At 36.3% G+C, this 115,343-nt stretch carries 117 protein-coding genes and 1 tRNA gene (2 of these 118 cut by a window edge); 33 read left to right on the top strand and 85 right to left on the bottom strand.

Features of this window, described 5'->3' with window-relative positions:
* Positions 1 to 851, top strand: partial view of a hypothetical protein gene (locus BD809_RS09235; protein WP_148782683.1) — the 3' end only. 1,207 nt of this gene lie to the left of the window's left edge; 851 of the gene's 2,058 nt are visible here — the last part of the coding sequence; its start codon lies beyond the left edge, outside the window; its stop codon occupies positions 849 to 851.
* 74 nt (positions 852 to 925) lie between these two features.
* On the opposite strand, the gene BD809_RS09230 is transcribed toward BD809_RS09235, so the two are convergent.
* From BD809_RS09230 to BD809_RS09180, 11 genes are all read right to left on the bottom strand, one after another.
* A complete protein-coding gene (locus BD809_RS09230) occupies positions 926 to 2,107 on the bottom strand; it encodes an AIR synthase related protein (RefSeq protein ID WP_148782682.1) in 1,182 nt (393 codons plus the stop codon).
* Positions 2,108 to 2,173: 66 nt separating this feature from the next.
* The gene (locus BD809_RS09225) at positions 2,174 to 3,664 is read right to left on the bottom strand and encodes a carboxypeptidase-like regulatory domain-containing protein (protein WP_148782681.1); all 1,491 of its coding nucleotides are present in this window, start codon (positions 3,662 to 3,664) and stop codon (positions 2,174 to 2,176) included.
* Between the two features lie 80 nt (positions 3,665 to 3,744).
* Positions 3,745 to 5,130: a CsgG/HfaB family protein gene (locus BD809_RS09220; protein WP_148782680.1), complete on the bottom strand. Its 1,386-nt coding sequence runs from the start codon at positions 5,128 to 5,130 to the stop codon at positions 3,745 to 3,747.
* 6 nt (positions 5,131 to 5,136) lie between these two features.
* Positions 5,137 to 5,541, bottom strand: coding sequence for a curli production assembly/transport component CsgF (locus BD809_RS09215; protein WP_148782679.1), 405 nt, complete (start codon positions 5,539 to 5,541; stop codon positions 5,137 to 5,139).
* An 88-nt stretch (positions 5,542 to 5,629) separates the two neighbouring features.
* Positions 5,630 to 7,210: a hypothetical protein gene (locus tag BD809_RS09210; protein WP_148782678.1), complete on the bottom strand. Its 1,581-nt coding sequence runs from the start codon at positions 7,208 to 7,210 to the stop codon at positions 5,630 to 5,632.
* Between the two features lie 109 nt (positions 7,211 to 7,319).
* Positions 7,320 to 8,822 (bottom strand): hypothetical protein, encoded by a 1,503-nt coding sequence (locus BD809_RS09205; protein WP_148782677.1) that lies wholly within the window; start codon positions 8,820 to 8,822, stop codon positions 7,320 to 7,322.
* 35 nt (positions 8,823 to 8,857) lie between these two features.
* On the bottom strand, positions 8,858 to 9,592 hold the full coding sequence (gene csgH, locus BD809_RS09200) for a curli-like amyloid fiber formation chaperone CsgH (protein WP_148782676.1): 735 nt from the start codon (positions 9,590 to 9,592) through the stop codon (positions 8,858 to 8,860).
* Positions 9,593 to 9,621: 29 nt separating this feature from the next.
* On the bottom strand, positions 9,622 to 10,125 hold the full coding sequence (locus BD809_RS09195) for a hypothetical protein (RefSeq protein WP_148782675.1): 504 nt from the start codon (positions 10,123 to 10,125) through the stop codon (positions 9,622 to 9,624).
* Between the two features lie 66 nt (positions 10,126 to 10,191).
* Positions 10,192 to 11,376 (bottom strand): hypothetical protein, encoded by a 1,185-nt coding sequence (locus BD809_RS09190; RefSeq protein WP_148782674.1) that lies wholly within the window; start codon positions 11,374 to 11,376, stop codon positions 10,192 to 10,194.
* A gap of 293 nt (positions 11,377 to 11,669) precedes the next feature.
* A complete protein-coding gene (locus BD809_RS09185) occupies positions 11,670 to 13,856 on the bottom strand; it encodes a glutamine synthetase III family protein (RefSeq protein WP_148782673.1) in 2,187 nt (728 codons plus the stop codon).
* Between the two features lie 321 nt (positions 13,857 to 14,177).
* Positions 14,178 to 15,131, bottom strand: coding sequence for a calcium/sodium antiporter (locus BD809_RS09180; protein ID WP_148782672.1), 954 nt, complete (start codon positions 15,129 to 15,131; stop codon positions 14,178 to 14,180).
* 120 nt (positions 15,132 to 15,251) lie between these two features.
* Between BD809_RS09180 and BD809_RS15840 the strand changes: the two genes are divergently transcribed.
* Both BD809_RS15840 and BD809_RS09170 read left to right on the top strand, forming a co-directional pair.
* Entirely contained in the window at positions 15,252 to 15,401 is a 150-nt protein-coding gene (locus BD809_RS15840) for an SsrA-binding protein (protein WP_148782671.1), read from the top strand.
* Positions 15,402 to 15,492: 91 nt separating this feature from the next.
* Entirely contained in the window at positions 15,493 to 16,311 is an 819-nt protein-coding gene (locus BD809_RS09170; protein ID WP_148782670.1) for a hypothetical protein, read from the top strand.
* Between the two features lie 64 nt (positions 16,312 to 16,375).
* Here the strand turns inward: BD809_RS09170 and BD809_RS09165 are convergent, their stop codons facing one another.
* The gene (locus tag BD809_RS09165; RefSeq protein WP_148782669.1) at positions 16,376 to 16,888 is read right to left on the bottom strand and encodes an adenine phosphoribosyltransferase; all 513 of its coding nucleotides are present in this window, start codon (positions 16,886 to 16,888) and stop codon (positions 16,376 to 16,378) included.
* A gap of 352 nt (positions 16,889 to 17,240) precedes the next feature.
* Here BD809_RS09165 and BD809_RS09160 point away from each other — a divergent pair, with 352 nt between their 5' ends.
* The 4 genes from BD809_RS09160 to BD809_RS09145 all read left to right on the top strand — a co-directional run bounded on the left by BD809_RS09160 (position 17,241) and on the right by BD809_RS09145 (position 21,182).
* The gene (locus BD809_RS09160) at positions 17,241 to 18,584 is read left to right on the top strand and encodes an SPFH domain-containing protein (protein WP_148782668.1); all 1,344 of its coding nucleotides are present in this window, start codon (positions 17,241 to 17,243) and stop codon (positions 18,582 to 18,584) included.
* Between the two features lie 157 nt (positions 18,585 to 18,741).
* Positions 18,742 to 18,815 (top strand) — tRNA-Arg (locus BD809_RS09155).
* A gap of 958 nt (positions 18,816 to 19,773) precedes the next feature.
* Positions 19,774 to 20,265 carry an asparaginase domain-containing protein gene (locus BD809_RS09150; protein ID WP_148782667.1) on the top strand — a complete coding sequence of 164 codons (492 nt, stop codon included), beginning with the start codon at positions 19,774 to 19,776 and terminating at the stop codon, positions 20,263 to 20,265.
* A gap of 317 nt (positions 20,266 to 20,582) precedes the next feature.
* Entirely contained in the window at positions 20,583 to 21,182 is a 600-nt protein-coding gene (locus tag BD809_RS09145; protein ID WP_246131488.1) for a helix-turn-helix transcriptional regulator, read from the top strand.
* Positions 21,183 to 21,938: 756 nt separating this feature from the next.
* On the opposite strand, the gene BD809_RS09140 is transcribed toward BD809_RS09145, so the two are convergent.
* Positions 21,939 to 22,367: an ester cyclase gene (locus BD809_RS09140; protein ID WP_246131486.1), complete on the bottom strand. Its 429-nt coding sequence runs from the start codon at positions 22,365 to 22,367 to the stop codon at positions 21,939 to 21,941.
* A gap of 145 nt (positions 22,368 to 22,512) precedes the next feature.
* The gene (locus tag BD809_RS09135; protein ID WP_148782664.1) at positions 22,513 to 22,740 is read right to left on the bottom strand and encodes a hypothetical protein; all 228 of its coding nucleotides are present in this window, start codon (positions 22,738 to 22,740) and stop codon (positions 22,513 to 22,515) included.
* A 171-nt stretch (positions 22,741 to 22,911) separates the two neighbouring features.
* Here BD809_RS09135 and BD809_RS09130 point away from each other — a divergent pair, with 171 nt between their 5' ends.
* Positions 22,912 to 23,175 (top strand): acylphosphatase, encoded by a 264-nt coding sequence (locus BD809_RS09130; RefSeq protein ID WP_211356706.1) that lies wholly within the window; start codon positions 22,912 to 22,914, stop codon positions 23,173 to 23,175.
* A gap of 4 nt (positions 23,176 to 23,179) precedes the next feature.
* On the opposite strand, the gene BD809_RS09125 is transcribed toward BD809_RS09130, so the two are convergent.
* Entirely contained in the window at positions 23,180 to 24,292 is a 1,113-nt protein-coding gene (locus BD809_RS09125) for a VIT1/CCC1 transporter family protein (RefSeq protein WP_170251838.1), read from the bottom strand.
* Positions 24,293 to 24,473: 181 nt separating this feature from the next.
* On the opposite strand from BD809_RS09125, the gene BD809_RS09120 reads away from it, so the two are divergent.
* On the top strand, positions 24,474 to 25,118 hold the full coding sequence (locus BD809_RS09120) for a WG repeat-containing protein (RefSeq protein ID WP_148782662.1): 645 nt from the start codon (positions 24,474 to 24,476) through the stop codon (positions 25,116 to 25,118).
* 4 nt (positions 25,119 to 25,122) lie between these two features.
* On the opposite strand, the gene BD809_RS09115 is transcribed toward BD809_RS09120, so the two are convergent.
* Both BD809_RS09115 and BD809_RS09110 read right to left on the bottom strand, forming a co-directional pair.
* Positions 25,123 to 25,614, bottom strand: coding sequence for a MepB family protein (locus BD809_RS09115; protein ID WP_148782661.1), 492 nt, complete (start codon positions 25,612 to 25,614; stop codon positions 25,123 to 25,125).
* Positions 25,615 to 25,738: 124 nt separating this feature from the next.
* Positions 25,739 to 26,251: a VOC family protein gene (locus BD809_RS09110; RefSeq protein WP_148782660.1), complete on the bottom strand. Its 513-nt coding sequence runs from the start codon at positions 26,249 to 26,251 to the stop codon at positions 25,739 to 25,741.
* Between the two features lie 121 nt (positions 26,252 to 26,372).
* Here BD809_RS09110 and BD809_RS09105 point away from each other — a divergent pair, with 121 nt between their 5' ends.
* Positions 26,373 to 26,684: a winged helix-turn-helix transcriptional regulator gene (locus tag BD809_RS09105; RefSeq protein WP_148782659.1), complete on the top strand. Its 312-nt coding sequence runs from the start codon at positions 26,373 to 26,375 to the stop codon at positions 26,682 to 26,684.
* A 38-nt stretch (positions 26,685 to 26,722) separates the two neighbouring features.
* Here the strand turns inward: BD809_RS09105 and BD809_RS09100 are convergent, their stop codons facing one another.
* Entirely contained in the window at positions 26,723 to 27,238 is a 516-nt protein-coding gene (locus tag BD809_RS09100) for a hypothetical protein (protein ID WP_148782658.1), read from the bottom strand.
* A 62-nt stretch (positions 27,239 to 27,300) separates the two neighbouring features.
* On the bottom strand, positions 27,301 to 27,477 hold the full coding sequence (locus tag BD809_RS15610; protein WP_211356705.1) for a hypothetical protein: 177 nt from the start codon (positions 27,475 to 27,477) through the stop codon (positions 27,301 to 27,303).
* 803 nt (positions 27,478 to 28,280) lie between these two features.
* On the opposite strand from BD809_RS15610, the gene BD809_RS09095 reads away from it, so the two are divergent.
* Positions 28,281 to 28,859, top strand: coding sequence for an outer membrane beta-barrel protein (locus tag BD809_RS09095; protein ID WP_148782657.1), 579 nt, complete (start codon positions 28,281 to 28,283; stop codon positions 28,857 to 28,859).
* A gap of 201 nt (positions 28,860 to 29,060) precedes the next feature.
* On the opposite strand, the gene BD809_RS09090 is transcribed toward BD809_RS09095, so the two are convergent.
* Entirely contained in the window at positions 29,061 to 30,812 is a 1,752-nt protein-coding gene (locus BD809_RS09090; protein ID WP_148782656.1) for a serine hydrolase, read from the bottom strand.
* A 441-nt stretch (positions 30,813 to 31,253) separates the two neighbouring features.
* Here BD809_RS09090 and BD809_RS09085 point away from each other — a divergent pair, with 441 nt between their 5' ends.
* The gene (locus tag BD809_RS09085) at positions 31,254 to 31,466 is read left to right on the top strand and encodes a hypothetical protein (RefSeq protein WP_148782655.1); all 213 of its coding nucleotides are present in this window, start codon (positions 31,254 to 31,256) and stop codon (positions 31,464 to 31,466) included.
* Between the two features lie 280 nt (positions 31,467 to 31,746).
* Here BD809_RS09085 and BD809_RS09080 read toward each other — a convergent pair whose 3' ends face one another.
* From BD809_RS09080 to BD809_RS09060, 5 genes are read right to left on the bottom strand one after another with little or no spacing between them, the layout of a single operon-like run.
* Positions 31,747 to 33,030: a phenylacetate--CoA ligase family protein gene (locus BD809_RS09080; RefSeq protein ID WP_394348848.1), complete on the bottom strand. Its 1,284-nt coding sequence runs from the start codon at positions 33,028 to 33,030 to the stop codon at positions 31,747 to 31,749.
* Between the two features lie 8 nt (positions 33,031 to 33,038).
* Entirely contained in the window at positions 33,039 to 34,706 is a 1,668-nt protein-coding gene (locus tag BD809_RS09075; RefSeq protein ID WP_317130862.1) for a C45 family peptidase, read from the bottom strand.
* Positions 34,703 to 36,265, bottom strand: a complete 1,563-nt coding sequence (locus BD809_RS09070) for a phytoene desaturase family protein (protein ID WP_246131484.1) — start codon at positions 36,263 to 36,265, stop codon at positions 34,703 to 34,705. Before BD809_RS09070 ends, BD809_RS09075 begins: the two co-directional genes overlap by 4 nt.
* On the bottom strand, positions 36,244 to 39,924 hold the full coding sequence (locus BD809_RS09065) for an MMPL family transporter (protein ID WP_148782653.1): 3,681 nt from the start codon (positions 39,922 to 39,924) through the stop codon (positions 36,244 to 36,246). Before BD809_RS09065 ends, BD809_RS09070 begins: the two co-directional genes overlap by 22 nt.
* Complete coding sequence (locus BD809_RS09060) at positions 39,917 to 41,089, bottom strand: DUF2062 domain-containing protein (RefSeq protein ID WP_148782779.1); 1,173 nt, start codon at positions 41,087 to 41,089, stop codon at positions 39,917 to 39,919. The genes BD809_RS09065 and BD809_RS09060 overlap by 8 nt, the downstream gene beginning before the upstream one ends.
* 301 nt (positions 41,090 to 41,390) lie before the next feature.
* Between BD809_RS09060 and BD809_RS09055 the strand changes: the two genes are divergently transcribed.
* Entirely contained in the window at positions 41,391 to 42,854 is a 1,464-nt protein-coding gene (locus tag BD809_RS09055; protein ID WP_148782652.1) for a potassium/proton antiporter, read from the top strand.
* A 208-nt stretch (positions 42,855 to 43,062) separates the two neighbouring features.
* Here BD809_RS09055 and BD809_RS09050 read toward each other — a convergent pair whose 3' ends face one another.
* The 7 genes from BD809_RS09050 to BD809_RS09020 all read right to left on the bottom strand — a co-directional run bounded on the left by BD809_RS09050 (position 43,063) and on the right by BD809_RS09020 (position 49,231).
* Positions 43,063 to 43,896 (bottom strand): M57 family metalloprotease, encoded by an 834-nt coding sequence (locus tag BD809_RS09050; protein ID WP_148782651.1) that lies wholly within the window; start codon positions 43,894 to 43,896, stop codon positions 43,063 to 43,065.
* Positions 43,897 to 44,375: 479 nt separating this feature from the next.
* The gene (locus BD809_RS09045) at positions 44,376 to 44,651 is read right to left on the bottom strand and encodes an ATP-dependent Clp protease adaptor ClpS (RefSeq protein WP_148782650.1); all 276 of its coding nucleotides are present in this window, start codon (positions 44,649 to 44,651) and stop codon (positions 44,376 to 44,378) included.
* 59 nt (positions 44,652 to 44,710) lie between these two features.
* Entirely contained in the window at positions 44,711 to 45,550 is an 840-nt protein-coding gene (gene prmA / locus BD809_RS09040; protein ID WP_148782649.1) for a 50S ribosomal protein L11 methyltransferase, read from the bottom strand.
* A gap of 99 nt (positions 45,551 to 45,649) precedes the next feature.
* Entirely contained in the window at positions 45,650 to 46,402 is a 753-nt protein-coding gene (gene tpiA, locus BD809_RS09035) for a triose-phosphate isomerase (protein WP_148782648.1), read from the bottom strand.
* A 37-nt stretch (positions 46,403 to 46,439) separates the two neighbouring features.
* On the bottom strand, positions 46,440 to 47,510 hold the full coding sequence (locus tag BD809_RS09030) for an ABC transporter permease (RefSeq protein WP_148782647.1): 1,071 nt from the start codon (positions 47,508 to 47,510) through the stop codon (positions 46,440 to 46,442).
* 6 nt (positions 47,511 to 47,516) lie between these two features.
* Positions 47,517 to 48,629 carry a BT_3928 family protein gene (locus BD809_RS09025; protein ID WP_148782646.1) on the bottom strand — a complete coding sequence of 371 codons (1,113 nt, stop codon included), beginning with the start codon at positions 48,627 to 48,629 and terminating at the stop codon, positions 47,517 to 47,519.
* A gap of 56 nt (positions 48,630 to 48,685) precedes the next feature.
* Complete coding sequence (locus BD809_RS09020; protein WP_148782645.1) at positions 48,686 to 49,231, bottom strand: DUF1599 domain-containing protein; 546 nt, start codon at positions 49,229 to 49,231, stop codon at positions 48,686 to 48,688.
* A gap of 175 nt (positions 49,232 to 49,406) precedes the next feature.
* Here BD809_RS09020 and folP point away from each other — a divergent pair, with 175 nt between their 5' ends.
* Both folP and cdaA read left to right on the top strand, forming a co-directional pair.
* On the top strand, positions 49,407 to 50,255 hold the full coding sequence (folP, locus tag BD809_RS09015; protein ID WP_148782644.1) for a dihydropteroate synthase: 849 nt from the start codon (positions 49,407 to 49,409) through the stop codon (positions 50,253 to 50,255).
* 30 nt (positions 50,256 to 50,285) lie between these two features.
* A complete protein-coding gene (gene cdaA, locus BD809_RS09010) occupies positions 50,286 to 51,062 on the top strand; it encodes a diadenylate cyclase CdaA (protein ID WP_148782643.1) in 777 nt (258 codons plus the stop codon).
* A 4-nt stretch (positions 51,063 to 51,066) separates the two neighbouring features.
* Here the strand turns inward: cdaA and BD809_RS09005 are convergent, their stop codons facing one another.
* Positions 51,067 to 52,830, bottom strand: coding sequence for an ABC transporter ATP-binding protein (locus BD809_RS09005; RefSeq protein WP_148782642.1), 1,764 nt, complete (start codon positions 52,828 to 52,830; stop codon positions 51,067 to 51,069).
* Positions 52,831 to 53,577, bottom strand: coding sequence for a tRNA pseudouridine(38-40) synthase TruA (gene truA / locus BD809_RS09000; protein WP_148782641.1), 747 nt, complete (start codon positions 53,575 to 53,577; stop codon positions 52,831 to 52,833).
* A gap of 115 nt (positions 53,578 to 53,692) precedes the next feature.
* Between truA and BD809_RS08995 the strand changes: the two genes are divergently transcribed.
* Positions 53,693 to 54,187 carry a metallophosphoesterase family protein gene (locus BD809_RS08995; protein ID WP_148782640.1) on the top strand — a complete coding sequence of 165 codons (495 nt, stop codon included), beginning with the start codon at positions 53,693 to 53,695 and terminating at the stop codon, positions 54,185 to 54,187.
* Between the two features lie 57 nt (positions 54,188 to 54,244).
* Here BD809_RS08995 and BD809_RS08990 read toward each other — a convergent pair whose 3' ends face one another.
* Positions 54,245 to 54,655 carry a DUF4293 domain-containing protein gene (locus tag BD809_RS08990; protein WP_148782639.1) on the bottom strand — a complete coding sequence of 137 codons (411 nt, stop codon included), beginning with the start codon at positions 54,653 to 54,655 and terminating at the stop codon, positions 54,245 to 54,247.
* Positions 54,656 to 54,855: 200 nt separating this feature from the next.
* On the opposite strand from BD809_RS08990, the gene rho reads away from it, so the two are divergent.
* From rho to BD809_RS15755, 3 genes are all read left to right on the top strand, one after another.
* Positions 54,856 to 56,511 (top strand): transcription termination factor Rho, encoded by a 1,656-nt coding sequence (rho, locus tag BD809_RS08985; RefSeq protein WP_148782638.1) that lies wholly within the window; start codon positions 54,856 to 54,858, stop codon positions 56,509 to 56,511.
* Positions 56,512 to 56,653: 142 nt separating this feature from the next.
* Positions 56,654 to 57,322: a peptide-methionine (S)-S-oxide reductase MsrA gene (msrA, locus tag BD809_RS08980; protein ID WP_148782637.1), complete on the top strand. Its 669-nt coding sequence runs from the start codon at positions 56,654 to 56,656 to the stop codon at positions 57,320 to 57,322.
* A 575-nt stretch (positions 57,323 to 57,897) separates the two neighbouring features.
* Positions 57,898 to 59,046 (top strand): SH3 domain-containing protein, encoded by a 1,149-nt coding sequence (locus BD809_RS15755; protein WP_246131483.1) that lies wholly within the window; start codon positions 57,898 to 57,900, stop codon positions 59,044 to 59,046.
* Positions 59,047 to 59,506: 460 nt separating this feature from the next.
* Here the strand turns inward: BD809_RS15755 and BD809_RS08970 are convergent, their stop codons facing one another.
* The 4 genes from BD809_RS08970 to argS all read right to left on the bottom strand — a co-directional run bounded on the left by BD809_RS08970 (position 59,507) and on the right by argS (position 64,516).
* On the bottom strand, positions 59,507 to 60,394 hold the full coding sequence (locus BD809_RS08970; RefSeq protein ID WP_148782636.1) for a bifunctional 5,10-methylenetetrahydrofolate dehydrogenase/5,10-methenyltetrahydrofolate cyclohydrolase: 888 nt from the start codon (positions 60,392 to 60,394) through the stop codon (positions 59,507 to 59,509).
* A 37-nt stretch (positions 60,395 to 60,431) separates the two neighbouring features.
* On the bottom strand, positions 60,432 to 61,760 hold the full coding sequence (ffh, locus tag BD809_RS08965) for a signal recognition particle protein (RefSeq protein WP_148782635.1): 1,329 nt from the start codon (positions 61,758 to 61,760) through the stop codon (positions 60,432 to 60,434).
* Between the two features lie 243 nt (positions 61,761 to 62,003).
* Positions 62,004 to 62,546, bottom strand: coding sequence for a lipid-binding SYLF domain-containing protein (locus tag BD809_RS08960; protein WP_148782634.1), 543 nt, complete (start codon positions 62,544 to 62,546; stop codon positions 62,004 to 62,006).
* Positions 62,547 to 62,737: 191 nt separating this feature from the next.
* A complete protein-coding gene (argS, locus tag BD809_RS08955) occupies positions 62,738 to 64,516 on the bottom strand; it encodes an arginine--tRNA ligase (RefSeq protein WP_148782633.1) in 1,779 nt (592 codons plus the stop codon).
* A gap of 136 nt (positions 64,517 to 64,652) precedes the next feature.
* On the opposite strand from argS, the gene BD809_RS08950 reads away from it, so the two are divergent.
* From BD809_RS08950 to BD809_RS08940, 3 genes are all read left to right on the top strand, one after another.
* A complete protein-coding gene (locus tag BD809_RS08950) occupies positions 64,653 to 65,084 on the top strand; it encodes a hypothetical protein (protein WP_148782632.1) in 432 nt (143 codons plus the stop codon).
* 22 nt (positions 65,085 to 65,106) lie between these two features.
* Positions 65,107 to 66,534 (top strand): SDR family oxidoreductase, encoded by a 1,428-nt coding sequence (locus BD809_RS08945; protein WP_148782631.1) that lies wholly within the window; start codon positions 65,107 to 65,109, stop codon positions 66,532 to 66,534.
* Between the two features lie 73 nt (positions 66,535 to 66,607).
* Positions 66,608 to 67,234: a chromophore lyase CpcT/CpeT gene (locus BD809_RS08940; RefSeq protein WP_148782630.1), complete on the top strand. Its 627-nt coding sequence runs from the start codon at positions 66,608 to 66,610 to the stop codon at positions 67,232 to 67,234.
* Here the strand turns inward: BD809_RS08940 and BD809_RS08935 are convergent.
* The 38 genes from BD809_RS08935 to rpsL all read right to left on the bottom strand — a co-directional run bounded on the left by BD809_RS08935 (position 67,231) and on the right by rpsL (position 91,078).
* A complete protein-coding gene (locus BD809_RS08935) occupies positions 67,231 to 67,641 on the bottom strand; it encodes an RrF2 family transcriptional regulator (RefSeq protein ID WP_148782629.1) in 411 nt (136 codons plus the stop codon). The two genes, BD809_RS08940 and BD809_RS08935, sit on opposite strands and share 4 nt — an antisense overlap.
* Before the next feature lie 12 nt (positions 67,642 to 67,653).
* Positions 67,654 to 68,586, bottom strand: a complete 933-nt coding sequence (ctlX, locus tag BD809_RS08930) for a citrulline utilization hydrolase CtlX (protein ID WP_148782628.1) — start codon at positions 68,584 to 68,586, stop codon at positions 67,654 to 67,656.
* 13 nt (positions 68,587 to 68,599) lie between these two features.
* Positions 68,600 to 69,514, bottom strand: a complete 915-nt coding sequence (locus tag BD809_RS08925) for a dimethylarginine dimethylaminohydrolase family protein (RefSeq protein WP_148782627.1) — start codon at positions 69,512 to 69,514, stop codon at positions 68,600 to 68,602.
* 173 nt (positions 69,515 to 69,687) lie between these two features.
* Positions 69,688 to 70,974, bottom strand: coding sequence for a citrate synthase (locus tag BD809_RS08920; protein ID WP_148782626.1), 1,287 nt, complete (start codon positions 70,972 to 70,974; stop codon positions 69,688 to 69,690).
* A gap of 178 nt (positions 70,975 to 71,152) precedes the next feature.
* On the bottom strand, positions 71,153 to 72,439 hold the full coding sequence (gene eno, locus BD809_RS08915; protein ID WP_148782625.1) for a phosphopyruvate hydratase: 1,287 nt from the start codon (positions 72,437 to 72,439) through the stop codon (positions 71,153 to 71,155).
* A 166-nt stretch (positions 72,440 to 72,605) separates the two neighbouring features.
* The gene (carA, locus tag BD809_RS08910) at positions 72,606 to 73,724 is read right to left on the bottom strand and encodes a glutamine-hydrolyzing carbamoyl-phosphate synthase small subunit (RefSeq protein ID WP_148782624.1); all 1,119 of its coding nucleotides are present in this window, start codon (positions 73,722 to 73,724) and stop codon (positions 72,606 to 72,608) included.
* Positions 73,725 to 73,850: 126 nt separating this feature from the next.
* Positions 73,851 to 74,327, bottom strand: coding sequence for a 50S ribosomal protein L17 (rplQ, locus tag BD809_RS08905; RefSeq protein WP_148782623.1), 477 nt, complete (start codon positions 74,325 to 74,327; stop codon positions 73,851 to 73,853).
* Between the two features lie 60 nt (positions 74,328 to 74,387).
* A complete protein-coding gene (locus BD809_RS08900) occupies positions 74,388 to 75,380 on the bottom strand; it encodes a DNA-directed RNA polymerase subunit alpha (protein ID WP_148782622.1) in 993 nt (330 codons plus the stop codon).
* A gap of 23 nt (positions 75,381 to 75,403) precedes the next feature.
* On the bottom strand, positions 75,404 to 76,009 hold the full coding sequence (gene rpsD / locus BD809_RS08895) for a 30S ribosomal protein S4 (protein ID WP_148782621.1): 606 nt from the start codon (positions 76,007 to 76,009) through the stop codon (positions 75,404 to 75,406).
* A 166-nt stretch (positions 76,010 to 76,175) separates the two neighbouring features.
* Positions 76,176 to 76,559 carry a 30S ribosomal protein S11 gene (gene rpsK, locus BD809_RS08890; protein WP_148782620.1) on the bottom strand — a complete coding sequence of 128 codons (384 nt, stop codon included), beginning with the start codon at positions 76,557 to 76,559 and terminating at the stop codon, positions 76,176 to 76,178.
* 8 nt (positions 76,560 to 76,567) lie between these two features.
* Complete coding sequence (gene rpsM / locus BD809_RS08885; protein ID WP_148782619.1) at positions 76,568 to 76,942, bottom strand: 30S ribosomal protein S13; 375 nt, start codon at positions 76,940 to 76,942, stop codon at positions 76,568 to 76,570.
* A 2-nt stretch (positions 76,943 to 76,944) separates the two neighbouring features.
* Positions 76,945 to 77,061 (bottom strand): type B 50S ribosomal protein L36, encoded by a 117-nt coding sequence (gene ykgO / locus BD809_RS08880; RefSeq protein ID WP_013621733.1) that lies wholly within the window; start codon positions 77,059 to 77,061, stop codon positions 76,945 to 76,947.
* Positions 77,062 to 77,174: 113 nt separating this feature from the next.
* A complete protein-coding gene (infA, locus tag BD809_RS08875; protein ID WP_010181908.1) occupies positions 77,175 to 77,390 on the bottom strand; it encodes a translation initiation factor IF-1 in 216 nt (71 codons plus the stop codon).
* Positions 77,390 to 78,727 carry a preprotein translocase subunit SecY gene (gene secY / locus BD809_RS08870; protein ID WP_148782618.1) on the bottom strand — a complete coding sequence of 446 codons (1,338 nt, stop codon included), beginning with the start codon at positions 78,725 to 78,727 and terminating at the stop codon, positions 77,390 to 77,392. Before secY ends, infA begins: the two co-directional genes overlap by 1 nt.
* A 10-nt stretch (positions 78,728 to 78,737) precedes the next feature.
* The gene (gene rplO / locus BD809_RS08865; protein WP_148782617.1) at positions 78,738 to 79,190 is read right to left on the bottom strand and encodes a 50S ribosomal protein L15; all 453 of its coding nucleotides are present in this window, start codon (positions 79,188 to 79,190) and stop codon (positions 78,738 to 78,740) included.
* A 9-nt stretch (positions 79,191 to 79,199) separates the two neighbouring features.
* The gene (gene rpmD / locus BD809_RS08860; protein WP_148782616.1) at positions 79,200 to 79,379 is read right to left on the bottom strand and encodes a 50S ribosomal protein L30; all 180 of its coding nucleotides are present in this window, start codon (positions 79,377 to 79,379) and stop codon (positions 79,200 to 79,202) included.
* An 11-nt stretch (positions 79,380 to 79,390) separates the two neighbouring features.
* A complete protein-coding gene (gene rpsE, locus BD809_RS08855; RefSeq protein ID WP_148782615.1) occupies positions 79,391 to 79,915 on the bottom strand; it encodes a 30S ribosomal protein S5 in 525 nt (174 codons plus the stop codon).
* 6 nt (positions 79,916 to 79,921) lie between these two features.
* Positions 79,922 to 80,278 (bottom strand): 50S ribosomal protein L18, encoded by a 357-nt coding sequence (gene rplR / locus BD809_RS08850; protein WP_148782614.1) that lies wholly within the window; start codon positions 80,276 to 80,278, stop codon positions 79,922 to 79,924.
* Between the two features lie 10 nt (positions 80,279 to 80,288).
* Positions 80,289 to 80,831 (bottom strand): 50S ribosomal protein L6, encoded by a 543-nt coding sequence (rplF, locus tag BD809_RS08845; protein ID WP_148782613.1) that lies wholly within the window; start codon positions 80,829 to 80,831, stop codon positions 80,289 to 80,291.
* A 20-nt stretch (positions 80,832 to 80,851) separates the two neighbouring features.
* The gene (gene rpsH, locus BD809_RS08840; protein WP_148782612.1) at positions 80,852 to 81,250 is read right to left on the bottom strand and encodes a 30S ribosomal protein S8; all 399 of its coding nucleotides are present in this window, start codon (positions 81,248 to 81,250) and stop codon (positions 80,852 to 80,854) included.
* Between the two features lie 70 nt (positions 81,251 to 81,320).
* The gene (gene rpsN, locus BD809_RS08835) at positions 81,321 to 81,590 is read right to left on the bottom strand and encodes a 30S ribosomal protein S14 (protein WP_148782611.1); all 270 of its coding nucleotides are present in this window, start codon (positions 81,588 to 81,590) and stop codon (positions 81,321 to 81,323) included.
* A 2-nt stretch (positions 81,591 to 81,592) separates the two neighbouring features.
* Entirely contained in the window at positions 81,593 to 82,144 is a 552-nt protein-coding gene (gene rplE, locus BD809_RS08830; protein WP_148782610.1) for a 50S ribosomal protein L5, read from the bottom strand.
* Positions 82,145 to 82,146: 2 nt separating this feature from the next.
* A complete protein-coding gene (rplX, locus tag BD809_RS08825) occupies positions 82,147 to 82,455 on the bottom strand; it encodes a 50S ribosomal protein L24 (protein ID WP_148782609.1) in 309 nt (102 codons plus the stop codon).
* Positions 82,456 to 82,468: 13 nt separating this feature from the next.
* The gene (gene rplN, locus BD809_RS08820) at positions 82,469 to 82,837 is read right to left on the bottom strand and encodes a 50S ribosomal protein L14 (RefSeq protein WP_148782608.1); all 369 of its coding nucleotides are present in this window, start codon (positions 82,835 to 82,837) and stop codon (positions 82,469 to 82,471) included.
* A 2-nt stretch (positions 82,838 to 82,839) separates the two neighbouring features.
* Positions 82,840 to 83,097: a 30S ribosomal protein S17 gene (gene rpsQ, locus BD809_RS08815; protein WP_148782607.1), complete on the bottom strand. Its 258-nt coding sequence runs from the start codon at positions 83,095 to 83,097 to the stop codon at positions 82,840 to 82,842.
* Positions 83,098 to 83,109: 12 nt separating this feature from the next.
* The gene (rpmC, locus tag BD809_RS08810) at positions 83,110 to 83,304 is read right to left on the bottom strand and encodes a 50S ribosomal protein L29 (protein ID WP_148782606.1); all 195 of its coding nucleotides are present in this window, start codon (positions 83,302 to 83,304) and stop codon (positions 83,110 to 83,112) included.
* An 11-nt stretch (positions 83,305 to 83,315) separates the two neighbouring features.
* Positions 83,316 to 83,735, bottom strand: coding sequence for a 50S ribosomal protein L16 (gene rplP, locus BD809_RS08805; RefSeq protein WP_148782605.1), 420 nt, complete (start codon positions 83,733 to 83,735; stop codon positions 83,316 to 83,318).
* A 20-nt stretch (positions 83,736 to 83,755) separates the two neighbouring features.
* Complete coding sequence (rpsC, locus tag BD809_RS08800) at positions 83,756 to 84,478, bottom strand: 30S ribosomal protein S3 (RefSeq protein ID WP_148782604.1); 723 nt, start codon at positions 84,476 to 84,478, stop codon at positions 83,756 to 83,758.
* An 8-nt stretch (positions 84,479 to 84,486) separates the two neighbouring features.
* Complete coding sequence (rplV, locus tag BD809_RS08795; protein ID WP_148782603.1) at positions 84,487 to 84,894, bottom strand: 50S ribosomal protein L22; 408 nt, start codon at positions 84,892 to 84,894, stop codon at positions 84,487 to 84,489.
* A gap of 8 nt (positions 84,895 to 84,902) precedes the next feature.
* Complete coding sequence (gene rpsS, locus BD809_RS08790) at positions 84,903 to 85,181, bottom strand: 30S ribosomal protein S19 (RefSeq protein ID WP_019386271.1); 279 nt, start codon at positions 85,179 to 85,181, stop codon at positions 84,903 to 84,905.
* Positions 85,182 to 85,187: 6 nt separating this feature from the next.
* Complete coding sequence (gene rplB / locus BD809_RS08785; protein WP_148782602.1) at positions 85,188 to 86,012, bottom strand: 50S ribosomal protein L2; 825 nt, start codon at positions 86,010 to 86,012, stop codon at positions 85,188 to 85,190.
* Between the two features lie 9 nt (positions 86,013 to 86,021).
* Complete coding sequence (rplW, locus tag BD809_RS08780) at positions 86,022 to 86,312, bottom strand: 50S ribosomal protein L23 (protein ID WP_148782601.1); 291 nt, start codon at positions 86,310 to 86,312, stop codon at positions 86,022 to 86,024.
* A gap of 5 nt (positions 86,313 to 86,317) precedes the next feature.
* Entirely contained in the window at positions 86,318 to 86,947 is a 630-nt protein-coding gene (gene rplD / locus BD809_RS08775) for a 50S ribosomal protein L4 (protein WP_148782600.1), read from the bottom strand.
* The gene (rplC, locus tag BD809_RS08770) at positions 86,947 to 87,564 is read right to left on the bottom strand and encodes a 50S ribosomal protein L3 (protein ID WP_148782599.1); all 618 of its coding nucleotides are present in this window, start codon (positions 87,562 to 87,564) and stop codon (positions 86,947 to 86,949) included. The genes rplD and rplC overlap by 1 nt, the downstream gene beginning before the upstream one ends.
* 182 nt (positions 87,565 to 87,746) lie before the next feature.
* The gene (gene rpsJ / locus BD809_RS08765) at positions 87,747 to 88,052 is read right to left on the bottom strand and encodes a 30S ribosomal protein S10 (RefSeq protein ID WP_010181931.1); all 306 of its coding nucleotides are present in this window, start codon (positions 88,050 to 88,052) and stop codon (positions 87,747 to 87,749) included.
* 11 nt (positions 88,053 to 88,063) lie between these two features.
* On the bottom strand, positions 88,064 to 90,190 hold the full coding sequence (gene fusA / locus BD809_RS08760) for an elongation factor G (protein ID WP_148782598.1): 2,127 nt from the start codon (positions 90,188 to 90,190) through the stop codon (positions 88,064 to 88,066).
* A gap of 12 nt (positions 90,191 to 90,202) precedes the next feature.
* Positions 90,203 to 90,679, bottom strand: coding sequence for a 30S ribosomal protein S7 (gene rpsG / locus BD809_RS08755; RefSeq protein ID WP_148782597.1), 477 nt, complete (start codon positions 90,677 to 90,679; stop codon positions 90,203 to 90,205).
* A gap of 24 nt (positions 90,680 to 90,703) precedes the next feature.
* The gene (gene rpsL / locus BD809_RS08750; protein ID WP_024770883.1) at positions 90,704 to 91,078 is read right to left on the bottom strand and encodes a 30S ribosomal protein S12; all 375 of its coding nucleotides are present in this window, start codon (positions 91,076 to 91,078) and stop codon (positions 90,704 to 90,706) included.
* Positions 91,079 to 91,541: 463 nt separating this feature from the next.
* On the opposite strand from rpsL, the gene BD809_RS08745 reads away from it, so the two are divergent.
* From BD809_RS08745 to rlmB, 7 genes are all read left to right on the top strand, one after another.
* The gene (locus BD809_RS08745) at positions 91,542 to 94,736 is read left to right on the top strand and encodes a SusC/RagA family TonB-linked outer membrane protein (RefSeq protein ID WP_148782596.1); all 3,195 of its coding nucleotides are present in this window, start codon (positions 91,542 to 91,544) and stop codon (positions 94,734 to 94,736) included.
* Between the two features lie 13 nt (positions 94,737 to 94,749).
* Positions 94,750 to 96,141, top strand: a complete 1,392-nt coding sequence (locus BD809_RS08740) for a SusD/RagB family nutrient-binding outer membrane lipoprotein (RefSeq protein ID WP_148782595.1) — start codon at positions 94,750 to 94,752, stop codon at positions 96,139 to 96,141.
* Positions 96,142 to 96,171: 30 nt separating this feature from the next.
* A complete protein-coding gene (locus tag BD809_RS08735) occupies positions 96,172 to 97,314 on the top strand; it encodes a hypothetical protein (RefSeq protein WP_148782594.1) in 1,143 nt (380 codons plus the stop codon).
* Positions 97,315 to 98,853: 1,539 nt separating this feature from the next.
* A complete protein-coding gene (locus BD809_RS08730; protein WP_148782593.1) occupies positions 98,854 to 101,919 on the top strand; it encodes a SusC/RagA family TonB-linked outer membrane protein in 3,066 nt (1,021 codons plus the stop codon).
* 17 nt (positions 101,920 to 101,936) lie between these two features.
* Positions 101,937 to 103,394, top strand: a complete 1,458-nt coding sequence (locus BD809_RS08725; protein ID WP_148782592.1) for a RagB/SusD family nutrient uptake outer membrane protein — start codon at positions 101,937 to 101,939, stop codon at positions 103,392 to 103,394.
* 125 nt (positions 103,395 to 103,519) lie between these two features.
* Positions 103,520 to 104,203 carry a hypothetical protein gene (locus tag BD809_RS08720; protein ID WP_148782591.1) on the top strand — a complete coding sequence of 228 codons (684 nt, stop codon included), beginning with the start codon at positions 103,520 to 103,522 and terminating at the stop codon, positions 104,201 to 104,203.
* A 588-nt stretch (positions 104,204 to 104,791) separates the two neighbouring features.
* Entirely contained in the window at positions 104,792 to 105,526 is a 735-nt protein-coding gene (rlmB, locus tag BD809_RS08715) for a 23S rRNA (guanosine(2251)-2'-O)-methyltransferase RlmB (RefSeq protein WP_148782590.1), read from the top strand.
* Between the two features lie 11 nt (positions 105,527 to 105,537).
* On the opposite strand, the gene BD809_RS08710 is transcribed toward rlmB, so the two are convergent.
* The gene (locus tag BD809_RS08710; RefSeq protein WP_148782589.1) at positions 105,538 to 106,263 is read right to left on the bottom strand and encodes a rhomboid family intramembrane serine protease; all 726 of its coding nucleotides are present in this window, start codon (positions 106,261 to 106,263) and stop codon (positions 105,538 to 105,540) included.
* A 151-nt stretch (positions 106,264 to 106,414) separates the two neighbouring features.
* On the opposite strand from BD809_RS08710, the gene BD809_RS08705 reads away from it, so the two are divergent.
* Positions 106,415 to 107,698, top strand: a complete 1,284-nt coding sequence (locus tag BD809_RS08705; protein ID WP_148782588.1) for a replication-associated recombination protein A — start codon at positions 106,415 to 106,417, stop codon at positions 107,696 to 107,698.
* On the opposite strand, the gene BD809_RS08700 is transcribed toward BD809_RS08705, so the two are convergent.
* From BD809_RS08700 to radC, 6 genes are all read right to left on the bottom strand, one after another.
* On the bottom strand, positions 107,695 to 108,504 hold the full coding sequence (locus tag BD809_RS08700) for a hypothetical protein (protein WP_148782587.1): 810 nt from the start codon (positions 108,502 to 108,504) through the stop codon (positions 107,695 to 107,697). The two genes, BD809_RS08705 and BD809_RS08700, sit on opposite strands and share 4 nt — an antisense overlap.
* Before the next feature lie 3 nt (positions 108,505 to 108,507).
* Entirely contained in the window at positions 108,508 to 109,812 is a 1,305-nt protein-coding gene (locus BD809_RS08695) for a DUF5723 family protein (RefSeq protein WP_148782586.1), read from the bottom strand.
* Between the two features lie 95 nt (positions 109,813 to 109,907).
* Positions 109,908 to 110,480, bottom strand: a complete 573-nt coding sequence (locus BD809_RS08690; protein ID WP_148782585.1) for a hypothetical protein — start codon at positions 110,478 to 110,480, stop codon at positions 109,908 to 109,910.
* 45 nt (positions 110,481 to 110,525) lie between these two features.
* Complete coding sequence (locus BD809_RS08685) at positions 110,526 to 111,215, bottom strand: YjjG family noncanonical pyrimidine nucleotidase (RefSeq protein ID WP_148782584.1); 690 nt, start codon at positions 111,213 to 111,215, stop codon at positions 110,526 to 110,528.
* Entirely contained in the window at positions 111,208 to 112,509 is a 1,302-nt protein-coding gene (locus BD809_RS08680; protein ID WP_148782583.1) for a polysaccharide deacetylase family protein, read from the bottom strand. Before BD809_RS08680 ends, BD809_RS08685 begins: the two co-directional genes overlap by 8 nt.
* A gap of 80 nt (positions 112,510 to 112,589) precedes the next feature.
* Positions 112,590 to 113,288 (bottom strand): RadC family protein, encoded by a 699-nt coding sequence (radC, locus tag BD809_RS08675; RefSeq protein WP_148782582.1) that lies wholly within the window; start codon positions 113,286 to 113,288, stop codon positions 112,590 to 112,592.
* 216 nt (positions 113,289 to 113,504) lie between these two features.
* On the opposite strand from radC, the gene BD809_RS08670 reads away from it, so the two are divergent.
* The 3 genes from BD809_RS08670 to BD809_RS08660 all read left to right on the top strand — a co-directional run bounded on the left by BD809_RS08670 (position 113,505) and on the right by BD809_RS08660 (position 115,135).
* Positions 113,505 to 113,951, top strand: coding sequence for a hypothetical protein (locus BD809_RS08670; protein ID WP_148782581.1), 447 nt, complete (start codon positions 113,505 to 113,507; stop codon positions 113,949 to 113,951).
* Between the two features lie 133 nt (positions 113,952 to 114,084).
* Complete coding sequence (locus tag BD809_RS08665; protein ID WP_148782580.1) at positions 114,085 to 114,528, top strand: DUF1569 domain-containing protein; 444 nt, start codon at positions 114,085 to 114,087, stop codon at positions 114,526 to 114,528.
* 1 nt (position 114,529) lies between these two features.
* A complete protein-coding gene (locus BD809_RS08660) occupies positions 114,530 to 115,135 on the top strand; it encodes an FMN-binding negative transcriptional regulator (RefSeq protein ID WP_148782579.1) in 606 nt (201 codons plus the stop codon).
* A 12-nt stretch (positions 115,136 to 115,147) separates the two neighbouring features.
* Here BD809_RS08660 and BD809_RS08655 read toward each other — a convergent pair whose 3' ends face one another.
* Positions 115,148 to 115,343, bottom strand: partial view of a UDP-N-acetylmuramate--L-alanine ligase gene (locus BD809_RS08655; protein ID WP_148782578.1) — the final stretch only. Its footprint extends 1,163 nt past the window's final position; only the last 196 of its 1,359 coding nucleotides appear in the window; its start codon lies beyond the right edge, outside the window; it ends in the stop codon at positions 115,148 to 115,150.

Here is a 115,343-nt window from a genome sequence, read left to right as displayed (position 1 = left end):
TTGAAGTTAAGTCTTTACCTAAAGGGATCATTCCCGGTAATTTAAGTCTAAACATAGAAACATTGGGAAGTATGCATATTGATGATATCGATCAAACCGATGGTTTAGCAAATGGATCAGATGCTTTAGGTCTAAGTATGAATGCCGAGGAAAGTCCATTTGATGGTAAAATTAATTTTACAGGAAGTCTCATCAACGGTGGATCTACAGCCCTAGAATATCGCCTAGTTATCACACCTCCAAGTAGTGGTTCCTATAATTTGTTGAATCATGTTACTGCAGATAAGATAGGATTTTCTGGAGAAGAGACGCTTATCCCGGATGCAGATGGATGGATGCCGTATACTAAATTTGTGGGCAACTATTTAGGATATTTCATTCCAACGCAAAGTGGAATGCATACTATAAAAATTGAGGTAAGAAATGCAGGAAGTGCTACGCTGTTACTTACTGGTAACTCAACTAACTTTATGGCGCACAAGGAAGCTCCGGTGGCTGATGTTGAAATTACTTCTGGTGCGGGAAATTGCGGAAGCTTTAAACCCGGAGATGTCATCTCTGGTGAATATAAAGCCTTATCTGAGTATCCAAGAGTGATGAGTTTTGTAGCAACACCGAGTCCGGAGTCAAATTCGGGAGTCATCTCTATCGATGGAGTCCCAGGAAATTCTATTAGTTATAATGACATTGTTGCTCCAGGTAAAACCGGTACTTGGGAGTTGGCAACCAACAACATGCCACAATGTGGATATAACATTCGTTTATCAGTATACGACAGAACAATTATGCATAGTAAAAATATTACTCGGCATGCTACTGACATCGAAGGATTTTGCTTAATACCAAAATAGCTTTCGATCTAAATTAAATAAGAAAAAGAGGCCTTTTGGGCCTCTTTTTATATTTGTAGACATGAAATTATTTTTTATTTGTATTCAAATGTTCCATACTCTGATGTAATCGTCAGCTTTTTAGTATCTGAAGCTTCTACCCTCCCGACAATTTGTGCATCTACATCAAAACTTTTTGATATAGCGATAATATCTTCTGCTACTTCTGGCGAGACGTATAGTTCCATACGGTGTCCCATATTAAACACCTGATACATTTCTTTCCAGTCAGTTCCTGAGTTTTCCTGAATCAATTTAAATAAAGGTGGCACATCAAAAAGCGAATCTTTGATAACATGTACCCCATCTACAAAATGTAATACTTTAGTTTGCGCACCACCGCTACAATGCACCATTCCATGAATGAGATCGCTTGTATACTGTTCCAAAATTTTCTTAATTATGGGCGCATACGTGCGTGTAGGCGACAATATCAGTTTCCCGGCATCAAGGGGGGAATCAGCAACCTCATCAGTCAAGTTAGTTTTTCCTGAATATACCAACTCCGTTGGTACAGAAGGGTCAAAACTTTCAGGATATTTGGAAGCAAGACTTTTATCAAACACATCGTGACGTGCAGAGGTTAGTCCGTTACTACCCATACCGCCGTTATATTCTTTTTCATACGATGCTTTACCAAAAGAGGATAAACCAACGATCACATCACCTGGTCTGATATTGGCATTATCTATGACATCGCTTCGTTTCATACGCGCCGTTACAGTAGAGTCCACTATAATGGTTCGAACTAAATCTCCGACATCAGCAGTCTCTCCTCCTGTAGAATGAATCGTAACGCCGAATTCTTTTAAATCAGCCAACAATTCTTCAGTCCCATTGATAATTGCAGACAGCACCTCTCCCGGAATTAAATTTTTATTTCTTCCGATCGTAGATGAAAGCATAATATTATCGGTTGCACCAACACATAACAGATCATCAATATTCATGATAAGTGCGTCCTGGGCAATTCCTTTCCAAACAGAAATATCGCCAGTTTCTTTCCAATACATATAGGCTAAGGAAGATTTTGTTCCTGCACCATCAGCATGCATAATTAAACAATATGCTTCGTCTCCGGTTAAATGATCCTCAACAATTTTACAAAATGCTTTAGGAAAAAGACCCTTATCAATATTTTTGATCGCATTGTGTACATCTTCTTTGGCGGCAGAAACACCACGTTGGGCATACCGTTTGCTTACTTCTTGACTCATGAATGTTGTGTTAAGCCACAAAGATAACCGAATTTAAGAATTCTGAAATCCGAATTATAAATTATCTTATTCCCAATCAGGCATGGATGCATTTTCAATTATTGATGTTCGGGCTGATCCGCCTTGTATTGCAAGTGTCTGTATGTTTTTCATAGATAATCCATCATTTGAGGTATTTGTAAGAATCACACTTACCTCATTGGGCGAAAAGCGCGCATCCAAATCATTAGTTCCTGCAGGTTTGTCCGAAGAAATATCAGTTGTGGTGCTATCTGCAAAATTGTAGACGAATAATCTGGTATCCAACTGTCGATAAGAGCTACTTTCAAACGCTGAAACATCGCGACTAAATAATAACAAATTACCACCTACAGAAAGATTAATTCCTCCGGCTGCACCGGCAACACCAGAAACTACCGTAGTGAGAACCGTTCCGGATGCATCAATAGTAAATATCTCGACGTTATACCCTTCCAGGTTATTAGTTTTAAGCGCCGTTATATCACCTGCCTCATAAACATCAATTTCTGTAATTACATTCCCGTTGGTTGTTTGAAACCGCTCAGCTAATCCACTACCATCATTATTAATTTCGTACAACTTGTCCTGATTAGGATATAAAAGTTTGGCCCCATTTTGATCCCAGGAAAAATCAACTTCTTCCAAATTGAAACCTACTACCGGTACCTGTGAGGTAATTTGCTTTTGATTAGATCCATCCAGACTCATGGTAAATAAATGTACTTGAGATCCGACAGATTGTAAATACGCTATTTTACCATTTTGTACATTTCTTCTTGGTCGAAAGCTATTTTTTGAAAGTGAGGTTAAGCGTATCGGATTCTCCCCTGCTTCATCGACAGAATATATCACACTATTGCCTTCAACGAGACGACTAAACACTATTCTGTTATTGGATGCTGTTGCGATTGTGAATGCAAATGTTTCACTATTGACAGGATCATTAATAGCATCTGTAGTCGTCACCTGCCAAAAATATTTGGCTCCATATATCAACCCCGTAACAGTGTAGGTAGTATCTTTGATTTCTTCAAAATACGCTACGGTATCATTTTGATCGTTTCGTAAACTAAGTGTATATTCTAAGACATCTTCTTTGTCCGGATCACTCCCAGACCAAATCAATTGTACCTCGACCGGTTGATCTGTAGCATTATCCGGAGGTGTTACCAATTTTGCCGCATTGGGTGGACGATTCGCGGCAGTCTCGACATCCATTTCAAATACTACTTCGAGGGTTTTGTCAGTTAATACCGAAATAGCCTCAAATTCTGCCAACAAACCTTCTCGTTGTGCAGAGATTGAATAATCCCCTGTCGGTATGTTTTCTATGACATAATTCCCGTCTTTATCAGAAAAGACTGTACTAGTAGATGGGTTGGTTGAAATCTTTACATTTTCTAGAGGTTCATTCGTATTTACCGCAACTACTTTTCCTTTTACTGCACCTAAACCTTCAAGTTCAATTGTATCTTCACTACAGGACATAATGCTATATAGTGTGATGCATACTAGTATTGAATAGAATATTTTCATATATCTTATTTATTGAATATTTACTGGAACGTAAATTTTTATTTTAATCTTTATTTATTTGCTTTGAGAGTTGATCCTTGTTAATTCTGCATAACTATTCTTTTGGTTTTACCAAAATACCAATTAAGTCCTACCACAAAATTAAAATACTGATCATCCCGTTTTCCCTGAACGACATCATCTAATTTATCGCTCATGACAACATTATGTGTTCCGCTGAGACTAATGCCAAAGGTGTCCTTCATTAAATATTCAACACCTCCCCCATATTGTAATTGAAATAAGGTTTTATCAAAACTGTCTGCGTTCACAACGCCGGCACCACCAAACAGAAGGGGCGTAAACTTTTCTTGTGGCAGCAGAATAAACTCACTATTGAGCTGAAAAGCATTAAACCCATTTACAAAAGAAGGATCATTTTTGAGTTCAAACTTACTTATAGATGCTGCAAGGTTCACGTATGGATTAAAAAACCATTTCATTCCGAGTCCGCCGTTATATGAAAGCTCTGAATTACCATAGTCTCCGCTAATAAGGGAGGTTCCCCCTTGAATAAAAAAAGCATGTTTGTTACGTCGATCTCTCATATATCGATCATACAGATTGGTGTTTTGTGCCTTAAATTTTTCGGTTTTGTAGTTAAACAGCAATTGTTCAACTTCTTCCGGCTCGGCAGTTGGCGCCCATAAGTTATCTTCAATACCTTCAACAATTAAAGAAGCGACCGCTTTTTCAATGGCTTCGGTGACTGCAAGTTGTGCAGGCTCGTTCTTTGTGATACCAGTTTCGGCTTCTAAGAGTCTTTTAAATTTCACATACCTAAAAAAACTGGCATCCAGGGCCTGAGATAATATCGTTTTAGATACATAGACCGTTTTAAGAATTTTTCCGCTTGACGTTGATACAGCACGCAAATATATTGTAATTCGGTCTTGACGGTATTGTGTAGAGCCACCAATACCAAAGTATCGCGCTCCTAACCCACCGGTAATGATGTTTGAATCATAAGAAACGATACCGCCTTCAAGAATAATGCCTGCATAAAGTAACGGTGGTAACTGTGGTTGATCCGTATTTTGAGTTTTTTGATATTCTTTTCTGGTGGAACGAATAATATTACGCTCGTTCAGAAGGTTGCTTAAATTCTCTCTTTCGATCGGCACGAACCATTTTGAATCTTCAAGAGCTTTAATTAAAATTGTGGTTGCACCTTGTGTAACTGCAGTACTAAAGGTACTTCCATTTTCTGTAGGTTTATATTGACCTGTTTGATCGCGAAATTTATATACGCCAACCACTACGGGCTCTTGGGGTAAAGGAAAATTACGCAACTCTTCCGATAATTCCGTATCTTCTCCAATGCGAGCTTCTTCTATTGTAAGTGGCTGATTAAAATAGGTTCCGCAACTGGATAACGAGATAGAAAGTGAAATTATAAACGTTACTGTGTAAAATTTTGAATTCATTAATGATTAGTTAGGTATTACTACTTGAGATTGGTCTCCTGTACTCGTATCGAGTATGTTGATGACCAGTCCCTCTCCTGAAGGAAAAATTTCAATAAACAAAGTTCCGAAGGTATAGGTCCCTTCTTGCAACCCTTCATTTCCAAATTGCTCTGTAAATAAAGTTCTTGAAATTTGACTCAACAATTGATTATTAAGGCTTTCGGTAAATCGCTCTAAATCGGATCGTTGATCTCTCCCGGAACTGGTTTCTTCGGTAAATTTATTCTGCGATTCGGCCGAGCTCAACAGCCATTGGTAGTTGAATGTATCCCCTCCAAATGCCGGATTTTTAGGTTTGTACACAAGTTCCTGTGCTTGTAACACAGAAAACGCGGGTATACATAAAATACATAATAAAATTCTCTTCACGATTTTTAATTTTTAGAAGTAAGTCTGGCGATATTAATCACCAGACTTAGTCTAGTTGAATATAATTAGGCTCTGTAATTACACCTCATTAATTGGTTTGAGTTATATTGATACTCCCCATATCACCACTCTGCGTAATTGTAGCCTCAAGCCCTGAACCTTGTTGTGTATATTTTAAAGAGTTATACATTCCGGTTTGAGTAGTTTCCATCGTATTCATATCTCCAAATTGACGTGCTACTGTAATATTTCCTTCTCCAGACTGTGTAGAAAGCAAAACATTCGAATCTCCTTGCTGAATTTGAGTCAGGCTATTCTCATAACCCATTTGTAATGCCGTAGCTTGATTGAGGATTCCTATTTGCGATTGACTTAAACTACTATATTCGGCATTGTCCTGAGTTGCAGTGACTACATTTTGATTTTCTTCTTGATTTTGAACTATAGAGCTATTGTACCACTTAAATTGATCATTACCGGTTTGTACTGCTGTTGCCTCATTACCAGAACAACTATGCAAACTATTTTGAGTTATTGTTATAGATCCAGCAGTAAATCCGTTCTGCGAACTAGTTGCAATATTTTTATTTCCTTCTTGTGAGATCGTAGCATTGGAACCACGCGTTTGAATAGACGAAATTTGATTATTATCACCAATTTGAATTTGTCGAACCTTACCTGGGTACAAATCATTTACTGGCATAATTTGCTTGGATGAGACTTGATTATAATTACCTGTTTGTTGCTGAAAGGTGGTGCTAACGTGGGATTCTTGAATATCGGTACCTTGAGAAGTGATTGCTATGTTGCTATTACCTATTTGAATTTGTTCTATTACGCTACTTTCACCAAATTGATAGCCTGTGGCTTCATTGTCTAACCCTGTTTGCTTTTGTTTAACTAAAAGTTCGGGTTCTCCCGGATCTGCAGTACTATTCATACGAACTCTTCTTTGCGTAGAAGTTGCTATATTTCTATCTCCGATTTGTCGTTGTTCTACTCTATTAAAACGAGATGATTGTGTGGCTACAGCCGTGTTGCCATCCCCTTCAATACTTTCTTGATATTGATAGGAATAATTGCCGAAACTTGAAGCATCCATTGATATCGAAGTTATATTTCTATCTCCCACCTGTATTTGTACCGAGTAATTAGTGCTCAAATAGTCAAAACCATCGAGTAAAATTTCTGCTGTATTCAGGTTACCAGTTTGAGTAATCTTAGCAATGTCATCAAAAATCCCATTCTGAAAGATGGTTGCATCATTGTTATCTCCTATTTGAATTATCTCTGCCGTAACGCTTTCACCTCTCGAAAAAATATCTGCTGTGTTTAACTCTCCTTCTTGGGTAATGCGAGCGAAACTCTCATAAATATTATAGGTATTATTTTTTTGATCGATTTTTGCATAATTATCCTCTCCGAGCTGGATAATAGATGCGGTTCCCCACCCTCCTGTTTGATCAATAATTGCTGTATTATTCTCTCCTTCCTCTTCGGGGGTTTCGCCTACTTGCGTAACATTTGCATATAAATCCTCACCAACCTGTGTCACGGTTATAACACTGTTTTCTGAGTTTTGATCTATTACAATTTCATTGCTCGTGGTTTGTGCAATTGTAAATTGAAGACTTGAAAGCCCCATGACTAGTAAAATGTTGTTTTTCATAAGTGTGTGATTTAAGTTACTATATATTTAAGTTGGTAGGTGAGTCTATTAGTTTACAAGTCTATATCAAATACGTTCTATAAAAAATGTTATTACACTCTTCAAAAGTTTAGTTTGATTGTTGAATGGTAATGGTGCTAAAGAATCCTGCTTGGACTACTTCTGTATGAAGACCATTTCCCCTCTGCAAAGCTTGCACGACATTCCATTGCCCGCCCTGTTCTGCATTTATACGATTATTTCCACCTACTTGATTCATTAGTAAATTATTGTCTTCCCCAAATTGTAATGAACTTATTTGATTGTCATTACCGAACTGTATTTGCTCTACAAAGTTATAATTACCACCTTGGGTAACTGTTATTAAATGACCACCACCTTCCTGCTTAGATCTCAACATATTCGAATAATCCTCCTGTTCAGTTTCTATAGTATTCTTCACGCCTACTTGATATATCTTTGAAGTATGAGAATCGCCAGATTGCAATGAATTTATTCGGTTATTATCTCCTAACTGCTTTTGCTCAAATGCACTATAATACCCATCTTGCTTAGCATAACTTATATTGCTATCACCGATCTGTTCCTGATTCAAGTTTAGGGATTCAGAATAACGAGTTGTCCCCTGATCGGCAATTGCACTATTCAAGTTTCCTTGTTGGTTTTGCGACACTTTAGACCCAAACAAATTTGTTTGAATTACGTTCATCCCGTTACCAACACCAATTTGAGATTGTACTATCTTACTGGCTCCCTGTTCAATATCTTGATACGCTTGAATTTTATTGGAATTTCCTTCTTGAGTTTGAATTGTTTTAATATCTTCTCCAAATTGAAAAGCTATTGCCGAGTTATCATTACCTGTTTGAACTTGACTTGCATAAGCCGAAAAAACAATTCCTCCCCAACCATGTTGGTTGCTTTCAACATAATTACCATCACCTTTTTGAAACTGTTCCAACTTGACACGTCTACCCTGCATCACTCCTATAGCCACATTACCCAAATCAGTATAACTCTCTTGGTGCTGTAATGAATATCCCGTTATTATGTCGTTTTGAAATAACGATATTGAATTATTATTTCCGATTTGAATTTGATGAGCATCAGAGAACCCCCATATTTCAGAACTTACGTTAATTGAAGCCAAATTGTTGTATCCCTGTTGTTGAATAGAAGCAATCATTTCATTTTCCCCATACGTAATAATATTACTAGTATTAAAATTACCTATTTGTGAGATCGTAGAATTAATAAGATAATTTCCTCTACTCGAACTTTTCGCTAAATTATTAAATCCCTCTTGTAAAATAGTAGTATGGCTGCTATAAGCATTTATGCTTATTTCGCTTTCATTATTATTTCCTCTCTGTAAAATTTCTGTGGTGTTTACCGAACCCAATTGCTGGATTATCGCTGTATTATTATCCCCTAACTCACCATCAATCAACCCACCTTGGGTTACGCCAGCGTACAAATTTTCTCCAGTCTGTGTGACTGTTATTGCACTGTTTGTGGATTGTTGATCAATTACAATCTCGTTTGTCGTTTGAGTAAATCCAAACTTCACTCCCAGTAGAGTTAAGACTCCTGTTAAAATAAATGCTTTCATGACACAAGAATTTTGTTTATTATAGATAGTTTTTCTCAATATTGAAAAATATTTTCTTTCTGCTCTTTTAAGTCTTGAAAATAACGATACACCTTACGCACAGCGGTGTTTGACATTTGTTCCAGATACTCTAAATCCGGTTTTCCTAGAAATTCAAAGATGGTATTATCTTCTATAGTGACCTTAATAATAGTACTACGGCCAAAACTTAAATTCTCTACCACCTTGACTATTTTATTACCATTAATTTGATTCAAAGAGTAGGTACTATAAAAAAAGTCGTAAAAATCCTTTCCTGGTTTCGTCTTGGTTTCCTCGACTACAATTCCTTTTAATTCAATTCCGTCATTAGGGTTGTTTTTTGGGTTTTTATTAGATTGTTCTGCATTAGAGGTTCCATTAATTTCTAAACGATCTGTAGCAATAATTCCTTGATCGCTACTAATCAAAAGCATAATTACTAAATGATCCCGCTCTTCCTTATTAATAGATGTCTGTGATAATTCTTTATACTCGCTCGCTTCGAGTGTAAATCTTCCCTCTTGAGAGTTTTTTGATTTATTATTTGACGGAGTAGTTCTGAATACAGTGAGCGTATATTTTAAAGTTTTAAGAACTTCTGTGGTGTTTGTTGCTGTTGCTTGAATAGTGATGATATCGTCAATTTGCTCCAATTTGATTTTAGCTACAACGTCATTTGAAATTTTTTTTTGAGCGTTTATCGATATTGACAATAAAAACACAAATAAGAGTATTCCTTTAGGTTTCATAGGTTGAAATATTAAAAGTCATCTCATAGTTAAAAATTTCGGAGTATTATGGTTTTAGAATTCCCAGTCATTTTTAGTTTAATTTTATTGGCAAGTGCATTACTTCCAAATTTTTCAAAATATAGATTATTTCCCTCTTGGTTGATATCAATCATTGTATGTTCACCGATCGTATAAGAATTTTCAAAATATGTATTGTTGTCTCCATTTTGAATGATGTTTTTTGAAATCTGTAATGCAGATTCGTTTATATCAACTGCATTGTAATCTCCGGATTGTGTTACCTCTATTGCATAGGAGTTTGAAAAAACATCTACAAAAGCAGTGTTGGTCTCACCTATCTGTTTTATAAATACCGATTTATTAAGATTTGCTTGTATTTCAGTTGACGGTCTGTCAATAGCTGAAAATATTTCTTGTTGATCCAGCTGCCAATCCTGTAAATCTGATCTTACTTGATCAGCGTCTATATCTTGAGCATACCCTAATGTTGTAAGCATGAGTAAACTCATTACTATGCCGAGATTATTCATTATTTCTATATTTTATTATTAAAGTAACACTGCACTTAATTTGTGCAGTGTTACTAAAAATTTAATTTATAAACCTCCTACTTGGTTTACAACTGCTGCATTACTAGTCCCTACCTGAAGAATTGTGCTGTTATGCATAGCTCCGGTCTGACGAACCATTGTTGAATTGCCGATACCAAATTGCGTATCTGAAGCTACATTTTCTACACCCTCTTGCCAAATATCACTTACATTTTCAGCTCCATTTTGAGAAGATGTTGCCATGTTTCCTTCACCTAATTGAACTTGCATTACCAAGTTGTCTTCACCAAAAATCCCAAAGTCTCCTTCTTGAGAAGCTACAGCAACATTATTGGACCCTAACTGTCCTTGCATAGTGACATTGTCACCACCAAAGAAGGCTAGATTTTGTGTAGCTGATGCATTATTGCCATCCCCTAACTGAACTTGATAGATTTCATTATTATCCTCCTCATGTTGAGCAAAGGCTGTATTCTCTTCTCCCAATTGTATTTGTTCTACAATACCATTACGAGAATCAAAGATGGAACTTCCCTGCAATGAAGTTGCCATATTACCACTGCCTTCTTGGTATTGAAGGAGTGTATTACCTGTACCCCATTGCTCGCCGGCAGCCATATTAGCTTCTCCTATTTGAAGTTGCTCAGCATAGTTTTCATTTCCAACCTGAGCCATCGTAGCTACATTATCGCTACCTTCTTGCAGTATTCCACTAAAGTTATCTTCGCCGTTTTGTCCGGTAGTAGCAGTATTCATTTCACCAACTTGAATTTGAAAAGCAACATTACCTACTCCATCTCCAAAAAAGCCATTTCCTTCTTGAGAGATCAATGCGGTATTACGATCACCCTCCTGAGACTGATCCGCATAATTATCTCCTCCAAAATTCAATAAATTTTGCGTCGCGGAAGCTGAGTTACCATCACCTACCTGCACTTGATAAATTTCATTACGATCTTCTTCGTGTTGTGCAAATGCATTGTTTTTGTTACCTGTTTGTGACTGGACAACAACTCCATTTCTTGAAGCAAACGCCTCACTACCTTGAATTGTTTCTGCGTTATTAGACATACCATCTTGAGTCGTCAGGGCATCGTTTTCTAACCCGTCCTGATCAACACTTGCGGTGTTTGAAGTTCCAGTCTGTAAAATATTACTAGTATTAGATTGCGCAACCATTATTGTGGTTGAAAATAAAAGGGCTGCTAAGCCAAAAATCATTTTTTTCATGTGTGAAATGTTTTAAATTGATAATACAATTATTGCCATTTTTAAAAACATATGCATCATACTTATCCGCACACTTCGTGCTCCGATAATTATCGTTAACTCAAAAAATAGTGTAAGGGACTAGGGGTATTATCAATCGTTGCAACTATTGACTCTTGTAAATTTAGTAAAATTAATTGCCTAGGATTCAAAATATTATGACATTTCGATGAAACACTACAAAAAAAGCCATAGAACTCAGTTCCATGGCTTTTTTAAACATTTTGTTAAAATTATAATACGTTATTTCTTACTTATCTTGTAAAAAGTAACTCTCTGTACTTTGTTAACGGCCATAATTCATCATCCACTAACAACTCTAATTTATCACAACTGTACCTAATATCATCAAATAATGGCTTGACTTTATCGCAATATGCATACGCCATTTCTTCGGAGTCAGTTAAGTTGTTAGCATCCTTACGGGCATTGGTCATATCACTCACTTTTGAATTGATTTGACTTATATGCCTTGATATTTCTTCTATAATCTCCATCTGCTCTTTGGCATGCATTTTAAAATCGTCTCCGTACAATCTTTTTAGACCTGAAACGTTACTAATCAACGTATTCTGATATTTGACTGCTGTCGGAATTACGTGATTACGTGCAATATCGCCAAGAACGCGTCCTTCAATTTGTATACGCATTACGTACTCTTCCATTTCAATTTCGTAACGCGCTTCAGATTCAATGCGGTTCATAACCCCCATCTCTTCAAACAGTGCTAAAGATTTCTCTGAAATTTTTGCTTTTAAAGCAACCGGAGTGGTTTTGTTATTACTCAATCCTCTCTTTGCTGCTTCTTGTTCCCAAGCATCACCATATCCATTACCTTCAAACAAAATATTCTTTGATTGTTTGATATACTCTCGCAATACATTAAAGATAGCTTCGTCCTTTTTCAGTTCTTTTGTATCAATCAATGCATCTACTTCTTTCTTAAAATTACGTAACTGCTTAGCAACAATTGTATTTAAGATCGTCATAGGATTTGCACAATTCGCTTTTGATCCCACCGCTCTATATTCGAACTTATTACCGGTAAACGCAAAAGGCGAAGTACGATTACGGTCTGTGTTATCTAATAAAATCTCAGGAATTTTACCTACAACATTTAATTTTAAATCTGTCTTTTCCTTTGGTGAGAGCTTTCCGTTAGTTACACTTTCCAACTCTTTTAGAACAGCCGTCAGCTGCTCTCCTATAAATACAGAGATAATTGCCGGTGGAGCTTCATTGGCTCCTAATCGATGATCATTACTGGCTGATGCAATCCCCGCACGCATCAACTCCTCATTATCATTAATTGCTTTGATTGTATTTATAAAAAAGGTCAAGAATTGTAAGTTGCTCATCGGTGTTTTACCCGGGCCCAATAAATTCACTCCCGTATTAGTACTAAGCGACCAATTGTTATGTTTTCCAGAACCGTTTACACCTGCGAAAGGTTTTTCATGAAATAACACTTTAAAATCATGACGTGCTCCAACTTTATCCATCACATCCATAAGTAGTGAATTGTGGTCTACTGCTAAATTGGATTCTTCAAAAATAGGTGCTAACTCAAATTGATTAGGTGCTACTTCATTGTGACGCGTTTTGACAGGAATACCCAAACGCATACATTCAATTTCAAGATCCATCATAAAATTTAAAGCACGTAATGGAATGCTACCAAAATAATGATCATCTAATTGTTGTCCTTTTGCCGGAGAATGCCCTAATAAGGTACGCCCTGTCATCACCAAGTCCGGTCTGGTATTAAACAAGGCACTGTCTATAAGAAAATATTCCTGTTCCCATCCCAAAGAGGCATTTACCTTCTTTACATTTTTATCAAAATATTTTGCTACTGCTGTCGCGGCTTGATCAACCGACTGTAAAGCTCGCAGTAATGGTGTTTTATAATCTAAAGCTTCTCCTGTATAAGATACAAATACTGTAGGGATACATAAAGTAGTACCATAAATAAAGGCAGGAGATGTTGGGTCCCATGCAGTGTACCCACGTGCTTCGAATGTATTTCTTATTCCTCCATTAGGAAATGATGAGGCATCAGGCTCTTGTTGAACTAGTTGTCCGCCACCAAATCTTTCTATCGCTTTCCCATCTCCAATAGTTTCAAAAAAGGCATCATGCTTCTCGGCTGTAGCTCCGGTTAATGGCTGAAACCAGTGTGTATAATGCGTAACTCCTTTTGACAAGGCCCAGTCTTTCATAGCTGAAGCTATCTGATCAGCAATCTTACGATCCATTTTAGTGCCGCTGTTTATAGCGTTCATCACACTTTCGTAAGCGTCATCTGTTAAACATTGTTGCATCGTTTCTTGATTAAAAACGTTTTCTCCGAATAAAACCGATCTACGATCAATTTCTTTAATTGTTACGTTTTTACGACTTAATGCTTCTTGTAAAGCACGGAACCTAAGTGTTGACATAAGAGTTTTTAGTTGTTATTATTTCGGTACAAATATAGTGATTTATTTTTTCTAAGTATTAAATAAATCTTAACCCCCTGAAAAAATAGGGGCACAACCCTTGAAAAACACTCTTAAACAGAAACCAACCCTTATAAAATCAATGAGGTTAATCAAAAAACATAATCTATTTATAATTTATGTTAAATAAACATTAACGCTGTTTAGAAACTACCGTCATTTCCAGTTCCTGTGACAAAAAATAAAAGAGTTCTTTATACTAAAACAAAAAAAACCTGAGCATCGAGATGTTCAGGCTTGTTATTTTCAAATAATGAAAGCTTACTTCACAAAAACTAATGCTATAAATACGCAGTATGCTCCAAATATAAAAAGCCCTTTGATTCTTCCCAGCTCCATACGTTTTGGTATAAAAGCCAGCGGTAATAAGATTATAGCAAAGCCTAACATCCAAAATATATTGGTATCCATTAAAGTTTCATCCTTGATAGCAATGGGCTGCACAATTGCTGTTATTCCTAATACAGATGCAATATTAAAGATGTTTGAACCAATCAAATTGCCCAAGGAAATTGCTTTTTCTTGTTTCAATGCTGCAATTACTGAAGCTGCTAATTCGGGAACACTCGTACCCACTGCTATAAGTGTAACTGCAATAACCCCTTCAGACACACCCATCACAATAGCAATAGCCTCGGCACCATTGACTAATAATTCCGAACCAAAAAAGAGTGCAGCTCCACCAATCAATAACCAAATACCTATTTTAAAATTAGATGTTTGTTGTAGCGTATCATCAACTTCATCGGTAACTGTTGTCGAGAATTTTCTAGCATTCCGAATTAATATAAACAGATACACACATAACGATAGAAGTAAAATAGCACCTTCTGTGGTGGACAATACATCATCATTGTTAAGAAAAAGATAGAGAACAAATGATAACACAACCATTACAGGCCAATTGAGCTTATAAAAGTCCTTATCAATTGCTAAGGGTCCTATCAAAGCAGTAATTCCTAATACCAGTCCTATATTTGCTATGTTAGAACCCACTACATTACCTAAAGAAATATCGGACAATCCATCCAACGCTGCTTGTAAACTTACCAACAATTCTGGTGCTGACGTTGCAAATGAAACTACGGTAAGACCAATTACCATACGCGATAATTTAAGTCGAAAAGATAAAGCAACCGAAGATCGCACCAAAAATTCCCCTCCTACAACTAATAATGCCAGTCCGATAAAAAGATAAAGTATATTTAAGAACATGTTTAATGAATTTTGACAGCGAAGATAATAAGTCTATTTAAAGTAGTTGTTTTCATTTTATCATTTATTTACACCATCAAGGTATCTTACTATAACATAAATGTTTACTAATTTTGCATTATGAAAAAACAATTTTACCAATTTTTGGCCCGTCTCAACAAATTAGTTTTACCAAGTTTTAGCAAAAAACAATTGGATTTATCCAAAGCGTCTAAATTTCAAATGCTACTTTTTGGATGGAAACTCTTTGTTACTAAACGAGCTTTGTAACATATTACCATCCATTATTTGCAACATTTCTGATTATAAATCGTCTTTTTATTGATTTTAGAAACTTATTAATTCAAATAACACTATTGATATGAAACGATGGCTACTTGCAGGAGCTTGCGTACTAGGTATGCTCTCCTTATCAGCGTTTACTGTTGTAGAAAAAAATAATAGTTTTTGGCAAACTTTTGAGAACAATGAGGTAACTGCCGTAATTAACAAAGACACTACTGAAGAAGAACTTAATGACCTCAAAGCTTTCTTTGCCGATAATGGTATCGAACTATTTGTTAAGAATGTAACCCATAATGATCAAAAAGAAATAACAGGTCTTTCAATCATTTTAAAGAAAGGCAACTCAAAAACCAATTATACTTCTTCCTCCAATGTTCCTATAACCCCTATCGAGCTGGGTTACAAATCGGGTGGCTTATTTATAAGCAATCAAGATAGCTTGAAGACAACCACTTGGAAAAACAATAGCCCTTTCAAACATCCACATATTGATATTGATAGTCTAATGCAAAATCATGGTTTTGCATTCAATTTTGATTTTGACCGTGAGGCGGATTCCTTATTTTTTAAAGGCGGAATAAACCTGCAAGAGTTAAAAGATCAGATTATGAATTCATTTTCGTTTGATTTTGATGAAGATGACCATGGTAATTTTAGCTTTAACGGGCAAGCACTCTCACCGTTTCAAGGTAAACAACGCTATCATTTTATAGATAAGCCGGGAGTTGATAAACTCATCATAATCGATGGAAAAGAAGAAAATTTTGAAACTTTAGACAAGTTAGCAAAAGACGATAAATTAGATACGGTTGATTTTCTAAAACCAGAGACCGCCAAAAGTTTATATGGAGAAAAAGCGAATGACGGAGCAATCATCGCAACCACAAAAAAATGATAAATGCATAACCTGCTTTATAACGCCTTCAATGAAAAAGCTTTGAAGGCGTTTTTTTTATATATTAAAAATTAAATAAAGACGCAACGGGTTTCTTTAATTGCTCTCTTCCATTTAAAAAATCTAATTCTATAATAAAATTACATTGCACCACTACACCTCCAAGTTCTTCAACTAGTTCACACACTGCTTTTGCAGTACCCCCCGTTGCTAAAACATCATCATGAATCAGCACGCGATCTCCAGGCTGTATGGCATCTTCATGGATTTCTAACTCATCTGCGCCGTACTCCAAACTGTAGGCTTTGCTTTTCACCTTATATGGTAACTTTCCTTTTTTACGGACGGGTATAAAACCTGCGTTGAAGCGTTCTGCCAACATCCCTCCCAAAATAAACCCGCGAGCTTCGATTCCAATTACTTTATCCACCTTTTGCCCTGAATTATACAAGGCCTGTAGACGATCCACACAAACTTTTAAAGCTTCTGCATTTCCTAAAAGCGGTGTAATATCTTTAAATACTACCCCTTCTTTTGGAAAATCAGAAATATCTCTGATATATTTTTTCAAATCCATCTGGCAAAATAACGAATTATATAAAATGGAAACAATTTTTAATGAAATCTCTCTACATAATTTAAAAGCAAGCTATAAAACTCCTTGAAAACTTTCAATACAATGCCAAAATTACTCTATAAGCTACAATTTATAACTTTAAACAAGCACAAGGCAAAAAGTACGAAACGATAATCATTAATTTACTTATAAATACAAAATGAGTTTCATAAAAAGCTTTCTAAAAATTTTGTTAACAAGAATCTTGCTTATATATTGAGAAAACAACTAGTAAAAATAGAGAAATCATGTAAAAACTAACCGATACATACTAACAATTAAAAAATAATACCTAACCAATTAAACATTATCTATGCTAACATTTTTCGGAATCTTAATTTTAATTATAGGAGTCATAAGTCTCGTAATTACTCCTTTTTTCAACAGTTCTAAAGCACTTGCTTGGTTTACTAAAACCAGAAGTTTACAACTCATTGCGTTCGGGTTTGTATTAAGTGTACTTTCAGGATTATTGTTCTACGCCGAACCTGGTACTGCGTATGCGGTGCAATACCCTTGGGGTAGTCAAAAAGCGGTTTTCAGACAAGGAATTCATACGAAGATGTGGGGACGTCTCATCCCTATTCAGTTCGAATTACCAATAAAATATGTAATCCCTGATAGTGAAGGTGATCTTGGAGAACAAAGTCAATACGCCAATGTAGACAAAGCAAAATATTGGGCTTTCAGTGATGCTGTTAAAGCTAGGATTGCTACCTCTGTAGTTATTAGTATCAATACTGTTGATGAGGATCAATTTTTATCGGTGGCCGATCGTAATAAGACTGAAAGAAACCTTATTCGATCCCGAATTATACCAAACATTGATCAATCTATCAAAAACACCTGTAAATTGATGGATGCCCAGGACTATATTTCAGGACAAGCTTCTGATTTTGACCGATATTTTAAAGATCAATTAGAGAATGGAATGTATGTACTCGAAGAGTATATTACTAATGAAAGTGTGGAGACTATCGGGGACAGTATGACTATACGTACAATCACTAATAATAAAGAGTCTAAGCAAAAACGCTTTAGAATCAAAAAAATCAATGGTGAGCCAGTACGAGAAAGAGGGAATTCATTAAAATCCTACGGACTAACTGTAATTCAGGCTGTGGTTACCGAAATTGATTGGGAATCTACCTTCGATAAACGTCTACAGCTTCAAAAAGAAGAAGTTGCACAAACACAGTTGGAGAAACAACAGGCAGAACGAGAATTCTATCGAGCTCAAAAAGAAACTGCTAAAGGAGAAGCTGAAAAAGCTACAGAGCGAGCCAAATTAGAAAAGCAACAAATTCAAAAAACCATCGAAGCAGAGACACGTGCCAAGGTAGCCGAATTTAATCTTATAGAAGAGCGGAAAAAATATGAAGTTGCGCAGTTTAAAGCTAAAACACAAAAAACAATGGCTGACGCGCAATCCTATGAAAACGCAAAACTTGTTACTGCAGGACTTACACCACAAGAACGTGCTGAATGGGAATACAAAACCTCAGTTAATGTCGCCCGAGAACTAAAAGATTTAAGATTACCACAAATTTATTTTGAATCGGGAGGTAAGCAAGGCGAGCAAGGAAATCTGTTGCAAAACCTAATCGGAGCAGAATTAGCTAAAAAAATGCTCTCAAAACCTTCTTCAAAGCGTTAAGTAATAGCGTAAATTAAATTCCTACTATAGAGTCACTTATCCGTTATCTTTCATTTGAACCAGAGAATAATGGTGAGGGGCTCTATTTTTAATTACAAAAATTAATTAAATTCCTTTGGTTACTTTATAAAAACAGTTATATTTGCACCCGCAAAAAGGCCTCGTAGCATAACTGAATAGTGCACCACATTACGGCTGTGGAGGTTGCAGGTTTGAATCCTGCCGAGGTCACATCATTCAAGAAACCACGTCCAAAAGACGTGGTTCTTTATTTTATAAAAAAGCCAAACGTGAGTTTGAAGCTTTGGAATAAACTAATGGACTAGCAGCGATAGCTGTGTGGTTTCTTAATTGCAGCAGGGAATTTTATCAGCATCATGAAATAATCCTGCCGAGGTCACGAATAAATCAACAAAAAGTTGAAAGTAAGCAAGTTCAAAAAAAAGAGCTTGCTTTTTTTGGGGTAAAGCGTAGGTTTCTTTTGTTGATTTTCAAAGCGGAGCTTTGCAGGATCATGAAATAACCCTGCCGAGGTCACATCACTCAAGAAACCACGTCCAAAAGACGTGGTTCATTATTTTATAAAAAAGCCAAACGCAAGTTTGAAGCTTTGGAACGAAAAATTCTGCATAATCTTGAAAGGCAATACATATAGTTTATCCTATCAGGATTACCAACGCACCATCTGGCCTCTTATTATTAAATGTCCACGGACCTTTAAAAGCCATTCGATCCTTGCCGAGGTCATGAAAAAATCAACAAAAAGTTATCGCTCAAAAGAACCTATTAAAGTGCTCATTTTATATTTATAAGTAATCATTAAAAAATAGAAGATGACACTATGAAGTTTTAAATAACTAAAACAATTCATACCTACTTACCCTTAGTAAAGTTTTAAATTTTTTAATTCTAACACTGTGGTCAATGCCTTGTACACCCAAACTACTTTGTTGAATTACAGGACAACCATTTGATTATTAAAATTTTAATTTTATGTTTGTAAGACATCAACTTAGTAATTCTGCTGATTTTAGATTGAAAAGATATTGATTTCATTTAGATTTTATATCTACTTAAAAGGTCTATAAGCGTAAACTATGCCCACAGTACGCCGACAACTTTACAAAGGAGCAATTACTAAAAGAGCGTGTTTTTCTAAGGGAGATTTTTAACTATATAGCTACTGGTCATGATACATATACTTACCACAGGAGGCACCATAGCAGGATTGGATTATGAGAATAATCAAAATTTGAATAAAGAGAATAGTGTACAAATTGATTCTTTTTTTGAAACTGCAAACGTAGCTTTTGAATATGTGATGGAAGAAGTATTCAGCAAAGACAGTCGGTTGATAAAAGATGAAGATAGAGAGTTGCTCGCACAAGTGGTCCAAAATTCTCCATATGATAAAATATTAATTACCCATGGCACTTTTAGCATGCAAGAAACTGCCGAGTATCTGGGCAACTTAAAAATTAATAAAACTATAGTCCTGGTAGGATCCTTTATTTTGGGATTTGACAAGAGGACAGACGCTTCTTTTAATTTGGGATTTGCTATTTCATCCTTACTGTATTTGACTCAAGGAGTATTTATTGCAATGAATGGAAAAGTCTTTGAGTGGTATGATGTATATAAAAATTTGGATGAAAATAAATTTCAAACGCTTAAAGGTTAATTGATATGTTTGATACTTCAATACATTGGACAACTTTTTTCTATTTACTCATAGATCTATTTATCGTTTTATTCGTTTTTATTAGATCTGTTGCTCTTAAATCCTACAAGCTAGATAGGTTTTTGATTCTCGGAACCTTATTTATTTTATACAATGCAAGCGGAGGCTTTCTTCCCTTAAAAAATTTCACTGACTTGCTTCTCTTACAATATATCATTTCGTATAGTGTAGCCATTACCCTATGCGTTTACACTATCTATTTTATTTACAAAGAATATGATTTGCGTATCAATATTTTCATGTTTCGAATTAAAAATATGTCTATATGGCTTACCCTCTTATTTGCCGTGATGTTCATATTACCATATGCTATAACCAACTCCTTAGCTTTTGCAAGATTTTCATTTAGCGCCCCATTAGCGTTTATAGCCCTATACTTCTTCTCGCTTTTCTATAAAAAAGTGAAAGCGTCAAGAGAATCTTGTCCATACATTCGTCGTCGCAAGGATCTCGCTATACTTAGCATAGGCGGTGTAACCTTATTACCTATTATGACAATATTAGGCGATTATCAGTGGCTTACTTTTACGATAATGAATGTTTCCTTTTATGCGCTCCTTGCGATTGAGATTGATCGATACATCCATTCAATCAAAGAAAAGTACAAGTTTATAACTTCAAGGGTTCGCAATGAAAAAAACGACATTAAATTTTCCTCGCTTGCCAATTACAAGCTGACTCCTCGAGAAATTGATATATCTGTTTCTATTTTAGAAGAAAAGACCTACAAAACCATCGCTAATAATTTTTTTATTGCAGAGAGAACCGTTTCTAAGCATGCCTCCAATATTTTCAAAAAAACGGGAGCTACAAACAGAAAAGAATTTTACAAAAAATTCAGTAAAAACAGCGCTTGACCTCTTAGTATTACCTTAAGCGATGATTTATCGACAGGTAACTTTCTTATACCAAAAACTGCTCATTTTAAACAAATACGTACAAAACTACGTACTGTTACGTAGATAAATACGTACATATTCAGGGTTCTTTGGTCAATTTTAATTTAGTTTTATCCAGATGATTAACAGTTGATGCTTAAGGGGATATCAAATAATCTCTAAAACTGTAAGGGAAAATTAAAGTTATTTGTTCGTAAAATACACCTACGTTCATTCTTGCGATTAACAAAGCTATTCCGTTAATTTTTCTCTATAAAATTATTTTGCCCCCTTGCACATTGATTTAGTCGTTTTTTATGAAAAATTTACTTTAACCAACTTTAATTATATAAACGATTTTGATATAGCCGTTTATTAAATACATAAACAAGATCTGAAACTTTTAAAACCTAATGTATACCCATAAAAGCTTTTTTAACGTATTTGATAGTAGAAAAGAAGTTGTGTGTGTGTTTTGTAACCTCAGTAGTGAGAGATATCGGGCACTTTTGAATCAAAAAGGCAGTAGCGAAACCAATTCTAACAACCTTTGATTATTTGTCAAAAATAAAGTGTCCGATTATCTATTGAAATCGCATCCTAAAAACTGTTTACACAACAATCTATTAGCCAGTAAATTAGTATAGCTTTTGCCTATAAAGTACTCTAATTAAACCAAAAAGCACGCGATATATAAAATATCGCGTGCTTTTTTAAGTCGTATGTATGCTCGGTTTAATTGGAACCTTCAACTAAACCAAGTTGTTGTAAAATACCCCACTGATTGGTACTTCCCCAGCGTTCGGCAAGTTTTCCATTTTCAAATCGTCCAATTTGCATTCCGCGAACTTCAAAGGATTTCCCGGTAGGCTCATATCCCATAAAATTTCCTTTATGAGTACCCTTGGCAGTATACGCAAAGCTCACATTATCTTCATCTGTCACCATATGATCTACCTCAACTTCAAAGTCAGGAAACGAAGTTCGCATACCACTGAAAAAGTCTATAAATCCTTGCGGACCCGGTCCTTGATCTGGTGCTGGATCATGATCTTTTATATTTTCTGCAACAACGTCACGAATCAATTCCAGGTTTCCCGTATTTACCGCTTCGCCAAATTTTTCTTGTGCTTCAACGTTCTTTGCTTTACTCATTGTCTCCATATATTTTTTTTGTTTAAACTACCTTTTTTCTTGCAGACTCTTCCTAGAATTAGCATTCTTTAGCACCCTTTTGGTATAGGTTTAAAGATTTCTCCATTTATCCCCAACATTGTAAAAGATTTTATGAAATATTACGTCTTGACCCTCAATTTTGCCGCTCCAATCCACTGAGTTTCCCTTTGGACATGACATATCGATCTAACAAATCTTTGAGCCCGTTTAGATATTCATTAAAATCATCCTGCTCTATAGTACGATGTTTAGGTATCACCTGAGGATTTTCATCTAAAAATGGATATAATTCGGGATACTCATACTCGATTTTTGTGGTAAGTTCTAGGATCTCCTTCAATGTACATTCTAGCGCTTTCATATGAATTTAGTTAAATTAATAATCCTTGAAAAATTACATAGAGTAGCCGACATTTCATATGACAATTATCAGGAACCTAACTTTAAATTTATTTCAATGAATTAGATTAACACAGAATTAGAAACATTTGAAAAGGTTTTATGTTATTTTGTGTTATCCTAATTATATATTATGCATTATTCTATTACCGTTTCCGGAAAAGTACAAGGTGTTTGGTATCGCAAACATACACAAGAAAAAGCTACTGCTTTGGGGCTGAAAGGTTATGTGAAAAATCAATCAAACGGATCAGTCTACATCGAGGCCGAAGGGTCTAAAGAACAACTTGAAGAGCTACTGACCTGGTGCGCTACTGGTCCAGAGTTAGCGAATGTCGCTCGAATTGATCATACTGAAGGTACGCCTAAACATTTTGAAAGATTCGAAATCAGATAGAAATCTACCCTGTAATCGTAACGCCTATTAAGGTACCAACCCCATAGGTCACAGCCGCTGCGACCAAGCCGAAAAGAACTTGTCTAAAGCCGGAGAAACCCAAAGATTTACCCGTAAATAAGGTAATCGAAGCCCCTATTACAAAGAGTCCAAAAACACTGCATCCCAGACTCCACCAAAGTGCCAAACGATCTGAAGTAAAAAAATAGGGTATTACCGGTAAAATAGCGCCAATAGCAAAAAGAAAAAAAGATACGAGTGCGGCTTCCCAAGCGGATCCTCCTAATTCTTCTTTATCAATACCAAGCTCTTCAACAATTAAAGCATCTAATGCAGTATCTTTATTCTCGAATATTTTATCTGCCAGGGATTGCGCGGATTCCTCATCCATTCCCTTAGCTTGGTAAAGTAACACCAATTCTTGCTTCTCTTCTTCGGGCGCAGCTTCCAACTCTTCAGCTTCCAATGCTATTTGTCGTTGATAAAGTTCTCTCGAACTTTGTACCGATAACCACTCTCCTAATGACATCGATATAGCTCCTGCTAACAAACCTGCAAGACCTGTTAGTAATATTGTAGAACTTTGCGCTGCTGCACCGGCCACACCCATAACCAGACTCATATTGGATACCAAACCATCATTAGCCCCCAATACCGCCGCTCGTACCGCATTACCCCCGACAGATTTATGACGTCCTTCAAATTTTGATAACAACCCACCTGATATCATATGATCTTTGTTCTTACTTACCGCTTCGATGATGCGTAAATGATTATGTTCAAAACCCGAGAGCTGTTCTCCGGCTTTCAGCTTTTTTTGCACTGCTATACGCGCCATTTGTCGTTCGGTACCCGACAACATTCCGATGATATGATCATATCCAAAAACCTTACCGAGACGCAGCTGGATTTTGGCACGCAGACTGGGCTGAGGATACTCATACATTGGTGTGACTTCTTGTATGCGAACTAACATATGCTTTGCATGTCCCTGTTCTATTTTGGCCAGTGCAAGTAACACTTTTTTTAACACATCGTCTCGTTCCCTAGCTGCCATAGCAGTATATAAAAAAGCAGTATCAACTTCTACCTGTAACTGTTGCTTCAATTTTTTCATACAAATTAGTTCAATTGCCATAGTAATGCAGTCCACAACTCGATTGCGGAATATCCGGTTTAAAAATAGGGAACTTCTCTTTACAGTTTCATGAGATTTATCATCCTTATAACATGATTAATATCATTTTTTATCAGTAGTATTTCTCATAGTTTTAAATTTCACACACAATTTTATTTCTATGAAAACATCACATATTTTATTCGGTTTACTCTTATCATGTTTTGCCTTTGCACCTGCTCAAACAATCGATAATCTAGAAACTATAACACCGTTTCATGAAGATCTTGCAGCGATTCAAAAAGGTGATTCCTGGGCGTTTGTTGATAAAACAGGATCTATCGTAATTCCCTATCGAAAGGATTATGTCTGGAACGAAGAGAGTGATCTAAGACTTGGAGAAGACATCCATACGATAAAGTACCCTTATTTTTCTGATAAGCGATGCTTAATTCAAAAGGAAAAAGATGGCGTCATATACTACGGCTATATAGACACGTCAGGTACTGTGATAATACCTCCACAATTTCTCAATGCGACCACCTTTGCTAATGGGAAAGCTATTGTTTTGAAATTGACTAAGAAGCAGCTGGGCACCAATGATCTGTTGGGTAAAGAAATGGTGTCTTACAGCTATGATGAGGTAATTATTGATAATTTAGGCAATGCCATTGAGCATGTCTCGGGGCCGGAGCATCTGGTTTTTACTAAATCAAAACTAAGAAAACGTCCGAGAATCTATTCGCATTTCATATCAGACGATCTCCTCGCAGTAAAGCAAAAAAACAATACCTGGAAATTGCATAGAATAGCTGCGAACGAGTAAGGGGTCAAATTACATACAACGCTTTAGCTCGCTCTAACCAGTTGTTTTCATTAAGCACAAAGAAATAATTAAGTTGCCACTGTTGTGTACGCAAGGCTTGGGCGCTGGTTGGAGTATCCCACGATGGATATACTCTAAAACCACGCTTTCCTTCTTTTTTTAAGTATGTCACGATTCCTTTTATGATCAGCACTGATTTAGGAAACACAAATTGTCCGGAAGCATCTTTAGAGTTAACATTGACTACGTAAAAGTCAAAGTGGTCAGTAGCATGAAACGGTTCAATCGGACCCGTTGCACTTCGTTTCCAAAAGGTTACAAACTGCCCTATTTTCTTAGGAGTGATCTTGGCGTTTCGCGAAATAATTTTTAATGAGTTAAGCTCAAACTGACATGCTTCGTACTCCCGACTTTCTTCTTCTATTTTCAAATTAGAAATCTCAAATCCGCAGCGTTCGTACATTTCTTTTGTCATGTTACTTAATTCCTTTTTCATACTTACTTCTTACAACAATCTCTATAAAGCATAATAGGATACAAAGAAAGTGTATCCTATTAGAATTTAGTTATAAAAAATATAATAGTTGTTACAAACAATTCTTAAGTACAGGAAGTACGATTTAACTCGTATATACACCAGAAGAATACGTTAACTCATAACTATGAGTATAGATTTCGAACACAATACCAAAAGGGTCCTCTACATAACACATCTTAAACGGTTTATCATCCGGATAATACGATCGGATAGGCATGCGCTGCTTCCCTCCGTTGGCTACGATGTTATCAACAAGCTTCTCGATGTTAGGATCCTGAATACAAAAATGAAATAACCCTGTATTAAATGGGTTGAATGCCGCAGGATCTTTTGGCATATTTGGAAAAGAAAACAGCTCGATCCCAATACCATCAGAGGTTGATAGATGGGCAATTTCAAACTCCTCCCAATCTTCGCCAAAAACATCTATACACATTTGACCGATGGCAGTATCTCTTTCTTTTTTTACCTTTGATGGTTCCATAATTGTATACCATCCCATAACCTCTGTATAAAATGTTACGGCTTTATGAATATCGGGGACGGTAAGTCCTATATGCGAAAAAGATTTTGGATAATTTTTACTTGCTTTCATAGTATATAAATTTATATTGTAAAATTAAACCATAACGCGCAGTCAAACAATACCTTACCTAATTGTTCGATACTTACCAAAAGGAGTACTACGCACACTATAAAACGTTTAAAAAGCTAAAATGAATAAAAATAATCACTGCCCTCTACATTATACCATGAACTTAATTGGTAATAAATGGAAACCGTTACTCCTGTTTCATCTATTAGAACAGCCGCTTCGCTCAGGTATGTTACAAAAACAGACGGGCGAAATCTCTAATAAAATGTTTACGCAATCTGTACGAGAATTAGAACGCGACGGTCTTATTGATCGTAAGGTTTTTGCAACTGTTCCACCCAAAGTGGAATACTCGCTGAGTGCAAAGGGACGATCGCTTGAATCGATTTTAAGAAGCTTAGATGCCTGGGGTGCTGAGCATAATCATCTATGAATTGCCTCATTTGAATTTTTAAACAAACATAGTTATGTCTAAAATTGATTTTCATCTAAATCCTTTGCTAAACTAGCAACCTTTAGCTTTTTGTTTGTCATTAAGAATTTGGCATCCGATTGATTATCAATCATAAGTTGCCTATGGTAAAAGTTAATATGTTCTAAAACTCCAAAAACATTAGCTACAACTGCCCAATTCATGAGGTTCTCCGGAATAAAGGACCAGTCATTTATATAGAGTTGAAATAAGAAAACGATGGGTATCAAAGCCATCAAATAGAAATTAATAGTTTTAGCCTTTCTAAACAATTTGAGATTCTGAATCTGATCATAAGGTTTATTTAATAACCGATACAACTTTAATTTCCAGTAGTGTTGTCCCTGAATAAGAATAAAGATGACAACCCCTATGCCGTAGAGTAAAAATATCACATCTTTAAACGTGTGGTGATACAAAACATATAGCATGATTGCAGGAAAAGTTATAAAAGCATGAAACCGTTCCAACGGGTAATAGCTCTTTAAACGTTTGATAAGTTTTTGTTTTCCCATTGTTTATACTATTTACAAGCTCAACTCATCTGGCTTTGTTCAATGAATTGATGAAGTAAAAATTAATTCCGCGCTTCAATAAGCTCCATCGACATTTTTCTTCCTCTAAAATCAATATCCTGCTGAAGAATTTTGCGTGTATTTTGATCAATATAGTAAGTGCTAATAGCTGTATTATCAAAAATATCATCGGTCACTTCAACTTTCCAAACAGCTACTTCCTTTTGTTTTAAATTCATCACACTACTACCTACTTCTTAAATAGTTGCTATCAAAATATGGTACAGTAGTTTCTTCTGAAGTATTTCTTTTCGTTCCGATCTTTTTATCTAAATAATATCCGGTAACTTATGCTCCCAAATTCAGAACCATCCCTCTTTGCTGGGTAGAAGCAGAATGATATATGGGTTTAAATTTTTTGATTGCGACAATTGAACTATCATTCCACAGTGTAAGAGATTGTTTTGTTTTGAAGTGTTTAATTACATAGAGCTTATCTTCCCTCTTCTTAATTTTGGTATGCACTTTACCTAGTTCAATTTTGAGTGAATCATGTAAGATAAGCCTTGATATGGTCGATGTTTCATTTTCCACCAGGCTCGTATTCACAGAACTATTTTCAAGATTTAAAGAGCCCCTTGACTAAATGCTTCTGTTATAAAACATATAACGAATAATAAGAGATAGAGTAAGCTTTTCATATTCTTGTAATTAAATTTTAATCTTTAAACTGTTAGTCAATTAATTTTAGGATTTGTTACACTTTTAAAGCATACATCATATAATTATCATCCCATCTCGTTCATCAAAACCTGCGCTATAACCGTTTTCATCTTTATAATTTTTATAGGTTTAAAGATTGTATTTTATAAATTAATCACTGGTTCTTAGTAGTACGAGTAGTAAAACACACTTGTCGATCGCATGTTATTTAATCACCTTTTTAGATTCAAAAATTTTCCTACTTTAGCGACTCCTTTGTAGATTCTGATTATAAAACTTCAAAGGACGGATGCAGACAAAACCTTAAAAAAACTATTTAATGAGAAAAATTTACGTACTCTTAACCCTTTGTTTATTATCAATTAGTTCTTTTTCACAAGACAAAAAATTTAGCATAGAAGCCAATTATCCGCTAGCAATCTCCAACGGTTACGAAAAATTTACAGGTATTGTAAATGGGAGTTTTAAATATCGTTTTGCAAAAAGTAAACTTTTCCAATACGGTGCTTCCCTAACCTTTGATTATCTAAAAAGTACAGTTCCTTTTAGTTATGAAGATCTCAAAACAGATTATTTTTTCTATCATATCAATGGATTTGCTGAAATGAACATTGCATCTGCTAAAAATTTTCATCCTTTTATCGGTATTGGGTTTACCTATCTCAGTTATGAATATGAATTTTACTATACATACTATGAGTTTGACAATATAGAGACACGTAGAGCAAATGATTTAGGTATGAACTTTAAATTAGGAGCTCAATATGATTTTACGAGTGTATTTTTTATACAAACCTATTTTCATTATATCAGAACTTTTAATGACAATAATTTCAATAATGAAACTATGGGCGTGAATAACAACCAACTAAAACTTGGTTTAGGTTTTAGGTTTTAATTAAATCAACGAACACTATTATTGAGAATACCTTTTATAAAATAACATCCGTTTTTGATATTCTTGATTTATATAGCTGTTAACTACTTGACCCAGCTAAAACGCATTTTCCATACTAAAAAAGGAACCACTATAAACAGGGTCCTTTAGTTTGATAAGCAGATATATTTGCCCTAATGATTCAAAGAATGTGTACAAACGCTATTTATAGGGCACATATCCCAACCATTCCCATGGTATAGAACTGTCTGCTAATATATATTCTAGAAGTCTTTGATAAATACCTTCAGCATTATCAGAGTTGCTCATGATTAAAACTCCTTTTCCAGATTCGGGAAAAAGTATTGAAAAATGCTGAAATCCATTGCCATGACCACCTTTAAATACACCTTTACCATGAGGTGTTTCCAGATAGCCCCAACCAAGTGCGTAACTCAACTTAATATCTCTGTATGTATCGGTAGTAATATTGGATCCCTCACCAAACTGAGTTAACGAATGAATCTTAACCTGTGGGCTAAACATTTGGTTGGTTGATTTTTCACTAATGAGCTGATGATTAAGTACGGCTGTCAAAAATTTGATATAATCATCAGCTGTAGTTTCTAAGGTACTCCCACCCCTTGGTTCGTTGTCCTTATCTTTCCTGTAGATTCTTCCATTCATGGTATGTCCATACGCAAAATCGCTTTCAAAAGCTGGTTGCCATTGGTACGAAGTTTTGGTCATTCGTAACGGGTCAAAAATATATTCTTTTGCCAGCTGCTCCAGTCCTTTACCCGTTAGCTTTTCTAAAACTACTTGGAGGTATACAAATCCTTCGCCACTGTAGCTATACTTTGTACCCGGCTCCCCGTTGACTTTTAACTTTTGGTCAGGTTCTACAAACCGCCAATTCGCAAATCCGGTGGTATGTGCTAAACACATACGAGCTGTAATTTTATGATACAAACTATCCTCTTTCAGATCCGCATAATGATCATGCCAACGCGTCAAGGGTTTATACTCATATAGTTTCTTTGGCAAGTAGGATTCTAGTGGAGTATCCAGATCAATTACATTATTTTCGACCAGCTTCATAACCAATACACTAAATACTGCTTTACTCAAAGAGGCTCCGTAGATATTTGTTGAATCTGTCAAAGTCAACCTTTCAGGAAGGTTTTTAAATCCTAGAGTGTTTTTATATACGGGTTGCTTATCGTTAAAAACAGCTATTGCCATACCTTGGACATTTCCTTCTTTGGCAAGTACATTGATTTTTTGGGCAATAGAGTCGTTAGAAATTCTGCTCCCGTCTAAACGCTGTATTGTATTATTATCTACAGTTGCACATTGACTAAAGGTTACCATCAATAACAGCAGTGCTATTACTTTTGAGAAACGTCCCGGTTTGAATTTTAAAAAAGGGATGGATAAAGGGTAGTAACATCTTTCTTTTTGCAATACATAGATAATATTGAAAATTACAACACCCACACAAATAGGAAGTGTAGTAATAAATATGATGAAGCCCCACTTTTCTATCGTTAGCAAACTAACAAAGGAAAGTACAGCCAACAACAAAACAGTAATCTGAAAGTTGATTACCTTCACCCCATGCTTGTCGTATATTGGATTGTCCTCTCTTTTATGAATCCAAATAAAAAGTGGAAGTAGCACATTACACAAAGGAATAAAAATTCCCAGTAACGGAATGGCATGTAGCAATAAGAGCCATTTTTTCTTTATGGTTTCTTCTTTGGGATTGTCTAAGGGCAGCAAATCGCTTACTTCAACCTCTAAGGCAACTGCCAATAATTTTACAGTGTTCAGGTGTGGATTTACCTCAGCTTTTTCGATACGTTGTATGGTACGTACGGCAACATTGGTACGATGAGAAAGTTCTTCTTGAGAGAGCCCTTTGAGTTGTCGTTGATATTTTAACCGTTCTGCAAGTGCTTGATTGTCCATGAATTTTTGATTTTTAAATTATGAAACAAATGTATCTCATACCCCTCGCTTTTTATACGACATATAGATGTCATGTAAGTGTCATTTCCTTTAAAATAGGGTGTTTTAAGATGTTATTTCATATAAAACACCCATAAACTACAAAGATTATTTTAAACATCGACGTTCGGTATAAAAATGAGTGAATGTTGAGAAACACCCTTTCCGACCGCGCATTGCTTGGCCACCTTTCCCTGTCAAGGAAAGGAGTTATTAACTATAAATATATATGGCTCCCGCATTTAATTCCTTAATGAGCAACATAGGTGAATGGGTTTGTCATAATTTGCGGATTTACGTAAGAGTCAATTTCTGCTGTTAGCGTTCTAATTTGATGAATTTTATTAGTACTTTTAAGGAACTTATTAACCAAATTCTATAGAAACCTTAAATATATTTTATATGAAAACTAGATTTTTAAACATCGACAACGCAAAAGTTCTGTGCAAAAAAGAACAACAACTCATTAACGGAGGAAGCTCATCATCCGAATGTTTATTTACAGGTTGTTTTGATAATTTTGTAGGCTTTGAGGGAGGACCCTGTGCGCTGGAAACTCCAACACCACAATCATGCACCGGCATCGTACGTAATGGTGAGTGTTGTATTTTCTAAACACTTCTCTGTCTCACACTAAAATATCTCCGTAACAACCTAAATTTACTACGGAGATATTTTAGTTTTAAGGATATGCTAGGACAACCTCTCGACTTCGTTCGAGGTGACAACGAAGTTTGTACAGTGGGTTAAAAAAAAATCAAGAGTCGGTACATTTTTAAACTTAAAGTTTTAAGTTCAACTTCGATATTCAGAATTCAGTATTCGATATTGATTTCTTTCTGTCCGACCGCACGTTGCTTGGCCACCCTCTATCATGGAAGATGTTATTAAAAAACTACCCTTCTCTCGAATCAATAAACGTAATCGGTTTACGGCTCATTTCGGGAAATTTCATTGCCTTAAGCGTAGCCAGGGGTTGCAGAACCAGATCCGGGACCACTCGAAGATTCGCTCTAAAATGTTCTTTTAACGCTTTACAGTCCGCAGCACTCAAAGCGTCTGACACATGAATCAAAAGTTTGTCGGTTCCCAGTTCGTTAGTGATGACTTCGATTACGTACAAGAGTACTTCTTCAAAACTAGTCAATACCTCAACCACACTTTGTGGGTAGAGCGTCGTACCTTTATATTTGATCATATGCTTTTTACGACCCAAGACCGGGCTGAGTCGCATCGTAGTACGACCACAACTACAGGGTTCTTTATGAGCACGCACCATATCTCCGGTGGTATAGCGCAATAACGGCATGGCTTCTACCCCCAGGGTTGTGATAACCAACTCCCCTACTTCGCCATCTTGGACTGCCTCTCCATCATCATCCAAGATTTCGGTTATAATCAGATCCGGATGGTGGTGTCCTCCATTGTGCGCGGCACACTCCGTAAAAGCCGTACTCATCTCGGTAGAGGCGTATGTTGAGTATAACTCAATATCCCATTTTTCTTTGATCTTAGCTCCCAGAGTATTGAGCTCAAAGTTTTGATCGCGCAAAGGTTCACCAATACAAATCGCAGCTTTTACCGAAGAAGCATTGTAATCAATACCATGCGCTTCGGCATAGGCGATTAATTTTAATAAAAACGACGGCACCACTATTAGATAGGTTGATTGAAAACGATGTATCGAATCCCATTGCAACTCAGGAATACCCGATCCTACGCGCACCATAGCGGCCCCTAACTTACGCGTCCCTAAAAAATACGCTAATCCTGCCATAAAACGTCGATCCAGTGTGGTGGTTAGTTGCACCACATCTTCTTTGGTGACTCCGGCAATAGCAAAAGAGCGGGATTCATTATCGGTAAGGCGTTTCAGATCCCGATCGGTTAACGCAAAAGTAACGGGCTTACCCAAAGTACCCGAAGTGGTAACATAATCTACAATCTCGGTTTTTGGGACGCATAAAAAGTCATCATTATACGCCTGAAGGTCTTCTTTGGTAGTTAGCGGTATGTATTTCAAATCTTCAACTGTAGTGATTTGATCGGCAGTTATTTTGTGCTCGGCAAACAATCGCTGATAATAAGGCGAATGTATCTGCATATACTGTAACAATACTGTAAGCTTCTCGTTTTGTAGTACTGCTGTTTGGGTAGCTAGCTGTTGTTCATTTTTCATAGGCATACTTACAATTTACGGTAGCTTTTTTTAATATAATTCTGTAGCATCTCCTCATCAGGAACCGTAGTTACTTCGCGTTGCAATGCTTTTTTAAAAGCAATAATTGCTGCTTTGTATTCTTTGTGCTCGTAATGGTATTTCCCCACCGTATAATGGGCTATCCAATAATCGGGATTGAGCTGTACAAGAGCCTGTAGCTCAGCTTCGGGAATCGTTTCTTTTGCTTCAATTAAGCTTTCTATACGGCGCTGTTCTTTACGAAAAGTTTCATAATCTTTGTAGGCTTGCGTTTCCACAAACGGATCTTCGGGAATCAGCAACGCTTCATTAGCTACACTACTTAAATCCTGTCGGGAACTAAATTTGTCAAATACAGTAGTTAAATCATATCCTACAAAGGCACCCAGTTGGTACGGATTGCTGGAGATCCATACTTTTAGTGCTTCCGGCTGAAAAATAATCCCGTGATAGGCCAACAATTGGTTCAGTGCTTTTTCGTTACCATAACCAATACGTGTATCGCCTAGCCCTTTGCGGTCTCTCAAAATTGAAACTCCGTGCTCCGGAGTTAGTTTTTCTGTTTGATTTAGCAATTCGGTCATTCGCTCGTAGCGGTATAAAGAGTGACTTTCTGCAATCGCTTTTTGGTTTCGCTCATCTGCTGCATACGCCTCACTTTGAAAATGATTCGAACATACCAGCTGATTGTCATTAGTAACCTCATACACTCCAAAATTCTTCGGAGCCACCTCTATCAGTACGGCTTTTTGATCAATAGCGCTTCCTATCATGATAGATTCTGAAACAAATACTTCTCGTTTTTTGGCTATAGCTATCGCTTCTTCAATTGTTGAAGCATACTGAAGGATTTCGCGTGTCAGGATCGAAATCGGTGTTTTAGCCACTAATGGTATTTTTGATTTTCCTGCGTTGATCGTTACGGTGAGTCCTTTTACATTCATCCCGGATACGGTACCCATCATTCCCGCCCAACCGTACATCATAAATCGATGTCCGTCGTTGGGCTTCATAAATACCACCATTTTTTCTTTTGCAAAATCATCACCTGCATAGAAATCAAAATTACGTCCGATTAATAAGTTTCCGTCAGCAGTTTTCTCATTCCACGCTGCAAACGAAGTGCAACCTACCAACATCAAATCCTGCAATGCATGACCAATATCGTGCGCGCCGTGTGCATAGAGCATGCGCACATAGGGTTCGGCAAAGGTATTGTAGTCATCGGATCCGTATCGGGAGAGTCCGTAAATTTCTTGTTTATATTCTTCGGGTACATGCAGATGTAACCTTCGGTTATACCAGGCTACGAGTTTACTTAGAAATTTCAAGTACCCTCGTGAGGGTACAAGTTCGGTCACCTTGCCGATAAATGCTTCTTCCTGTATTTTGATCAGCTCCCGGGTAAGACTCCCTGCGGCCAAGCCACGTTCCAGTGGATCACCTTCCAGATAGAGCTCCCAAATGCCTTGTTTATTTTTGCGAAGACTGTTGTTATTAAGTGTAAAGGTTGAATCATTAATGGTTGTTCGCGCCGTGTCAATCGTGGCCAGTCCCGTGAGATCTGGACGTGCAGACAGAGACTTCTTTACCCCGCAAGCAGAAACTATGCAAAGCATCACGCTACTCACTATGATCAAACGCAAACTCATCATGCTGTTCGTTGTTTTTCTTTTTCCTCGAGCGTCGAAGTGATACGGTTAAGCAAATAGTCTTTACCTAACAATTCTCCACAGGTAACCACCGCACTTATAGTTACGCCTAATACCCCATGCATATTTAATCCTTGTCCGGTAAATAATAGGTTTGGTATTTTGGTTCTTGGCGAGAGAAATGATTTCATCGGACTCTCAGCATCTTTGGCAAAGCCATACATCGATCCTTCATAACAACCAATATAATCACGATAGGACAATGGCGTGGATGTATGCACTGACTGAATACACTCCCGAATATTGGGAAATTTCTTTTCAATTTCTTTGAGATACGCTTCAATCTTACGTTGCTTAAATGCTTCATAATCCTCGCCGCGATCATTTTTTATCGCTACAGTATTAAAGGTATCTTCCCACGGCTTGGTTTCTTCATAGCGCATATATGCTATCGAGGTCAAATTATCTGCATACCCGGGATGTTTGCGATCCTCATTCATCGAAATCAAATACGCTTCGGGCCAAGACTCTTGCGTATAATTTTGTGTGGTCCACACTTTATCAATCGATTGGGTATGATAATAGTTATGATTTACATACGGGAAAGTACCCGGTTTAAAAACCAAATACAAACTGAAGGATGAAATGATACTTTCCGTATTCTGAATACGGTTATAATAGATGTTTCTGAAACGGTCCTTCCCAATAATCTGAAGCGTTAACTTGGGATCTACATTTGAGATAAACGTATCTCCAGAAAACACATCACCTTTGGTTGTAGTAACTGAGACCAATGTATCCTGTTCAAAATTAAACGCATTTACTTCCTGATATTTATGGATTGTTCCGCCCAAATTACGAAAACGTTTTACGAGTAATTTAGCAATCTGACTCCCACCATTAATACAACGCCATGCACTCTCTATATATGAATTGACCGATAATGCATGTACATAAAAAGGTGTTTTATCGGGATCGCCTGCATACAATAGGTTCGATCCGGCCAGAACAGCACGCAGGGTTTCATTCTGCGTAACGGTATCTATAAAATCTTTGGCTTTAAGCGTCAACAAATCTTCACCGTAGTACCGATCTCCTGATTTTAGGTTGTATAACGGAAAATTATAACATGTATCACGAACCTTATCGATATACTTTTTAATCCCTTCTGCTTCTTCGGGAAAATAGTGTGTGAGTTGTGTAACAAAATTATCATATCCCTGGGCGTGCGGATATTCAATATCCACACCATTAAAAGAAATCATGTCATAACCATCCGGATCCATCTGCTTGATCTTAAGATCGTCCATAATATCCAGATAATCAAAATAACGATACAGATTCTGACCTTTAGCTAAACCTCCGATATAATGAATGCCTGTATCAAAAATACTCTTATCCCGTACAAAGGTTTGTAGGTTTCCCCCAAACTGATTGTTCTTTTCGAGTACACATACTTTTTTACCTTCACGTGCCAGAATGTTGGCCGATACTAAGCCACCTAATCCGCTACCTATTATAACGACATCAAATGTTTCCCTCATGTCTGTCTTCTTTTCCATACGGTACACTCACCTTCTATAACACACTCAAAACTAGTTGTTAAATATGATGCAATTAATTCTTTGCCATTTCCTGCGATTATTTTAGTAATCTCTTCGTTTTTAATTATATCCTGAATCATTTGGCTATCCACTTCAAGCGTGTCCAGCAAAAATACATTTATTTTTGAGGGAAGAACAGTATGGAGGTCTACAAACTGAATAGTAGTACGCTTAACTGAAAAGCATCCCTGAGCTATCTTGCGTGCTTCTTGCGAAGTAAGTATTCCTGTAATTTTCGCATTTGGTTTTTTATAGCTTAGGTATATAGGCAACGCTCCGTGATCATCTGTAAGGGTGATTATTGAAGCATTATAATCAATCTGATTTGCCAGTACATACCAATTTTCAATATGATTAGACACATGCTTTTTTACTTCAGAAAAACAAGTTTTATATCGATAGTTATTCAGCACTTCTCGTTGATAATGCTTGACTCCTTCAACCTCTTGTTGTAATGAGGTGAAGGCTCCTTTAAAATATTTACTGATCTTTTTTGTTCGTAGTGCATAACCCTCTCCGTAATCTATATCTTCCGCACTGATGCGAGGTAAAATTTTGGCTGTTAAATTTCCATCGTTTATAATAAAATCTCCTTTGGGAGAAATTTGCGAGGTTCCATGAATTACTACAGGCACAATATCTAAACTCAATTGCTCTGCCAAGTAAAAGGAACCTTTATGAAAACGACGCATCTTGGCTGTATCCGTTCGGGATCCTTCGGGAAATGCAATGAGCGAATATCCTTGCTCCACTTTTGTCCGCAAATGCTCTACGCCGCCTTCTATACCAGAGGATACCGGATAAAACCCTGCTAATCGTACAGCTTTACCAAACACCGGAGATTCGTACACCCAATCTTTTACAAGATAAATCAGATTAGAATGTAACATCCCCACGGTTAAAATATCCAAAAAAGACGCATGATTTGCAATAATAATACACTGCTTATCAAACGTTTCTCCTGTTGGATTAAGCACCTTCTTTTTTACAAAGGGATTAGAGTATAACACCGATGCCATCATTCTGGAGACAATACGATGAAAAACTGCCATTTTTTTCTTTTTGGCTATTGGTAACCACGGAATGATAAGACTACTGAGTAACGATATAATAAACCCGCCAATGATGAAATACCCAAAACTGAATAGCGACCATAATGTCTGACGTACTTGCAACGGAGCAAGACCTTTGGCCGCTCTTCGTGTAATACAAAACTTGAAAAGCAAAGGTTGTATAGTAAACGCTACTATAGCAGCTGTAAAAATACCTATTAACGAGACCATCGATATCGAACGAAGCGCGGGATGTTTTGCGAAAATTAATACTCCAATACCTAAAACCGTTGTAATTACAGATAATAAAATTGAAGTTTTGTAAGTCGGTAATTCACGCGAGCCGTTGGTATACTCTTTGGCTAATCCATTGGTTATAAAAATGCTGTAATCTACACCCAATCCAAAAATAAAGGTGGAAATAATCACGTTGAAGATATTAAAATTGATATCCAGCAACTGCATAACACCTAAGGTTATTACCCACGTAATTGCAATCGGTATGATGGTAAGCAACACTAACAATATATCGCGGTAAAACAATAAAAGCAGTATTATCACCGCGATTAATGAGTAACCGATAAGCGCGTTAAAATCATCTTTAAGTGATCCTAACAACTTTTCATTAAGTTGCTTTCGATCGATAATTAAAGTATTAGAAACTTTATTGAGGGCCGCATACAATTGCTCCGTATCATCATCTGCTACCTTAACAGCCGACATAACTGTTGCAAAATCCGGTTGATTGGTGACAAATTCTTTAAGATACAACTGATCTATCTCTTGATACCGCGCATATAAAATTGGCTCGATCGGTGTCCGGATCAGGGTTTCAAACTGATCAAATACTGTCGGTTTAAACCCGAAAATTCTTCCTTCAGATCTTAATATGTTAAGCAGGGTATCACTTTTTTTCGGAGTCCAAAAGCGCTGCCATTGATCGATTTTTTCCTGTTGGGCTTCTTTTGACAACACGACGCCTCCTACAGAACTATAGTTGAGTATTTGTTGTTCCTGTTTATTAGCCGCTAAAACCCTATGTAGGGCATTATTGGTATTTAAGGCAGCATTTAATGAACTACCATAAGAAACAACATAAATTGTTTTAGCCTTATTATTATTTACACGATCCAGATCATTCTCTGCGGCAACCAGTTCTTCCGGCTGATAATTCATTTGATTCAAATCAGTGTCAAATCCAACCTTATGAAATAGCAACAACCCTATGATGAAAACCACCAGAATTATTACAATTAATGGTTTATTTTTATCGAACTGAACGTTCGAAAAATGATCCAACAGCGTCTTTTTTGGTTTTGTTTGCTTGGAAAATCGATATACCTGCGGAATAAAAATTAACGCAAATACGGACGCTCCAACGACACTGACCGCTGCAAAAATTCCAAGATCATTCAGTGCTTCTGACTTTACGAAAACCAAACATAAAAAAGCAACCGCCGTAGTAAGACTACTCATTAGTACCGGTAAGGCAACATCTTTGTAAAGTGCTTGTATGTTTTGATTATTTCTAAAATGTGTTAGAATATGTAAGGAGTAATCTAGCGTAATTCCTAATAATACGGATCCAATACCTAGGGAAATTGCTGAAATCTTACCTTTAAGCACATACAGAATGGCAATTGCCAACAAGGCTCCGAATACCGTTGGCGTAAAAATAATTAGCGGTACCGTGAGTTTACGATAAAATGCAATTAAAATAATTAATAGCAAAGTCATCGCAATGCTAATTGTTAGCTGAATGTCTTTTTTAATTTGCTTTGCATTGGCTACTGCATACAAGGTCGATCCAAATAGTACGGCTTTGGTGTCAGCATTCTCATAGTGCTTATTGACATGCTTTGTCAGTGATTGCAATTTTTCAATAAATATTGTATTCTCACCGGTTTCATTTGCGGCAAGAGCCGGCGTTATAAAGAGTAATAAATTACGATGATCCTTGGTGATTAAAAATCCATTATGCAATGTATAATTATCTCCCAATTGTAATTGAGTGAATTTTTTTAATCCAACGGGGGTAAGACCTAACGGATCTTTGACGATAAATTTTTTGGTTACAATGCCGGCTGGTGAAACTAATGCTTTATAATTATTTTTAACACGCTGTGCTATAGAATCCTGATTGAGTTGCTGTTCAATCTTAGCATAATCACTTTCGTCAAGAAAAAACGGAAGATGCTCATACACAAAATTATAAAGTTGCATCACATTGTTCTCTGGTACGCGTCCTTGGATTTCACCGATATACTTAGAAACTTTACCATCAAGGCTATCAATATAGGTTTCGGCAAACTGTGTAAGTGCATCAGGTTCTCCATTCGGATTACTAATGTTTACCACAATTTTATCTGCAAAGGACACTGTTTCTAACACTTTTTTTGTGACAGTCGATGCTCCGCTATCCGGTAAAAGTTTAGTAATGTCCTCTTCAAAGCCAATACGACTGGCCAACAATGCTACGGCAATTACTAATGTAATCATTAATGGCCAAGCCCAAAGTCGATGCTTTTTGAACCTATGATACATTGTAAGAAAAAATTTATGCATCTCGAGACTCGTGTTTTGATTTTGTTTTATTGAGGTACAGGTATGAAATACTCCCGAAGAGCAACGCTGATACAGTAGCTAAGATAAAGCTCCCTATAATATAATATGTTAACCCTTGCAGTATATCAGCTCCAGTCGTAATAGTTTCTATATCGAGCGTAAGATCCATAGACTGACCTGTAGCGAATCTGCCCAATTGTGCACTGCCATATATGATAAAAGGAATCATGGGTGGAATACTAATGTTGGAACAGATAAAAGCAATAGTTCGATTAAGTTTTAAGGCCGTTGCCAAAGTAAGCGCTAATAAAGTTTGCAGTCCCCAAAAAGGAGCAATGCCTATAAAAATTCCTAAAGCAATGGCAGCAGACTTTTTTAAAGGTGAATCAGTACTTCGTAAAATATCTTCTTTTATAAAGCGACGAAATCCTTTTTTCTGAAAGCGCTGAACTATTCTTTTAGGTCCATACCATAACAAGGTAAGTGTAAACAACCATGTGTTGAGCACACTTATTCGACTAAAATCCTGAAAAGGTCTGAAGTGTGAAACCCGTTCTTTTTCATCATATAAAACACGAATAGGTAAGTTACGTACTACGGCTCCGCGCCAGGCTAACTTAACAATCACTTCAATCTCTAATTCAAATTTGGTCGTGTATAATCGTAAGGTATCGATCGCTTTTAACGGGTATAATCTAAATCCGGACTGTGTATCGGTAAGTTGTATACCTGTCTCTACGTAAAACCAAAAGTTTGAGAATTTATTTCCAAAGCTACTTTTGCCGGGCACCGAAGGGTCATCCATCTTACGCGAACCTATTAGCAATAATGGTTCTTCTGTAGTATGATTTTCTAAGGCTTCAATAAATAAAGGCAAATCACTGGGGTAATGCTGTCCATCGCTATCGATCGTTATTGCATAATCAAAACCCATTTCGCTTGCTTTTTTAAACCCTTCCCGAAGCGCAACTCCTTTACCCCTATTTTGTTCAAAAGTAATGATTGTACACCGATCTTTATAGTCTTCTAGAATCAGGGGCGTTGCATCCGTAGCACCATCATTAACAATAATCAATTGATTTGTATAAGAAAGCACTCCCCTAAGTACCCTATCCAAGGTTTTTGCATTATTATACGTAGGTATAATTACACAGCAATGCAGCATATCAAAGCGTTGATTATATGTAGGTACTACAGTCACGTATTGTAATTTATTGGGGTTACGCAAAAATAGAATATTATTTAAGATAGTTAACCTTTGTAGAATGCTTTTAGTTATTTCTGATATATTGTCACATCTTCCTAATGTTTTTGATTAGAAATACCCATAAAAAGACGACAATACCCACTTAGGGTAAAAAGCATCATAAATTCATCTAAAAATTGTAAAGAAAATGCTCTAGTATAGCATGACGTTTTATTTCGTTTGTATTTTTGCTTTAGACGACAACCACACCAGTTTACGTATGAGTTTAACTATTGAAAACATTTTATTCATCGGTTCGCTACTATTATTTATTAGCATTATTGCTGGTAAGACCTCGTATCGATTTGGGGTACCAACGTTGATTCTTTTCTTGCTAATCGGAATGCTTGCCGGCTCAGACGGTTTAGCCAACATTCATTTTGATGATCCCAAACTGGCTCAATTTATTGGAATTGTTTCTTTAAACTTTATTCTCTTTTCAGGGGGACTGGATACCAGTTGGCCGGCAGTAAAACCTGTCTTATGGAAAGGCCTAACCCTATCTACTGTTGGAGTTTTATTAACCGCAGTATCGCTAGGAACCTTTGTTTGGTGGATTACCGATTTCACTATCTATGAAAGTATGTTGTTAGGATCCATCGTATCTTCTACCGATGCTGCGGCGGTTTTCTCCATATTACGCTCAAAAAGTTTAGCTCTAAAAGTAAACCTGAGACCCACCCTTGAGTTAGAAAGTGGTAGTAACGACCCTATGGCGTATGTCCTAACTATAGGCTTTCTCGCTGTGGTAGTTAATCAAGAGCTCAGTGTTCTGTCGATTATTCCCTTGTTTCTACAACAAATGATTTTAGGAGGGCTTTTTGGTTTTGCCTTCGGAAAATTAAGTAAATATGTAAACAACAAAATCAATCTTGATTTTGAAGGTTTGTACCCTGTACTTATTATAGCACTTATGTTCATCACCTTCTCTGCTACAGAGTTTGTAGGGGGAAATGGTTTTTTGGCGATTTATATTTGCGCAGTATATCTGGGTAATCAGGATTTGATTCATAAGAAAACGATTTTGAAGATGTTTGATGGATTAGCCTGGTTGATGCAAATAGTGCTCTTCCTTACTTTGGGGTTATTGGTTTTTCCTTCAGAAATATTACCGGTTATGGGTATCGGTCTTCTGATATCGGTCTTCTTAATTGTAATTGCACGTCCATTAAGTGTTTTCATCAGTTTACTGCCGTTTAAAATGAAATTGCGCCGTCGTTTCTATATATCTTGGGTTGGATTACGTGGTGCGGTACCTATTGTTTTTGCAACCTATCCGTTACTTGCCGATATTGATAAAGCGGATATGATTTTCAATATTGTATTTTTTATTGCAATTACGTCCGTACTTATACAAGGAACTACTTTATCTCTTGTAGCAAAATGGTTACACGTCGCTATACCTGAAAAGGTAAAGCCTATGGCTCCGACAGAAGTTTTTTTATCAGAACTTCCTAAAACTACTATGCAAGAAGTGACTATTCAAAAAGATTGGTGGGCTGTAGATAAGAAAATTGTTGAACTCGCTTTTCCCTCTACTGCGATTATAGCTATGATCAAACGCGGACAAAGCTATATTACTCCCAATGGATCGACCGTTATTGAGGCTAATGATGAGCTTATAATCCTTTCGAATTCAAAATTAGCTATTGAACAAATTTATGGGGTTTTAGAAAATGAATAAAGCTGCATACAGAAAAATGGAACTATATATTTTATAGGTATTTACAGTTACGCTGAAATAGATCAAACGAACAACGTATTGCTTTTAAGAACTTAATTTAGCAATTATCGCGGTAAAGAACGGCTCGGTAATAATTTTAATAAAAAAAGAGGCGTTCAAATAATTGAACACCTCTTCTATATAAAAGTTCAAAGCTATGTTTTATTTCTTAGTAAAGTGCGTTGATCGCAGTTATATCAGTACTAGAGAATTCTCCATCTTCATTAGATCCAAAACAAGCTAACATGATTGAATCAGTATAATCAGAACTTGGAGTTCCTGGAATCAAGATCGCTCCAACACCAGCTGAACCTTCGTTAGTATTTTGACCACAACTCTGACGAGATTGGTAGTCAGTATGACGGAAACCGATACAGTGACCCATCTCATGTGTCATTACGTGCTCAATAACATTAGTGCTGTAAGCATCAGTACCTTGATTAATTTGAATCCACTTATAAGCAGCTCCACCTGAAGGGAATCCAGCAGATCCACCACCACCGGCAGCTCCATTGTTATACACAACCATATCAGCATTAGTACTAGCACTAAAAGATACTGTAAAGTTAAGAGATGTATTTAAAGCGTTATAGTTATTTACCGCCCACTGTAAAGCAGTTCTCATTTTACTTGTCAAAGCGTAACCAGAACCAGTATACCCAATTACACTAATGTTACGGTTACCACTGGACACTAAGTTTGTAGTTCTGTATTGTTTGTTACCATCAGCTACTGCTTCAAGCTCAGCTAATTTATTTAATCCATCAACTGGGATGTTGATATCTCCAGCAACTAAATAGTTACCTGTAGTACCATCTAACATCGTTAATTTTTGAATAGTAACATCAGATGTATTCACACCTAGGTTAGCTAAACTTACTAATTGTTCTTTTGTAGGTTCTAGAGCAGCTTCTTGTGTCTCATTAGCAATTTCTTCTTTTTGACAAGACGTTGAGAATCCTGCTACGATAGCGCAAAGCGCCAATAATTTGATTTTTTTCATTTTTAATAAAGTTGAGTTTGTGTAGTTAATTTTTTATGAAAATAGACGTAACTAAGATCTATTTTCTTTACAATTTTGTAATAAGCTTTGAACTTTATCACATTTTCTGGGGATGAAGATATGATAATTTATTAAATAAAAAAGCCAATTATTTATACAATCCATTATGTTTACTGTAAAACCGTAAAATATCTTCAATAAAAACAGCAAATGCTTGCACTTTAAAAAGTGTTTATGTTTTAAAAAAAATCGATGAATAACATCATTTACGCTGCTTTAAAATAGTTTAACCTACTGAAAACGTAGAGTAACGAAAAATAGAATAGAAATTTACCTCTGAAACAACGCAACACTATAATAGGATGTTTCCTACAAATTATAAAATTTCCCAATAGCTGTGTTAAAATTTTAAAGTACACATAACCATAATCAAAAAAGACTGTCATTTCTGACAGTCTTTCAAATAATAATTAATGCTTTTATATAATCTCGGCACTCAATCCAGCCTCTTGTAATTTGGAGCATCGAGGTACTAACTCCTCATAAATTCCTGTCTTAACTATACACTTACCTTTAAAATGTACTAGAAAAGCACATTGCTCGGCCTGTATTGGTGTATGTTCACAACTATATATCAACGTATCTATAACATGATCAAAGGTATTTACATCATCGTTATACAAAACAATTTCGTTATTTTTTTGATCAACAGTTTGTTCTAATACTTCTTCTAAAACTTCCTCTTGAATACTCATGACTTATAAATTTTACACAAAAATACTATATTGAACTTAAAAATACAGTAGGAATTAGATTATTTTAACAGGTAACTCGCTGCTATCCAATTGTTTCTTTTCTTACTTGAAATAAATTTCAATTTGTTGCGCTCACATGCTGCATTAATGATTTCAAGATCTTCTTCATAAAATCCACTAAGGAATAACTGCCCATTAGTATTTAGGCATTTTGAGTAGGTGGCGATATCCTCCAATAAGATGTTTCTATTAATGTTTGCAATAATGATATCATAATTCCTCCCTGTTAACAAGGAAGCGTCACCCTCAAATACCTGTACTTTCTTTGCTAAGTTGCGAGTAACATTTTCCATCGTATTTACATAACACCAATTATCTATATCAATAGCATCGACTGCAATTGCACCTCTCATTTCTGCTAAAATTGCCAAAACACCTGTTCCACAACCCATATCCAAAACTGTTTTATTCTCAAAACCATTTTCCAGAATGTGTTGAATCATCATGTGAGTAGTTTCATGATGCCCCGTTCCAAATGACATTTTAGGTTCTATTAAAATATCGTATTTCACGTCGGGTTGTTTATGAAACGGTGCCCTCACACTACAGATATCATCGACCAAAATAGGATCAAAGTTCTTTTCCCATTCGATATTCCAGTTTACCTGCTCGATTTCCTCATACGTAAAGGTAATTTTAAAATTATCGGATGAAAGAATTTCAATTCCTTCCAAAATAGCATCATTCCACTCCTGTTTTTGAATATAAGCTTCTACTCCTTCTTCTGTTTCTACAAAACTTTCAAACCCAACAGCTCCTAATTCTGCAATCAAGATATCACTTGCTGGTTGTAGTGGTGTAACTGTAAAATAATAACCCACATAGATTGGCGTTGTCATACTTCTAATTTTGCGCAAAGTTATGCCTTCAAAACCAAAAAGACACCTATAATCGGTGTCTTTTTTAATACATAATTACTTTACAATATAAATGCAATTTTAGAACGCGTTAGCGATCGCGACAAAACTTTTTGCATCCAGTGCTGCTCCACCAATCAATCCTCCATCCACATCGGGATTCGAAAATAATTCTTGGGCATTCTCCGGTTTAACACTGCCTCCATAGAGAATAGAAACTTCATCTGCTATGTCATCGCCATATTTTTTAGCTACTGATTTACGGATAAAATCATGCATTTCTTGGGCTTGCTCTGGTGAGGCTGTTTCACCTGTCCCTATCGCCCAAACCGGCTCATAAGCCAACACAACTGACTCCCAATTCTCTTTTGCTATATGAAATAGTCCTTTTTCTAATTGCGTGAGCACTACGTCGAAATGTTTTTCGGCTTTTCTGTCTTTCAATTCCTCACCAAAACAAAAAATAATGCGCATATCATTTTCAATCGCAGTAGTAACTTTTTTTGCAAGTAACGCATCGGTCTCACCGAATAGCGCTCTGCGTTCGCTATGCCCCAGGATAACTGTATTCACTCCAATACTTTTAAGCATTTCTGCAGAAATTTCACCTGTAAACGCTCCGTGATCTGCAGCATTCATATTTTGCGCTGCTAACTTAATACCCGTTCCTTTCAATAATTCAAAGGTGTAATACAAATTCGTGAAAGCAGGTGACACTATAATCTCAGCATCCGGCATTGTTGATAATTCTGCTTTTATACCGGCAATCAACTCACCTGTTTCAGGCAGTGATTTATTCATTTTCCAGTTCCCGGCTACAATTTTTTTTCTCATATTTTGGTTTTTGTGTGATTAATAAACAATTTTTTTATCATATTCTAACTCTAGGATCCAACCATCCGTAAATAATATCAACCATACTATTGATAAGAATAAACAAAGAGGCTATGATCAATACTGCTCCCATAATAATAGGTAGATCCAACGCGTTGAGAGCATCTACTATTTCTTTTCCTAAGCCGTTCCAGCCAAAAATATATTCAACAAAGACTGCTCCGGCCAACATTGATGCAAACCAACCTGATACAGCGGTTACTACAGGATTCAATGAGTTCCTCAAAGCATGTTTTCTAATTATATTAAATTCACTAAGACCTTTAGCTCTTGCCGTTCTAATGTAATCCATGTTGAGCACTTCTAATAAAGAATTACGCATAAGCTGAGTGATCACTGCCAGTGGACGAATACCCAAAACGATTGAAGGTAATATTAAATTTTTCCATTGAATGTAGCTCCCTTCTCCGAAATCATCAACTTCATACAAACTACCTGTCATATTAAGGTGTGTATATTCTTGCAGCACATATCCAAACAACCAAGCAAAGATGATCGAGCTAAAAAATGACGGTACACTCATTCCAACTGTACTCACCAATTGAATTACATGATCCGGCCACCTATTTTTGGTTAAGGTGCTGATAATCCCAAAAATTACTCCGAATATTATCGCTATACTGATAGCCGACACTGCTAGCAAAGCAGTATTAGGTAAAGTTTCTTTAATAACCTGACTTACCTTTTTTCCATTTTTCTGAAAGGATTCTCGTAGGTAAGGTAATTTAAGCACTATTTGAATTTCGTCAAGATCCACAAGTACGGTTCCTGAATATTTACTGGTATTATAAAATGTAAAAGCGTCCTCTTCTTTATTATGGAAAGATAATGGGGACAAATCGTTGAGATAATATAGGTATTGTACTCCTAGAGGTTGATCGAAGCCATATTTTTTTCTCACATTTTGCAACTGTTCTTCGGTTTCATTTTGACCCAACATCATTTGTGCAGGATCACCGGGAAGAATAGTGAATAGGAAAAAAATCACGGTCACAACGCCAAAAAGCGTTAATAACGCATAACCGAACTTGGATAAATACTTATACATATTTTTTTAATCTTCACCGTTAGTTTCAAAATTGAGTTCATCACTGTCGTTCCAATGCAGTTTTTGCTTAATTGTACCTCGTTGTAATCTAAGTATTCCAGGATTGGAGCGCACTATTGTTTTTAAGGCTGTCTCATCTACGCTATAAAAATCTAAATCAAATTTAAAAGCTTGTTTAGCCTCCATTATTTGATCTGATATGGATGCTGACAGACCTATAACTTTATATCCGGCTTGTTGAGCATCCTTAACTAATGTATTTATTTTTTTCATGCCTTGTTTTTCACTCTTAAGCAGATTGTACATAACGATAACCAGTAATTTGTCTTCGTTTAAAAACTGCTTCGTATAATCTACCCCATCTTTTTCAATTGAAAAATCATGAATTGGAGGCACGTAACCTTCAGAAATTGTCTCTGTATCGACTGAAATAAATTCCCCGGAGAAAGATGGATAGCTTCCGGATGTAGTAATTATATGATCTTCTCCATTGGATCTGAATTTCCAATGGTACGCCAATTCAGCCTCAGGAGCGCCATCAGGAGTTTGCATCGCTTCTTCAATATTGACCCCAATTTTATATGGTCTGAAATCCAACCAAGGTAGATGCATCAAAACATAATAACCAAAGCCTAAGCATAGCGTAAAACATACAAAAACGATCCACTTATGTGAAGCTACCGCCCCAATAGGTTGAATATACTTTTTACCCACAAATAGAACAATTATGAACACCAAGAGTATAACGTCTTTGATAAACGACTCCCATGGAGTTAACGGAATGGCATCCCCAAAACAACCACAATCTGTTACTTTATTAAAATATGCAGAATAGAAAGTTAAGAAAGTGAAGAACACAATCATACCCATAAGTGACCAAAGTGTTACTTTCTTAAGATACCCTAATAATAAAGTTACTCCTACAAGTATTTCAAAAATCACCAGAAAAATTGCTATTAAAAGCGCAAAAGGAATTAAAAATTCTAAGCCAAGTACATTAGCGTCAAAATATTCTTGCAGTTTGTATGAAAATCCTAATGGATCATTAAGTTTTATAAACCCTGAAAATATAAATAATACACCGACTATAATTCGTGAAATATGAACAAGTATCTTCATTATCTTTATTTAATTTTAAATTGTTAGGATTAGATCCATTTTTCATCAATAACTCGTTACTTTTTATGAGCCTCAAGATGAATCATAGCAAAAATAGAATAATTAATCATGTCCTGATAATTTGCGTCGATCCCTTCGCTCACGACAGTTTTACCCTGATTATCTTCGATTTGTTTGACCCGTAGTAATTTTTGTAAGATCAAATCCGTTAGTGAACTCACCCGCATTTCTCTCCATGCCTCTCCATAGTCATGATTTTTATCCAACATGAGCTGCTTGGTTATCCCGATATGTTTATTATAAAGCTCTATAGCATCTTTTGCTGAAAGATCAGGTTGGGTAGCAATACCCCTTTCAATCTGTATTAAGGCCATAATACTATAATTAACAATGCCAATAAATTCGGCTACTTCATTCTCCTCGATTTTTTGAGTTTCGTTTTCTTGAAGACTTCGAATGCGTTGTGCTTTAATAAATATTTGGTCAGTGAGAGAAGGTAATCTTAAAATTCGCCATGCGCTTCCGTAATCTTGCATTTTTTTGGTAAATAAATCACGGCATTGGGCTACAATTATATCGTATTGACTGGAGGTATCCTGCATTTTGTTCTTCTATTTTGCGTAAATTTCGCGTTATTAAAGCAATTATGCCAAATTATCGACAAAATAACTGAAAATTACTTTTGACTACTCTTAAGTTAAACAGAAATTCGTTTAGTTACTAAAGCGATATAGCATAAATGTAAGTACTAAAGTATAGATTTTAAAATAGCTCTCCATGATACCAACTCAAAAGTTGAATTATACTCTCAATTGTAAAGGCACATTGGTGGATTTATCAACTCCCAAAGTTATGGGCATTCTTAATCTTACCCCGGATTCATTTTATGACGGCGGTAAGCACAAAGATGTAAACGACATCCTGAATCACACCGAAGGCATGTTGAGTGAGGGTGCAACTTTTATTGACTTGGGAGGTTACTCATCACGACCGGGGGCAACCAATATTACGGTGGATGAGGAGTTAAAAAGAGTACTTCCGATTATTGATATTCTTACAAAGAAGTTTCCAGAAATTTTAATTTCAATAGACACCTTTAGAAGTGCAGTTGCAAAAAAAGCAATTGAGGCAGGAGCAGCACTCGTTAATGATATTTCGGCAGGTATGTTGGACATAGAAATGATACCAGTTGTCGGAAAATTAAAAGTTCCTTACATCATGATGCATATGAAAGGTAGTCCGCAAACCATGGCATCCAATGCAGTTTATGAGAATGTGATTATTGAAATGAAATCATACTTTTCATATCGGATCGCCGAGGCACGTAAGTATCAGATAAGTGATATTATAATTGATCCAGGCTTCGGATTCGCTAAAAATAATTCTTATAATTTTGAGATTTTGAAGCAGATGAATCTTTTTCAGTCGCTTAATGCCCCAGTATTAGCAGGGCTCTCAAGAAAATCGATGATATACAAGACTCTAGATAAAACACCGCAAGAAGCACTTAACGGTACCACATGTCTTAATACGATTGCCTTACTTCAAGGCGCTTCAATTTTAAGAGTACATGATGTAGCTGAGGCTAAAGAATGTATTACGCTTCTAAATGCCTTTAAAAATTAAATTTCATATTTTTACAAAAACATCTTTGGATTGGACATAATAAACCTAAGAATACTTGATATAGTTGACATCGTACTGGTTGCATTTCTATTATACTATATCTATAAGCTAGTAAAAGGAACAGCAGCAATCAATATTTTTATCGGAATTGTGATGATTTACTTGGTTTGGAAATTGACACAATTATTAGCCATGGAAATGTTGAGTAGTGTTTTAGGTGAATTCATCGGGGTGGGAATGTTTGCACTTATCGTGGTTTTTCAGCAAGAAATAAGAAAATTTCTTTTAATGATTGGTTCTACTAATTTCGGAAGAAGGCGCAAGTTTTTAAGAACCTTAAAATTCATGAGAGACGCTCCAGAAGAGAGCTTAACGGATATCAATTCTATTCTTGCTGCATGCAAAAATATGAGTAAGACCCATACAGGAGCCATTATTGTAATTAAACGCAGTACCTCCTTAGATTTTGTCAAAACCTCTGGCGATGTAATGGACATCAAATTGAACACACCGATTATACTAAGCATCTTTTATAAAAATAGCACATTGCACGATGGGGCTATGATTATTGAGGACAACAAGATCACAGCAACGCGTGTGATTCTACCCGTAACCAATGACAGAGATATCCCCCTACGCTACGGTTTGAGGCATAGAGCAGCTTTAGGAATTACCGAAAAAACTGATGCAGTAGCTTTAATTGTGAGTGAAGAAACCGGCCAAATCTCGTACGTAAAGAATGGAGAATTCATAAAATTTGAAACACTGGATGAACTCAATGAAAAATTAAAAAAAGAGCTTATTTAGATACTTACTCCAAAACAGTTGCAAATTGAACATCGTATAAATTTTTATAATATCCCTGATCGATCGTAAGTAATTCATCATGACTTCCTTGTTCCACAATTTTACCTTGATCCATCACGATGATTGTATCCGCTTTTCTGATCGTAGCTAATCTGTGAGCAATAACGATAGAAGTTCGCCCTTGAGTAATTTTATTTGTTGCATCTTGAATTAACTGTTCACTGTGCGAGTCTATTGAAGAGGTAGCCTCATCCAATACTAAGATACCGGGATCACTAACATAGGCTCTCAAAAAAGAAATCAATTGCCTCTGACCTGACGATAACATCGCTCCACGTTCTTTAACATTATAATGGTAACCACTTGGAAGCGTCATGATAAAATCATGAATTCCTATTTGTTTGGCTGCAGCTATAACATCCTCTTCACTAATCTCAGGGTTGTAAAGTGTTATGTTATTCAGAATAGTATCTGCAAATAAAAATACGTCTTGCAATACCAAAGCAATATTATCACGCAGTGATTTTAAATTAATTTTAGTAATATCTACTTGATCAATATAGATAGATCCTCCGTCAATTTCATAGAATCTACTCAACAAGTTGATAATAGTGGATTTTCCGGCACCGGTAGCTCCTACAATTGCAACAGTTTCTCCATGCTTAACTTTAAAAGAAACTCCTTTTAAAACCTCTTCATCCTTAACATAACTAAATCGTACATTCTCAAATCTAATATCTCCTTTTAACGCTTCAATAATTTTCGTGCCGTCGTTTATGATCCGAGATTCTGTATCAAGGATTTTAAAAACCCGATTAGCAGCTACCATTCCCATTTGAAGCGTATTGAACTTATCTGCTATTTGACGTAGCGGGCGAAAAAGCATCTGAGCAAGTTCAATAAATGCAATAACGATACCTAGACTTAGTCCATCACCTTGTGCTGCCTGTAACCCCCCAAACCAAACAATGAGTCCTATTGTTATTGAACTAGACATTTCTGCTATAGGAAAGAATATTGAATTATACCAAACGGTTTTAACCCATGCTTTTCTATGCTTTTCATTTATGGACTTGAATCGCTGGTATTCTGTTTCTTCACGTGTAAATAACTGAACTATTTTCATACCAGTTATACGCTCTTGAACAAAAGAGTTAAGGTTGGATACCTGAGTTCTTACTTCTTCAAAAGCAGATTTCATTTTTTTCTGAAATACTCTGGTGGCGTAAAGAATCAATGGGAGTATGGAAAAAACAATCAAAGCTAGTTCCCAACTTTGATACAACATGAATCCCATAATGACAAGCATTTTGAGTAAATCGCTGATGATCATAAACAATCCCTGGCTAAAAATACTCGAAATGGTTTCTATATCGCTCACCGCTCTGGTAACTAAACGTCCTACCGCAGATTGATCATAATATTGCTTTTTGAACGCTATCATATGACCAAAAAGATTGATCCGTAAGTCACGAACTACTTGTTGTCCCAACCAATTTGCAAAAAATATAAAGAGAAATTGAAAAATCACCTCCAACATCAAAATCCCAAACATGAGTGCTATATAATAAAATAACAAATCGTTATCTTTAGGGATGATGCTTTCATCAATGGTAATCTGAAGAATATACGGTCTCAGTACCGTGACTACCGAAAGTAAAATTGCGGATAGCCCAACAAAATAAAATGTTAGACGATAAGGATTCGTATAACTAATTAATCGTTGAAATAATTTAAAATCAAATGCCTTTCCTGATTGCTCTGCCATTTATTCAATATATATTGTTTTAGGATACTCAACTGCCGTAAGAAACAATCCCGCAGCGGGAACCGAATATCCTGCCTCTCCTCTATCTTCGCTCATGATAATTCGTTCGAGATCTACTACACTTAATTTGTGTTCTCCAATTTCAATAAGCGTTCCAACAATCGCTCTTACCATATTACGTAAAAAACGATTTGCAGATATTTTAAAAATTAATCCATTTTCTATAACCTCCCATTTAGCCTCGGCTATATCACAGTTGTATGTTTTTACATCCGTTTTAGACTTGCTAAAGCACTTAAAGTTTGTATAATTTAGCAACATTTCTGCCGCTTCATTCATTACTGTAAGGTCTAACTTCTTTTTCAAATAATATGTTGTATCAATTGCAAACGGATTCTTTATAAAGGATATGTGATACTCATACGAACGGCTAACTGCATCAAATCTAGCGTGTGCCGAAGGTCTTACTTTGCGCACTCCGTATACCGCAATCTCTTTGGGAAGGATACAGTTGAGCTTATAGCGTAGCGTTTCCTCATCCAAATTTTTATCAACGTCAAAATGAGCCATTAGCTGTTTTGCATGTACACCAGTATCTGTTCTACCAGCTCCCATTATCCCAATCTCTTCTCTAAGTATCATCGATAAAGCTTGTTCTATGGTTTCTTGTACCGATACTGCGTTTGGTTGTCGTTGCCAACCATGATAAGGTGTGCCATTATAAGCAAGTTCCAAAAAATATCTCAAATCAATACCTTATTTTTGCGTAAATCTAAGGAACAAATATAGTTCTTCTGCCCTAAACTTTGGATACTACTATGTAACTGTTTCTTTATTATAACATAAGTTAACCTTATATATTTTGACAAAAATTTTACTTCTCAGCGATACACATAGTTATATTGACGATCGCATATTACATTATATACAAGAAGCGGATCAAATATGGCACGCTGGCGACATTGGAGACAATGCCGTCACTGATAAAATTAAAGCTCTTAAACCATTAATCGCAGTGTATGGTAATATTGATAATCATACGATCAGAAAAGAATTTCCTCTACACCAACGCTTTACTTGCGAGGGTGTCTCAGTCTGGATAACACATATCGGTGGGTATCCTCCTAAATATAACAGCAATACAAGGGATGAGATTAAATCAAATCCACCTAAGCTTTTTATCTGCGGACACTCACACATACTCAAAGTTATGATGGACAAAAACAATGGCGTACTGCATATGAATCCCGGTGCAGCAGGTAAGCATGGTTTCCACAAAACCAGAACAATGTTACGATTTACTATAGATTCTGGAAAGATTGACAACCTTGAGGTAATAGAATTAGGAGCAAAATAAAACCCGAAGTTGGCATACTTCGGGTTTTAACGCACTAATACTACTAAGATTTTAGGTTTATCGTAATCGGTCTACAGATTTTACAAGATCTTCATCCCGTTTAATGGCACGATTGGCCATTACTAATAAAACGATAGAAATAATAGGAATCAACATCCCAATACCTTTCTCAGAAACAATTGTCTCTCCAGATACCGTTAGCGACCAATAAACAAATACTCCTAGTAAAATAAAGTTTAATAAGATATTGATACGCCCCAATACAAATTGAAGCTTTCGATTTTTAAATAAAAAAATTGCTACTAACGACAAACAAGCCGAAGCGATATAAAACCCAAAAATAGTAGGTTCGGTATACGCATACAATCCATCGCCTTGTTTATTTAAACCATATGGCAAAAATAGACAAACCGCACCAGAAACCCCAGCGGCAAGTAATAAGTATATCGTTTGTATTCGTTGTAACATAGTACTGTTTACATATAAGGATAGCAAAAATAAGAGTTTCTTTTTATTATTAAGACTAAAAATTTAAAAATAAAGTCGTATACTTGCATCTATAATAGCGTAACCAATTCAATTAAGGTTACTTACCTTCAAAATAAAATTTTCCTAGAATTCTTCTTTAGAAAATTTATACCAAAACAAAAATTATATTACATATTTAAATGTTAGAAATTTCTGAATTAAAAGCGAAAAAGCTTCCTGAATTACAGGAAATTGCGAAAACCCTCAATGTACCTAAATTTCGTACTATGAAAAAATTGGATTTGGTATATCAAATACTTGATTATCAGGCTTCAAATCCAAACAAAGTGAAGGAAGTGGTGAAAACCGAAACATCCCCAAAAGAAAAAGAAGAAGATACTTCAAAAAAAACGGAGCAGAAACCACGACGTCCTCGTGCAAAGGTTATGCAAAAACCCAACCCTCCTTCAGAAAAAAGTTTTGATAAAAAGACAGCTTCCAGTGAGCCTGTTGAAACTAAAAAAGAACTTCCGACAGAAAAAACACCTCCTCCTGCACATCAGGAAAGAAAAAAGCCTGTACACAAGAGAGAAGATAAAAAAGAGGATAAAAAAGACAGCAGAAATAGACCTAGCGACAAAAATAAAAACAAGAACAACACTCCTAATAAACGTGACAACGGTAATCGTGACCAGGGAAACAGAGATAGCAGAAATCGCTATAAAGAACCCGATTACGAATTTGACGCCATCATTCAGAGTGAAGGTGTTTTAGACATCATGCAAGATGGATATGGTTTTCTCCGTTCTAGTGATTACAACTACCTATCCTCTCCTGATGATATTTATGTCTCTCAGTCACAAATAAAACTTTTTGGACTAAAAACTGGTGACACAGTACTCGGTCAGGTAAGGCCTCCTAAAGAAGGAGAAAAGTATTTTCCTTTAATTAAAGTGAATAAAATAAATGGAATGGATCCTCAAGTAGTACGTGATCGCGTATCATTTGAACATTTAACACCATTATTTCCACAAGATAAATTTAATCTAGCCGACAAACAGAGCACCATCTCTACACGTATTATGGATCTTTTTGCCCCTATTGGTAAAGGACAACGTGGTATGATTGTATCTCAACCTAAAACCGGTAAAACAATGCTACTCAAGGATGTTGCTAATGCAATTGCAGCCAACCATCCGGAGGTATACCAAATGATTCTACTTATAGATGAAAGACCTGAAGAGGTAACCGACATGCAGCGTAATGTTAGTGGAGAGGTTATTGCTTCAACTTTTGATAAAGAAGCGCATGAACATGTTAAAGTAGCGAATATTGTTTTGGAGAAAGCAAAGCGATTAGTAGAATGTGGACATGATGTTGTGATTCTTTTAGACTCTATTACTCGTCTTGCACGAGCATACAACACCGTACAACCAGCTAGTGGTAAAATTTTAAGTGGTGGTGTTGATGCGAATGCTCTGCACAAACCGAAAAGATTCTTTGGAGCCGCAAGAAATATCGAAAATGGAGGCTCTTTATCAATCATTGCTACTGCATTAACAGATACCGGATCCAAAATGGACGAAGTTATCTTCGAAGAATTTAAAGGAACGGGTAATATGGAATTACAATTAGATCGTAGAATAGCGAACAAACGAATCTTCCCTGCTATTGATTTGATATCTAGTAGTACCCGTAGAGATGACATCTTATTAGACGACACTACTATACAACGCATGTGGATTATGCGCAAATACTTGGCTGACATGAATCCGGTAGAAGCGATGGAGTTTATTAATCAACGCTTTAAGCAAACACGTAACAACGAAGAATTTTTAATATCTATGAACGGATAACCAAGAAACTTCTTTACACCTTATCAAAGCGGCTGTTGTTTTTAAAAATAACAGCCGCTTTCTTGTTTTATTCATTAACATATTATTATATGAAAGGTTGTTCGAGAAAAAGAGACTACCTTAGAAACAAAATCTTATACGCATGAAATTTTTATCTTTAATCTTTATCATCATCCTTAGCGCTTGCAAAGGAAACAGTCAACAAAAAGAGTCTGATCACCAGCACACAACATCAGCAAATCAAAACCCTATACAAGTTGCACCCCAAGATGGCTATGAATTTGCATACTTTGCCAGCGGATGCTTTTGGTGTGTAGAGGCAATCTATGAAAGTGTACACGGAGTAAAAGAAGTTGTATCGGGATACGCTGGAGGACATACCAAAAACCCAACCTATGAGTCCAGCAATACAGGACGTACGGGACATGCCGAAGCAGTTGAAGTGCTATATGATCCAAATATTGTTTCGTTTAGCTCTCTAGTTGACATTTACTTTGGTTCACAAAACCCTACACAGACAAATGGACAGGGACCCGATAGAGGATCACAATACAGATCCATCATTTTTTATCAAAACGAAGCACAAAAAGAGATTATAATTAAAAAGAAAACTAAATTAAGCCAAAAGTTAAATTCAACAATTGCAGCAGAAGTCTTACCATTTCATAAATTTTGGGTTGCAGAAGCATATCATCAAGATTATGAGAAAAGAAACCCTTCGAATTCCTACATACAAAATGTTTCAATTCCCAGATTGAAAAAATTTCAATCAAAATTTCCGGAGCTTTTAAAAAAATCTAACAGTCATTAAAATTTTTCAGTTTCTCGTTTTCCAGTGAGAACCGTATATAGCTTTAACAAAAACCATAAACGGCAAAATAATTAGATAAACGGAAATTCCTGTTTTACGATACTATTAAAACCAGACAACAATAATCTTAAAACTACTTAAAATACAGGTGTAATACACAAAATTATCGACGAAATACACTTCTAGGAATAGAATAAATTAAAAAAAACGGGAAATAAAGTAAAAACATGTTGGTATTTTAAATATAAAAAGCTACTTTTGTTTATACCTTAAAGGTTTTCTTATCAGGACTTTAATCAACAACATTAAAGTTAAACTAAAGGGATTAAAGCCTAAATAACTGATAGACAAGCCTTTAGAGTGTTTTAGATTGCTTTTATTCACTTGAGTTATTAACCAATTGTTGAAAAGTAATTTAAATTGACAAAAACTTAAAAGTTTAATTTTCGTTTTTATTAAAATGAATTTTTAAGTTTACCGAAAGTAATATGAAAGAAATTTCTTTACAGGATTTCAAGAATATTAATAGATAACCAAATCTACAATTTGAATTTTAACATGTAAACCCTAAGATTATGAAACCAATTTTTACATTTATCTTGCTCTTGGTGATCACATTTTCAAACTCTTTTGCTCAAACGTCAGAGCGTTATTTGATGTCTGAACGCAAACTTGAAGTGCGAAGTGGACCTGGAGCTAATTACAACATCATTGCCGAGGTTCCAAAAGGAACTCAAGTTTATGTAATTAGCAGTGACTACGGAGACTGGAGTACAGTACAGCACAAAAACATTAATGGATTTGTTCTTACTACTCTTTTAACCGAAGACAGTAGAATTGCAGATGCAGAAAGAGCTGCGCAAGCTGCTGAGGCCAAAAAAGATGCGGCAAGAGCTGCTGCTGCAAAAGCAATTGCTAGTGCAGAGGCTGCTAAGAAAGCTGCAGAAGAAGCTGCTAGAAAAGCAATTGCTGAAGCTGAACGTTTAAAGAGAGAAGCTGAAGCACAAGAAGCTAAAGCTATTGCAGATGCTGAAGCTGCAAAAAGAAATCAGGCTGTTGCTGCTCGAAGAGCTGCTGCAGAATCTGAAGAAACTAGAAGAGCTGTTGAAGAAGCTAATAGAAGAGCGGCAAATACCGACCTAGCATCTTCTCCTATCGAATCAACAACACCGTCTTACGGATCTTCTTCTAGAGGAGCTGCTGCTGCACCAATGGCTGTTACTAAAGAAGATAAGTATTCTTCTTGGGAGAAAAAGACTTATAAGTCAGGTTCTGCACCGAAATCATCTTCGGTTAAGGCTAAGTATGACTATAAATTAGATAACTACTTAAAAATTAACGTAGGTAAAAATACTGAGGTTGTTGTTAAGTTATATCAAATGGGTAAAACGGCAGCAGATGATGTATGTGTTCGTGAGACTTATATTAAGAGTAACACTACACACTATATCAAAAACATCCCTGCAGGAGAGTACTACGCAAAAATTGCATACGGTAAAGACTGGAGAGAAACTGAAAAAAATGGAAAGAAATACGGAACTTTTACTCAAAACGCTTTGTACGAGAAAGGTCAGGATATCTTAGATTTTAACCCAGTTAAAACTTCAAAAGGAATAAACATTCCTTCATACACACTTTCATTAGACCTATTACCTAATGGAGGACTTGGATACGGTAACGAAGACCAAGATAACATTGACGCTGATTCTTTCAACGATCAATAAGAATACTTGGAATGATTAAAAAAGTCAAGAGTTTTTAATCACCGTTTCCAATTTAAATGTAGAAAATATAATAAAATCCTCGTAAGCAATTACGAGGATTTTCCTTTTTTAGATTGGTTGATATTCTCTATCCTTAGTAGTCATAGCAATTGAATTGATTGTTTATGCATTAGAACGTATCGTATATAGTGACGATCTAACGTAAGCTTAGTATTGTTATCAAGCATAGGCCTCCCTATCGAATTATCCTCATCTACTAAACTCATCTTCCTCTTCAATCATTCCAGCACAGAAATAGCGAAAGTATCGCTTAACAAGGAATTGCATATTTAAACCACAAAAAAAAGCGAACAAATATAATTGCTCGCTTCTATATGTTATACTATTTATTTAAGTCTATGCTATTCTAGCGTAATAAATTTTAACCTGAACAAAACCTATCTAAAAGCTCCAACAGGAATTAATTTGATACTTTGCGATGACGCTCTCTCGCCAAAAGGGTATTTTTTAATAACATAGCTATAGTCATTGGCCCTACTCCACCAGGTACAGGTGTTATAAAGGAGGCTTTTTTACTTACGTTATCAAAATCTACATCTCCCACAATTTTATAACCTTTCTCCGTACTATCATCTGTTACACGTGTAATCCCAACATCTATAACAACAGCATCATCCTTTACCATTTCGGCTTTTAAAAAGCCCGGTACTCCCAATGCAGAAATGACAATATCAGCTTGAGATATTATTTGAGTAATATTTTTAGTATGACTGTGAGTCAAGGTAACAGTAGAATTTCCAGGCCAACCTTTTCTCCCCATTAGTATACTCATAGGTCTGCCAACAATATGGCTGCGACCGATAACTACTGTATGCTTACCTTTTGTATCTACCTCGTATCGCTCTAATAATTCTAATATACCAAACGGGGTGGCAGGAATAAAAGTAGACATATCCAATGCCATTTTCCCAAAATTCATGGGATGAAAACCATCTACATCCTTATCGGGATCAACAGCTAACAATACTTTCTGAGTGTCTATTTGTGGAGGTAATGGTAATTGTACAATAAAACCATCAATATTAGAATTATTATTAAGCTCTTCGATTTTAGTAAGCAATTCAATTTCACTAGTAGTACTAGGCATCTTTACTAAAGTAGACTCAAAACCGATTCTTTCACAAGCACGCACCTTGCTGCCAACATACGTAAGACTTGCACCATCGTTCCCGACAATTACCGCTGCAAGATGAGGCACTTTTTCTCCTCTGTCCTTTATCTTTTGTACCTCAGCTGCTATTTCATTTTTAATATCGTTACTTACTTTCTTACCATCGAGTATTTTCATTGTTGTCGTTGTGTTGTGATCTATAAATAATAAAAGGTTATTGCATCTTATTCATCATCTGCATCATTCGTTTGCCGCCCCCACCTTGCATCATCTTCATCATCTTACTCATTTGATCAAACTGCTTTAACAACTGATTTACCTGTTGCACCGAGGTACCTGATCCTTTACCAATACGCTTTTTACGACTCGCATTAATAATTTGGGGCTTAGTTCGTTCTGCAGGTGTCATAGAGTGAATTATCGCTTCAATATGTTTAAACGCATCATCATCAACATCTATATTTTTGAGCATTTTGCCGGCTCCGGGAATCATCCCCATAAGATCCTTCATATTACCCATCTTTTTAACCTGCTGTATTTGCTTTAAAAAATCATCAAACCCAAACTGGTTTTTAGCAATTTTCTTCTGAAGTTTTCTTGCTTCTTCTTCATCGAACTGTTCCTGTGCACGTTCGACTAAAGAAACTACATCACCCATCCCTAAGATCCTATCAGCCATACGAGAAGGATAGAACACATCTAATGCGTCCATCTTTTCTCCCATTCCGACAAATTTAATAGGCTTATTTACAACGGATTTAATAGAAATAGCGGCACCACCTCTGGTATCCCCATCCAGTTTTGTGAGAATAACCCCATCAAAATTAAGGACTTCATTAAAAGCTTTAGCCGTATTAACCGCGTCTTGACCGGTCATAGCATCCACTACAAACAAAGTCTCGTTAGGCTGTATTGTTTTGTGAATATTCGCAATCTCAGTCATCATCATTTCATCAATTGCCAAACGACCAGCAGTATCGACAATAACCGTATCAAAATCATTCGCCTTTGCATATGCGATTCCTGCTTTGGCAATAGCTACCGGATTCGTATTACCCTTATCGCTAAAGACCTCAACATTAATTTGATCTCCTACTACATGTAACTGATCTACAGCAGCGGGACGATATACATCACAAGCAACTAACAAGGGTTTTTTCTTTTTCTTATCTTTTAAGTAGTTTGCTAATTTACCGGAAAAGGTAGTCTTACCAGATCCTTGTAGCCCTGACATTAGAATTACAGATGGATTACCAGAGGTATCGATACCAACTGCATCTCCTCCCATAAGCTCAGTAAGCTCATCCTTTACCAACTTAACCATAAGCTGACCAGGCTTCAAACTTTTAAGGACATCCTGACCCAAAGCTTTTTCTCTTACCCTTGCAGTAAAATCTTTGGCTATTTTATAATTTACATCTGCATCCACCAATGCCCTACGAACTTCTTTAAGAGTTTCGGCTACGTTTACTTCTGTAATTTGCCCGTGCCCTTTGAGAATATGTAACGCTTTATCTAACTTATCACTTAAATTATCAAACATATGTTTTACTTATAAAATTGAACCCTACCCTGACGGGCAGTAAAGCTGCAAATTTAACGATTTTGAAGCATAAAAATCAACAAGAAGTGAAGGAATTATTTGAGGCCTAACCATTTCGTCATTTTGGATGACTAGGCTAATTTTTGATCTTTTTAAAATCCTGAATTTAAATAAAAACAAAGAACCACTTAAACCTTTCGGCTTAAGCGGCTCTTTCCATCTAACCTACCAATCAAATCTTTATTACATATTTTCAGGATGAAAATTGAACTTTTGACCGCCGATGGTAGCTTCGGCCATTAATCCACCTTTTTGGTGAACAAATACAGCAACTCCATTTTCAAATTGTGCTTTTTTTGCTACTCCTGTTTTAATTGCGATAGCGGATACTTCTGCAGATAGCTCGAATTTATCATTTTTAAAATTCTCCAAGGCTTTTTCTGTTTCAAAGAAGACAATTTCGGTATATGCTTTACCTCCTGCTTGCAATCCTACATCTAATTGCTTCAGTTCTGCAGTTCCAACATACATTCCATTATCGTATACAACCCCTTTTCCATAAGCTCCCCCAACAATGAATCCTCCTTTTCCTACGGTTGGGAATATCACATATCCTGCAGACTTATCAAAAAAGGATGCCATTGTAGGATCTGTTTGCAAAAGTTCAGTTTTTATTTCTTTCGCTTCGGTTTGTAATTCAAGAGACTTTTCTTGATCTATCTGAGCGTATCCTATCGACACTAAAAATATCATCAATAGCATACTTATACAAGTTTTCATTTTCATCGGTTATTGTTTTAGTTATATTTCAAAAGTATTGATATACAACCCAAAAGGCTGTTAACGATGCGTTAGTATTTACTTACAGAAATAATAATTAAAATGAATTACTCTTAAAATATGCAAATAATCCTACACACAAGAGTTGTCTTGTAGGAGTTCATACTATATAAAATGAAAATTATGTTTCAGACGAACTACATTCTTTCCGGAACTACAATTCCCAACAAAGCGAATGAAGATTTAATGACAACCCCTACCAAATTTGATAACTGAACTCTAAAATGCATTTCTGCTTCGTTATCTGCTCCAAAAATTGAAACATTTTGGAAAAATGAATTATATGATTTTACTAAGTCATAGGTGTAATTCGCAATCACGGCCGGGCTTAGATCTCTGGCGGCTGTTTGTATAATTTCTGGATAAAGCTCTAATTGCTTAATCACTTCTCTTTCTTTATCGAGCAGCCCAATATTCTCTACTGGCGCTGACCAGTCAAAATCAGCTCTTCTCAAGATGGCTTGAATACGCGCGTAAGTATACTGAATGAAAGGTCCTGTATTACCTTGAAAATCTACAGATTCCTCCGGATTAAACAAAATTCGCTTTTTTGGATCTACTTTGAGAATGTAATATTTTAATGCTCCTAATCCTATATTAGTATACACCGCTTGTTTTTCCTCGTCAGAATATCCATCTAACTTTCCTAAATCTTCAGAAATTGTTTGTGCCGTAGTGATCATTTCTGCAATTAGTTCATCTGCATCTACCACAGTCCCCTCTCTACTTTTCATTTTCCCACTTGGCAAATCTACCATTCCGTAGCTTAAGTGATGTAAATTCTCTGCCCAGTTGTACCCTAGTTTTTTGAGAATAAGAAACAGCACTTTAAAATGATAATCCTGCTCATTACCTACGGTATAAATCATACCACCCACATCTGGATTATCTTTTATACGTTGAATTGCCGTTCCGATATCTTGTGTCATATAGACCGATGTACCGTCACTACGCAACACCAACTTTTCATCCAATCCTTCATCGGTAAGATCGCACCAGACAGAACCATCTTCTTTCTTAAAGAACACACCTTTCTCTAAGCCTTCATCAATATTATCTTTACCCAATAAATAGGTATTACTTTCATAATAATAACTATCAAAATCTACCCCCAGGGCTTCATATGTTTGAGCAAAACCCTCGTATACCCATTCGTTCATCCGTTTCCATAAGGCCACAACCTCAGGATCACCAGCTTCCCATTGTATTAGCATCTGCTGCGCTGCCAATAAGCTTGGAGCTTGTTGTTTAGCTTCTTCTTCGGATACTCCCTGATTGATTAATTCTTTAATTTCATCTTTATATACCTGGTCGAACTTAACATAATAATTACCAACCAACTTATCTCCCTTAAGACCAGTTGATTCTGGGGTCTCCCCATTCCCAAAATTTTTCCATGCAAGCATCGATTTGCAAATATGTATTCCGCGGTCATTAATAATTTGAGTTTTATACACGCTAGCTCCACTCGCTTTAATTATTTCTGATACTGCATACCCTAACAAATTGTTTCTGACATGACCAAGATGCAACGGTTTATTGGTATTGGGTGAAGAGTACTCAACCATCACTGCTGGCTCATCTTTCTTTGGATCAACTAAACCATAGCTTTTATTATCCTTGTGACTATTGAAAAAGTTAAGGTAGTACTCATCTGCTATCTCAAGGTTCAAAAAGCCTTTTATCACATTAAAACCTTGAATTTCTGACACATTTGTTACCAAATACGCTCCTATTTGCTCTCCTATTTGAACAGGGTTTCTCTTTACCACTTTTAATACAGGAAAAACTACTACTGTAATATCTCCGGCGAACTCTTTACGTGTTGGCTGAATTTCTACAGTGTCCAAAGTTGCGTCATAAAGTTGCTGTACTGCTTGTTTAACGTGCGTTATAATGGTTTGAGAAAAGGTCATTTGCAATTCGCTTGGCTTATTAATAATTAAAATACTAAATGTGACTACTACGGTCTAAAAATCAGTCTGCAAAGATAAAAGAAATAATACGCTATCACTATAAGAATTATTGTCAATTGCTTATCTTGTAATAAAAATGCTAATCAACACTTCTCACAATGACCCTGAAGTAAAGAAAAAAATTATTTCGGAAGTGGGTGCACCCTTCACTTTAAAAGAACGTTTCAAATTAAAAGGTGTAGGATCTCCTAAACTTTATATTACTCAAGCCAGCATTCAAATTTACAATTTGCTACAACTCAACAACGACTTGAACACTTGTAATATTGAATTGAGACCATCTGGAATTATACTTGGTTTTCATATACGGCTGGAAACCTATGCACTGGTAATACCTTTTTATAAACTTTCCATCTACAAGGGAACCGCCGACGAATATTCTATTTATCGAGATAACTACTACGTTAAGATCAAAGCTAGTAGCCATGATAAAAAGACACACTCCTTTATCAAAAAGATTCTCAACTTAAAATCTGATCAACGCCCAACAGCTATTGAAGATTTATAACGATTAAAACAAACATAAAAATATGCGAATACTTTTGACAGGTGCAAATGGTTATATTGGTAGACGACTACTCTCTGTGTTAATTGATAAAGGTCATTATGTTATCTGCTGCGTTAGAGACACGAGCCGTTTTGTCGTTCCAAAGGAGTACAGCACAACTATGGAAGTGGTTGAAATTGACTTTCTCAAAGAACCGACACCCAATGATTTACCCCAGTCTATTGAGGCAGCGTATTATTTAATCCATTCTATGAGTTCTTCTACGTCAGATTTTGACAAAAAGGAAGAGCAATCTGCTTATAATTTTAATACGCTCGTAGCAAACACTGATATTAAGCAAGTCATCTACTTAAGTGGAATTGTTAATGAAAAAAACTTATCGAAACACCTATGGTCCAGAAAAAATGTTGAAAGCATCTTGTATGAAGGTAATTATAAACTTACAGTGTTAAGGTCCGGAATTATCGTGGGCTCGGGAAGCTCATCATTCGAAATAATTAGAGATTTATGCGAGAAACTCCCCTTAATGATCACCCCAAAATGGGTAAATACAAAAACACAACCCATCGCTATAAGAGATGTACTGAGTTTTATGGTAGGTGTTCTCAATAATGATCAGTGTTATGATCAATCTTTTGACATCAGCGGACCAGATGTGCTTACGTACAAAGAAATGCTTAAAATTTATGCTAAATCAAGAGCTTTAAACTTAACAATTATATCGGTGCCAGTTATGACACCCAAGCTATCCTCTTACTGGTTATATTTTGTTACCTCTACTTCCTATAAATTGGCCCTCAATTTAGTTGACAGTATGAAAATACCGGTAATAGCTAAGGATAAAAGGCTTCAAAAAATACTCAATATTGAACCAATGTCTTATAATAGAGCGTTGGATTTAGCCTTTACTAAAATTGAACAAAACCAGGTAGTATCAAGCTGGAAAGACTCTATGATCAGTGGTCGCTTCAAAGAAGATCTCCAAAAATATATTACCGTACCTACACATGGCTGTCTAAAAGACACAAAACGTATGAAGGTTAAAAATCCCGATAAAGTACTTCAACGAATATGGCGTATTGGAGGTGATACCGGGTGGTACTATGGCAATTGGTTGTGGAGACTAAGAGGCTATATAGACAAATTATTTGGCGGTGTCGGGCTGAGGCGAGGAAGAACACATCAAAATATTATACACTCTGGGGATGCTTTGGATTTTTGGCGTGTATTGGTGGCGGATAAAAATAATAAAAGATTACTACTTTTTGCAGAAATGCGTGTACCCGGTGAGGCGTGGTTAGAGTTTGAAATTGACGATAATCAAATGCTTTATCAAACTGCAACCTTTAGACCAAAAGGTATTTGGGGTCGGATATACTGGTACGCCATGGTGCCTTTTCATTATTTCATTTTTGGAGGCATGATTAAAAAAATTGTTAATAATTCTTAAAAAACATCGATCAAGTAGATGTTTTTATCGATTAATTACGGTTTTTACGTAATAAGTTGTATTATTACACCTTATGACAAGACGTTTACTTATACCAATCTTACTTTTAACTTTATCTGTCGGCTGTATTTCTAATAAGTCCATTGATATAGAGTTGCAGAAATTCTCCTCTTTATTCATCGGAAGTTTTAGCACTAAAGAGCAAGCTTTTAAAGATGCCAGCTACAAAGCAATTGTTCTCAACATTACCCCTGTTTGGGAGAATACATCAGGATATTGGATGTTTGCGGAATGGACTGATGGTAATGATACCTCACAAATTATACAGCGTAGAGTTATTCGGTTTGAGCGACTGGATAGCGTAACAATTGTCAGTAAACTCTATAAACTTCCTGAAAACACAAAACGGATTACATCTGACTTAATTGCAGAACATGTGGCCAAAAGAATTTCTTCAAAAGACTTACTTCTTAGAGAAGGCTGTGACATTAAATTTACAAGACAAACATCCAATATCTATGTTGGAAAAACCGAGCGTAATACTTGCAAAAGCAACAGACCCGGTATATCACATATAGCTAGCCAAATTATAATAAGCACCAACAGATTGTCAGAATGGACAAAGGGATTTGACACTAAAGGAAAACAAGTTTGGGGAAAAATAAATGGTCCTTATCTATATAAAAGAATTGAGGATTAGTCTACGTAGTCTGCAATTGTTTTACCCTCTAAAACACTCAAGGTTTTATCTCTAACCTCAATCATTAGCGCATGTACTGCGCACGCATCCTCATCCGGACAGTCTGCGCAACGTTCATAAAAATTGAGACTAACACATGGAACCATAGCAATAGGTCCCTCAAGTATCCTGATAACACTTGCCATAGTAATATCTGATGGAGATTTTATTAAATAATATCCCCCACCCTTTCCTTTCTTAGAACCTAACAAGCCATTTTTACGCAAGGTTAATAAAATGCTTTCCAAAAACTTTTGAGATATGTTTTCGCTTTCAGCGATTTCCGAAATCAAAACAGGCTCACTACATTGCTTACGCGCAATATAGGTTAAGGCCTTAAGTCCATACTTTGTTTTTTTAGAAAGCATTCTTTTTATGTTTTATTCTTTGGGAAGAAATACTTCGGCCATCATGCAGCGAGCACTACCCCCACCTAAGGTCTCAATAGTCTCTAAGTCACTATGTAAAATATCACAATGTTTTTTGATAGCGGCAATTTGGGTAGTTGTCAATGCAGCAAAAGCAGAAGATGACATAACCAGTAAACGCTTATCATCCGTCCCATGTACTTGCAATACGTTTCCAGCAAAGTTATTAACCTGTTCTTCGCTGATAGCAATCACTTCTTTATTATCACTTCTTAAAAAGTCTACTACGCTTTTCTTTTCTTTTTTATCATCAATAGCGTCCAAACATACAAGCGCAAATGTTTCGGCTATACCCATCATAACATTGGTATGATATATTGGCAATCTTTTTCCTTCTACAGTTTGGTACGCAGTAAATATTACCGGTGTATATTCAAAATCTTCACAGAATTCAATTAATAGCTCTTCATCAGCTCTAGCTGATAAGGCACAATATGCTTTACGACCCACTCTATCCAAGACAAGACTTCCAGTACCTTCCAGAAAAACATCTTGCTCCTCGGCACTTGTATAATCAACGATATTATCAATTCTAAAACCGGATGATTCAACAATATCTAAAACTTCTGGACGGCGCTCTCTACGACGGTTTGGAGCAAACATGGGATACAACCCTACAGTTCCATTTTCATGAAAAGAAATCCAATTATTCGGAAATATAGAATCAGGGGTATCTAACTTTTTATCATCATCGATCACAATCACTTGTACTCCGGCAGCTTTAAGCTTCGTGACAAACTCATCAAATTCGCGTTGTGCTTTAGTGTTTGCTGTTTCAGGTATAATATTTAAATCTTCCTGATAGTAATTATTGACAGCGGTTTGCTCATTCATTCTAAACTGCACCGGACGTATCATTACCAACGTATCTGTAACTTGTTTCATGTATTATAATGTGTTAATCTCTTATTAGCGGAAGTGTGGAACACCTTAATAACCCCTCTTGCTTTGCTATTTCGGCATAAGGAACCTCTTCTACCGTTATTTTATTCTTACGCAACCAGTCATTCAATCTATTAAAATTTCGTTCAGAAATAACTACATCTTCAGCGATAGAAAAAATGTTCGAATTCATGTGATACATTTCCTTTTTATCGATATGAAATAAATTATCAAACCCAAATAAATCTACCAAGAACTCATATTCTTCGGGGTTTCTAAATCCTTCTTTATGAATAATAGCTTTATCATGCCCAACCGGTTGAAAACAACAGTCTAGGTGCAAAGCGTTGTCACGAGGATCTGTCATAGATTTATTTAGATCAAAAGCCTTTACTTTTTTATGTGGAAATAGGGAAGCTATGTAGGCTACCCCTTCCATATTAGTACGTGCTACGATACAATCACTGTAATCATCTCCCAAATACGTTCCTATAAAGATATAATCGTTATGCACCATAATATCCCCACCCTCAAAATGTATATCTTCTGAAGCTGCCTTATAAACATGGTCAGCATCGATCTTTGCAATTACATGCTTTATAGCGTCAATTTCTTTTTCCCTATCCGGTAAAATATTAGCCTTAATAAACTTATCCTCTATTACCAGCCCTATATCCCTAGCAAAAATTTGGTTATAATCCTCTATTATCTCAGGTCGATACACCGCTACATCATATTTTTTTAATACTGCTGCGACACTCTCAATCTCGTGTATCATATCTTTTACTGTAGGATATGTTCCTGCTTTGATATGTTCAATTGATTTAGGATCATATGCCTCTTGGAGAGTAGGTGTCGCTCCATTACTTTTTGCTGTACCCAAGATTACCGCTCGTAATCTAGAGGTTTCATTCTGAATATTTAGTTTCAAAGAAATTAATTTAAAAATTGTATGCTTAACCTATAAAGAAGTCACAATCTGTCAAAAATAAAAAGTCTCTGACATATACTACTCAAAAATGGTTGAAATCTTTGCGTATTATGAAAATCAGAGACTATCTATACTGCTACAAATTCTATCGAACTTGTTATGATTTTAAAACTCTATCGTTCAGCAATTGATTTGAATGAACGTTCTGTCTCACCAATATAAATCTGTCTTGGACGACCAATTGGTTCTTTTCTTAATCGCATCTCTCTCCATTGCGCGATCCATCCGGGTAATCTACCTAAAGCAAACATAACAGTAAACATTTCGGTTGGTATATCAAGAGCTCTATAAATAATTCCAGAATAGAAGTCTACGTTAGGATACAATTTACGCTTAACAAAATAATCGTCCTCTAACGCGACCTTTGCCAAGCCTTTGGCAATATCCAGCACAGGATCGTCTATACCTAAATCGCCCAACACTTCTTCTGCTGATTTTTTAATAATTTTGGCTCGTGGGTCAAAATTTTTATATACTCTGTGACCAAAACCCATAAGTCTGAAAGCGTCATCCTTATCCTTAGCTTTTTCAATATATTTTGCAGTATCACCACCGTCAGCTTTTATAGCTTCAAGCATTTCGATAACTGCTTGATTTGCTCCTCCATGAAGTGGCCCCCAAAGTGCTGAGATCCCTGCTGATAATGAAGCAAATAATCCGGCATGGGATGAACCTACTATTCTCACAGTCGATGTAGAACAGTTTTGTTCGTGATCTGCATGTAAAATTAAAAGTTTATCCAAAGCGTCATTTACCACTTTGTTAGTTTCATATGCTTTATTAGGCCTTGAGAACATCATTTTATGTAAATTCTCTACATAGCCTAATGAATTATCTCCATAGTCTAATGGCAAACTTTTTCTCTTACGCATGGTCCATGCAGCCAAAACCGGTAGCTTACCCATGATCTTTACGATAGCATTATACATCGCTTCATCGGAATCAACATCTACAGAGCTAGGGTTAAAAGCAACCAATGCACTGGTTAAAGAAGAAAGAACACCCATTGGATGTGCGCTTTTTGGGAAGCCATCCAAAATCTTTTTCATATCCTCATCTACATGAGACTCCTCTTTAATATCTTTATCAAATTTAGCTAACTGTTCTGCATTAGGAAGTTCTCCAAAAATCAACAAGTACGCTACTTCAAGAAAATTAGCTTTTTCTGCTAATTCTTCAATGGCATACCCTCGGTATCGTAAGATTCCTTTTTCTCCGTCCAAGAACGTAATTGCACTCTCACAACTACCTGTATTTTTGTATCCCGGATCTATGGTGGTAACTCCGCCGGTAACACCACGAAGCGTTTTAATATCGATTCCTAATTCATTTTCTGTCCCTTTGATAATGGGAAACTCATATGTGTTGCCGTCGATTTCTAATCTAGCTATTTTTGACATGTGTTTATATAGAATTTTGCTGTTATAATAAAGGTTTGCTAAATTACAAAATATAGACTAAATAAGTGATTTTTCCAAGTATGAATTTGCTATCTTAAGATTAAATTATTGCTTTTATCGCAAAAAAATAGGTCATTAAGAGAAATGACCTATTTAAACACATTATATAGTGACGTTCTTAAATTTTAAAAGCATTTTGCTTAGGATAGTATGCTACATCTCCCAACTCTTCCTCTATCCTTAAAAGTTGATTATATTTTGCCATACGATCACTTCGCGAAGCAGAACCTGTTTTGATTTGCCCTGTGTTAAGCGCGACAGCTAGATCGGCAATAGTAGTATCTTCGGTTTCCCCGGATCGATGAGACATTACTGAAGTATACCCGGCATTATGAGCCATATTGACAGCTGCAATCGTTTCGGTAAGTGTCCCGATTTGATTTACTTTGATCAAAATAGAATTTGCTGTATCGTTCTGGATACCTTTATTCAAACGCTCTACATTGGTAACAAACAAATCATCTCCAACCAACTGTACTTTATCTCCGATTTTACTCGTCAGGTATTTCCATCCTTCCCAGTCATTCTCATCCATTCCATCTTCGATAGAAATTATTGGATACTTTTCAGATAGCTCAGCTAGATAATCCGCTTGCTCTTCACTGGTTCGGATTTTACCTGTATCGCCTTCAAATTTAGTGTAATCATATTTTCCGTTCACATAAAATTCGGCTGCCGCACAATCTAAAGCAATCATGATCTCGTCACCAAAGCTATAACCGGCATTTTTTACTGCCAATGCAATAGAATCCAACGCATCTTCAGTCCCATCAAGTGTAGGAGCAAAACCACCTTCATCACCAACTGCCGTACTTAATCCACGATCATGCAACACTTTTTTGAGATGGTGAAAAATCTCTGTTCCCATTTGCATGGCATGAGAAAAGTTAGTAGCCTTAACAGGCATTACCATAAATTCCTGAAAAGCAATCGGAGCATCACTATGGGAACCACCATTGATAATATTCATCATCGGTACAGGCAAGGTATTTGCGCTTACTCCTCCAATATAACGATACAGCGGTAAATTGAGTTCATTGGCAGCTGCTTTAGCTACAGCCAAAGAAACTCCAAGAATTGCATTTGCTCCAAGATTAGATTTATTTGGTGTCCCATCAAGTTCGATCATTTTTGAGTCAATTAAATTTTGATCAAAAATTGAATATCCGAGTAAGGATTCGGCAATTGTCGTATTAACATTCTCAATGGCTTTACTTACCCCTTTCCCCATGAAGGCTTTGCCTCCATCACGTAATTCAACGGCCTCATGTTCTCCTGTAGATGCACCCGATGGCACGGCCGCACGGCCTAAGACACCATTCTCGGTAACCACATCCACCTCTACTGTTGGATTTCCTCTAGAATCTAAAATTTGTCTCGCGTGAATATTTATTATGATACTCATAAGTTTTAATTTTGGTTGATTGATAAAATTGATAGGCAATATACAAAACAGGAATAGTTTTCTACACCCGTTATACAGCCAACTTATTGCTAAAATCATGTAAAACCATAGAAGTTATTAACTACAACGTTTTAGATCGATTTCAGTGTAAGCTTTTCAAAATATCTTATTTATTTACGTACTCCCGTTTCTTAATATTCTCTATAAACTGATCAAACAAATAGGTAGCATCATTTGGCCCAGGACCCGCCTCGGGATGATATTGAACAGAAAAACAGTTTTTATTAACCATTCTCAATCCTGCTACGGTATGATCATTCAGATGAACATGCGTAATTTCAACTTCTGGATTAGACTCTGTTTGCTCTCTATCCACAGAAAAGCCGTGATTCTGCGAAGTGATCTCACCTTTGCCTGTAAGGAGATTCTTAACCGGATGATTAATTCCGCGATGACCATGATGCATTTTATATGTAGCAATACCATTAGCTAACGCAATCACTTGATGCCCCAGACATATCCCAAAAAGAGGCAGATCTCTTTTAATAATTTCTTTGGTTACTTCAATAGCGTTGGTAAGCGGATCTGGATCACCCGGTCCATTAGACAGAAAATAACCATCCGGCTCCCATGCACTCATTTCTTCAAAAGTAGCAGAATGTGGAAAAACTTTTATATAAGCATCACGTTTAGCAAGGTTACGAAGTATGTTTTTCTTAATTCCTAAATCCATAGCTGAAATCTTAAACTCCGCATTTGGATCTCCATAAAAGTAAGGTTCTGTGGTTGAAACTTTTGACGCAAGTTCTAACCCGTCCATATTAGGAACTTCTGCCAATTGCGCTTTTAAGCCCTCTATATTCTCCACATCAGTACTTATCACGGCGTTCATCGCACCATGATCTCTTATATAACTCACAAGGGCTCGCGTATCAACATCTGAGATAGCCAAGACTCCGTATTTATCCAAAAATTCCTGCAAGGATTGATCAGCATTTTCTCTGGAATAATCATAACTAAAGTTCTTGACAATCAAGCCTGCTATTTTTACAGAATCAGATTCCATTTCTTCCTCAAACGTACCATAGTTCCCAATATGCGCATTGGTTGTAACCATAAGCTGACCAAAATAAGAAGGATCAGTAAAAATTTCTTGATATCCGGTCATCCCTGTATTAAAACATACTTCACCAAATGCATTGCCATCTCTACCTACAGCCTTCCCATTAAAAATAGTGCCGTCAGCTAATAAGAGAATTGCTTTTTTACGAGATTGATATTTCATTGTCATCAAATTTAATTGTGCCGTTTAAGGTAATAAAACGGCTGATTTCATAAAATTTAAATTAAAAAAAAAGGATAAACGTTGAACGCCTATCCTTTTTTCATTATGTGTTAACCACTTAATCATCTATTCTTCTTCAGAATTTGTAGTTTCTGATGCCGGAGCAGCAGGAGCTGTTTCTGTTTTCTTAGATCTTCCTCTACGTGTTGATTTCTTTTTAGCTGGCTTATCAGCATTGTATAGCTCATTGTAGTCCACTAATTCGATCATTGCCATATCAGCGTTATCTCCCAAACGATTTCCTAGTTTTATAATTCTAGTATATCCTCCTGGACGATCTCCGATTTTTGCAGCTACATCTCTAAACAATTCCGTAACTGTTTCTTTACTACGTAATTTACTAAAAACGAGACGACGATTGTGCGTTGTATCCTCTTTAGACTTCGTAATTAATGGCTCTACAAATTGCTTTAAGGCTTTAGCCTTTGCTACTGTAGTATTAATTCTTTTGTGTTCAATTAGGGAACAAGCCATGTTTGAAAGCATTGCTTTACGATGCGCTGTTTTTCTTCCTAAGTGATTTATTTTTTTTCCGTGTCTCATGACATTTGTTTTGAATCATCATCTTGCTACAACCCACCTTGGGGAGCAAACTATGATGGATTAATCTTTGTCTAATTTATATTTGGAAAGATCCATACCAAAGTTAAGCCCTTTAACATTCACTAATTCTTCTAGTTCAGTTAAAGATTTTTTACCAAAGTTTCGGAACTTCATTAAATCGTTCTTATTATAAGAAACTAAATCTCCTAAGGTATCTACCTCTGCAGCTTTTAAACAATTAAGCGCACGTACAGACAAGTCCATATCAATAAGCTTCGTTTTTAACAACTGTCTCATGTGTAGAGACTCCTCATCATAAGTTTCTGTTTGAGCGATCTCGTCAGCCTCTAGCGTTATGCGCTCATCAGAGAATAACATGAAGTGGTGGATTAAGATCTTAGCAGCCTCGGTCAACGCATCTTTAGGATGAATTGAACCATCAGTAACAATCTCGAAAACCAATTTTTCATAATCCGTCTTCTGCTCTACACGATAGTTTTCTATACTATACTTAACATTTTTGATAGGCGTATAGATAGAATCTGTAAAAATTGTACCGATCGGTGCATTTGCCTTTTTATTCTCTTCAGCCGGAACGTATCCTCTACCTTTTTCGATAGAAAGCTCCATATTAAGAGAAACTTTTTTATCCATGTTACAAATCACCAAGTCCGGATTAAGCACTTGGAAACCTGAGATAAATTTTTGGAAATCTCCTGCAGTTAACTGCTCTTGGCCAGAAATAGAAATAGTAACAGCTTCATTATCGATATCCTCTATTTGACGTTTAAAACGTACTTGCTTAAGATTTAAGATAATCTCGGTTACATCTTCTACAACTCCAGATATAGTAGAGAATTCATGATCTACTCCTTCTACTCTTAAAGAAGTAATAGCGAATCCCTCTAAAGAAGATAGCAAAACTCTTCTCAAAGCGTTACCAACTGTTAAACCGTACCCTGGTTCTAATGGTCTGAATTCAAACTTACCATCAAACTCAGTTGAGTCGATCATGATAACTTTATCGGGCTTCTGAAAATTTAATATTGCCATGTTATTGTTTCTTCTATGAGTTATTACTTAGAATATAATTCGACGATGAATTGTTCGTTGATATTTTCAGGGATCTGAATTCTACCAGGAACAGATACAAAAGTACCTTGTTTAGTGTCGTTATTAAAAGTAATCCACTCATACACTTTGCTATTATTGGCAAGTGCATTTTGGATCACCTCTAAAGATTTAGACTTCTCTCGAACACTTACAACATCACCAGGTTTCAATTGGTATGAAGGAATATTAACAAGCCCACCATTTACAGTAATATGTCTGTGTGATACTAATTGTCTAGCTCCTCTACGAGAATTGGCTAAGCCCATTCTAAACACCACATTGTCTAAACGAGATTCACATAATTGCAAAAGAACCTCACCAGTAATCCCTTGAGATCTGGTAGCTCTTTCAAACATGTTACGGAACTGACGCTCAAGAATTCCATACGTATATTTAGCTTTTTGCTTCTCCATTAACTGGATAGCATATTCACTTTTCTTACCTCTACGTCTGTTGTTACCGTGTTGCCCAGGAGGGTAATTTCTTTTTTCGAATGATTTGTCATCTCCGAAGATCGCTTCACCAAATTTACGAGCGATTTTAGTTTTTGGACCAGTATATCTTGCCATTGTAATTAATTTAGTTAATGAGGTGATTATGAATTAAGGTCACTGTCCTTCGATAATCAGAATTCCTCTTTTAGGATTTACTTAAAAAGAATGCACGATAGTACATCACGCATTCAAGTTGTTATATAGAGAAACCGGAAACTAACAGCTTCCGGATTCTTTTAAATTATACTCTACGTCTTTTTGGAGGACGACATCCGTTATGTGGCATTGGAGTTACATCAATAATTTCTGTAACCTCAATTCCAGAATTGTGAATAGAACGAATCGCAGATTCTCTACCATTACCTGGTCCTTTCACATAAACTTTCACTTTCTTAAGACCTGCTTCGATAGCTACTTTTGCCGCATCTTCTGATGCTAATTGAGCAGCATATGGCGTGTTCTTTTTAGAACCTCTGAAACCCATTTTACCAGCTGAAGACCAAGAAATAACGTCTCCTTTTTTATTTGTAAGTGAAACGATGATATTGTTAAAAGAAGCAGTTACGTGAGCCTCACCAACAGATTCTACAATTACCTTACGTTTTTTTGAAGTTGACTTTGCCATACTACTTATTATTTAGTCGCTTTTTTCTTGTTAGCAACAGTTTTTCTTCTTCCTTTACGTGTTCTAGAGTTATTCTTAGTACGTTGACCTCTTAAAGGCAACCCAGATCTATGACGAATACCACGGTAACACCCTATATCCATAAGACGTTTGATATTCACCTGAACCTCAGATCTTAACTCTCCTTCAATGGTATAGGCTCCTACAGCTTCACGAATACGACCAATTTGATCATCATCCCAGTCAGAAACTTTAATACTCTCATCTACTTTGGCAGTGTCTAAAATTTCTTTAGCTCTACTTCTACCAACACCGAAGATATAGGTTAATGCTATAACTCCTCGCTTTTGTTTAGGTATATCTACCCCTGCAATTCTTGCCATAATTACCCTTGTCTTTGTTTAAATCTAGGATTCTTTTTATTAATTACGTAAAGTCGGCCTTTTCGACGCACAATCTTGCACTCGGCACTTCTCTTTTTTATTGATGCTCTAACTTTCATCCTTATTGTTTTTTGTTTCTGAAATATTAACTACTAATACTTCAATCGAAATCATTAACAAGATTTTTGAGCCTGCAAAAGTACACAAAAAATCTTAAATAACTAATTTTTAATTAGTATCGATATGTTATTCGAGCCTTTGATAAATCATAAGGACTCATTTCTAATTTTACTTTATCTCCAGGAAGTAATTTAATATAGTGCATTCGCATCTTACCAGAGATATGAGCTGTCACTACGTGACCATTCTCCAATTCAACACGAAACATTGCATTTGACAATGCTTCAATTATACTACCATCCTGTTCTATTGCTGGTTGTTTTGCCATTATGCTACTGCTTTTCTGTTTTTACCAGTTTTCATTAAACCATCGTAGTGTCTATTCAATAAATATGAATTAACCTGTTGCATTGTATCGATCGCAACACCCACCATAATCAATAAAGAGGTTCCTCCAAAAAACAATGCCCATCCTTGTTGCACATTCAGCAATTTAACTGCTATCGCAGGAAATATTGCAATTAATGCTAGGAATACTGATCCGGGAAGAGTTATCTGTGACATGATCTTATCCAGATACTCCCCAGTTTCACCACCAGGACGAATCCCAGGAATAAAACCACCACTTCTTTTCAAATCATCGGCCATTTTATTGGTAGGTACAGTAATCGCTGTATAAAAATATGTAAACACAATAATCAATACTGCGAATAATACATTATACCACAAACCGAAAATATCACTGAAAGCAGCCGCTACACCTTGTGAAGTCTCTGAATCGGATAATCCAGCTACCGCAGCAGGTATAAACATAATTGCTTGAGCAAAAATAATTGGCATTACACCAGATGCATTAAGTTTTAGCGGTATATACTGACGTGAACCGAATACGTTTTTCTCGTATCCTCCACCCGCAGTTCTTCTCGCATACTGCACGGGTATTTGACGTACAGCCATTACCAATAATACCGAAGCCATAATAATCGCAAACCATATGACAAGTTCAATAAGAACCATAATCATTCCCCCGGTATCTCCAGATACTCTAGAAGAAAAGTTTTGCACAAATGACTGTGGTAATGTTGCAATAATACCAACCATAATTAAGAGTGAGATACCGTTACCAATACCTTTATCGGTAATCTTCTCTCCCAACCACATTGCAAAAATACAACCCGTAGTTAAGATGATTACAGATGACACAACAAAAACAGTTTGATTTGGAAGCACAAAAGCTTCTGCTGGTAAGGTTGCAAACAAATTATAGATATATCCAGGTCCCTGAACCAAGGTAATAGCTATAGTCAACCAACGTGTAATTTGGTTGATTTTCTTTCTACCACTTTCGCCTTCTTTTTGAAGTTTCTGAAGATAAGGTATAGCAATACCCATCAATTGTACAACAATAGAGGCCGAAATATAAGGCATAATACCTAATGCAAAAACAGAGGCATTAGAAAATGCACCTCCCGTAAAAGCATTTAACAGACCAAGTAAACCTTGGTCTGTTTGTGAAGCCAAATTTGCTAATTGAGAAGCATCTACTCCAGGAAGTACTACTTGTGCACCAAATCGATATACTAGTAATAATCCTAAGGTAACAAGAATTCTATTTCTTAGCTCCTCTATTTTCCAAATATTTTTTATTGTATCAATAAATTTCATGAATCGTTTATTATAGGGTTACTGCCTCACCACCAGCTGCTTCAATAGCGGCCTTTGCAGTGGCTGTAAATTTGTGAGCTGAGACTTTCAACTTCGCCTTCAATTCACCTCTTCCCAGTATCTTAACTAAATCATTCTTTCCGACAAGACGGTTATCCATAAGAACCTCAAGATCTACAGAATCTTTAAACTTACCTGCATCCACATAGGCTTGCAAAGTATCTAAATTGATTCCTTGATATTCTTTACGATTAATATTAGTAAAACCGAATTTTGGAACACGTCGTTGCAATGGCATCTGCCCTCCTTCAAATCCAATTTTCTTTGAATATCCAGAACGAGATTTTGCTCCTTTATGACCACGGGTAGCAGTTCCACCTTTACCAGAACCCTGTCCGCGACCTACGCGCTTGCTGTTATTTTTTACTGAACCTGCAGCAGGTTTTAAGTTACTTAAATCCATGTGCTTATATTATTTTGTTTCTATCGAAACTAAATGTTTAACTTTATTTACCATCCCAAGGATATTAGGAGTGTCGTCGTGCTCCACTACCTGGCCGATCTTTTTAAGACCTAAAGCCTCAAGAGTTCTCTTTTGTCTCTGAGTACGATTTATCGCACTTCTTACTTTAGTAATTTTAATCTTTGCCATCGTCCTAATATTTAACCTTTAAACACTTTATCAAGTGATACTCCTCGTTGACGTGCTACTTGCTCTGCATTACGCAATTGCAATAACGCATCAAACGTTGCTTTTACCACATTGTGTGGGTTAGAAGATCCTTGGTTCTTTGAAAGTACATCATGAACACCTACAGCTTCTAATACTGCACGTATTGCCCCACCTGCAATTACTCCGGTACCTGTTGCTGCCGGCATCAATAAGACACGTGCACCACCATATTTACCTTTTTGCTCATGTGGTAACGTTCCTTTAGTCAAAGGAATACGTACTAAATTTTTCTTTGCATCTTCTACTGCTTTTGCAATAGCTTCTGCTACTTCTTTAGATTTACCTAGACCGTGACCAACTACACCATTTTCATCTCCTACAACAACTATTGCAGAGAAACCAAAAGCTCTACCACCTTTAGTTACTTTGGTTACACGTTGAACACCAACTAAACGATCTTTTAGTTCAAGTCCACTTGGTTTTACTAATTCTGCGTTTTTATATTTTTGATACATAATTTCTTAGAATTTTAGTCCTGCTTCTCTAGCTCCTTCTGCCAATGATTTTACTCTTCCGTGATATAAATACCCACCTCTATCAAAAGAGATAGTCTCTACACCGGCTTTCACAGCTTTTTCAGCAAGTGCTTTACCAACCAAGTTCGCTTTTTCTATTTTATTTCCAGATGCCGAAGCAATGTCTTTATCTCTTGACGAAGCTGCACTGATTGTTACACCAGTAACATCATCTACGATTTGTGCGTAGATTTCTTTATTACTTCTGTATACAGATAATCTAGGACGTTGTTCTGTACCGCTAACCGTTCCACGGATGCGTTTTCTTATTTTTGCTCTTCTTGAATCTTTTGAGAATGCCATACCTTAGTGATTATGCAGATTTACCTGCTTTTCTTCTTAATTGTTCTCCTACAAATTTAATTCCTTTTCCTTTGTATGGTTCCGGCTTACGGAATGCTCTAATTTTAGCAGCAACCTGACCAACCAACTGTTTATCAAAAGAAGTTAATTTGATGATAGGATTCTTACCTTTTTCTGAAACTGTTTCAACCTTTACTTCTGGAGCAAGGTCCATAACAATACTATGAGAAAACCCAAGTGCTAAATCTAGCTTTTGTCCTTGGTGAGTGGCTCTGTAACCAACTCCTACCAACTCCAACTCTTTGGTAAACCCTTCAGAAACTCCAACAATCATATTGTTGATAAGCGATCTGTATAATCCGTGTTTAGCTTTGTGGTCTTTCAACTCACTAGGTCTCTCTAAAATTACTTGCCCTTCTTCTACTTTGATATCAATACTATCAAAAGTTTGGGTAAGCTCTCCTAATTTTCCTTTAACAGTAACAACATTACCTGTCACATCAACTGTGACACCAGACGGAACAGTTACTGGATTTTTTCCTATTCTTGACATTTCTTTTGTCTTTTATACTGTTAATATACGTAGCAAAGTACTTCTCCTCCTACATTCTCTTGCTTAGCACGTTTACCGGTCATAACACCGTGAGATGTAGAAACAATTGCAACTCCTAATCCGTTTAAAATTCTTGGGATTTCATTAGAACCAGCATACTTACGTAAACCAGGCTTACTGATTCGCTGTAAATTTTTAATTACAGGCTCTTTGGTCATCTTATCGTATTTCAACGCGATTTTGATGGTACCCTGAGCGGTAGTATCTTCGAATTTATAACTTAAAATATACCCCTGATCGAATAATATTTTAGTGATTTCTTTTTTAACCTTAGACGCAGGAATTTCAACAACTCTATGTTGAGCACTATTCGCATTACGAATTCTGGTTAAATAATCTGCTATAGGATCTGTATTCATTATATGTAATTTATGGTTTTGGTTTTCAAACTACTTTAGTTGAACCTGAAACCAATTAATGTATTTGTTATTACCAACTAGCTTTTGTAACACCAGGTATTAAACCTTGGTTAGCCATCTCTCTAAACATAACACGAGAGATACCAAACTGACGCATATATCCTTTTGGTCTTCCTGTTAATTTACATCGGTTGTGTTGACGAACAGGAGAAGCATTTTTTGGCAATTTTTGTAATGCTTCGTAGTCACCAGCTTCTTTTAAAGCTTTGCGTTTCTCAGCATATTTTTCAACCGTTTTAGTTCTTTTAACCTCACGGGCTTTCATTGATTCTTTAGCCATAATTAATTCTTTTTAAAGGGTAAACCTAGTTCAGTTAACAATGATTTTGCTTCCTTATCAGTATTCGCAGAAGTTTCAAAAGTAATATTCATTCCTGAAATTTTATTTACTTTATCAATATCAACCTCTGGAAAAATGATTTGCTCAAGAATTCCCAATGAATAATTTCCTCTTCCATCAAAACCTGTAGCTTTGATTCCGTTGAAATCTCTTACACGTGGTAATGCTGAAGTGATTAAACGGTCTAAAAATTCATACATCTGCTCACCTCTCAACGTAACTTTTGCACCAATAGGCATCCCTTTACGTAATTTAAAAGAAGCAACATCCTTTTTAGAAATAGTTGCAACAGCTTTTTGACCTGATATCATAGTCAACTCATCCACTGCGTGATCGATCAGTTTCTTATCTGCTACGGCCGCACCAACACCTCTACTCAAAACAATTTTTTTAAGTTTTGGTACCTGCATTACGTTTGCGTAACTAAATTCTTCTGTAAGAGCTGACACAATTCTGTCGTTATACTCTTGTTTTAATCTTGGAATATAAGCCATAACTATATTACTTCATTAGATTTTTTAGAAAATCTCACTTTCTTATCTCCTTCCATTCTATACCCAACTCTTGTTGTTTCTCCATTTGACAACAGAGACAAGTTTGAAATATGAATAGGCGCTTCTTGCTTTACAATACCTCCCTGCGGATTAGCTGCACTTGGCTTCTGATGTTTAGAAACCATATTTACACCTTCCACAAGAACCTTGTTCTTATCTTTTAATACTTTCTGTACTTTTCCTTCCTGGCCTTTATTATCTCCAGCAATGACACGTACCGTATCTCCTGATTTAATTTTATGCTTTGTCATTTTATTTACAATTTTAAAGCACTTCCGGCGCTAATGAAACGATTTTCATGAATTGCTTATCACGAAGTTCTCTTGCAACAGGACCAAAAACACGTGTACCTCTCATCTCGCCAGCAGGGTTTAATAAAACACATGCATTATCGTCGAAACGAATGTACGAACCGTCTGGTCTGCGCACTTCTTTTTTTGTACGAACAACAACTGCAGTCGAAACAGCTCCTTTTTTAACGTTACCGTTAGGAGTCGCTTCTTTAACACTGACAACTATCTTGTCACCTACAGAGGCGTATCTTCTTCCTGTACCACCTAAAACACGGATTACCAAAACTTCTTTTGCTCCAGTGTTATCGGCTACTTTTAATCTAGACTCTTGTTGTAACATAATTACTTCGCTCTTTCAATTACTTCTACTAATCTCCAACATTTAGTTTTACTCATAGGTCGTGTTTCCATGATCTTAACAGTATCACCAATATTGCAATCGTTTTTCTCGTCGTGTGCTACGTATTTTTTCGTCTTTAATACGAACTTTCCGTACATCGGGTGCTTTACTTTTCTAACTTCAGAAACCACAATTGATTTCACCATTTTGTTACTAGTAACAACACCTATACGCTCTTTTCTTAAATTTCTTTTTTCCATCTTTCAGCAGAATTAACCGTTTAATTCTCGTTTTGTTAACTCAGTAGCTATTCTCGCGATAGATTTTCTCGCTTTACGTATCTGTAAAGGATTTTCTAATGGAGACATTGTGTGAGCCATTTTTAAATCCGAATACTCTTTTTGAGATTTACCAAGTTGCTCTTGCAATTCAGCTGTAGATAATTCTTTTACTTCTGATTGTTTCATAATCTCAAATATTAAGCTTGATAATCTCTAGCTACAATAAACTTAGTTTTAACTGGTAATTTTTGAGCGGCCAAACGAAGTGCTTCTTTAGCAACATCGTATGATACACCACTGATCTCGAATAAGATTCTTCCTGGCTTCACTACTGCTGCCCAGTATTCAACCGCACCTTTTCCTTTACCCATACGTACTTCAAGAGGTTTCTTAGTAATTGGCTTGTCCGGGAAAATTTTAATCCACAGAGATCCTTCTCTTTTCATATAACGAGTAGCAGAAATACGTGCTGCTTCTATCTGACGTGCAGTAACAAAACTTGAATCCAACGATTTAATCCCAAAAGTACCGTTTGAAAGTTGATTCCCTCGTTGAGACAATCCTTTCATACGACCCTTTTGTTGTTTACGGAACTTTGTTCTTTTAGGCTGTAACATTGTTAATTTACTTTAAAAAATTACTTTCTACGACGTGATTTCTTCTCACCACCTCGACCGGCTCTGTCACCTTTTCCTTGTTTCTTGGATAGTCCAACTAAAGGAGAAAGCTCTCTCTTACCATACACTTCACCTTTCATAATCCACACTTTAACACCTAATCTACCATAAGTAGTATGTGCCTCAACTAAAGCGTAATCTATGTCAGCTCTAAATGTTGATAAAGGAATACGACCATCTTTATAAGACTCAGAACGTGCCATTTCAGCCCCATTCAAACGTCCAGAAATCTGTATTTTAATACCTTCAGCATTCATTCTCATTGCAGCTGCGATCGCCATTTTAATAGCTCTACGGTACGAAATACGGTTCTCAATTTGTCTAGCTACACTAGAACCAACCAAGAATGCATCTAATTCTGGTCTTTTGATCTCAAAGATATTGATCTGTACTTCTTTATCTGTAATCTTTTTAAGCTCTTCTTTTAACTTGTCTACCTCTTGTCCACCTTTTCCGATAATAATACCAGGTCTAGCAGTAGTGATAGTAACGGTTACAAGTTTAAGCGTACGCTCAATAATTACTCTTGATACACTAGCTTTTGATAAACGTGCGTGTACATACTTTCTAATCTTATCGTCTTCAGCAAGTTTATCGCCGTAGTCATTACCTCCGTACCAGTTGGATTCCCATCCTCTAATGATACCAAGGCGATTTCCGATTGGATTTGTCTTCTGTCCCATACTATTATTTAGCTTTGTGTATTATTTTTAGCTGCAACCACGATTGTAACGTGATTAGAGCGTTTTCTTATTCTGTGTGCACGACCCTGTGGCGCAGGACGAAGTCTTTTTAACATACTTCCTCCGTCAACACGAATCTCTTTTACAATAAGCTCAGCATCCTCGATGCTAGCGTCTTCATTCTTCGCCTGCCAGTTAGCAATTGCTGATAGCAAAAGCTTCTCTAAACGACGTGATGCTTCTTTAGGGTTAAATCTAAGAATATGAAGCGCTCTTTCAATTTTCTCACCACGCACAAGATCCGCAACTAAACGCATCTTTCTAGGTGATGTTGGACAGTTATTAAGCTTAGCGAAAGCAACTTGCTTTCTCTCTTCTTTAATTCTATCCGCCATTTCTCTTTTACGAACTCCCATAGCTTAAATTATTTTTTACCTTTATTTTTAGCACCAGCGTGTCCTCTAAAGGAACGAGTTGGCGAAAATTCTCCTAATTTATGTCCTACCATGTTCTCTGTAACATACACAGGAACGAACTGGCGACCATTATGCACTGCTATTGTTTGACCAACAAAATCAGGTGTTATCATAGAGGCTCTTGACCATGTTTTGATAACAGACTTCTTGTTAGCTTCAACGTTTGCAGCTACTTTTTTCTCTAACTTATAGTGAACGTAAGGTCCTTTTTTTAATGAACGTGCCATATCTTATTATTTCTTTCTACGTTCTACAATATACTTATTACTCGACTTCGTCTTAGAACGGGTTCTGTATCCTTTAGCAGGAAGACCTTTTCTAGAACGAGGATGACCTCCTGAAGAACGACCTTCTCCACCACCCATTGGGTGATCAACAGGGTTCATTGCTACCGGTCTTGTTCTTGGACGACGTCCTAACCATCTTCCTCTACCAGCTTTACCACCAACAACTAATTGATGATCACTGTTAGAAACAGCACCTATTGTCGCAACACAATTAACCAAAATTAATCGTACTTCTCCTGAAGGAAGCTTAACTGTAGCAAACTTACCGTCTCTTGCCATTAACTGAGCAAAAGAACCAGCACTACGCGCCATAACAGCACCTTGACCTGGTCGAAGTTCTATACAAGAAATAATAGTACCTAATGGAATATCGCTAAGTGGCATTGCATTTCCAATTTCTGGAGCAACATTACTACCTGCGACGATATTTTGCCCAACCTGTAGTCCATTTTGAGCAATAACATAACGCTTTTCACCATCTTGATAGTTCAAAAGCGCTATAAATGCAGTTCTGTTTGGATCGTACTCAATCGACGCAACCGTAGCAGGAACACCCTGCTTATCACGTTTGAAATCGATGATACGATATCTTCTTTTATGACCACCACCAATATAGCGCATGGTCATTTTCCCTTGACTGTTTCTACCTCCAGATCTTTTTCTCGGAGCCAATAGGCTTTTTTCCGGCTTATCAGTAGTAATGGCGTCATACCCATTTACTACTCTAAAACGCTGACCTGGGGTAATTGGTTTTAATTTTCTTACTGACATCTGTTAGTCTTAAAGATTACTGTATAAATCAATTACTTCACCTTCCGCCACCTGTACAATTGCCTTCTTAATTGCATTTGTTTTACCAGTGATCATTCCTGTTTTTGTAAAACGGGTTTTACGATCCGGACGGACATTAATAGTACGAACTTTAGTAACAGAAACACCATAAGCTGCCTCCACAGCTTTCTTAATCTGCACCTTATTCGCTTTTTTATCTACCTGAAAACCATAGCGGTTAAATAACTCACTATCGCTGGTAGCCTTTTCCGTAATAATAGGTTTTATTAAAATACTCATGGCTTCTATTTACTTAAATTCGCTTCAATTCCTTTCAAAGAACCTTCCAAAAGCACAACACTATTCGCATTAAGTATTTTATAAGTACTTAATTCTGAGGCGGTTATAACTTCTGATCCTTTTAAATTGCGTGACGACAAATATACATTATTATTTGACTCTCCCAACACAAACAAAGATTTTTTACTATCTAGTCCTAAAGACTTTAGAACTGATGTAAAATTCTTAGTTTTTATAGTATCAAAATTAAAATCCTCCACAACCATAATTGCTTTGTCATTTGCTTTGATACTTAGCGCAGATCTTCTCGCTAATCTTTTCAAGTTTTTGTTCAATTTGAAAGAATAGTTACGAGGTCTTGGTCCAAATATTCTACCACCACCTTTGAAGATCGGAGACTTGATACTACCTGCTCGGGCAGTACCTGTTCCTTTTTGCTTCTTAATTTTTCTAGTACTACCTACAATCTCTGCGCGCTCCTTAGCTTTGTGCGTACCTTGACGTTGATTTGCCAAATACTGCTTCACATCTAAGTATACAGCATGATCATTTGGTTCTACACCAAAAACAGCATCAGAAAGGTCTGCCTTTCTACCTGTTTCTTTTCCGTTAATATCAACAACTGCTACTTTCATTACTTCTGAATCGTTACATAAGCGTTTTTGTGACCAGGAACACATCCTTTTACAACAAGTATATTCTTTTCAGCAACTACTTTTAACACTTTTAAGTTTTGAACTTTTACTTTATCTCCGCCCATTCTACCGGCCATTCTCATTCCTTTGAATACTCTCGCAGGATATGAAGCAGCACCAATAGATCCAGGAGCTCTTAAACGGTTATGTTGACCGTGAGTCGCTTGACCTACTCCACCAAATCCGTGTCTCTTAACAACACCTTGGAAACCTTTTCCTTTAGACGTTCCTGATACATCAACAAATTCCCCTTCTGTGAAATGTTCTACCGTAATGGTATCTCCTAATTTGTGATCCTCCTCAAAACTTTTGAATTCAACAACTTTACGTTTAGCAACCGTACCTGCTTTTTTAAAGTGACCAGCGGCCGCTTTAGTAGCATTTTTGTCTGCTTTGTCATCGAAACCTAATTGAATAGCTTCATAGCCATCAACCTCATTAGTTCTGACTTGGGTGATCACACATGGTCCAGCTTCGATAACTGTACATGGAATGTTTTTTCCATTCTCATCGAAAATGCTGGTCATACCGATCTTTTTTCCTATTAACCCAGACATATTTAATAAATTATTAATTAATACTTACTCTTATTTATTTTCCTAAAAATAAAACAGGGTCAAAATACATCAACCCTGATTATATTTTTCCGTTTTTCCCTCGCACACAGCTCAGGACATTTTTTGTATATCATACTTATTCCCAAAGCAGCCAAACAAGCTGCTTTGGGACAAGAATATAATTACACTTTAATCTCAACTTCAACTCCACTTGGCAATTCAAGCTTCATTAGAGCATCAATAGTTTTTGATGAAGAGCTATAGATATCCAAAAGTCTTTTGTAAGAACTTAATTGGAACTGCTCTCTAGATTTTTTGTTTACGTGTGGTGAACGTAATACAGTGAAAATCTTTTTATGTGTTGGCAAAGGAATCGGCCCAGTTACTACAGCGCCGGTACTTTTAACCGTCTTTACGATTTTCTCAGCAGACTTATCTACTAAATTATGATCGTAAGATTTTAGTTTTATTCTGATTTTTTGACTCATTTCTGTAATAATTAAGCGTTAACTCCTTTTGCAGCTGCGATTACCTCTTCTGAAATATTAGACGGAGTTTCAGCGTAGTGTGAAAATTCCATAGTAGATGTAGCTCTACCAGAAGATAAAGTTCTCAATGTCGTTACGTATCCGAACATTTCTGAAAGAGGGACAGTAGCCTTTACAGTTTTTGCACCAGCACGGTCTCCCATATCACTTACTTGTCCTCTACGACGGTTAAGATCACCAACGATATCACCCATATTTTCTTCAGGAGTAATAACTTCCAATTTCATAATCGGCTCCATAATTACGGCTTTAGCAGCTTTCGCTGAATTTTTAAAACCTAATTTAGCAGCTAATTCGAACGATAGTTGATCCGAATCCACATCATGATAAGATCCATCTTTCAATGTCACTTTCATAGAATCTACTTCATATCCAGCTAAAGGACCATTTACCATAGCCGCTTTGAAACCTTTCTCAATCGATGGAATAAATTCCTTAGGAACGTTACCACCTTTTATTGTAGATTCAAATTGAAGTCCTACAACACCTTCATCAGCCGGCTCAATTGTAAATACGATATCCGCAAACTTACCACGACCACCAGATTGTTTCTTATACACCTCTCTATGATCTGCAGCTTGTGTAATAGCTTCTTTATATTCAACCTGTGGCTGACCTTGATTCACCTCTACCTTAAACTCACGTCTTAGACGATCCACAATGATATCCAAGTGCAACTCACCCATTCCAGAAATAATTGTCTGTCCTGAAGCTTCATCAGTTTTTACTTGGAAAGTCGGATCCTCTTCGGCAAGTTTAGATAATGCCATACCTAATTTATCAACATCTGCTTTAGTTTTTGGCTCAACCGCGATACCGATAACGGGATCAGGAAAATCCATACTTTCCAAAACAATAGGATGCTTCTCATCAGACATCGTATCACCGGTTTTAATATCTTTAAAACCTACAGCAGCACCAATATCTCCCGCTTCTATATAATCGATTGCATTCTGCTTATTCGAATGCATCTGGTAAATTCTAGAAATACGCTCTTTTTTACCAGAACGGTTGTTTAGAATGTAAGAACCTGCATCAAGTCTCCCTGAGTATGCGCGGAAAAATGCCAGACGTCCAACAAATGGATCTGTAGCGATCTTAAATGCAAGAGCAGCAAAAGGCTCCTTAACATCAGGCTTACGCAATTCTTCTTTTTCAGTATCAGGATTTACTCCAACAATACCTTCTTTATCTGTAGGTGAAGGTAAATAACGACATACCGCATCTAAAAGAAACTGAACCCCTTTATTTTTGAAAGCAGAACCGCAAATCATAGGAATAATTGACATGTCCATTACAGCAGCACGAAGTGCGGCATGCACCTCTTCTTCTGTAATAGAATCTTCATCTTCCATATATTTTTCAAGAAGATTCTCATCATACGCTGCAACCTCTTCAATAAGTTTACCTCGTAAGATTCTTGCCTCTTCCTTCATATCTTCAGGAATATCAACCACATCAAAAGTGGCTCCTTGTGTTTCATCATGCCAGATAATAGCACGGTTCTTCACTAAATCTACGATACCTTTAAAATCTGCCTCATCACCAATATTAAGAACTATAGGAACTGCATTAGAACCTAACATATCTTTTACTTGTTGACAAACAGCCATAAAGTTAGATCCTTGACGGTCCATTTTGTTAACAAAACCGATTCTAGGAACTTTATAATTATCCGCTAGCCTCCAGTTAGTTTCAGATTGTGGCTCAACACCATCAACTGCACTAAATAAGAAAACCAACCCATCCAAGACACGCAATGAACGATTCACCTCCACTGTGAAATCAACGTGACCCGGAGTATCAATAATATTAAAGTGATAATCCTTTGTTTCCGGTAAGGGCTGTGCATTTTCTAATGGAAACTTCCATGTACATGTTGTAGCCGCCGAAGTAATCGTGATTCCACGCTCTTGTTCTTGCTCCATCCAGTCCATAGTAGCCGCACCATCATGCACCTCACCTATCTTATGACTCACACCCGTATAATAAAGTATACGCTCTGTCGTAGTTGTTTTACCCGCATCAATATGCGCAGCAATACCTATATTTCTTGTATATTTTAAATCTCTAGCCATTTCTGTTCGTGATTAAAATCTAAAGTGTGAGAATGCTTTATTTGCTTCTGCCATCTTGTGAGTATCTACTCTTTTCTTAACAGCAGCACCTTCTTCTTTTTCTGCAGCCAAAATCTCTCCGGCTAATTTCTGAGCCATCGATTTTTCATTACGCTTACGTGAAAATTGAATTAACCACTTCATTGCAGTAGAAATCTTACGATCCGGTCTAATCGGATTAGGAATCTGGAAAGTTGCCCCTCCTACTCGTCTACTTCTTACCTCTACATGAGGCATAACATTAGACAATGCATCCTTCCACACCTCTAAAGATGTTTTTTCTTCGTTCTGTTTTTTCTCTTCCACGATATCAATCGCATCGTAAAAGATTTTGAAAGCTGTCGACTTTTTCCCATCCCACATCATCATGTTAACAAATCTAGTTACTAACTGATCGTTGAAACGTGGATCTGGCAAAATAGGTCTTTTTTTAGCCTTTCTTTTTCTCATCTCTTCTTCTTAAAAGTTTTAAAATTACTTCTTAGGGCGTTTTGCTCCGTACTTAGATCTACGTTGTGTTCTTCCTTCAACACCTGCAGTGTCTAAGGCTCCACGAACAATGTGATACCTAACTCCCGGTAAATCTTTTACCCTTCCACCTCTAACTAATACTATCGAGTGCTCTTGAAGATTGTGTCCCTCACCACCGATGTACGCGTTAACCTCTTTTCCGTTTGTTAACCTAACACGCGCTACTTTACGCATCGCAGAGTTTGGTTTTTTTGGAGTAGTGGTATACACACGAGTACATACACCGCGGCGTTGCGGGCAAGAATCCAAAGCAGCCGATTTACTCTTCTTAGTTATTTTGGCTCTACCTTTTCGTACTAATTGTGAAATTGTTGGCATAATTTGCTTTACACTATAATTAAATTTTTATTAATCCTCTTTTATGAGGGCTGCAAAGGTAGAATTATTTTTGAAGTATTCAAATCCAAACTAATTAATTTTCAAATAGTTTTGAGTCCGCAAACACTTACATGTATTAATAGAGTAAGTTCTAACACAAAAATTTAACAATTCTATTAATGTTATCAGTCCTAACTACTAATTGATTTAGATTAAAAATTGAAACTAACCTCCAGCAAAACATCGAATATTATTGCCAGAAATAAGTATTACAAAAAGCTATAATGCCAAATATAACCAGATATTTAAAAAAAAATAAATCATAATAAAACTAAACTTATCATCAATTTTAATCAACATTTAAACTTAATTAATAACCATTATTCAATTAAACTGCTAAAAAGTTGTTTATCAGCTAAATTATTTTGATTTTTGACCTAGGCTAATTCAAATAAATTATAACATGAAAACAAAGTTTAATGGAATTTTAACGCTTTTTCTAGCGTTAATTGTGCACGTATCTTTTGCGCAACAAAAAACAGTTACCGGAAAGGTTACCGATGATAGCGGGTTGCCGCTGCCAGGTGTAAACATTGTAATTAAAAACACATCCTCTGGAACACAAACAGATTTTGACGGGCTTTATACTATTTCATCTGCCGAAGGCAGTATTTTAGTATTTAGCTATTTAGGTTTTGCTGATAAGGAAGTAGCTGTTTCATCTAACGCTACAATTAACGTTCAACTTGAAGCATCGGCTGCTGAGCTGGAAGAAGTAGTTGTCACAGCTCTCGGAGTTAAATCAAACCCAAGAGAATTGAGTTATTCAGTTCAAACCGTAACGTCAGACGATATTCAAAATACAGGAGAAACCAATTTGGTTAATTCACTTTCCGCAAAATCAGCGGGGGTAAGTATAACCAGCTCATCTGGGTCCGTTGGAGCTTCTGCCAACATTAGAATCCGTGGTAACACATCTGTACTTAGGACAAACAGCCCTTTATTTGTTGTAGATGGAGTACCTATTGATAACTCCAGCGAAAATAACGGAAATGATGGATTGAACGATGCTTTAGGAGGTACTGACCAATCAAACAGAGCGATAGACATTAATCCAAACGATATTGCTTCTATCAACATTCTAAAAGGAATTGCAGCGCAAACCCTGTATGGACTACGTGCCGCGAATGGTGTAGTATTGATCACCACAAAAAAGGGACGTACTGGAAAACCTATTATTACTATCTCGTCGAATGTGCAATTTAGCGAACAAAATAAGCTCCCCGGATTTCAAAAAGAATATGCTCAAGGAAGACCAGTTGGTGGTGTTGCTACTTATAGAGGCCCAGAAACTTTTGAAGGGTTTAGCTGGGGACCTGCTATATCCAGCTTAGAGTTTGATGGTGATAGCTCATATCCTTATGATAGGAACGGAAGACTTGTACCTGCGGGTACAGGAAATGGTCGCCCGGCTGTCGCATACGATAATTCAGACTTTTTTGTAACAGGAGTATTAACGGATCTAAATATTTCGGTTCGTGGAGGTACAGAAAAAACAAAATATTATATGTCTGCAGGAAATACGGAGCAATCCGGTATTTCGCCCACCGAGCTTTTTGAAAGAAAATCATTCCGCTTGGATTTAAGTACAATGATCACCGAAAAATTGGAACTTTCTGCCAGCGGTAACTTTGTGAATTCAGGGGGAACCAGAGTACAAAGAGGTTCTAATATTTCAGGGATTACACTAGGTTTGTTTCGTACTACTCCAACATTTGATAACGGAAATGGTTTATCCGGACGTGCTGCGGCCTCTAATCCGGACACCTACACTACCCCGGATGGCGGACAAAGAAGTTACAGAGCGGGTGTTTATGACAATCCATACTGGACTGTTGCCAAAAACCCAACAACAGATGATTTAAATCGATTTATAGGAAGAGCTAGTTTTGAATATAAACCTACTGACTGGGTTACTTTAAAAGGAGTCTTGGGATATGATCGATACTCAGATGTAAGAAAATCAGGCATAGATGTCGGATCAGCGACAAATAATGCGGGTTCGGTATTTGATAATAATTTATTTAATGAAAATATAAACACTCAATTACTAGCATTATTTAATAAAAACATAAATGAAGACATATCGTTCAATGGTTTAATCGGGTATGATAATTACTCAACCAATTTGAGAATCAGAAACGTCCTTGGAAATGGATTAACTATTCCAGGATTTTTCCAAATCTCTAACAGTTCTTCTCAGATCAACTTTGAAAACATCGAGCGTAAACGTGTGGATGCATTTATATCTAACGCATCTTTCGGTTACAAAGATCTAGTATTCCTAAACGGTTCGTTAAGAAATGATTGGTCATCAGCCTTACCCGATGACACGAATAGCTTCACTTCTTATAGTACAGGATTAAGTTTTGTATTTACCGAACTATTTGAAAGCTCTACTTTTAATTATGGAAAATTAAGAGCATCTTATGGTAAAACCGGTAATGACGCACCAATATATTCGACTATAACATATTACACACCTGGATTAGCTGGTGGTGATGGTTTTATAACCCCCAATGAATTTCCGATCTTCTCAACCGTGGCTTTTGAACAATCGGTACGTTTAGGAAATGACGACATTCGCCCAGAGGTAACTACCGAGGTTGAATTTGGAGGTGAATTTAAATTCTTTGATTCAAGATTATCCCTGGATGTTACTTACTACGAAAAAGAAACTGAAGATCAGGTAATTCCAGTTGACCAATCTCCAACCACCGGATTCACCGAACGTGTAATTAATGCAGGTACCATCTCCAATAAAGGTTGGGAAATAGTAGGAGGGTTGGCTCCAATCAGAACCAATGATTTTAACTGGAATATTGATGTAAACTTCACAACTTTTGAAAATACTGTTGAGGAGTTAGCGCCTAATGTAGAAAATATTTTACTGTCAGGATTTAACTCTACATCATCTAGAGTTATTGCAGGAGAAAGTTTTGGCGCCATCTTCGGAAGTAAATATCAAAGAGATGATAATGGAAATATTTTAATCGGTGATGATGGTTGGGCATTAGTAGATTCTGAGGACGGTATTATTGGCGACCCCATACCTGATTGGACAATGGGTATCCGTAATACATTTACTTATAAGGATTTTTCTGTTACAGCGCTTTTAGACATTCGCCAGGGCGGAGATATTTGGTGTGGTACTTGTGGAATTATAGATTACTTTGGAGTTTCAGAAAAAACTGGTGACCTAAGAAATCAGACAGTTGTTTTTGAGGGGATTAGAGAATCTGATGGACAACCCAATACCACAGCAGTTTCGCTAGCAGATCCTGCAAATGGGCTAGGAGGAAATGCCTGGGTACGAAACGGATTCGGAGGAGTTTCCGAAGATAACGTTTATGATGCTTCATGGGTTCGATTGAGAGAAGTAGCCTTAACATATACATTATCTTCTAAAATCATAGACAGAATACCATTAACCTCTGCCAGTCTTACTGTATCAGGAAGAAATTTATGGTTAGATACTGACTACCCTGGAGTAGACCCGGAGACAAATCTTACCGGAGCATCTAATGGTATCGGACTGGATTACTTTAACCAGCCTAATACTAAAAGTTATGCAGTTTCTTTAAAACTTAACTTCTAAAAAAATTAGCAAAATGAAAATATTTAATTTATATAAAAAGCTCAGTGCTGCATTACTGATACTAGTAATAAGCTCTTGTGAGCATAGCAGTATCAACGAGGATCCAACCAGACCTGGCGGGGACAACGTACCGTCACTTGCTATCGTCCCTATAATGCAGACCCAGACACACAGAAATCTTACAGCCGTTCTAAGTAGATATGCTGGAATTTTTATGCAACAATGGGAAGGTTTTGATGCTCAGCAGATAGCATTTACAAGTTACGTTGTGGGAGAAAGTGATGTAGCTAATCCATGGGATTTTGGATTGTACGCCGGATCAATGCGAGATTGTGATGATATCATCAAAAGAACAACCAGAGACGATGATGTAAAAACTAGAGGACTCGCCAAAATATATATGGCTGCCAACCTTGGTTTAACAACTTCGATCTGGGGAGATATTCCATATACTGAGGCTTTTGAAGGATCGGAAAATCTTACACCTTCTTATGATTCACAGGAAGAAGTTTATATATCGATCCAAAGGTTGTTGGATGAGGCAATAGTGGATTTATTAACCGATAGCGAAACTGGAATCCAAGGGGACCTAACAGGCACATCAGAAGCAGATTGGATTAAAATAGCAAGGTCTTTGAAAGCTAGATTTTATTTGCATCAGACATCTGTTGACAATAGTGCTGCACAAAAAGCATTAGACCAAATTTCTGATGGCATTACCAGTAATGCCGAACAAGGAACATTTACTTTCGAAAACACTCAGAATGGGGGACATCCTGCTGCATTGTTTGGATTTCAACGACCTAACACTATGGTAATTGACAAAAACTTAGCTACCACTATGAATGGGGATCCAAGAAAATCCAAGTACATGGTTGCAAGTGGTGATGGTGGTTTTCTTTACTATCAGGATGGAAATTCAGATTTATTCTGGGCACAACTTAATTCTCCCTCTTTTCTTATTTCTTACGCTGAAACAAAGTTTATAGAAGCAGAAGCTTTAGTAAGAACAGGACAGGACGGAACTGCTGCGCTCATAGAAGCTATCACAGCAAATATGGAACTTTTAGGAATTAGCGCTTCAGAAATTGACGCTTATTTAGTAGGAGTAGTTCTCACTGGATCCATCGAAAACCAGATCGAAGTGATTATCAATGAAAAATACAAGGCGCTGTATGGCAATTCAGCAATTGAAATTTGGAACGATTATAGAAGAACAGGGTACCCTGATCTAACTCCAAATATAAATGGTGTTAATGGAAATAATCAAAGTGGTGTGATACCAAGAAGATTATTATATCCGATTACAGAGCGTACAACTAACTCAGAATCATATAATGCAGCAATTCAAAATCAAGGAGGGCACTTGTTAGATGACGATACCTGGGTTTATCCATCTAATTAATATTTATTCTCAACATCTAAACATATTGAAATGAAAAAAATAAATCATATAAAGCGATATTTAGCATTTACCATTCCTGTAATAGCTATGATATCCTGTAGTGATGACGATGTGAATGGAGTCACCTTTCAGGAAAATGCAGCTGCAGTTTCCATAGCTCCTTCCCGTATCTCTACACTGGATCAGAATACAGAATTTACAGTTACCGCCACTTCTGCAAACGAGGCTTCTGTCGAATCAGTTGTTATATCTTTACAGGGAGAAAATGTAAGCAATCTTACAGAGATAGGAACAGTTTCTTTAGTAGGCAATGAAGGCACCATTTCTTTATCAAGTGCTACTCTGGATCTTTCACTCGAAGAAGCTAATAAAGACCAGGCTGTTGTTCACTTAACGACCTCTGGTATAGCCCCTTCTTCAACCTCAATTAAAACAATCTCTATATATAATCCCGTAGATGCTTCTGCAACTTCTTCCGTCATCGAAGCTGAAACAACTATTAATGATACTTTAAAATACGAGATAACAACAAGTTCCGCTGAGGTAGATCGTGTAATTATCGAACAAAAAGTGTTTTTTGATGGAACTTATACAGAGATTCCTGCTCCAACAGGAGATTGGCATACTTCTAAATCGGAATATATTTTTCAAGGAGAAGACTTTACATTAAATGATACCATTTATTTTAAAGTTACAGCTTTCAGCGGTGCTCTTTCTGCTGTCGGTGATGAAGTCAAAGTATTTGTTGACACACAGCGTATCGACGGTATCTCAGGAGGTGCAACTTTAAATACTACAACCAGCAATTATAACTTGCTAGAAAGTTCTTTAATTGCGGATCCTGAAATTACTTTCGACAACACCATTTTTGGTTTTAAGGCCGCAGCGTCGACACAAATAACATTTGTGAAAATTACATCCAGCGATGCTACTGAAATTTTCGATGAAAAAGATCTACTCAGAGCAGAAGCTGCTTACGATTTGGGAACACCGGTAAATGAAATATCTAATGTACAGCCTAATGATGTTTACGTGTATAAGATTCAAAGAACTAATGAAGATGGCGAACAAGTAAATTCAACTGGTTTAATTAAAATTGATGTCGTATCAGTTATCAACAACACAAACTCTTTTGAATTCAGCTATGCAGAGGAAGAAGATGCTGTTCAATAACCGTCCATACCCAATTGGACATTGCAGTAAAATAAGAATCGAAATTTTACATATAGATTCCACTCTAGTATAAATTGGTATTTTTAAATTTGAAAAATCCGGCGAAGTTAACTTCGCCGGATTTTTATTATCAATAGCAATTGATTTCTTACAGTTTAAGTAATGATTCGTCTTTTATAAAAATAATATGCCATAGAATCTTTATCGAAATCTAAGTTTTACTCCTTATAATGTATACTATAAAACTTTCCGTTTGAAATGTATTTATTAACCCTACACCTTAATCTAATACCTACTTTGAGAATTTATCATTAAGTGCCACGTTTTCGATTCAAAATACTCCTCAAATATCATGTAGCTATACCGCAGAATTACTCAGGTTGCTTGGCGAGCTTTGAAGAATGTTATCCTATTCGAACCAGCCATATTCCAATTCGCTATCAGATTTTATGGTAACGAACAATCATAGTCAGTCGGATTCGATGACTCAACTATCTTATAACATGACGCTTTTATTAACAGATGAACTACCAAACAAAGAAGCAAGCATAGTTTATAAGTTCATACTCTTCCAAGAATTATTCAGATCATCTATCAGCAGACTGCTATTTGCTTATCGCTTTTTAAAACAAATTTACTAGTAACTAAACCAAATAATTGATTTAATTTTTTAATGGTACATCCATTTAAACTATTACTACCATAAATTAAGATTACGTCAAGTTTAATCAGAACCCTGTGCCTGATAACTCACTTCACATCACTTTTCATTTGAAATTCTAAAATTCAACATTGCAATTAAAATACTTTGACATAAATAACTCTTACTATTCAAAGAAACAAACCTCTTCCTTCTAAAGAATAATACATAGTTAATATTACTCTTATCGGATACCAACAGTCGTTTTACATCAAAAAGCATCTATAATGCTCAACACATTATTCATACTATAAACAAATAATTAAAAGAGTTCAATGTAAAAAATCTCCTGCCAGCAGAAAATATTGTATAATCTACAATTATCCACAGAACTTCGCTAAGACGGAGTCTACACTAAAATTTATCTCAAAATAATACAATTGAAACAGCCCTATCAATACTAAGTTATCAACTTAACCATAGCTAAAGAGCACTTATGAAAACTATATTTAAGCAATGAAAAGAAATTTATGAAAGAATATTTCCGAGAAACAATCATCCAGAAATACTTCAAAAACATGTTTTCTGTTTTAAGAAATTGCAAAAATAAATACGCACACCCTTAATATAATGCAAATTTCACAGATTAATCTCAAATAATTTAATTAACATAACTAATTACAAATCAAATAAATGGTTGAAATTTAAACATTCATACAACTCTTTGGTTGAGTTTAAAATTTCCAAACCCGAGGTAAAATGATACCTTCAAAAAATCATTTTCAAACTAAGAAATTCATCTATCCAAAATATATTCGTGTTAAAATTAACGGACAAAAGTTGGTTTATATCGATTAAATTATCATTTTTGGAGCTGGCTAATTCAAATAAATCATAAAATGAGAACAAAGTTTAGTGGAATTTTAACGCTATTCCTAGCGTTTATTGTGCAATTCACATTTGCACAAGAGAAAACAATCTCCGGTACAGTGACCGACGACAAAGGTCTACCTCTACCAGGAGTTAACATTATTGTCAAAAACACAACAAACGGTACACAAACCGATTTCGATGGGAATTATTCTATCCTTGCAAATCGTGGTGCTGTGCTGACGTATAGTTATGTTGGTTTTGAAACAAAAGAAATTGCAGTGACTGATTCTGATGTTATCAACGTCGAATTAGCTGCTTCTGCTTCTGAATTGGAAGAGGTTATTGTTACCGCTTACGGTGTAGGTCGAAGATCTACCGTAACTGCTGCAATATCCACTGTCGGCGCGGAAGACATTGAAGATTTTGTCCCTACGACAAGTATTGACAACATCCTTCAAGGTCAAGCAGCTGGGGTACAGGTTACAGCAGCAAATGGTAGACCAGGTAACACTGCTTTCGTACAAATTCGAGGTACAGGTTCAATTAATGCGAGTACTACACCGCTATATGTAATTGACGGTGTTCCTATTCCAATTAATGAGGGTGAAAACTTCAATCCTCTAAACAACATTAATCCTAATGACATTGAATCACTTTCAATTCTTAAGGATGCTGCTTCTGCTTCAAAATACGGATCTAGAGGAGCAAACGGTGTTGTATTAATTACTACTAAAAAAGGTAGAGCAGGTGAAGCTAAAATCAGCTTTAATTCATCATACGGTTTTGGAGAACGCATTGCTGATCCATTTGACCTAATGAATGCTGAGCAGAAATTAGAGATCGAAAGACAATATGCTGATTTAGGTGTTGGTGCTGCCAATAGATTGCCTGGTAACACTGCTACGCCTGCTGAAAGAGCTAGGTTAATTTCTTATGACACCAATTGGGAAGAGGAACTTTTGAGAACTTCTGTTGTTCAAAATAACTCTCTATCTATTGCTGGAGGTACAGAAGATCTTACGTATTTCTTATCATTAGGTTATAATATTGATACTGGTATCATTGATCGAATCGATGGTTTTGAAAGAGTATCTGCAAGATTGAATACGACGTATCAAGCAAAAAAATGGTTAGCAATAGGTGCCAATGTTTCTGCTGCACGCAGTACTACAGATTTACCTAGAGATAGAAACAATGTGCAAAACCCGTTTAGAGGTATGTACGATTATAACCCGTACGCACCATTATACGCAAGAGATGATAATGGTAACATTGTAAACGATGCCGATGGAAACCCTGTTTTTAATAGAGGGGGAGGAATTTTCTTTCCGATAGCACAAGCGCTACAAACGGAACTTGAAGATAATAGAAACCTTCTTTTTATTGGAAATTTATCTGCTGATATTACTTTATCTGAAAAGTTTTCAAATCGATTTGCTGTAGGTGTAATAAACAATAAATTTAACAGAACTAATCGTTCCTTACCTGGTGGTGTACTACAAGGTTTTATTGGGGATGCAAACTTTCCGGGAACGCAAACAGAAAACGTAAACGTTGATTTTGAATACAATGTAAATAACTTGTTCACCTATACGGACACATATAACGACCTACATAATTTAACAGCGAGCGTCTTATTGGAGTATAATGAGAATATTAGAAATGAATTAAGAGTGGACGCCAGAGGGTTTCCTTCTCCTAAAATCCCATATTTAGATGTTGCAGCTGAAGCTACAAGAGCTGATAGCAACGAATCTAGAAGAATCTTATTCTCTCAAGCAGTCTTTGCTGATTATAATTACGATGAAAAGTATATCCTTTCAGGATCTCTTAGACGTGATGGATCTTCAAGATTTGGACCAGACAATAAGTACGGTACTTTCTATAGTGGAAGTATAGCTTGGAATATAGCAAAAGAGAATTTTCTTGAAGGATCAGTTTTTAATGATTTGAAATTAAGGGCTTCCTATGGTACTTCAGGAAACCAAAATATTCCTGATTTTCAATATATTGATGCAGCGGATTTCACAACATACAATGGAAATACTGCTTTAAGACCTTTGAGAGCTGGAAACCCTGCGATTCAATGGGAATCTCAAGCTATCTTGGATATCGGTTTAGAATTTGGATTATTTAACAACCGCGTGAGTGGGGTTATTGACTATTTTAAGAAAAATTCTCAAGATTTATTGTTAAACAGACCTATTTCTCACACTGCCGGAGATGAAGACAATGGTATATTCTCTAATATCGGTGAAGTTGAAAACAAAGGTTTTGAGTTTAGTCTTAATGCTGACGTTATAAGAACGGATAACTGGTCAGTTTCTTTAGGAGGTAATGTTACTTTCTTAGATAACGAAGTTGTGAAATTAGTAGATGGTGATGATATTATTACCGGTACTTTTGGCAACAATATCTTAAGAGAAGGTGAAGATATCTATTCTTATTACTTGGTTGAATATGCAGGTGTAAACCCGGATAATGGAGCACCTTTATATGTCGATCTTGATGGAAATACCACTGAGACTTACAGTGATTCTTTCTTGCAAATTCAGGAAGGAAAATCTCCTATTGCAGATCTTCAAGGTGGTTTTTACGGATCTTTTAAATACAAAGGTTTTGGTTTAAGAGGTGATTTTGTTTTCCGTGGAGGAAACTATATCCTAAACAACCAACGTCAATCTGGTATTGCTATCGGTAATATTGATGCAAATCTAAGAACGGAAGCTTTTAACTACTGGAAGCAACCAGGAGACACTAACGTGTTACCTAGCCCTACATTCCAGGCTACTGCGGATCAAACCTCAACTAGATTTTTGGAGAAAGGTGACTTTATTAGACTTCGAACCCTAACGCTTGATTATACTTTACCTAGCAAGTTCTTAGATGCTTTACCAATAAACAAACTAAGAATTTATGCAACGGGTCAAAATGTTTTAACGTTTACTGACTATGAAGGAGACCCTGAGATCGGACTCGGTTCTGCGGAGTCTGGGAACCAAGGAGACGGTACTTTTGTGCCTGGATCATTTTCATTATTTAGTTACCCTCAGGTTAAATCATATATTTTCGGTCTAGAATTAGGATTTTAAAATTAAAAAAACAAACAATGAAAAATAAAATTTCAAAAATAATTATACTATTTATCGCATTTGGCTTTATCGCCTGTGATGATGAATTGAATGATTTACAGCCTTTTACCGAGGTTAATCCCGAGGCATTTTTAACAGATCTTGCATCTTTCCAAAACGGAATTGATGGGATTTATGGTCAAATGTATAACTATTACGCAGCATCAGCTTCTGGTTTACAAGGAATTCCAGACATCCTTTCTGATAATACAATTCAGGTTCAAAGTGGAAGACGATCAAATGATGATTATCATGATTTTAGATATGTGGCAACAACTGGGGGAGCTATCCCGCTATATTGGAGTGAAGCATACGAAGCTATCAACGTAGCCAACATAGTAATTGGTCAAATTGATAACCTTGCTGATAGTGATGACAAAAACAATATTTTAGGTCAAGCATTAGCAGCTAGAGCTTGGGCGCATTTTGATTTAGCGCGTATTTACGGTAAAATACCAACTCAGAGTGCTGATGCTAACAGTTCTTTAGGAATTGTGTATTCGAAAGTAGAAGATGGGGATACTGGAGATCCTCTTGCCACTCCAAGTAGAGAAACCATAGGTCAAAACTATACAGAGATTATTGGAGATTTAGAGCGTGCAAGTCAACTTATTGGTACCGGTAACGGTGAAGGTAGATTAGACAGAAATGCTGTATATGGTCTATTATCGAAAGTTTACTTATACAATGGTGATTACCAAAAGGCTATTGACGCTGCGAACGAAGTTAGCACTGAGCTTGCAACGGCAGAAGAATTACCTGGAGTATACACTGATGTTAATGATGCTGGTATCGTAATACAACTAGCTGTAAATACAAGTTCTGAATCAAACTTTGCAAATGTTGGAGTATTGTACAGTCAATCTAATGCTGATAATGATATCTTAGAATTTGCAATAGATTTTGATTTTTTTAATAGCATAGATGATACTGATGTGAGACAAGATATTATTCAATATGTTGGAAATAACACTGGAGTTGACTACAATGCAATTAAAAAATTCTTAGGAGAAGAAGGACAGGTTAATGGTCGTGTGGATATCAAAGTGATGCGTGCTGCAGAAGTTCTTTTAAATAAGGCAGAAGCACAATATGAGCTTAACCAACAAGGTCCTGCTCTTGCAACGCTAAATGAATTGAGAGCAACACGTTATGAAGCTTTTACACCTGGAACTGAAGCAGGTCAAGCTTTAGAAGATGCAATTCAATATGAAAGAAGAATTGAATTATCTTTTGAAGGACATAGATTTTTCGACCTGAAAAGAAGAGGAGAAAGTATTACACGCTCTGATAATGGTGAGGTAATTGATGGATCCGGAACTAAACCTGAGGCACTTGTTATTCCAGCAGGTGATTTTAGATTTCAATTCCCTATTCCACAAGCTGAAATGAATGCAAATTCAGGATTTGACGGACAGCAAAATGCAGGTTATTAGAAAGTAATTTCTATTAATTTTCATCAATAAGAAAAAAACCCCTTTCAATTCTTGTAATTGGAAGGGGTTTTGTATTTTGTTATTGATAAAAATTAAGCAACTACTAATTTTTGAAACAAACCATTATGAAATATGCAATTTTACTTTTATTCGTTATTCAAATAAATTTTTTGAAAGCCCAAGCAAATATAGGTGCATCCTATGCACCCGGGCAGGCAACCGTCGTTAATGCTTTCAGTGTTCCTCTAGCGATAAGAAATGAAAAACGTGACGATGTAATACAAGGTCATCCATACTATGAAGAAAAGGAAAAATTAGCTATCGTATATTCTCATGCTACAAAATCTTCTACAAGATGTCTAATACGTTATAATGCATTAAGGGATCAAATAGAAATCTTTCAAAACAATGCCGTTCACAATATGATTAAGAGAGAGGATATCAAGGTAGAGGTTGAAGGAGAGGACTATTACTATAAAATCAAAGAGTACGAGGGTGACAAAATGTTTTTTGTTTTATTCAATGAAGGAACCAACACCCTCGCGCTCAGAATTGAGAAAAGGATAAAACTCGGACAGAAAGCAGTGACTAACTACGATAAAGATATACCTTCTAGGTATGCAGAAAAAAAACAATATTACTTAATTAAAAAAGATTCCATTTTCCCAATTAGATTGAAAAAAAAGGACATTTCCCCTCTTTTAATTGACCCTAGTGGGAAGCTTAAAGCAAAAATCTCTTCCGATAAATTAAAATTTAAAAAAGAAGAGGATCTAATTGAAATAATTGATTTCTACAATACTCTATAAAACAGTAATTTCGTAGGTATTGAAAGAGATTTTAATTTTAAAGGTTTGACAAGAGCTAAATAAATGCAAATCTCACCTTAATATGTTTCTACAATTTTAACAGCCTACGCTTCAATCATCAAATAAAAGTTTCCATTAGATTCAGCATGTTGATTAAGCTACGCTAATTCTTGATAACATTGATTCGAACTCCAACATATGAGATCCAACTGGATCTTAACTTAGATCAAACAAAACTATTATTATTTGCATCCTCCTAAATTTTTAGGAGGATGTTTTCTTTATATAACACAGCTCATGAAGCATCATGCCTAGACTTTTCGAATACTTCTACTTTTTATCAGAATTGCATTCTATTGATTATATAAATCAAAATGATTTGCAAGTTTTTTTGTCCTCTCGCTCCTTTATAGTCTGTGAAACCATCTTGGTTCTGACTTTCATGTAAGTTTTCTTTGTTTGATCAGTAAATTCAAAATTCTATTTTGAGTACTCAACTTGCTGTACCGATGTTTGTAAATAATCCATAATACTTTACAACCTCCTGAAATTGTCAGGGGGTTATTTTTTTGTACTATATTTGTGCCCATGAAAAATGACTCTCAGATATTTGGAATACGCGCGGTGATTGAGGCTATTAATGCAAATCAGACCATTGATAAAGTTTTTGTTCAAAAAGGCTTACAAGGGGCCTTGTCTAAAGAATTAATGGATCTTTTGAATGATCAACACATTACCTACGCATTTGTTCCTGTTGAGAAACTTAATAGACTTACACGTAAGAATCACCAAGGTGTGGTTGCACTAACCTCCCCTATCATCTTTGCTGATCTCGAAAATCTCGTAATGAACGTTATTGAGTCAGGAGAAACTCCCTTGTTTTTGATTCTGGATCAATTATCTGATGTACGAAATTTTGGCGCTATTATCAGAACTGCAGAGTGTACAGGTGTACACGGAATCATTATTCAGAAAAAAGGTGGAGCTCCGGTAAGTGCAGATACTGTAAAAACATCTGCCGGCGCAATTTTTAAAATGCCTATTTGTAAAGTAGATCATATCAAGGATGCTGTCTTTTATATGCAAGGTTCAGGAATTCAAGTAGTTGCCGCTACAGAAAAAACAGAACAAACAATTTATCAAGCTGATTTGACGCTTCCTACTGCGATCATTATGGGAAGTGAAGGTAAAGGTGTTACTTCTTCTTTACTTAAAATGGTTGATCAAAAAGCAAAGCTTCCTATGTTTGGTTCTATTGGCTCTCTCAACGTTTCAGTGGCTTGTGGTGCATTTCTATATGAAACGATCCGACAACGATTGTAGTTAAGTCTCTTTTACTTTTTTTCTTGCTCTTTGTACTCGTAGATTATTTCTATACCAGATTCCTTTTCCTCTTCAATACGCTCTATGAAATTTCCGTTTTTGTCAAAGTGCTTCATAAAATCATCTTCTTCGGGATCATAATTCGGATGCTCCCATGGGTATAATTTTTTTTGAACTATTCCATTCTTAATAAAAATCGCCAATAGTAATCCGGTTACTAACCCGGACAAATGGCCCTCCCACGATATGCCATCTTTAATCGGGAAGATATACCACAACATACTTCCATACATAAAGACCACAATAAAAGATAAAGCAATTAACCGATAATATTTAGTTAGAATACCTTTAAAGAACAAAAAACTAAAAAGCATATAAATCATTCCGCTGGCACCAATGTGTAACGAAGATCTTCCTATAATCCATGTCAAAATTCCGGTCATGATAAACCCCAGCCCCAAAACCGTCCAGCTGCGAGTTGGATAAAAATAAAACAGTGCTGTTGATAAGATAAGTAATGGTAATGTGTTGTTCCAGAGATGAGAGAGCCCTGAATGGATAAAAGGAGAGAATAAAATACCTTGTAAGCCGGATAAACTACGCGGATACACTCCTAAATAATTAAAATTGAAACCAAAACGTGACTCCACCCAAAAGACTATCCAAATTAGCAAAACAAAAAGAATTGGATATCCAATTACACCGCTTGTAAAACTAAAGTCATTATTACTCTTCATACATTACATATATCAAAAAACCCTCCACACTCGGGGCTATGGAAAAATTGTCAGTTCTTATCATATCGAATATAACATACATATAAAATCTATAAAAAGCCTTATGAAAAACTTAGCGTAAACGATCACTTGATATTTGTAACTTTGTAGCATGAATACAAATGCACCACTTGCAGAACGCATACGTCCAACTACCTTAGAAAGTTATTTAAGCCAGGAACATCTTGTAGGAGATCAAGGATCGCTTAAACAGCAAATAACCCGAGGCATAATTCCCTCTCTAATTCTCTGGGGACCCCCTGGTGTCGGTAAAACAACCTTAGCTAACATTATAGCAAACGAATCAGGACGTCCGTTTTACACTTTGAGCGCTATCAGCAGTGGTGTGAAGGAAGTACGCGAAGTAATAGAAAAAGCCAAAAACAGTGGTGGTCTTTTTACCGCTAAGAATCCGATTCTTTTTATAGATGAAATTCATCGATTCAGCAAATCTCAACAAGACTCCTTGCTAGGTGCAGTAGAAAAAGGATGGGTCACCCTTATTGGGGCAACTACAGAAAACCCTAGCTTTGAAGTTATTCCTGCATTGTTATCCCGATGTCAGGTATATGTCCTTAATCCTTTTGGAAAAGATGAGTTAGAAAAGCTATTGTATCGAGCCATTGAGGAGGATGATTTTTTAAAAACTAAGAAAATTTCTTTAACAGAAACACACGCACTACTCAAATTAAGCGGAGGAGACGCCAGAAAGCTACTTAATATTTTTGAGCTCATTGTCAATAGTCAGGATCAAGAATCCATAACGATTACGGATGACCTCGTCACCAGATTAGTTCAACAAAACACAGTTCGCTATGATAAAACAGGAGAACAACATTATGACATAATCTCTGCCTTTATTAAATCTATACGGGGTAGTGATCCTAACGGAGCAGTTTACTGGTTGGCTCGCATGATAGAAGGTGGTGAGGACTTAAAGTTTATTGCCAGACGCTTGATTATTGCTGCTTCTGAAGATATTGGAAACGCCAACCCTACAGCACTTATCATGGCTAACAACACCTTTCAGGCTGTTACTACTATTGGATATCCTGAATCCAGAATCTTACTGAGTCAATGTACGGTCTATCTAGCTACCTCTGCAAAAAGTAATGCTTCTTATATGGCAATCAATAAAGCGCAGCAACTCGTCAAACAGACAGGCGATTTATCAATACCACTACATCTTAGAAATGCACCTACCAAACTTATGAAGGATCTGGGATATGGTGAAGATTATAAATATGCCCATAATCATACCAATAATTTTGTAGAACAGGAGTTTTTACCCAAAGAGATCAGTAACACAAAACTTTATGACCCCGGCAATAATCAACGTGAAAATGCATTACGCTCGTATTTAAAAACACGTTGGGGAGAAAAATACAACTATTAATTTCCTAACTTAGAAAATGTATCCTTTGATAAAGAATCTGAGCCTTCAATAATTCGCTCAAGAATGAAATTACCTTCGGTATCAAAAAATGCATAACCCCTTAAAGATCCTGCTTGCACCATATAACTATTAGAAACTGATGTTTGATATACCTTTCCCACAAATGCGCTTGAGTCGGCTTTCTTTTCTTCTAAGCTATAACCATAAGACTGTTTTTTCAGAATATATATTTTAGCATTAAAGGTATATTTTGTCTCTGCCGTAGGAGCATTGGAATTTTTCTCTATTGCATTTACTTGGGTAGCGCCTTCTGTATTTGAGGGAACAATACCTGAGGAGACGATGACAACATTTTCATCAACCGGAGTATTTATCTGCGTATAGGTATATAGTAATTGAGCTACTGAAGTAAAAGCATCTCTTAGCGCTTCATGATAGGCAGTCTTAAATTCTTTCTCTCTACTCTCCCCTACTTTAGACGTAAACAACACATTAACATTGCAATCTTTTAACTCGACTACTAACTTGGTAGTAAATAGTCCTGAGTTCTTTTTTACATCGGCATGCAAAGCTAAACAACCATTCCTTTTTAGATCATCCGGCAAAGACTCACCCTCCATAACGGTCGAAAATCCATTTTTCTCAAATAAAAATTTTGTTAACGCATTCACCTGATATGCATTCTCACTTTTGAGAAAATCATATTTTTTAGGAACTATCACATATTTATATGAATTAATCTCTTTTTGAGCAGTGAGTAAGCCACTACTTAAAATAACAATTAATACTAATAAAACACGTTTCATAACTTAAAATACTACATTAATTCCTAATTGAAGAGAGGCACCTCTGGCTTTGGCTACATTAGAATAAGCAAAAAGATTATCCGCTGCAATATACATATTAATTGGTTTAAAATGGGTCGAAACTAGAAGACCAACGTTGTAATACGAGTGCTCATCAATAGTATAATTGATCTTGGTTCTCAAAAAATTAAACCAGCGCTTGTAATAAAAAAAAGAGCCCGCAAACACAGGTCTTTTGGGTCTAAATTGACTAAAAAACTGAAACCCAAAGGCATCGGTATATGGCGGAGTTTTACCTTCAACATAGCAATTACAAGTTCCGTCATCATAGCGATTGAAGACATGCTTAATAGATCCATTGAGTTTAAGCGGACGCATAGCTGTATAGGATGTTGACAAGGTATCTGCAGATAACGATTCTTTTAAATCATCCAGAAAATCTTGCGGACCACTACCCGTAAATTGAATCGGACTCTCAAAACCATCAAATGCATAATCTCCGGATGCCGCATAGGTTTCAACATCTTTATTGTAAACTATTAATCCAAAATCAGTCAAACTACCGGTAACTATCCACTGTTCTTCAAGTTTGTAACTAAACCCTACATCAATCCCTACTCCTAAATTACCTCCTAAAAAGGCCTTCTTAAGAAGCGTACTTTTATACTCTTTGGCTTTTTCTTCAGAATCACTATCATTTATTTCTCTCAAATCCGCATACCCTGAAGTTTTTACAACAACATTAGCATCAGAAATAATATGACGGTAAATATTATTACCATCGGGGGTTTCAATAGTAGTAAACGTTCCTTTATTTTTAGTGCTTCTCACATTAAACATGCTTGAATAAATTTTAGCGCGTGCACCAAATGTTAAGCGATCATCAATTTGTTTAGTATATCCAAAATGAAAAACAGTTAGCAATTCTGCAGTTCCTGCAAAATCTGAAAAGCTAAAATCTTGATTTAAATACTCCTGATTTCCCTCATAAGCCAATACGGCCAAGTCCTTTGGAAAATACCCCATAAAATCAAACTCCTCATACATTCCGCCAGAAAAATAAGTATCTGGATTCTTTTTGCTCCTCCAGCCAAAGCTCAGTAGCTCTAACTGCTGATTAATCGTCAAATAGTCATCGCTGGATAGCTCCTCAAGTTTAGCCGTTATCTTTTCATCCACTGTGCGTCCATCATCTGCTATAATATCATAGAGCGATCCTCCCTTTAGACCAGCGTTGATATGAAATTGAGAAAATAATGGCACACCAGCATGGTAATCAAATTCTATTGTCGTCCCGGGGTTACTCATCAGAGATTGAGGCAAATCTGAATAATCATAGAGCCCTGGCTTATTTTGAGAGAACGCACAAAAGCTTAGAATAAAAAAAAATGTCACCAATCGCCTCATAGTGGATAATTAAAATAATAGGTTCCCTTGGATCTAAGAATTAAGAGCCCCGTTAATGTGGTATCTACCTGTGTTATACGAAAAGTAGTAGCTAATTGAGTGGCATTGGCGATGGCTGTTAAATCGGCTCTGGCCAAAAGAATTGTCTCGGTTGTAAGAACGGGTACCGAATTTTCTCCATCCCCCTGAGCAACCTCTATTTGAAACGATCTTCCTACTCGCATAGAAGCCTCATTCAGAAATTCAAAAGAGAAATCAGCATCGCGTTGAATGGTGTTCTTAAACTCAAAGGTTAACGCAACACTATCCAAATTTTCAGTAACAAATTCTTCTCCCAAAAAATCATAATCCAAGGTATCCCTTACTTCGACGACCGGAATTCCCTGTGGGGGTACTGGTACATCTCCTGTTAAATCCGGAATTTGTATTTGAGAAAAAATAAAATCAATTTCATAAACAGGTGATAATTCAACCTCCTTGAGTTGATCGGCATCCACATCTTTTACGCAAGCTATGGATAACGTCAGCAACACAGCGCCAAACCCTACATATATAAAAATTCTTAGCATACTAGCATCTTATTCTTTATGTCAACGGAAAATCCTTTGTTTATATTACAATAATTCTTTAATTTCTTTTAGATGAGCAACTTGAACTATATGCTCGGGAATTGTTTCGTTGTGATAATTATAACAAATTGCACGTAATCCAATATCTTCTGCACCTAATACATCTGCCTCATAATTGTCTCCAATCATAATACTATTTTCACATTGTGCTCCCGCGCTTTGTAAAGCGGTATCAAATATCAATCGATTGGGTTTTTTGACGCCTACTTCGTCACTATTGGTCATAGTTTCAAAATAATGTTCAATCCCAGATGCTTTTAATTTGAGTCCTTGGACCTCTTTAAAGCCATTGGTAATGATATGTAAGGTGTATTTTTGGGAAAGATACAAAAGGATATCTTCAGCCCCGGTAATAAGATGATTATGTAATGGTAATGCATTGATATAATCCTCTGCAAGCGCATCTATCATTGTCACTGAATATGATAAATTCAGTTTACTGAAGGTGTCATTTAACCGTCCACGTCGCAAAGCTGTTTTGGTTACTTTTTCTTCACGATACAACTTCCAGTAGCCCAAATTAATCGGTTCGTATACACTGAGAAATTGCTCAAGTGCTATATTAACTTCAAACTTTTTGAATATGGTCTCAAACGCTAAGGCTGAGTTTTTATCAAAATCCCATAAGGTATGATCTAGGTCAAAGAAAATATGTGTTATATCTTTTTTATTCATCGTCATAGTTCCAAATCAATTCGTAAACGGATTTCCAATACTGTTCATGTTGTAAATCACTAAATAAATCATTGCTGAATACAGGCATAAAGCATCCATTCACTTTTTTAATTTTATCAATATAAGTATTTATTTTGAACGTTAAGGATGCAGAAGTCCTATGATGACTTAAAGCTTCTGAAGTAAAATAAAAAGAATGGACTAATAAAGGTGTTTGCACTTCATAGTCCAGATCATAAAACAGAAATGGAGTGCACGTGCCTGCTCTAAATCCAACATGATCGGGGTATCCCATAGAAAAATCGTTTTCTATTTCTAATTCTATGAAATTTCGATATGCTTCGGGAAGCTTTAATTTATAGAAGGAACATACGCAATGTTTTAGTTGCCTATTAAAGATACTTTCTATTCGTTTTTTTTCTTTTTTCAGGACCGATACATTATCAATTGCTTCATAAGAAACTTTGAGTCCTACATCTATATAATCTGAAACGTGTTTAATAACTGACTGATGCGCCTGTTTATTAAAATTTATGTTTTTCTCATAGCTAGAATAGTCTCCCAACCCGAAAACTACTAAAAGATCCCGCTTTTTATGTTTTTGAAATTCAATGAGCAGGTCAAAAGTATCATAAGGATCTTTCATGAATCCGCTTAGCACCTTCAATCGATCAATCAGTCGTCTAAACCGAAGTTTTAAAACATCTCGTAATGAAGCACCCACAGATCGGACTACACCTTTTTGCTTATAAATAAAGGTTTGAGAAACTTTAACTATCGGACGAATAGAAAATGATCCAAGGTTTATAACTATATCCGGATATTTACTTTTTAAAAGATCACACAAACGATAAGCCCAAATATCTACCACCGGATCTTGAAGAAAATCTTCGGTGTACCCAAGACTCTCGGTTGCAGGAAACCTACCTAAATCGTCCTTTACATGTGGTAAGTATTCCTCATACCGTGAAAGCAAGTAAAATGTTGCTGAAAAAATATCAAAGGGTAAAGCAGAAGCTTCATTTTTAACAGGAAAAAAACACTTAGTATCCTCCCAGGAATACACTGTAATGTCGGTATCCGTAATTCCATGTTCAAAAAGTAAGTCAACACTTTGAAAATACAATTCTTTTCCTAAAGGCTTTTTTCCGTAAGAGAATTTTGGTCCATCATGCGCAATAAAAGTCTCAATTTTTGAGGTCAACTCCACCTCTATTCCTAATATTCGTTTACAGATATGCCTAAGCGTATAGGAAACTCGTGGAGTAATTTTGTGAACGTAAATTAACAGCATATATAAAAAATTGTGCTACAAACTTGACCAGCTTGCTAATCAGCTAGTTATAAATTTGACATCGAATACCTGTTAGTCGATTAGATCATGGCTGCGTCTGCAAAGCTAAAATACTCTTTTTCTGTGACTATCAAATGATCCAAAAGTTTAATGTCGAGACAAGCACCACCATTTTTGAGCTTGGTCGTTAATTCCTTATCAGCCTTGCTTGGTTGTAATGTTCCACTAGGATGGTTATGAGCCAAAATCACAGCGGTAGCACCAAACTCTAATGCCGCCCCAAACACAATACGAGCATCTACCAAAGTACCTGTTTTACCCCCAATACTAATTTGCTTTTTCTGCAAGACTTTATTAGAATTATTAAGGTAAATCACCCAGAACTCTTCGTGCATAAGATCTGCAAGCTCCGGGTACATTAATTCATAGACATCCTTACTACTTGTTATTTTTTCAATTCTAGACGATACCTCTCCCCGTCTTCGTCTGCCCAGTTCTAGCGCTGCAATAATTGCTATGGCCTTTGCTTCTCCTATTCCTTTAAATTTTGTTAGCTGCTGTACTGACAATTTACCTAAGGCATTTAATTCATGATCCACATGCAATAATAAACGTTGGCTTAACGCTACTGCACTTTCGTTCCGATTACCGGATCCAATTAAAATGGCTATCAACTCGGCATCTGTTAAAGTATTCTTTCCTTTAGCGATTAATTTCTCTCTTGGTCGATCGTTTTGATTCCATGACTTGATCGAAATCACTGTTTTTTCTGTATTCATTTGTTGGTTAAATCAAGGTTGTAAGATGTGAATTTTTGAGACAATAAGTTTACATTATTTATCTCAAAAACAATACTTTAATTATCAAAAAAATAAAAAAACCTAATATTATTAATCAATTTAACATTTATATTTGTTTGAAAATGAAACTTTTACTATATTTACCCACCCTTAATTCTAAAAATCTATCATTTATAACTTCAAATTAACCTATTTATGAAGAACATTATTACTATCGTATTATTGATGGCCACTTTCACTTTTTACGGCCAGCAACAGAAAAAAATATCCTTCTTGGATTTAGTAGGAAACTGCATACAAGTGCCAAGAGGATGCGAAGCGAAATCTCAGTATGAGTTACAAGCTTGTAATGGGACATCCATCAAATGGGAATATTATGGTGACGATATGCTGACAGCTGTCTTCGATCAAATCATAAGTACGTTTGAAGAATCAAATTCAAGTAAAACTCCAGTTACATTTAGTTCTTTTGGACATGAACTTAAAGGATTTAAATTTAAAATGGGTACTTCATACCAATATTTCTTAAGAGGAAAAATAAAGGATCAACCTGTTATGATTAATTTGGGAACTCCAACTAATATCTCAGGAAAAGCAGATCTTGATAATTTTCTAGGAATGGTTTTTGACGAAGTTAGCTAGTACATAAAGCTTGATTTAATAATATATTTAAAAGGTTTGATCATCTAAAAGATCAAACCTTTTTTTATTTGCATCTGTCCAATCTAAAATTAATACTTTATTTTTGATATCATTCACTCACAAATCACAGTTTATGAAATCATTATTTGATATTGCTAGTAAAAATGAAATTGAAGATAGAATCCATATACTTTCAATCAGCAGTCCTGCGCAATGGGGTAAAATGGATGTAGCTCAAATGCTACATCACTGTCAATTCCCTCTACGTATTGCCTTAAATAAAGAAGATTTCAAACTAAAGTCGAACTGGATTGCACGTGTCTTTTTTAAAAAGCTATTATATAATGATACCCCATGGCGAAAAGGCCTGCCGACAGCACCTAATTTTAAAGTAAAAGAAAATAAAGACTTTGACCACGAGAAAACGGCGCTGATAAATTATATTAATGAGTTTTATCAACTCGATGATTCACAAGAGCTACCTGTACATCCGGTATTTGGTAAATTTACAAGACAACAATGGGGGCAAATGCAATACAAACACCTAGACCACCATCTTAAACAATTCAAGGCGTAGTATGTCACATTATCCTCCGGCACACCATCAAGACACTGTTGACGCTCACAGTCATCAAGTGGTATTAAAATATCCGCTTGCAACACTTGTTTCTGTTCAAGATAACATGCCCATGATCACTCATGCTCCGTTGATTCTTCAAGATGATAAGCTTGTTGGTCATATTGACAAAAACAATCCACATTGCCAAGTTTTAAAAGAAAATAAGCCTATAACGGTTATCTTTCAAGGGCCGCAAACCTATATTTCACCTTCAATCTATACCACAGAGCAACTACCTACCTGGAACTATATTATTGTTCATGCCACAGGAACAGTCGAGGAGATCAGTGATTCTAATAAAATTAAAGAAAGTATGGTTGCTATGACCACCTTTTTAGAAGCTCCCCATCACCCTTATCAGCTAAAGCTCGATGACCCGAGAATGGATCGTGCCGTCGCATACGTTCACGGATTCACTATTAATGTAAGCAACTGGGAAGGGAAATTTAAATTAAGTCAAGATAAATTGCCCGCAGATATTGAAAATGCAAAACAACAACTCATAAAAACAAACCAGCAAAATATAGCGGATTTTGTAGAGAAGATTTTTAGTTCACACTTTTAAAATATTCTGTTTTCAACCTTTAAACCAGTCTTTTACCTCATCAAAATCCAACCCTCCATAATTACCACTGCTCATTAAAAGCAACGCTGCATTATCAAAATTTTGTTGCATTAAGTACTGCTTGAATTCGGTCGGATGCGTATATACTGTAAGCTTTTTATTCTGAAAAGCTTCTTCAATTTGATTAGAAGATACTTCATCCAATTGT

Source organism: Aquimarina intermedia (assembly GCF_008124785.1).
Lineage (GTDB): Bacteria > Bacteroidota > Bacteroidia > Flavobacteriales > Flavobacteriaceae > Aquimarina > Aquimarina intermedia.
The sequence above is the reverse complement of the archived record's forward strand: the minus strand, read 5'-3'. Positions and strand labels throughout refer to the sequence as shown.

Coding starts and splice junctions, on each gene's coding strand:
- BD809_RS09230 (WP_148782682.1), bottom strand. CDS start 2,107: ATGAGTCAAGAAGTAAGCAAACGGTATGCCCAACGTGGTGTTTCTGCC.
- BD809_RS09225 (WP_148782681.1), bottom strand. CDS start 3,664: ATGAAAATATTCTATTCAATACTAGTATGCATCACACTATATAGCATT.
- BD809_RS09220 (WP_148782680.1), bottom strand. CDS start 5,130: ATGAATTCAAAATTTTACACAGTAACGTTTATAATTTCACTTTCTATC.
- BD809_RS09210 (WP_148782678.1), bottom strand. CDS start 7,210: ATGAAAAACAACATTTTACTAGTCATGGGGCTTTCAAGTCTTCAATTT.
- BD809_RS09205 (WP_148782677.1), bottom strand. CDS start 8,822: ATGAAAGCATTTATTTTAACAGGAGTCTTAACTCTACTGGGAGTGAAG.
- csgH (WP_148782676.1), bottom strand. CDS start 9,592: ATGAAACCTAAAGGAATACTCTTATTTGTGTTTTTATTGTCAATATCG.
- BD809_RS09195 (WP_148782675.1), bottom strand. CDS start 10,125: ATGAATAATCTCGGCATAGTAATGAGTTTACTCATGCTTACAACATTA.
- BD809_RS09190 (WP_148782674.1), bottom strand. CDS start 11,376: ATGAAAAAAATGATTTTTGGCTTAGCAGCCCTTTTATTTTCAACCACA.
- BD809_RS09185 (WP_148782673.1), bottom strand. CDS start 13,856: ATGTCAACACTTAGGTTCCGTGCTTTACAAGAAGCATTAAGTCGTAAA.
- BD809_RS09180 (WP_148782672.1), bottom strand. CDS start 15,131: ATGTTCTTAAATATACTTTATCTTTTTATCGGACTGGCATTATTAGTT.
- BD809_RS15840 (WP_148782671.1), top strand. CDS start 15,252: ATGAAAAAACAATTTTACCAATTTTTGGCCCGTCTCAACAAATTAGTT.
- BD809_RS09170 (WP_148782670.1), top strand. CDS start 15,493: ATGAAACGATGGCTACTTGCAGGAGCTTGCGTACTAGGTATGCTCTCC.
- BD809_RS09165 (WP_148782669.1), bottom strand. CDS start 16,888: ATGGATTTGAAAAAATATATCAGAGATATTTCTGATTTTCCAAAAGAA.
- BD809_RS09160 (WP_148782668.1), top strand. CDS start 17,241: ATGCTAACATTTTTCGGAATCTTAATTTTAATTATAGGAGTCATAAGT.
- BD809_RS09150 (WP_148782667.1), top strand. CDS start 19,774: ATGATACATATACTTACCACAGGAGGCACCATAGCAGGATTGGATTAT.
- BD809_RS09145 (WP_246131488.1), top strand. CDS start 20,583: ATGTCTATATGGCTTACCCTCTTATTTGCCGTGATGTTCATATTACCA.
- BD809_RS09140 (WP_246131486.1), bottom strand. CDS start 22,367: ATGGAGACAATGAGTAAAGCAAAGAACGTTGAAGCACAAGAAAAATTT.
- BD809_RS09135 (WP_148782664.1), bottom strand. CDS start 22,740: ATGAAAGCGCTAGAATGTACATTGAAGGAGATCCTAGAACTTACCACA.
- BD809_RS09130 (WP_211356706.1), top strand. CDS start 22,912: ATGCATTATTCTATTACCGTTTCCGGAAAAGTACAAGGTGTTTGGTAT.
- BD809_RS09125 (WP_170251838.1), bottom strand. CDS start 24,292: ATGAAAAAATTGAAGCAACAGTTACAGGTAGAAGTTGATACTGCTTTT.
- BD809_RS09120 (WP_148782662.1), top strand. CDS start 24,474: ATGAAAACATCACATATTTTATTCGGTTTACTCTTATCATGTTTTGCC.
- BD809_RS09115 (WP_148782661.1), bottom strand. CDS start 25,614: ATGAAAAAGGAATTAAGTAACATGACAAAAGAAATGTACGAACGCTGC.
- BD809_RS09110 (WP_148782660.1), bottom strand. CDS start 26,251: ATGAAAGCAAGTAAAAATTATCCAAAATCTTTTTCGCATATAGGACTT.
- BD809_RS09105 (WP_148782659.1), top strand. CDS start 26,373: ATGAATAAAAATAATCACTGCCCTCTACATTATACCATGAACTTAATT.
- BD809_RS09100 (WP_148782658.1), bottom strand. CDS start 27,238: ATGGGAAAACAAAAACTTATCAAACGTTTAAAGAGCTATTACCCGTTG.
- BD809_RS15610 (WP_211356705.1), bottom strand. CDS start 27,477: ATGAATTTAAAACAAAAGGAAGTAGCTGTTTGGAAAGTTGAAGTGACC.
- BD809_RS09095 (WP_148782657.1), top strand. CDS start 28,281: ATGAGAAAAATTTACGTACTCTTAACCCTTTGTTTATTATCAATTAGT.
- BD809_RS09090 (WP_148782656.1), bottom strand. CDS start 30,812: ATGGACAATCAAGCACTTGCAGAACGGTTAAAATATCAACGACAACTC.
- BD809_RS09085 (WP_148782655.1), top strand. CDS start 31,254: ATGAAAACTAGATTTTTAAACATCGACAACGCAAAAGTTCTGTGCAAA.
- BD809_RS09080 (WP_394348848.1), bottom strand. CDS start 33,030: ATGAAAAATGAACAACAGCTAGCTACCCAAACAGCAGTACTACAAAAC.
- BD809_RS09075 (WP_317130862.1), bottom strand. CDS start 34,706: ATGATGAGTTTGCGTTTGATCATAGTGAGTAGCGTGATGCTTTGCATA.
- BD809_RS09070 (WP_246131484.1), bottom strand. CDS start 36,265: ATGGAAAAGAAGACAGACATGAGGGAAACATTTGATGTCGTTATAATA.
- BD809_RS09065 (WP_148782653.1), bottom strand. CDS start 39,924: ATGCATAAATTTTTTCTTACAATGTATCATAGGTTCAAAAAGCATCGA.
- BD809_RS09060 (WP_148782779.1), bottom strand. CDS start 41,089: ATGCTGCATTGCTGTGTAATTATACCTACGTATAATAATGCAAAAACC.
- BD809_RS09055 (WP_148782652.1), top strand. CDS start 41,391: ATGAGTTTAACTATTGAAAACATTTTATTCATCGGTTCGCTACTATTA.
- BD809_RS09050 (WP_148782651.1), bottom strand. CDS start 43,896: ATGAAAAAAATCAAATTATTGGCGCTTTGCGCTATCGTAGCAGGATTC.
- BD809_RS09045 (WP_148782650.1), bottom strand. CDS start 44,651: ATGAGTATTCAAGAGGAAGTTTTAGAAGAAGTATTAGAACAAACTGTT.
- prmA (WP_148782649.1), bottom strand. CDS start 45,550: ATGACAACGCCAATCTATGTGGGTTATTATTTTACAGTTACACCACTA.
- tpiA (WP_148782648.1), bottom strand. CDS start 46,402: ATGAGAAAAAAAATTGTAGCCGGGAACTGGAAAATGAATAAATCACTG.
- BD809_RS09030 (WP_148782647.1), bottom strand. CDS start 47,510: ATGTATAAGTATTTATCCAAGTTCGGTTATGCGTTATTAACGCTTTTT.
- BD809_RS09025 (WP_148782646.1), bottom strand. CDS start 48,629: ATGAAGATACTTGTTCATATTTCACGAATTATAGTCGGTGTATTATTT.
- BD809_RS09020 (WP_148782645.1), bottom strand. CDS start 49,231: ATGCAGGATACCTCCAGTCAATACGATATAATTGTAGCCCAATGCCGT.
- folP (WP_148782644.1), top strand. CDS start 49,407: ATGATACCAACTCAAAAGTTGAATTATACTCTCAATTGTAAAGGCACA.
- BD809_RS09005 (WP_148782642.1), bottom strand. CDS start 52,830: ATGGCAGAGCAATCAGGAAAGGCATTTGATTTTAAATTATTTCAACGA.
- BD809_RS08990 (WP_148782639.1), bottom strand. CDS start 54,655: ATGTTACAACGAATACAAACGATATACTTATTACTTGCCGCTGGGGTT.
- rho (WP_148782638.1), top strand. CDS start 54,856: ATGTTAGAAATTTCTGAATTAAAAGCGAAAAAGCTTCCTGAATTACAG.
- msrA (WP_148782637.1), top strand. CDS start 56,654: ATGAAATTTTTATCTTTAATCTTTATCATCATCCTTAGCGCTTGCAAA.
- BD809_RS15755 (WP_246131483.1), top strand. CDS start 57,898: ATGAAACCAATTTTTACATTTATCTTGCTCTTGGTGATCACATTTTCA.
- BD809_RS08970 (WP_148782636.1), bottom strand. CDS start 60,394: ATGAAAATACTCGATGGTAAGAAAGTAAGTAACGATATTAAAAATGAA.
- ffh (WP_148782635.1), bottom strand. CDS start 61,760: ATGTTTGATAATTTAAGTGATAAGTTAGATAAAGCGTTACATATTCTC.
- BD809_RS08960 (WP_148782634.1), bottom strand. CDS start 62,546: ATGAAAATGAAAACTTGTATAAGTATGCTATTGATGATATTTTTAGTG.
- argS (WP_148782633.1), bottom strand. CDS start 64,516: ATGACCTTTTCTCAAACCATTATAACGCACGTTAAACAAGCAGTACAG.
- BD809_RS08950 (WP_148782632.1), top strand. CDS start 64,653: ATGCTAATCAACACTTCTCACAATGACCCTGAAGTAAAGAAAAAAATT.
- BD809_RS08945 (WP_148782631.1), top strand. CDS start 65,107: ATGCGAATACTTTTGACAGGTGCAAATGGTTATATTGGTAGACGACTA.
- BD809_RS08940 (WP_148782630.1), top strand. CDS start 66,608: ATGACAAGACGTTTACTTATACCAATCTTACTTTTAACTTTATCTGTC.
- BD809_RS08935 (WP_148782629.1), bottom strand. CDS start 67,641: ATGCTTTCTAAAAAAACAAAGTATGGACTTAAGGCCTTAACCTATATT.
- ctlX (WP_148782628.1), bottom strand. CDS start 68,586: ATGAAACAAGTTACAGATACGTTGGTAATGATACGTCCGGTGCAGTTT.
- BD809_RS08920 (WP_148782626.1), bottom strand. CDS start 70,974: ATGTCAAAAATAGCTAGATTAGAAATCGACGGCAACACATATGAGTTT.
- eno (WP_148782625.1), bottom strand. CDS start 72,439: ATGAGTATCATAATAAATATTCACGCGAGACAAATTTTAGATTCTAGA.
- carA (WP_148782624.1), bottom strand. CDS start 73,724: ATGAAATATCAATCTCGTAAAAAAGCAATTCTCTTATTAGCTGACGGC.
- rplQ (WP_148782623.1), bottom strand. CDS start 74,327: ATGAGACACGGAAAAAAAATAAATCACTTAGGAAGAAAAACAGCGCAT.
- BD809_RS08900 (WP_148782622.1), bottom strand. CDS start 75,380: ATGGCAATATTAAATTTTCAGAAGCCCGATAAAGTTATCATGATCGAC.
- rpsD (WP_148782621.1), bottom strand. CDS start 76,009: ATGGCAAGATATACTGGTCCAAAAACTAAAATCGCTCGTAAATTTGGT.
- rpsK (WP_148782620.1), bottom strand. CDS start 76,559: ATGGCAAAGTCAACTTCAAAAAAACGTAAGGTAATTGTAGAATCTGTT.
- rpsM (WP_148782619.1), bottom strand. CDS start 76,942: ATGGCAAGAATTGCAGGGGTAGATATACCTAAACAAAAGCGAGGAGTT.
- ykgO (WP_013621733.1), bottom strand. CDS start 77,061: ATGAAAGTTAGAGCATCAATAAAAAAGAGAAGTGCCGAGTGCAAGATT.
- infA (WP_010181908.1), bottom strand. CDS start 77,390: ATGGCAAAACAACCAGCAATAGAACAGGATGGTAGTATAATTGAAGCA.
- secY (WP_148782618.1), bottom strand. CDS start 78,727: ATGAAATTTATTGATACAATAAAAAATATTTGGAAAATAGAGGAGCTA.
- rplO (WP_148782617.1), bottom strand. CDS start 79,190: ATGGATTTAAGTAACTTAAAACCTGCTGCAGGTTCAGTAAAAAATAAC.
- rpmD (WP_148782616.1), bottom strand. CDS start 79,379: ATGGCAAAGATTAAAATTACTAAAGTAAGAAGTGCGATAAATCGTACT.
- rpsE (WP_148782615.1), bottom strand. CDS start 79,915: ATGTATCAAAAATATAAAAACGCAGAATTAGTAAAACCAAGTGGACTT.
- rplR (WP_148782614.1), bottom strand. CDS start 80,278: ATGGCATTCTCAAAAGATTCAAGAAGAGCAAAAATAAGAAAACGCATC.
- rplF (WP_148782613.1), bottom strand. CDS start 80,831: ATGTCAAGAATAGGAAAAAATCCAGTAACTGTTCCGTCTGGTGTCACA.
- rpsH (WP_148782612.1), bottom strand. CDS start 81,250: ATGAATACAGATCCTATAGCAGATTATTTAACCAGAATTCGTAATGCG.
- rpsN (WP_148782611.1), bottom strand. CDS start 81,590: ATGGCTAAAGAATCAATGAAAGCCCGTGAGGTTAAAAGAACTAAAACG.
- rplE (WP_148782610.1), bottom strand. CDS start 82,144: ATGGCTTATATTCCAAGATTAAAACAAGAGTATAACGACAGAATTGTG.
- rplX (WP_148782609.1), bottom strand. CDS start 82,455: ATGACAAAGCATAAAATTAAATCAGGAGATACGGTACGTGTCATTGCT.
- rplN (WP_148782608.1), bottom strand. CDS start 82,837: ATGTTACAACAAGAGTCTAGATTAAAAGTAGCCGATAACACTGGAGCA.
- rpsQ (WP_148782607.1), bottom strand. CDS start 83,097: ATGGAAAAAAGAAATTTAAGAAAAGAGCGTATAGGTGTTGTTACTAGT.
- rpmC (WP_148782606.1), bottom strand. CDS start 83,304: ATGAAACAATCAGAAGTAAAAGAATTATCTACAGCTGAATTGCAAGAG.
- rplP (WP_148782605.1), bottom strand. CDS start 83,735: ATGTTACAGCCTAAAAGAACAAAGTTCCGTAAACAACAAAAGGGTCGT.
- rpsC (WP_148782604.1), bottom strand. CDS start 84,478: ATGGGACAGAAGACAAATCCAATCGGAAATCGCCTTGGTATCATTAGA.
- rplV (WP_148782603.1), bottom strand. CDS start 84,894: ATGGGAGTTCGTAAAAGAGAAATGGCGGATAGAATTAAAGAAGAGAGA.
- rpsS (WP_019386271.1), bottom strand. CDS start 85,181: ATGGCACGTTCATTAAAAAAAGGACCTTACGTTCACTATAAGTTAGAG.
- rplB (WP_148782602.1), bottom strand. CDS start 86,012: ATGTCAGTAAGAAAATTAAAACCAATTACCCCAGGTCAGCGTTTTAGA.
- rplW (WP_148782601.1), bottom strand. CDS start 86,312: ATGAGTATTTTAATAAAACCTATTATTACGGAAAAGGCTACCAGCGAT.
- rplD (WP_148782600.1), bottom strand. CDS start 86,947: ATGAAAGTAGCAGTTGTTGATATTAACGGAAAAGAAACAGGTAGAAAG.
- rplC (WP_148782599.1), bottom strand. CDS start 87,564: ATGTCTGGGTTAATAGGAAAAAAGATCGGTATGACCAGCATTTTCGAT.
- rpsJ (WP_010181931.1), bottom strand. CDS start 88,052: ATGAGTCAAAAAATCAGAATAAAACTAAAATCTTACGATCATAATTTA.
- fusA (WP_148782598.1), bottom strand. CDS start 90,190: ATGGCTAGAGATTTAAAATATACAAGAAATATAGGTATTGCTGCGCAT.
- rpsG (WP_148782597.1), bottom strand. CDS start 90,679: ATGAGAAAAAGAAAGGCTAAAAAAAGACCTATTTTGCCAGATCCACGT.
- rpsL (WP_024770883.1), bottom strand. CDS start 91,078: ATGCCAACAATTTCACAATTAGTACGAAAAGGTAGAGCCAAAATAACT.
- BD809_RS08745 (WP_148782596.1), top strand. CDS start 91,542: ATGAAAACAAAGTTTAATGGAATTTTAACGCTTTTTCTAGCGTTAATT.
- BD809_RS08740 (WP_148782595.1), top strand. CDS start 94,750: ATGAAAATATTTAATTTATATAAAAAGCTCAGTGCTGCATTACTGATA.
- BD809_RS08735 (WP_148782594.1), top strand. CDS start 96,172: ATGAAAAAAATAAATCATATAAAGCGATATTTAGCATTTACCATTCCT.
- BD809_RS08730 (WP_148782593.1), top strand. CDS start 98,854: ATGAGAACAAAGTTTAGTGGAATTTTAACGCTATTCCTAGCGTTTATT.
- BD809_RS08725 (WP_148782592.1), top strand. CDS start 101,937: ATGAAAAATAAAATTTCAAAAATAATTATACTATTTATCGCATTTGGC.
- BD809_RS08720 (WP_148782591.1), top strand. CDS start 103,520: ATGAAATATGCAATTTTACTTTTATTCGTTATTCAAATAAATTTTTTG.
- rlmB (WP_148782590.1), top strand. CDS start 104,792: ATGAAAAATGACTCTCAGATATTTGGAATACGCGCGGTGATTGAGGCT.
- BD809_RS08710 (WP_148782589.1), bottom strand. CDS start 106,263: ATGAAGAGTAATAATGACTTTAGTTTTACAAGCGGTGTAATTGGATAT.
- BD809_RS08705 (WP_148782588.1), top strand. CDS start 106,415: ATGAATACAAATGCACCACTTGCAGAACGCATACGTCCAACTACCTTA.
- BD809_RS08700 (WP_148782587.1), bottom strand. CDS start 108,504: ATGAAACGTGTTTTATTAGTATTAATTGTTATTTTAAGTAGTGGCTTA.
- BD809_RS08695 (WP_148782586.1), bottom strand. CDS start 109,812: ATGAGTAACCCCGGGACGACAATAGAATTTGATTACCATGCTGGTGTG.
- BD809_RS08690 (WP_148782585.1), bottom strand. CDS start 110,480: ATGCTAAGAATTTTTATATATGTAGGGTTTGGCGCTGTGTTGCTGACG.
- BD809_RS08685 (WP_148782584.1), bottom strand. CDS start 111,215: ATGAATAAAAAAGATATAACACATATTTTCTTTGACCTAGATCATACC.
- BD809_RS08680 (WP_148782583.1), bottom strand. CDS start 112,509: ATGCTGTTAATTTACGTTCACAAAATTACTCCACGAGTTTCCTATACG.
- radC (WP_148782582.1), bottom strand. CDS start 113,288: ATGAATACAGAAAAAACAGTGATTTCGATCAAGTCATGGAATCAAAAC.
- BD809_RS08670 (WP_148782581.1), top strand. CDS start 113,505: ATGAAGAACATTATTACTATCGTATTATTGATGGCCACTTTCACTTTT.
- BD809_RS08665 (WP_148782580.1), top strand. CDS start 114,085: ATGAAATCATTATTTGATATTGCTAGTAAAAATGAAATTGAAGATAGA.
- BD809_RS08660 (WP_148782579.1), top strand. CDS start 114,530: ATGTCACATTATCCTCCGGCACACCATCAAGACACTGTTGACGCTCAC.